The organism is Maribacter sp. HS, from assembly GCF_048059195.1.
Lineage (GTDB): Bacteria > Bacteroidota > Bacteroidia > Flavobacteriales > Flavobacteriaceae > Maribacter > Maribacter dokdonensis.
In genome coordinates this window covers 576,714-692,056 of the sequence record NZ_JAYLVV010000002.1, presented here as the reverse complement: position 1 = coordinate 692,056, position 115,343 = coordinate 576,714, and the positions used below count along the sequence as shown (strand labels likewise).

At 36.0% G+C, this 115,343-nt stretch carries 89 protein-coding genes and 2 tRNA genes (2 of these 91 cut by a window edge); 57 read left to right on the top strand and 34 right to left on the bottom strand.

Going from position 1 to position 115,343, the window contains the following annotated elements:
- The 3 genes from VBZ51_RS03140 to VBZ51_RS03130 all read left to right on the top strand — a co-directional run.
- Positions 1-949, top strand: the 3' portion of a protein-coding gene (locus VBZ51_RS03140) for a cytochrome c oxidase subunit II (protein WP_416576029.1). 155 nt of this gene lie to the left of the window's left edge; only the last 949 of its 1,104 coding nucleotides appear in the window; its start codon lies beyond the left edge, outside the window; its stop codon occupies positions 947-949.
- Between the two features lie 62 nt (positions 950-1,011).
- Positions 1,012-2,841, top strand: a complete 1,830-nt coding sequence (locus tag VBZ51_RS03135) for a cytochrome c oxidase subunit I (RefSeq protein WP_058103945.1) — start codon at positions 1,012-1,014, stop codon at positions 2,839-2,841.
- A gap of 129 nt (positions 2,842-2,970) precedes the next feature.
- Entirely contained in the window at positions 2,971-3,798 is an 828-nt protein-coding gene (locus VBZ51_RS03130) for a GIN domain-containing protein (protein WP_416576028.1), read from the top strand.
- Here the strand turns inward: VBZ51_RS03130 and VBZ51_RS03125 are convergent.
- Complete coding sequence (locus VBZ51_RS03125) at positions 3,795-6,059, bottom strand: acyl-CoA dehydrogenase (RefSeq protein ID WP_416576027.1); 2,265 nt, start codon at positions 6,057-6,059, stop codon at positions 3,795-3,797. The genes VBZ51_RS03130 and VBZ51_RS03125 overlap by 4 nt on opposite strands.
- A gap of 196 nt (positions 6,060-6,255) precedes the next feature.
- Here VBZ51_RS03125 and ruvB point away from each other — a divergent pair, with 196 nt between their 5' ends.
- From ruvB to tsaB, 26 genes are all read left to right on the top strand, one after another.
- A complete protein-coding gene (ruvB, locus tag VBZ51_RS03120) occupies positions 6,256-7,278 on the top strand; it encodes a Holliday junction branch migration DNA helicase RuvB (RefSeq protein ID WP_071341258.1) in 1,023 nt (340 codons plus the stop codon).
- A gap of 2 nt (positions 7,279-7,280) precedes the next feature.
- Positions 7,281-8,201, top strand: a complete 921-nt coding sequence (gene queG / locus VBZ51_RS03115) for a tRNA epoxyqueuosine(34) reductase QueG (protein WP_321828473.1) — start codon at positions 7,281-7,283, stop codon at positions 8,199-8,201.
- A gap of 167 nt (positions 8,202-8,368) precedes the next feature.
- Positions 8,369-9,688: an MFS transporter gene (locus VBZ51_RS03110; protein WP_099189774.1), complete on the top strand. Its 1,320-nt coding sequence runs from the start codon at positions 8,369-8,371 to the stop codon at positions 9,686-9,688.
- A gap of 118 nt (positions 9,689-9,806) precedes the next feature.
- Positions 9,807-12,101, top strand: coding sequence for an NADP-dependent malic enzyme (locus tag VBZ51_RS03105; RefSeq protein WP_416576026.1), 2,295 nt, complete (start codon positions 9,807-9,809; stop codon positions 12,099-12,101).
- A gap of 73 nt (positions 12,102-12,174) precedes the next feature.
- Complete coding sequence (gene ruvA / locus VBZ51_RS03100; protein WP_058103939.1) at positions 12,175-12,756, top strand: Holliday junction branch migration protein RuvA; 582 nt, start codon at positions 12,175-12,177, stop codon at positions 12,754-12,756.
- 65 nt (positions 12,757-12,821) lie between these two features.
- Positions 12,822-19,952 carry a cell surface protein SprA gene (sprA, locus tag VBZ51_RS03095; RefSeq protein WP_416576260.1) on the top strand — a complete coding sequence of 2,377 codons (7,131 nt, stop codon included), beginning with the start codon at positions 12,822-12,824 and terminating at the stop codon, positions 19,950-19,952.
- 132 nt (positions 19,953-20,084) lie between these two features.
- Complete coding sequence (gene gcvH / locus VBZ51_RS03090; protein ID WP_416576025.1) at positions 20,085-20,465, top strand: glycine cleavage system protein GcvH; 381 nt, start codon at positions 20,085-20,087, stop codon at positions 20,463-20,465.
- A 34-nt stretch (positions 20,466-20,499) separates the two neighbouring features.
- Positions 20,500-20,850 (top strand): VanZ family protein, encoded by a 351-nt coding sequence (locus VBZ51_RS03085; RefSeq protein WP_083414241.1) that lies wholly within the window; start codon positions 20,500-20,502, stop codon positions 20,848-20,850.
- A gap of 62 nt (positions 20,851-20,912) precedes the next feature.
- Positions 20,913-21,617 (top strand): energy transducer TonB, encoded by a 705-nt coding sequence (locus VBZ51_RS03080; protein ID WP_416576024.1) that lies wholly within the window; start codon positions 20,913-20,915, stop codon positions 21,615-21,617.
- A 223-nt stretch (positions 21,618-21,840) separates the two neighbouring features.
- Positions 21,841-22,743: a heme o synthase gene (gene cyoE / locus VBZ51_RS03075; protein WP_416576023.1), complete on the top strand. Its 903-nt coding sequence runs from the start codon at positions 21,841-21,843 to the stop codon at positions 22,741-22,743.
- A gap of 2 nt (positions 22,744-22,745) precedes the next feature.
- Positions 22,746-23,327, top strand: coding sequence for a cytochrome c oxidase subunit 3 (locus VBZ51_RS03070; RefSeq protein ID WP_416576022.1), 582 nt, complete (start codon positions 22,746-22,748; stop codon positions 23,325-23,327).
- A gap of 97 nt (positions 23,328-23,424) precedes the next feature.
- Positions 23,425-24,402 (top strand): cytochrome c oxidase subunit 3, encoded by a 978-nt coding sequence (locus tag VBZ51_RS03065; RefSeq protein WP_058103932.1) that lies wholly within the window; start codon positions 23,425-23,427, stop codon positions 24,400-24,402.
- A gap of 53 nt (positions 24,403-24,455) precedes the next feature.
- Complete coding sequence (locus VBZ51_RS03060) at positions 24,456-24,839, top strand: cytochrome C oxidase subunit IV family protein (protein ID WP_058103931.1); 384 nt, start codon at positions 24,456-24,458, stop codon at positions 24,837-24,839.
- A 122-nt stretch (positions 24,840-24,961) separates the two neighbouring features.
- Entirely contained in the window at positions 24,962-25,591 is a 630-nt protein-coding gene (locus VBZ51_RS03055) for a hypothetical protein (protein WP_416576021.1), read from the top strand.
- Positions 25,591-26,322, top strand: a complete 732-nt coding sequence (locus VBZ51_RS03050) for an SCO family protein (protein ID WP_416576020.1) — start codon at positions 25,591-25,593, stop codon at positions 26,320-26,322. Before VBZ51_RS03055 ends, VBZ51_RS03050 begins: the two co-directional genes overlap by 1 nt.
- Positions 26,323-26,332: 10 nt before the next feature.
- Positions 26,333-26,866 (top strand): DUF420 domain-containing protein, encoded by a 534-nt coding sequence (locus VBZ51_RS03045; RefSeq protein ID WP_416576019.1) that lies wholly within the window; start codon positions 26,333-26,335, stop codon positions 26,864-26,866.
- Positions 26,856-27,074: a hypothetical protein gene (locus VBZ51_RS03040; RefSeq protein WP_416576018.1), complete on the top strand. Its 219-nt coding sequence runs from the start codon at positions 26,856-26,858 to the stop codon at positions 27,072-27,074. The genes VBZ51_RS03045 and VBZ51_RS03040 overlap by 11 nt, the downstream gene beginning before the upstream one ends.
- A gap of 115 nt (positions 27,075-27,189) precedes the next feature.
- Positions 27,190-28,437, top strand: a complete 1,248-nt coding sequence (locus VBZ51_RS03035) for an ABC transporter permease (RefSeq protein ID WP_286812871.1) — start codon at positions 27,190-27,192, stop codon at positions 28,435-28,437.
- A gap of 37 nt (positions 28,438-28,474) precedes the next feature.
- Positions 28,475-29,731 carry an ABC transporter permease gene (locus VBZ51_RS03030; RefSeq protein WP_340156771.1) on the top strand — a complete coding sequence of 419 codons (1,257 nt, stop codon included), beginning with the start codon at positions 28,475-28,477 and terminating at the stop codon, positions 29,729-29,731.
- 29 nt (positions 29,732-29,760) lie between these two features.
- Positions 29,761-30,879, top strand: coding sequence for an efflux RND transporter periplasmic adaptor subunit (locus VBZ51_RS03025; RefSeq protein ID WP_416576017.1), 1,119 nt, complete (start codon positions 29,761-29,763; stop codon positions 30,877-30,879).
- A 92-nt stretch (positions 30,880-30,971) separates the two neighbouring features.
- On the top strand, positions 30,972-31,673 hold the full coding sequence (locus tag VBZ51_RS03020) for an ABC transporter ATP-binding protein (protein ID WP_058104323.1): 702 nt from the start codon (positions 30,972-30,974) through the stop codon (positions 31,671-31,673).
- Positions 31,666-32,895: an ABC transporter permease gene (locus VBZ51_RS03015; RefSeq protein WP_058103923.1), complete on the top strand. Its 1,230-nt coding sequence runs from the start codon at positions 31,666-31,668 to the stop codon at positions 32,893-32,895. Before VBZ51_RS03020 ends, VBZ51_RS03015 begins: the two co-directional genes overlap by 8 nt.
- A 1-nt stretch (position 32,896) precedes the next feature.
- Positions 32,897-34,153 carry an ABC transporter permease gene (locus tag VBZ51_RS03010; protein ID WP_058103922.1) on the top strand — a complete coding sequence of 419 codons (1,257 nt, stop codon included), beginning with the start codon at positions 32,897-32,899 and terminating at the stop codon, positions 34,151-34,153.
- A 42-nt stretch (positions 34,154-34,195) separates the two neighbouring features.
- Positions 34,196-35,320: an efflux RND transporter periplasmic adaptor subunit gene (locus VBZ51_RS03005; protein ID WP_416576016.1), complete on the top strand. Its 1,125-nt coding sequence runs from the start codon at positions 34,196-34,198 to the stop codon at positions 35,318-35,320.
- 66 nt (positions 35,321-35,386) lie between these two features.
- Positions 35,387-36,727, top strand: coding sequence for a TolC family protein (locus tag VBZ51_RS03000; protein ID WP_416576015.1), 1,341 nt, complete (start codon positions 35,387-35,389; stop codon positions 36,725-36,727).
- A gap of 79 nt (positions 36,728-36,806) precedes the next feature.
- A complete protein-coding gene (gene tsaB, locus VBZ51_RS02995; RefSeq protein ID WP_416576014.1) occupies positions 36,807-37,487 on the top strand; it encodes a tRNA (adenosine(37)-N6)-threonylcarbamoyltransferase complex dimerization subunit type 1 TsaB in 681 nt (226 codons plus the stop codon).
- Between the two features lie 51 nt (positions 37,488-37,538).
- Here the strand turns inward: tsaB and VBZ51_RS02990 are convergent, their stop codons facing one another.
- The 4 genes from VBZ51_RS02990 to VBZ51_RS02975 form a co-directional block, all read right to left on the bottom strand.
- Positions 37,539-38,363 carry a mechanosensitive ion channel family protein gene (locus tag VBZ51_RS02990; protein ID WP_416576013.1) on the bottom strand — a complete coding sequence of 275 codons (825 nt, stop codon included), beginning with the start codon at positions 38,361-38,363 and terminating at the stop codon, positions 37,539-37,541.
- A gap of 72 nt (positions 38,364-38,435) precedes the next feature.
- On the bottom strand, positions 38,436-40,490 hold the full coding sequence (locus tag VBZ51_RS02985; RefSeq protein ID WP_416576012.1) for a thioredoxin domain-containing protein: 2,055 nt from the start codon (positions 40,488-40,490) through the stop codon (positions 38,436-38,438).
- A gap of 67 nt (positions 40,491-40,557) precedes the next feature.
- On the bottom strand, positions 40,558-40,758 hold the full coding sequence (locus VBZ51_RS02980; RefSeq protein WP_036151958.1) for a dodecin family protein: 201 nt from the start codon (positions 40,756-40,758) through the stop codon (positions 40,558-40,560).
- A gap of 71 nt (positions 40,759-40,829) precedes the next feature.
- The gene (locus VBZ51_RS02975; RefSeq protein ID WP_071341283.1) at positions 40,830-41,741 is read right to left on the bottom strand and encodes a NifU family protein; all 912 of its coding nucleotides are present in this window, start codon (positions 41,739-41,741) and stop codon (positions 40,830-40,832) included.
- Positions 41,742-41,864: 123 nt separating this feature from the next.
- Here VBZ51_RS02975 and VBZ51_RS02970 point away from each other — a divergent pair, with 123 nt between their 5' ends.
- Positions 41,865-42,887 (top strand): type IX secretion system membrane protein PorP/SprF, encoded by a 1,023-nt coding sequence (locus VBZ51_RS02970; protein ID WP_348360271.1) that lies wholly within the window; start codon positions 41,865-41,867, stop codon positions 42,885-42,887.
- Positions 42,888-42,935: 48 nt separating this feature from the next.
- Here VBZ51_RS02970 and VBZ51_RS02965 read toward each other — a convergent pair whose 3' ends face one another.
- Entirely contained in the window at positions 42,936-44,111 is a 1,176-nt protein-coding gene (locus tag VBZ51_RS02965) for a vWA domain-containing protein (RefSeq protein WP_416576011.1), read from the bottom strand.
- A 202-nt stretch (positions 44,112-44,313) separates the two neighbouring features.
- Between VBZ51_RS02965 and VBZ51_RS02960 the strand changes: the two genes are divergently transcribed.
- The 7 genes from VBZ51_RS02960 to VBZ51_RS02930 all read left to right on the top strand — a co-directional run bounded on the left by VBZ51_RS02960 (position 44,314) and on the right by VBZ51_RS02930 (position 56,555).
- Positions 44,314-46,515 (top strand): histidine kinase, encoded by a 2,202-nt coding sequence (locus VBZ51_RS02960; protein WP_416576010.1) that lies wholly within the window; start codon positions 44,314-44,316, stop codon positions 46,513-46,515.
- Positions 46,512-47,243, top strand: a complete 732-nt coding sequence (locus VBZ51_RS02955) for a LytR/AlgR family response regulator transcription factor (RefSeq protein WP_416576009.1) — start codon at positions 46,512-46,514, stop codon at positions 47,241-47,243. Before VBZ51_RS02960 ends, VBZ51_RS02955 begins: the two co-directional genes overlap by 4 nt.
- A gap of 7 nt (positions 47,244-47,250) precedes the next feature.
- Complete coding sequence (locus tag VBZ51_RS02950; RefSeq protein WP_416576008.1) at positions 47,251-47,760, top strand: gamma carbonic anhydrase family protein; 510 nt, start codon at positions 47,251-47,253, stop codon at positions 47,758-47,760.
- 76 nt (positions 47,761-47,836) lie between these two features.
- Entirely contained in the window at positions 47,837-48,724 is an 888-nt protein-coding gene (gene fabD, locus VBZ51_RS02945) for an ACP S-malonyltransferase (RefSeq protein ID WP_416576007.1), read from the top strand.
- 156 nt (positions 48,725-48,880) lie between these two features.
- Positions 48,881-53,641, top strand: a complete 4,761-nt coding sequence (locus tag VBZ51_RS02940; protein ID WP_416576006.1) for a Calx-beta domain-containing protein — start codon at positions 48,881-48,883, stop codon at positions 53,639-53,641.
- A gap of 8 nt (positions 53,642-53,649) precedes the next feature.
- On the top strand, positions 53,650-54,630 hold the full coding sequence (locus VBZ51_RS02935; RefSeq protein ID WP_074672054.1) for a type IX secretion system membrane protein PorP/SprF: 981 nt from the start codon (positions 53,650-53,652) through the stop codon (positions 54,628-54,630).
- A gap of 11 nt (positions 54,631-54,641) precedes the next feature.
- Complete coding sequence (locus tag VBZ51_RS02930) at positions 54,642-56,555, top strand: OmpA family protein (RefSeq protein ID WP_416576005.1); 1,914 nt, start codon at positions 54,642-54,644, stop codon at positions 56,553-56,555.
- An 18-nt stretch (positions 56,556-56,573) separates the two neighbouring features.
- On the opposite strand, the gene VBZ51_RS02925 is transcribed toward VBZ51_RS02930, so the two are convergent.
- The 5 genes from VBZ51_RS02925 to mutS form a co-directional block, all read right to left on the bottom strand.
- Positions 56,574-57,824: an NRAMP family divalent metal transporter gene (locus VBZ51_RS02925; protein ID WP_071341291.1), complete on the bottom strand. Its 1,251-nt coding sequence runs from the start codon at positions 57,822-57,824 to the stop codon at positions 56,574-56,576.
- 35 nt (positions 57,825-57,859) lie between these two features.
- On the bottom strand, positions 57,860-58,495 hold the full coding sequence (locus VBZ51_RS02920; protein ID WP_416576004.1) for a SanA/YdcF family protein: 636 nt from the start codon (positions 58,493-58,495) through the stop codon (positions 57,860-57,862).
- Between the two features lie 101 nt (positions 58,496-58,596).
- Positions 58,597-58,683, bottom strand: a tRNA-Leu gene (locus VBZ51_RS02915).
- 42 nt (positions 58,684-58,725) lie between these two features.
- Positions 58,726-58,798, bottom strand: a tRNA-Gly gene (locus VBZ51_RS02910).
- A gap of 95 nt (positions 58,799-58,893) precedes the next feature.
- Positions 58,894-61,476 carry a DNA mismatch repair protein MutS gene (mutS, locus tag VBZ51_RS02905; RefSeq protein WP_416576003.1) on the bottom strand — a complete coding sequence of 861 codons (2,583 nt, stop codon included), beginning with the start codon at positions 61,474-61,476 and terminating at the stop codon, positions 58,894-58,896.
- A 165-nt stretch (positions 61,477-61,641) separates the two neighbouring features.
- Here mutS and VBZ51_RS02900 point away from each other — a divergent pair, with 165 nt between their 5' ends.
- Positions 61,642-62,172 carry an RNA methyltransferase gene (locus VBZ51_RS02900; protein ID WP_071341292.1) on the top strand — a complete coding sequence of 177 codons (531 nt, stop codon included), beginning with the start codon at positions 61,642-61,644 and terminating at the stop codon, positions 62,170-62,172.
- Between the two features lie 112 nt (positions 62,173-62,284).
- Here VBZ51_RS02900 and folK read toward each other — a convergent pair whose 3' ends face one another.
- The gene (folK, locus tag VBZ51_RS02895) at positions 62,285-63,433 is read right to left on the bottom strand and encodes a 2-amino-4-hydroxy-6-hydroxymethyldihydropteridine diphosphokinase (RefSeq protein ID WP_099189729.1); all 1,149 of its coding nucleotides are present in this window, start codon (positions 63,431-63,433) and stop codon (positions 62,285-62,287) included.
- A 72-nt stretch (positions 63,434-63,505) separates the two neighbouring features.
- Here folK and sppA point away from each other — a divergent pair, with 72 nt between their 5' ends.
- From sppA to VBZ51_RS02880, 3 genes are read left to right on the top strand one after another with little or no spacing between them, the layout of a single operon-like run.
- Positions 63,506-65,266 carry a signal peptide peptidase SppA gene (sppA, locus tag VBZ51_RS02890; RefSeq protein ID WP_416576002.1) on the top strand — a complete coding sequence of 587 codons (1,761 nt, stop codon included), beginning with the start codon at positions 63,506-63,508 and terminating at the stop codon, positions 65,264-65,266.
- A gap of 4 nt (positions 65,267-65,270) precedes the next feature.
- The gene (locus VBZ51_RS02885; RefSeq protein ID WP_074672073.1) at positions 65,271-65,987 is read left to right on the top strand and encodes a queuosine precursor transporter; all 717 of its coding nucleotides are present in this window, start codon (positions 65,271-65,273) and stop codon (positions 65,985-65,987) included.
- 32 nt (positions 65,988-66,019) lie between these two features.
- Positions 66,020-68,755 carry an AsmA-like C-terminal region-containing protein gene (locus VBZ51_RS02880; RefSeq protein WP_416576001.1) on the top strand — a complete coding sequence of 912 codons (2,736 nt, stop codon included), beginning with the start codon at positions 66,020-66,022 and terminating at the stop codon, positions 68,753-68,755.
- On the opposite strand, the gene VBZ51_RS02875 is transcribed toward VBZ51_RS02880, so the two are convergent.
- Positions 68,748-69,542 (bottom strand): DUF2797 domain-containing protein, encoded by a 795-nt coding sequence (locus tag VBZ51_RS02875; RefSeq protein ID WP_286812907.1) that lies wholly within the window; start codon positions 69,540-69,542, stop codon positions 68,748-68,750. The genes VBZ51_RS02880 and VBZ51_RS02875 overlap by 8 nt on opposite strands.
- 79 nt (positions 69,543-69,621) lie before the next feature.
- Between VBZ51_RS02875 and VBZ51_RS02870 the strand changes: the two genes are divergently transcribed.
- Positions 69,622-71,136: a GH3 auxin-responsive promoter family protein gene (locus VBZ51_RS02870; RefSeq protein WP_321826513.1), complete on the top strand. Its 1,515-nt coding sequence runs from the start codon at positions 69,622-69,624 to the stop codon at positions 71,134-71,136.
- A gap of 253 nt (positions 71,137-71,389) precedes the next feature.
- Entirely contained in the window at positions 71,390-71,950 is a 561-nt protein-coding gene (locus tag VBZ51_RS02865) for a hypothetical protein (RefSeq protein WP_416576000.1), read from the top strand.
- A 78-nt stretch (positions 71,951-72,028) separates the two neighbouring features.
- Here VBZ51_RS02865 and clpX read toward each other — a convergent pair whose 3' ends face one another.
- The 6 genes from clpX to VBZ51_RS02835 all read right to left on the bottom strand — a co-directional run bounded on the left by clpX (position 72,029) and on the right by VBZ51_RS02835 (position 77,404).
- Complete coding sequence (gene clpX, locus VBZ51_RS02860; protein WP_058103897.1) at positions 72,029-73,264, bottom strand: ATP-dependent Clp protease ATP-binding subunit ClpX; 1,236 nt, start codon at positions 73,262-73,264, stop codon at positions 72,029-72,031.
- Positions 73,265-73,351: 87 nt separating this feature from the next.
- Positions 73,352-74,032: an ATP-dependent Clp endopeptidase proteolytic subunit ClpP gene (clpP, locus tag VBZ51_RS02855; RefSeq protein ID WP_058103896.1), complete on the bottom strand. Its 681-nt coding sequence runs from the start codon at positions 74,030-74,032 to the stop codon at positions 73,352-73,354.
- 87 nt (positions 74,033-74,119) lie between these two features.
- Positions 74,120-75,442: a trigger factor gene (tig, locus tag VBZ51_RS02850; protein WP_305521666.1), complete on the bottom strand. Its 1,323-nt coding sequence runs from the start codon at positions 75,440-75,442 to the stop codon at positions 74,120-74,122.
- A gap of 100 nt (positions 75,443-75,542) precedes the next feature.
- The gene (locus VBZ51_RS02845) at positions 75,543-75,890 is read right to left on the bottom strand and encodes a phage holin family protein (protein WP_074672087.1); all 348 of its coding nucleotides are present in this window, start codon (positions 75,888-75,890) and stop codon (positions 75,543-75,545) included.
- Between the two features lie 27 nt (positions 75,891-75,917).
- Positions 75,918-76,694, bottom strand: a complete 777-nt coding sequence (locus VBZ51_RS02840; RefSeq protein ID WP_416575999.1) for an alpha/beta fold hydrolase — start codon at positions 76,692-76,694, stop codon at positions 75,918-75,920.
- Positions 76,691-77,404 (bottom strand): pyridoxine 5'-phosphate synthase, encoded by a 714-nt coding sequence (locus VBZ51_RS02835; protein WP_416575998.1) that lies wholly within the window; start codon positions 77,402-77,404, stop codon positions 76,691-76,693. Before VBZ51_RS02835 ends, VBZ51_RS02840 begins: the two co-directional genes overlap by 4 nt.
- 92 nt (positions 77,405-77,496) lie before the next feature.
- Between VBZ51_RS02835 and VBZ51_RS02830 the strand changes: the two genes are divergently transcribed.
- From VBZ51_RS02830 to VBZ51_RS02800, 7 genes are all read left to right on the top strand, one after another.
- Positions 77,497-78,153, top strand: coding sequence for a CBS domain-containing protein (locus VBZ51_RS02830; protein WP_058103891.1), 657 nt, complete (start codon positions 77,497-77,499; stop codon positions 78,151-78,153).
- Between the two features lies 1 nt (position 78,154).
- Positions 78,155-79,036 (top strand): NAD kinase, encoded by an 882-nt coding sequence (locus VBZ51_RS02825; RefSeq protein ID WP_058104320.1) that lies wholly within the window; start codon positions 78,155-78,157, stop codon positions 79,034-79,036.
- A gap of 112 nt (positions 79,037-79,148) precedes the next feature.
- Positions 79,149-79,835, top strand: a complete 687-nt coding sequence (locus tag VBZ51_RS02820; protein ID WP_058103890.1) for a DUF6089 family protein — start codon at positions 79,149-79,151, stop codon at positions 79,833-79,835.
- A gap of 8 nt (positions 79,836-79,843) precedes the next feature.
- Positions 79,844-80,584 carry an isoprenyl transferase gene (locus VBZ51_RS02815; protein WP_058103889.1) on the top strand — a complete coding sequence of 247 codons (741 nt, stop codon included), beginning with the start codon at positions 79,844-79,846 and terminating at the stop codon, positions 80,582-80,584.
- 4 nt (positions 80,585-80,588) lie between these two features.
- Positions 80,589-83,186, top strand: coding sequence for a BamA/OMP85 family outer membrane protein (locus VBZ51_RS02810; RefSeq protein ID WP_416576259.1), 2,598 nt, complete (start codon positions 80,589-80,591; stop codon positions 83,184-83,186).
- 103 nt (positions 83,187-83,289) lie between these two features.
- Positions 83,290-84,141 carry an OmpH family outer membrane protein gene (locus tag VBZ51_RS02805; protein WP_058103887.1) on the top strand — a complete coding sequence of 284 codons (852 nt, stop codon included), beginning with the start codon at positions 83,290-83,292 and terminating at the stop codon, positions 84,139-84,141.
- 52 nt (positions 84,142-84,193) lie between these two features.
- Positions 84,194-84,703 carry an OmpH family outer membrane protein gene (locus VBZ51_RS02800; protein ID WP_215996562.1) on the top strand — a complete coding sequence of 170 codons (510 nt, stop codon included), beginning with the start codon at positions 84,194-84,196 and terminating at the stop codon, positions 84,701-84,703.
- 50 nt (positions 84,704-84,753) lie between these two features.
- On the opposite strand, the gene VBZ51_RS02795 is transcribed toward VBZ51_RS02800, so the two are convergent.
- The 4 genes from VBZ51_RS02795 to gcvP form a co-directional block, all read right to left on the bottom strand.
- Positions 84,754-85,608 (bottom strand): glycosyltransferase family 2 protein, encoded by an 855-nt coding sequence (locus VBZ51_RS02795; protein WP_416575997.1) that lies wholly within the window; start codon positions 85,606-85,608, stop codon positions 84,754-84,756.
- 14 nt (positions 85,609-85,622) lie between these two features.
- Positions 85,623-86,144, bottom strand: coding sequence for a methyltransferase (locus VBZ51_RS02790; protein WP_416575996.1), 522 nt, complete (start codon positions 86,142-86,144; stop codon positions 85,623-85,625).
- Between the two features lie 2 nt (positions 86,145-86,146).
- Entirely contained in the window at positions 86,147-87,205 is a 1,059-nt protein-coding gene (locus VBZ51_RS02785) for a 3-oxoacyl-ACP synthase III family protein (protein ID WP_416575995.1), read from the bottom strand.
- A gap of 162 nt (positions 87,206-87,367) precedes the next feature.
- On the bottom strand, positions 87,368-90,220 hold the full coding sequence (gene gcvP, locus VBZ51_RS02780) for an aminomethyl-transferring glycine dehydrogenase (RefSeq protein WP_416575994.1): 2,853 nt from the start codon (positions 90,218-90,220) through the stop codon (positions 87,368-87,370).
- 129 nt (positions 90,221-90,349) lie between these two features.
- Here gcvP and VBZ51_RS02775 point away from each other — a divergent pair, with 129 nt between their 5' ends.
- Positions 90,350-91,177 (top strand): hypothetical protein, encoded by an 828-nt coding sequence (locus tag VBZ51_RS02775; protein WP_416575993.1) that lies wholly within the window; start codon positions 90,350-90,352, stop codon positions 91,175-91,177.
- Here the strand turns inward: VBZ51_RS02775 and VBZ51_RS02770 are convergent.
- Positions 91,170-91,400 (bottom strand): hypothetical protein, encoded by a 231-nt coding sequence (locus VBZ51_RS02770; protein WP_317038724.1) that lies wholly within the window; start codon positions 91,398-91,400, stop codon positions 91,170-91,172. The two genes, VBZ51_RS02775 and VBZ51_RS02770, sit on opposite strands and share 8 nt — an antisense overlap.
- A 2-nt stretch (positions 91,401-91,402) precedes the next feature.
- Complete coding sequence (locus tag VBZ51_RS02765) at positions 91,403-91,957, bottom strand: sigma-70 family RNA polymerase sigma factor (protein WP_416575992.1); 555 nt, start codon at positions 91,955-91,957, stop codon at positions 91,403-91,405.
- 71 nt (positions 91,958-92,028) lie between these two features.
- Between VBZ51_RS02765 and VBZ51_RS02760 the strand changes: the two genes are divergently transcribed.
- Complete coding sequence (locus VBZ51_RS02760; protein ID WP_416575991.1) at positions 92,029-92,382, top strand: rhodanese-like domain-containing protein; 354 nt, start codon at positions 92,029-92,031, stop codon at positions 92,380-92,382.
- Between the two features lie 33 nt (positions 92,383-92,415).
- On the opposite strand, the gene VBZ51_RS02755 is transcribed toward VBZ51_RS02760, so the two are convergent.
- The 5 genes from VBZ51_RS02755 to VBZ51_RS02735 form a co-directional block, all read right to left on the bottom strand.
- Complete coding sequence (locus VBZ51_RS02755; protein WP_058103878.1) at positions 92,416-92,814, bottom strand: response regulator; 399 nt, start codon at positions 92,812-92,814, stop codon at positions 92,416-92,418.
- A 7-nt stretch (positions 92,815-92,821) separates the two neighbouring features.
- The gene (locus VBZ51_RS02750; protein WP_416575990.1) at positions 92,822-96,610 is read right to left on the bottom strand and encodes a PAS domain-containing protein; all 3,789 of its coding nucleotides are present in this window, start codon (positions 96,608-96,610) and stop codon (positions 92,822-92,824) included.
- 275 nt (positions 96,611-96,885) lie between these two features.
- A complete protein-coding gene (locus VBZ51_RS02745) occupies positions 96,886-98,910 on the bottom strand; it encodes a M3 family metallopeptidase (RefSeq protein ID WP_416575989.1) in 2,025 nt (674 codons plus the stop codon).
- Between the two features lie 380 nt (positions 98,911-99,290).
- Positions 99,291-99,782, bottom strand: a complete 492-nt coding sequence (gene purE / locus VBZ51_RS02740) for a 5-(carboxyamino)imidazole ribonucleotide mutase (protein WP_071341315.1) — start codon at positions 99,780-99,782, stop codon at positions 99,291-99,293.
- A gap of 5 nt (positions 99,783-99,787) precedes the next feature.
- Positions 99,788-100,942, bottom strand: coding sequence for a 5-(carboxyamino)imidazole ribonucleotide synthase (locus VBZ51_RS02735; protein WP_416575988.1), 1,155 nt, complete (start codon positions 100,940-100,942; stop codon positions 99,788-99,790).
- A 135-nt stretch (positions 100,943-101,077) separates the two neighbouring features.
- Here VBZ51_RS02735 and VBZ51_RS02730 point away from each other — a divergent pair, with 135 nt between their 5' ends.
- The 4 genes from VBZ51_RS02730 (at position 101,078) to VBZ51_RS02715 (ending at position 104,599) form a co-directional block, all read left to right on the top strand.
- Positions 101,078-102,187 carry an adenylate kinase gene (locus VBZ51_RS02730; protein WP_083414243.1) on the top strand — a complete coding sequence of 370 codons (1,110 nt, stop codon included), beginning with the start codon at positions 101,078-101,080 and terminating at the stop codon, positions 102,185-102,187.
- A 53-nt stretch (positions 102,188-102,240) separates the two neighbouring features.
- Positions 102,241-103,245, top strand: coding sequence for a GTPase ObgE (obgE, locus tag VBZ51_RS02725; protein ID WP_416575987.1), 1,005 nt, complete (start codon positions 102,241-102,243; stop codon positions 103,243-103,245).
- Between the two features lie 6 nt (positions 103,246-103,251).
- Positions 103,252-103,962, top strand: coding sequence for an ion transporter (locus VBZ51_RS02720; protein WP_416575986.1), 711 nt, complete (start codon positions 103,252-103,254; stop codon positions 103,960-103,962).
- Between the two features lie 118 nt (positions 103,963-104,080).
- Positions 104,081-104,599, top strand: coding sequence for a DUF4136 domain-containing protein (locus VBZ51_RS02715; protein ID WP_058103871.1), 519 nt, complete (start codon positions 104,081-104,083; stop codon positions 104,597-104,599).
- Between the two features lie 96 nt (positions 104,600-104,695).
- Here the strand turns inward: VBZ51_RS02715 and VBZ51_RS02710 are convergent, their stop codons facing one another.
- Together VBZ51_RS02710 and VBZ51_RS02705 are read right to left on the bottom strand one after the other, a co-directional pair.
- On the bottom strand, positions 104,696-105,703 hold the full coding sequence (locus tag VBZ51_RS02710) for a transglutaminase domain-containing protein (RefSeq protein ID WP_416575985.1): 1,008 nt from the start codon (positions 105,701-105,703) through the stop codon (positions 104,696-104,698).
- A complete protein-coding gene (locus tag VBZ51_RS02705) occupies positions 105,700-106,434 on the bottom strand; it encodes a carboxypeptidase-like regulatory domain-containing protein (protein ID WP_416575984.1) in 735 nt (244 codons plus the stop codon). Before VBZ51_RS02705 ends, VBZ51_RS02710 begins: the two co-directional genes overlap by 4 nt.
- A gap of 269 nt (positions 106,435-106,703) precedes the next feature.
- Here VBZ51_RS02705 and VBZ51_RS02700 point away from each other — a divergent pair, with 269 nt between their 5' ends.
- The gene (locus VBZ51_RS02700) at positions 106,704-108,752 is read left to right on the top strand and encodes a M13 family metallopeptidase (protein WP_071341322.1); all 2,049 of its coding nucleotides are present in this window, start codon (positions 106,704-106,706) and stop codon (positions 108,750-108,752) included.
- A 167-nt stretch (positions 108,753-108,919) separates the two neighbouring features.
- Here the strand turns inward: VBZ51_RS02700 and VBZ51_RS02695 are convergent, their stop codons facing one another.
- Positions 108,920-114,955: an alpha-2-macroglobulin family protein gene (locus VBZ51_RS02695; protein WP_416575983.1), complete on the bottom strand. Its 6,036-nt coding sequence runs from the start codon at positions 114,953-114,955 to the stop codon at positions 108,920-108,922.
- Between the two features lie 251 nt (positions 114,956-115,206).
- Positions 115,207-115,343, bottom strand: partial view of a histidine decarboxylase gene (locus tag VBZ51_RS02690; protein ID WP_416575982.1) — the end only. It continues 1,006 nt past the right edge of the window; the window shows 137 of its 1,143 coding nt (coding positions 1,007-1,143); its start codon lies beyond the right edge, outside the window — the gene reads right to left on this strand; the stop codon is at positions 115,207-115,209.

Below are 115,343 nucleotides of genomic sequence, written 5' to 3'. Positions count from 1 at the left end.
CTTGGTCTTCATATACGGAATTACCATTTTCAGTTTCTGGAAATATGGTAAATTTTTATTGCCTGAAGCGGGTTCTGCACATGGTGAAGAGTATGACAACTTAATGTTGGTTTCCTTTATTATCATTTTTATTGTACAAACAATAACTCAGGCGTTACTTCATTATTTTGGATATAAATATGCTGGTAAGGAAGGTCAAAAAGCTTTGTTTTATGCTGATAATGACCGTTTAGAATTTATCTGGACAATAATTCCTGTAATTGTTTTGGCAGGTCTTATTTTGTGGGGTTTATATACTTGGACCACTATAATGGATGTAAATGATGAGGATGATCCACTAATCGTTGAGTTATATGCGCAACAGTTTAATTGGACTGCTAGGTATGGTGGTGATGATAATGTTTTAGGTGGAGCAAATGTTAGAATGATCGACATTGATAAGGCTAACGTATTAGGTTTGGATGAAGCTGATACATATGCACATGATGATGTTATCGTTAAGGAGCTTCACTTGCCAGTTGGTAGAAAAGTGAATTTTAAAATGCGTTCACAAGATGTACTGCATTCTGCATATATGCCACATTTTAGAGCACAAATGAACTGTGTTCCTGGTATGATAACGGAGTTTTCTTTTACACCAATTTACACTACTGAGGAAATGAGAACCAATCCAGATGTCATGGATAAGGTGAAAAGAACAAATAAAATACGCGCGGAGAAAGCAGCTGCTACAGGTGAACCTATAGATCCATGGCAATTTGATTATATTTTGTTATGTAACAAGATTTGTGGTAAATCTCATTACAATATGCAAATGAAGATTATCGTAGAGACCGAAGAGGAATATAATGCATGGATGAAGAGTCAATCAACATTTGCCGAAACGGTGATGAAAGATGAATCTAGTCCTGAAGTTCATTCATTAAGCGCAGTATCAATAGGAGAATAATCTTTTATTCTTAAGTCATTTTAGCTATTTAAAGAAAATTAATAAAAAATAAGATTACGATTATGTCAGCAACAGCACATGCACATGTAGATGATCACGGACACGACGATCATGGACATCATCATAAAGAAACTTTTGTAACAAAGTACATCTTTAGCCAAGACCATAAAATGATTGCTAAGCAATATTTTATCATGGGTGTATTGGTAATGGGTTTCATTGGTATTGCAATGTCTTTATTGTTTAGAATGCAATTGGCTTGGCCAGGTGAATCTTTTCCGGTATTTGAGGCATTATTGGGTAAATGGGCGCCAGGTGGAGTTATGGATGCTGATGTTTACCTTGCATTGGTTACAATGCACGGTACAATCATGGTATTCTTTGTACTTACGCAAGGTTTAAGTGGTACATTCAGTAACCTTTTGATTCCATTACAAATTGGTGCAAGAGATATGGCATCTGGATTCCTTAACATGGTTTCTTTTTGGATGTTCTTTGTATCTAGTATTATAATGATTATTTCATTGTTTGTAGAAGCAGGACCTGCCGCAGCTGGTTGGACAATTTATCCTCCATTAAGTGCACTGCCAATGGCGCAACCAGGTTCTGGTATGGGTATGACATTATGGTTGGTGTCTATGGCAATATTTATTGCATCTTCTCTTATTGGTTCTTTGAATTATATTGTAACAGTAATTAATCTTAGAACAAAAGGAATGTCAATGACTAGATTACCTTTGACTATCTGGGCATTCTTTATTACAGCCATTATTGGTGTGATTTCCTTCCCTGTTCTATTGTCAGCAGCATTACTTTTGATCATGGATAGAAGTTTTGGTACTTCGTTCTTCTTGTCAGATATATTTATTCAAGGTGAAGTTTTACATTACCAAGGAGGTTCTCCAGTTTTATTTGAGCATTTATTTTGGTTCTTGGGTCACCCAGAGGTGTATATTGTTTTATTGCCGGCACTGGGTATAACCTCAGAAGTAATGTCAACTAATGCTCGTAAACCAATTTTTGGCTATAGAGCTATGATTGCTTCAATTATGGCAATTGCTTTCTTGTCTACCATTGTTTGGGGTCACCACATGTTCATATCTGGTATGAATCCGTTCCTTGGATCTGTATTTACGTTTACAACCTTATTAATTGCTATACCATCAGCGGTAAAAGCGTTTAACTATATTACTACTTTATGGAAGGGTAACCTTCAGTTGAATCCGGCTATGTTGTTTTCAATTGGTTTGGTATCTACCTTTATTACGGGTGGTTTAACAGGTATAGTATTAGGAGATAGTACTTTGGATATTAACGTTCATGATACGTATTTCGTTGTAGCTCACTTCCACTTGGTAATGGGTATTTCTGCACTTTATGGTCTTTTTGCCGGTGTATATCACTGGTTCCCTAAAATGTTTGAAGGAAAATTAATGAATAAGAATCTTGGTTATGTTCATTTTTGGGTAACTGCTGTTTGTGCTTATGGTGTTTTCTTCCCAATGCATTTTGTCGGTATGGCTGGTGTTCCAAGAAGGTACTATGAAAACACTGCTTTTCCTATGTTCGATGAGTTAACTAATATTCAAGTATTGATGACTGTTTTCGCTATTATTGCAGCTGCAGCTCAATTAGTATTCGTTGCTAACTTTATCTATAGCATATTCTATGGTAAAGTAGGTCCTAAAAATCCATGGAAATCCAATACATTGGAATGGACAACAGATCAAAAGCATGTACATGGTAACTGGGATGGACCAATACCTGAGGTACACAGATGGGCTTATGATTATAGTAAGGTCTATGAGAACGGTGAGTATATCATCGCTGGTCAGGATTACGTACCACAACATATTCCTTTGCAAGAAAATGAAGAGGAATTGAATCACTAGTAAATAACATATTCTATATAAAAGCCCAACTATACTTAGTTGGGCTTTGTTTTACATTACTATTGGGATATTATTAAGTTGTTCTATTATTGCATAAATTTAAATACCTTCATTTAAAAATACAGTTATATGAAAAAGTTCGCCATTCTGTTTGTAGCATTAATAGTTGGGGTTAAAAGCTATTCACAACGTAAGCCTAAAATTAAAGGTAATAAGAATGTTATTGAGTTAAGAGAGGACCTAGAACCGTTTTATGGAATTGAGTTGGCAGATGATTTGGACATTGTTATTCAAAAGGCATCACATGAAGGTTATGCTCTAGAGCTTGATGACAATCTGGTAGATGTGCTAAAGTTTAAGGTGGATAACGGGGTGTTGAAAATCTCCTCATTCTATAATATTACCTCTAAGAGAAAACTGGATATCACCATCTTTTTTCAAGAGTTGAACAGTATTAAAATGTTGAACGGTAAAATCAGTATGAAGGATGTTATTTCTACGGATAAACTTAGGGTGCAGACTTTTGGCACTTCAAGATTGGAATTAAACGCCACTGCTGATATTATTGATGTCAGTATGGAGGAAATTAGTTCTGGCGATTTTAATTTGGCAAGTGATTCTTTAAATATCGTTTTAAAGGATAGAATAGATGTTAAGTTATATACCACCGGTGAAAGCAATAATATTTATATGTATAAAAATGCCTCTGCTAAAGTTGAAGGAACTTCAGATTTTTTAATGGCGAAATTATATGGAAATAGTGCCCTTAAAGCTTCTAACTTACAATCAAATGATGTGTTGGTAATTGCCGAAGATTCACCTGATGTTGAAGTTCGTGCCTTAAATACCATACAACTTAGTTCTAAAGGTGCTACTAGAACCAAGTTATACGGTGATGCAGAGATTACCATTTTGGATTTTTTAGATACTTCTAGATTGGAAAAGGAGAAGAACTAATTGGCAATAGGTGCGGTCATAAGGTGGTCTGGTATGCCAAAACCGTCTATTAAGGTGTTTAAATGAGGTCTAAGCTCGGTACATAGTCGTTCTACTCTTTGGCGTATGGCTTTGGATTTTGTTCCTCCCAGGTAGCCTTGTTCTAGATACCATGATGCATCTTTTCTAATTTCATATAAAGCATGCAATGTTCCAATTTTTTCAAAAAGTGTTTTATAGTCAGGATCCGTAATTGTGTTGGTATGCTCTAAGAATGATTTATAGGCCAATTCTGCACTGTAAGCCTTACCAAGTGTCATTAAATGTGTCTGCACCTTTAAGAACGCTTGGTAAGAGGGTATTCCTTTTTTAATATATCCTCTAATGCGCATAGCAAGCGTATAGGTTAATCTTCTTGTTCTATACTCAAGTGCATGTACATGAAATTTAGGATTGTATAAATGATCCTTGTCGGTTTTATTGGAGTACATTGGATTTATGGTCGATAGTTTATCACTTAATTGTGAGCTTAAAAGTTTCAAAACGGTAGAAAATCCTGCGCTATTGAATTCGGCTTTAAAATCTGATAAAACTCCTTTTGCGGCCAGCTGTAATAGCACATTGTTGTCGCCTTCAAAAGTGGTGAAAATATCCACATCGCCTTTCAAGTCTGCAATACGATTTTCTATAAGATAGCCTTTGCCACCGCAAGCCTCTCGGCATTCTTGTATAGTTTCATTGGCATACCAGGTTATGATAGATTTCAAACCAGCAACTTGCGTCTCAATTTTTCTCTTGTCCGGTTGAGACTCGTCACAATATAACGACATCATTTTATCTAAGGTAAAATGGTAAACGTAGGCACTGGCAACTAATGGGGTTAAGCGTAATTGATGCGAGGGATAATCCATTAAAAGGTCTTCCTGTATTTTTACACTATCATTGAACTGTCTTCTTTTTAAAGCATGTTTTATGGCGACGGTCAAAGCAAATTTAGCACCGCCAAGTCCGGCTCTCGCAACGCAAATTCTACCGCCAACCAACGTTCCCAGCATGGTAAAGAACCTTTTATTCGGATTTTTTATCTCTGAGTAATATTCACCATTCGCTAGAATAGTACCATACTTATTTAGCAAATTTTCTTTCGGTACTTCTACTTGATCAAACCATATTTTGCCATTATCTACACCATTTAACCCTAACTTATAACCATTGTCTTCTACGGTAATACCTGGTAAAAGCTCATGGGCTTTATTTCGTAATGGTACCAATATGGCGTGTACTCCTTCATTTTTTCCGTTAACGATCAATTGGGCAAAAACAGATGCCATTTGTGAGTGTAAGGCATTGCCTATATACTCTTTATTGTCATTTTTACCCGGTGTGTGTATTACAATGGTATCTTTTTCCTTGTTGTAGGTTGCTGTTGTTTTAATACCGCGTACGTTGGATCCATGACCGGTTTCCGTCATTGCAAAACATCCTAACAATGATGCTGCACCGGCTTTTGCTAGATACGTGTTGTGGTGTTTTTTTGTGCCCAGTTTTTGTATGCTCCCCCCAAATAGACCGAATTGGACACCAAATTTTATGGCTAAACTTCCGTCTGCCCAAATCATATTTTCAAAAATATGAGCGTAACCTTCCATATTATCGGTTCCGCCATAGTCTTCAGAATATGCCATGGCGCCATAACCTTTTTGTGCTAGAAATTTCACTTGTTCTAGAACGTGCTGTCTAAAATCTTCTTTGTTTCGTCGTATCTGCCAAGAAAAAATAGGGTCATTTAATGTAGACCTAAATTGGTCTATCGTTTGGGCATGTTCACCTTTTAAAATGGAGTCTATATGCTTTGCTGAATATTGTGCCGATTTTGGATCTAGGTCAATTTGAACATCAAAAAGATGGTTGTAGTGATTGGGTTGTATACCCAAATTGACCTCAATATTTTTTATGCATTCATTAAATGGTATTTCCCCTTGATAGTGTGTAGCCACTTTCTCGCTGAATGCGGTTAAAGGATAGGTGTTGTGCTCCACCAATTTAACACCGCTATTGGCAATTAATTGTTTCCAAGATTTAAGAACACTATCCTTGGGAGGATTATTAACATCTAACCAAGATTTTAATAGTTTCTTGTCGGCAAGTGTTAGTGAACTATCTTCTGAAATGGCATTTTCTGCCACGTTAATTTCCGATGCAGATAAAAGATCATCTGACCAAATAATATAAAATACAGGTATGTACTGTAAAACCGATGCGGTATAAATTTCTGTTGTCATACAATGAAATTACAATTTTTACTTGATATTGAATTCATCTGAATAGACAATACCTATGTTCTATTTTAAATGTAACAGATGGTATGTCTTCATTTTGATGGGGCTGCTTTTAAGTTATTTTTAGTTTGGTTAAAATCCTATTTAGGAAAATGATTTGGCTCAAAGTTACCGCGTGTTTGTCTATCTTTGTTAGTGTATGAACGAGTATTTAGACCCATCTGCGGAAGGTTTCTCTAATGAGGAGCTTGATATTGAAAGAGCATTGAGACCTGTAAATTTTGATGATTTTACTGGTCAGGAACAAGTGCTCGAAAATCTTAAGGTGTTTGTTGAAGCAGCCAATAGAAGAGGTGAAGCATTGGATCACACCTTGTTTCACGGTCCTCCGGGATTAGGTAAAACAACCTTGGCAAATATTTTGGCAAATGAACTTGGTGTTGGGATCAAGATTACCTCTGGTCCTGTATTGGACAAGCCTGGAGATCTAGCAGGGTTGTTGACCAATTTAGAGGAAAGAGATGTATTGTTCATTGATGAAATACATAGACTTAGCCCCATAGTAGAAGAATACTTGTACTCTGCAATGGAAGATTACAAAATAGATATCATGATAGAAACAGGTCCAAATGCCAGGTCTGTTCAAATAAATTTGAATCCGTTTACCTTAATTGGTGCTACAACGCGCTCAGGTTTGCTAACAGCGCCTATGCGAGCTAGGTTTGGCATTCAAAGTAGGTTACAGTATTATTCTACAGAACTGTTGTCCACTATAGTAGAACGAAGTGCGGAAATTTTACGGGTTCCTATTTCTCAAGATGCTGCTATAGAAATTGCCGGTAGAAGTAGGGGTACTCCTAGAATATGTAATGCCCTTTTGCGTAGGGTACGAGATTTTGCGGAAATTAAAGGCAATGGTGCTATTGATATGGAAATTTCTAAATTCAGTTTAAAAGCTTTGAACGTAGATGCCCATGGGTTAGATGAAATGGATAACAAAATTCTTACGACCATTATAGATAAGTTTAAAGGTGGTCCTGTTGGGATAACAACTTTGGCGACCGCTGTGTCTGAAAGTGCCGAAACTATTGAAGAAGTATATGAACCCTTTTTAATTCAGCAAGGGTTTATTATGAGAACACCTAGAGGTCGTGAAGTTACAGAAATGGCTTATAAACATTTAGGAAGAATCAAAGGTGGAATTCAACCAGGATTATTTTGAGTATAGATATCAAATCTAAATGGACCAATAGTATTAAAACCGAAGCCAAACGCCTCGGTTTTTTATCATGTGGTATATCTAAAGCGGATTTCTTAGAGGAAGAAGCGCCAAGATTGGAAAAATGGCTCAACAACAATATGCATGGCGAAATGAGCTATATGGCAAATCATTTCGATAAAAGATTAGATCCGCGAAAATTGGTGGAAGGGTCTAAGTCTGTCATATCCTTGCTTTTAAATTATTTTCCTGAAAAAACCCAACGAGAAGATTCTTACAAAATTTCAAAATATGCCTACGGTCAAGATTATCATCACATCATAAAAGGTAAACTTAGGCAATTACAAGAATTCATAACGGAAGAAATAGGCGAGGTACATGGCCGTGCTTTTGTAGATTCTGCTCCAGTGCTCGATAAGGCTTGGGCAGCAAAAAGTGGTTTGGGCTGGGTTGGTAAGAACAGTAATCTTTTAACGCAGCAGGTTGGTTCCTTTTACTTTATTGCCGAATTGATCGTAGATATTGATTTAGAATATGACCATGCTGTTACCGATCATTGTGGTACCTGTACTGCGTGTTTAGATGCTTGCCCTACACAAGCTATAGTTGAACCATACGTGGTAGACGGCAGTAAGTGCATTTCTTATTTTACGATTGAATTAAAAAATGAGTTGCCTAATGAAATGAAGGGGTCTTTTGATGATTGGATGTTTGGTTGTGATGTTTGTCAAGATGTTTGTCCTTGGAACCGATTTTCTAAACCACACAATGAGCCTTTATTCAATCCTCATCCAGAGTTGTTAAGCATGACCAAAAAGGATTGGGAAGAGATAACAGTGGATGTCTTTCAAAAGGTCTTCAAAAAATCTGCTGTTAAACGAACAAAGTACGGCGGACTTACTAGAAATATTGAATTTCTAAAATAATTTCATTTCCTCAATCGTTTTCGTAGGCATTTCCAATAGATAATCATGCGCAACAGGTTTATTTATATTATATTGGTTGCTACTTTAAATTATGTTTTTCTGAGTTATTACATGATTTTTATGTGAATATGTTAAAATAAACCAGTAGATTATAAACGTTAGCCCTAATGAAAATAACTAAACCAAGTCTTAGTTTTTGGCAAATATTCAATATGAATGTTGGGTTCTTAGGAATTCAATATAGCTTCGGATTACAGCAAACAGCAATAAACCCTATTTTTCTTTATCTAGGCGCACCAGAAGATATGTTGCCAATTTTAAATATCGCTGGGCCTGTAACGGGTTTGATCGTACAACCAATTATTGGAGCCATGTCAGATAAAACTTGGTCTGCACGTTGGGGTAGAAGAAAACCCTATTTTTTGATTGGGGCAATTTTGGGTAGTTTGTGCCTTTTTGCATTTCCTACAAGTCCGGTATTATGGTTTGCGGTTGGACTTTTATGGATTTTAGATGTGGGTAACAATATGGCAATGGAGCCTTATCGTGCTTTTGTGGGTGACAAGCTGCCTGAAAAGCAGTTAAGTTTAGGCTACCAAATGCAAAGCCTTTTCGTTGGGGCTGGTATTCTTTTGGCAAACGGGTCAATAGTGCTGTTTCAGTATTTGTTTGGTGGCGAGTCTGTAGAAGTGGCGGGTACTATACCTACGTGGTTATATTACTCGTTCTATATTGGTGCAATTCTATCAATTACTACAATACTTTATTCGGTGTTAAAAACTCCCGAAATTCCTCCGTCTTCTTTAGAATTGGAGGAGATAAATGCGGCAAGGGCCAAACCCTTAATGGATCGGATAATGTTTCCTTTCAAAGAAATTGCAGAAGCTATTAAGAGAATGCCCAAATTTATGTGGAGGGTTGGAGCGGTTTATTTATTTCAATGGTATGCATTGTTTATTTATTGGCAATATACTACCCCATTATTTAAGTTGACCATGGGATACTCAACAGGAGAGGCAGCATCTCAATCTGCACAAATGAGTTTAACCTATAATGTCGTTACCATGGTTGTAGCTTTGGCGCTAGTGCCTTTGACCTTAAAATTTGGGGGTAAAAAAGTATATGCGTTGAGCTTGTTTGGTACGGCCTTATCATTATTCACCATACCTTTTATTACGGATCCCATATTGGTTTTGGTGCCAATGGTCCTATTTGGTATTGGCTGGGCGGCAATGATGGGAATACCATATACAATGGTGTCTAAAGTGGTGCCGCAAGACAGAAGGGGGGTATATATGGGGATTTTGAATATGATGATCGTAATACCCATGGGTATAGAAACTTTGACATTTGGTCCAATCTATAAATATGTACTTGGAAATAATGCAATTAATGCAATGTTGTTCGCAGGAGCTTTCTTTGCAATTTCGGGTATTTTGGCACTAAGACTTAATGTTAGAAGTAAGGCTGCGGTTATAGATTTGTAGAAAATTGTCCGCTTTTTTCTTTCCTAAGGAAAACTATTTAATTTGTTTGCATAATTACTGTTACTATTCACTCTTTTTTGAAGAATACCTTTAAATTTGATCTTTTAAATTAGAACGTATGAGCAAGGAGAAGCAAAGAAGGGAAGCATTGGTGTACCATGCTAAACCTCAACCAGGTAAGATTAAAATAGTTCCTACAAAACCATATAGTACCCAAAGAGATCTTGCTTTGGCTTACTCGCCAGGTGTGGCAGAGCCTTGTTTAGAAATAGCAAAGAATAAGGATAATGCCTATAAATATACTTCTAAAGGGAATTTGGTAGCTATTATTTCTAATGGTACCGCGGTATTGGGATTAGGTAATATTGGTCCTGAGGCTTCAAAACCGGTTATGGAAGGTAAAGGTCTTTTGTTCAAGATTTTTGCAGATATAGATGGTATCGATATTGAGGTGGATACTGAAGATGTTGATAAATTTATTGAAACGGTGAAGATGATCGCCCCAACTTTTGGCGGTATTAATCTTGAAGATATTAAAGCTCCCGAAGCTTTTGAGATAGAGCGTAGGTTAAAAGAGGAGCTTGACATTCCTGTAATGCACGATGATCAGCACGGTACTGCTATTATTTCTGCGGCAGCGTTGTTAAATGCTCTTGAAATTGCTGAGAAGAAAATAGAAGAGGTACGTATAGTTATTAGCGGTGCCGGCGCAGCAGCAGTATCTTGTACAAAGCTTTATAAGGCTTTTGGAGCAAAGGCAGAGAATATTGTAATGCTGGATAGTAAGGGCGTTATTAGAAAAGATGCTGAGAATCTGTCGGCAGCGAAGAAAGAATTTGCAACAGATAGAAAAATAGATACCTTGGATGAGGCAATGGTAGATGCCGATGTTTTTATCGGACTTTCCATAGCTAATATTGTATCTCCTGAAATGTTAAAATCTATGGCGCCAAATCCTATTGTTTTTGCCATGGCGAATCCTGATCCGGAGATAGCATATGATTTGGCAATAGATACCCGTAAAGATATCATCATGGCAACGGGAAGATCTGATCATCCTAACCAAGTAAATAATGTTCTTGGTTTTCCATTTATATTCCGTGGTGCTTTAGATGTAAGGGCTACAGCCATTAATGAAGCTATGAAAATGGCTGCGGTAAAAGCTTTGGCCGAATTAACAAAGCAACCAGTGCCAGAACAGGTGAATATTGCATACGGTGAAACTAGATTAACATTTGGTAGGGAATATATAATACCAAAACCTTTTGATCAGCGACTTATACATGAGGTACCACCTGCTGTGGCAAAGGCGGCAATGGATAGTGGTGTGGCAAAAGCGCCTATTTCAGATTGGGATAAGTATAAAGAGGAATTAATGCTTAGATCCGGTAACGATAACAAAGTGGTTAGGCTATTACATGGTAGGGCACGTAGTAATGCGAAGAAAATAGTTTTTGCCGAAGCGGATCATTTAGATGTGTTGAAAGCGGCACAAATTGTTCATGAAGAGGGCATTGCTGAACCTATTCTTTTAGGAAGAAAAGACATTATTCTGGAGCTTAAAAAGGAGCTGGAATTTGATGCCGATATAGCTATAATCGATCCAATGTCCGATGAGTTTGATGAACGTCATGTACGTTATGCTACCAAGTATTGGGAAAGTAGAAAAAGAAGCGGGGTTACATTTTACAGTGCAAAGATAAAAATGCGCGAGCGTAACTATTTTGGTGCAATGATGGTACTTGAGGGTGATGCTGATGGTATGGTCTCTGGTTATTCTAGAGCTTATCCTACGGTAGTAAAACCTATTTTAGAGGTTATCGGTAGAGCTTCCGGTGTAAAGAAAGTAGCTACGGTAAATATTATGATTACCGAAAGAGGACCGTTATTTTTGGCGGATACCTCTATTAATATAGAACCAAATGCCGAAGAATTGGCAGATATTGCAAAAATGACCGCTAATGTAGCGTCAACGTTTGGTTTTGATCCTGTATTGGCAATGTTAAGCTATGCCAACTTTGGCTCTTCAACACATCCTAACGCAACAAAGGTGAGAGAAGCTGTACGTATTCTTCATGAAACTGCATCAAATTTGGTAGTCGATGGGGAAATTCAAACAGATTTCGCCTTGAACAAAGAGTTACATGAAAGTAAATTTCCATTTTCTAAGCTTGCCGGTAGAAAGGTGAACACTTTGATCTTTCCTAATTTGGAATCATCGAACATTACTTACAAATTGTTGAAAGAGTTAAATGGAGCGGATTCAATTGGTCCTATAATGGTAGGTTTAAGAAAGGCAGTTCATATTATGCAACTGGGTGCTAGTGTAGATGAAATTGTAAACATGGCAGCTGTGGCCGTAATAGATGCTCAAGAACGAGAAAAAAGAAAAAAAGCAAAAGGGTCTAAATAAAAGTTTAATTTTTGAATAACATAAATGGGGAAATAGGTAGGCATACTTTTTTCCCCTTTTAATTTAAAGGAACATGATACACCACTTAAAAGGAAAATTAGTAGAGAAAAACCCAACTCATGTTATTATTGAATGTGGTGGGGTTGGCTATTTTGTAAATATTTCTTTGAATACTTTTTCAAAGTTGCCGGAACAGGAAAACATTTCTGTATTTACGCACCTACAAGTGAAAGAAGATTCTCACACACTCTTCGGTTTTGTTGAAAAATCAGAGCGTGAGATTTTTAGATTGTTGTTATCTGTTTCTGGTATTGGCTCAAGTATAGCAAGAACCATGCTTTCTTCAATGTCACCTTCTCAAGTAAGGGATGCTATTGCTAATGGTGATGTTGCTTCAATACAAGCTGTAAAAGGTATTGGTGCCAAAACTGCCCAGCGTGTAATTTTAGATCTTAGGGATAAGGTCTTAAAAGTTTACGATATAGACGAACTTTCGTTAAGTACAAACAATACAAATAAAGATGAAGCGTTATCTGCTTTAGAAGTTCTAGGCTTCGCACGTAAACAATCAGAGAGGGTTGTCGATAAAGTGCTAGGTCAAGATGCTTCGCTAAGTGTCGAGAATATAATTAAACTCGCGCTCAAAAATTTGTAATAAGTTTGAAAAACGGGGTAACTAAATTTCTTAAAATTTCTTTTAAGCACATCTTTGTATTCTTTATGTTTTTGGGTTCTATAACTTCGGTTGTGGCTCAAGAGACTGAAGAGCAGGAGATTGATTCTGTGAAAACTGGTTTTGATTTGGGTAGAATCTTAATTGAGAATCCAGATAGTATTGTATCTAGATATATTTACGACCCTAATTTAGATCGCTATATCTACAATGAAAGTGTTGGCGAATTTAATATTGGTTATCCGATTATTCTTACACCAGAGCAGTATTTTAAGCTGATCGAAGAAGAAGGTATTAAGTCTTACTTCAAAGAAAAATCAGACGCTTATGCCGGTAAAAAAGAAGGTAGTGAGGAAGCCCGAAAAAATCTTCTTCCTAATTTTTATGTAAATAATGATTTCTTTTCAACCATTTTTGGCGGTAATACTATTGAGATAATTCCACAAGGATCCGTTGCAATGGATTTGGGGGTTATATGGCAAAAGAATGATAATCCGTCTTTATCACCTAGAAATAGAACTAACCTTTCGTTCGATTTTGATCAGCGTATTAGTCTTAGTATGCTAGGGAAAATTGGAGAGCGTCTACAGGTGACGGCCAACTATGATACGGAGGCAACTTTTGATTTTCAGAATATCGTAAAATTGGATTATACCCCAACGGAAGATGATATAATCCAATCTATAGAAGTAGGTAACGTTAATATGCCACTTAATAGCTCACTGATTTCAGGAGCGCAAAGTTTATTTGGTGTAAAGACCAAATTGCAGTTCGGTAAAACTTCTGTAACGGCTGTTTTTTCAGAACAACGTTCGCAAAATAATACGGTAGTTGCCCAAGGTGGTGGTACGGTAAATGAGTTTTCTTTATCTGCGTTGGACTATGATGAAAACAGACACTTTTTCTTAGCGCAATATTTTAGGGATAACTATGATAATGCACTTTCTTCTTACCCTTATATACAGAGTCAAGTGCAAATTACCCGTATAGAGGTTTGGATTACGAATAGAACCCAACAAACCTTGAATGTGCGTAACGTGGTGGCCATACAGGATTTAGGTGAGGCAGATATTACCAAGACAAGAGTTGGTCAAAACAACGGTAGTGCAAGTGGATTTTTCAACGGTCCTGCCGATTTAAGACCTAGAAACAACGCCAATGATTATAATCCTGCTTTAATTTTGACCGGTAATGGCGCACTGAACGATAACATAAGAGAAATTGCAACGGTAGAAAGTGGTTTTAATGCCGGTAGTTTTGCAGGCGGTTACAGTCCTAATCAAGGGTTTGATTATGCATATCTAGAAAATGCCCGAAAGTTGGAACAAGGCAGGGATTTTGATTTCAACTCTCAACTGGGGTATATATCTTTAAACCAACGCCTAAGTAATGATGAGGTTTTAGGTGTTGCTTACCAGTATACTTTTCAAGGTCAAGTATACCAAGTAGGTGAATTTGCAAATGGTGGTATAGAAGCTACTACGGTTACACAAGATGTAAGTACGGTAATTGAAAACAATACTTTGATTCTTAAGCTACTTAAAAGTAATATTACCAATATCACTGATCCAATTTGGGATCTTATGATGAAGAACATTTATGCAACTGGAGCCTACAGTTTAAGTCAAGATGATTTTAAGATGAATATCTTATATTCTGATCCTACCGCAAGAAACTATATTACCCCAATTGAACAAGGTCCTGGTTCTGGTTGGCCAGAAGGTTTAGAAGAACGTATTCTATTAAATGTATTCAATTTAGATAGGTTAAATGTCTACAATGATATTCAGCCCGGTGGAGATGGTTTTTTTGATTTTATCAGTGGTCAGACTATCGATATACAGAATGGTAGAATAATATTTACCAAAGTTGAACCTTTTGGGGAGTTCTTATATGAGCAATTGGAAAATGGTAATAGTGGTCAGTACGATGTAACCTCTGGCTATAATGCCAACCAAGAGCAGTATGTATTTAGAGATATGTATGCCTTGACCAAAACGGCCGCACTGCAAGACCCTGAAAAAAATAAGTTTTTATTAAAAGGTACGTATAAATCAGAAGGTAGTAATGGTATTTCTATTGGGGCATTTAATGTTCCGCAGGGATCCGTAACGGTAACCGCCAATGGTAGAACATTACAAGAAGGTATAGATTATACGGTAAACTATCAATCGGGTACGGTTCAAATTTTAGATCCAAGTTTAGAGGCTTCCAATGTGCCTATTAATATTTCAGTAGAAAACAACGCGGTATTTGGACAACAAACACGTCGTTTTACAGGTGTTAATGTAGAGCATCAATTCAATGAAAAATTTGTTTTAGGGGGTACATTGTTAAACTTGAACGAAAGACCCCTAACCCAGAAATCTACATACGGAGTGGAATCTGTGAACAATACCATTTTTGGGCTGAACACTAACTTTTCTACTGAGGTTCCTTTTTTAACCCGTATGGTAAATAAGCTGCCTAATATAGATACAGATGTGCCTTCTAATATTTCCGTAAGGGCAGAAATGGCCGCTTTGATACCAAGTTCACCTAAAAACGCGGATTTTGAAGGGGAGACCACTACTTATCTAGATGATTTTGAAGGTGCGCAGGCCTTAATAGATATTAGAGCTTCGCTTGGTTGGTCTTTAGCAAGTATGCCTTTGGAGTTTGGTAATGATGATCAATCTTTTGGTAGTTCTCCAGATGATCCAAATAATTTATTAAATGGTTATAATAGGGCAAAACTATCTTGGTATACTATTGATCCAATTTTCTATACTACGCAAAGGCCTTCTACTATTAGTGATGATGATATCTCTACTAATGCTACACGTAGGGTGTATATAGATGAAGTTTTTCCAGAGACCGATGTGGCACAGGGGCAGACCCAGGTGCAGTCCACTTTGGATATGGTATATTATCCATCGGTAAAGGGACCGTATAACAATAATCCAGATTTTGAAAACGAAGCTCCTACAGAAAAATGGGGAGGGATGATGCGTTCTTTGAGCAGTACGGATTTTGAACAGAGTAATGTAGAGTTTGTTCAGTTTTGGGTGATGGATCCTTATGTAGATGGTATTGCAAATGGGGCAGGTGAATTGGTACTTAACTTGGGTAATATATCTGAGGATATTTTGCGTGATGGTAAAAAGCAGTATGAAAACGGTTTGCCTGGTGTTGATAGTAATGATTTTGTTTCCCCTACTTCATGGGGTGAAGTGCCGGCAACACAATCTTTAGTGTATGCTTTTGATGCCGATGAAAATAACAGGGTATTACAGGATATTGGTTTTGATGGTTTGGATGATGCACGTGAAGTAGATATATATACCAACAATGCTGGTGATGACCCTGCATTGGATAACTATGTATATTATTTAAATAGGGAAGGTAGCATATTAGAAAGATATCAAGACTTCAATAATCCACAAGGTAACTCACCTGTTTCGGTAACAAATACCGATAGAGGTTCTACAACCCTACCTGACGTAGAAGATGTTGATAGGGATTTGACCATGAATACGGTGAATAGTTATTATGAGTATAGAATTGCCATAAAGCCGAATACTACAATTAATGACGAGTATGTAACCGATATTATAGAAGGTACTGCTAGTGGGGATTTTAGAATACCTAATGGAGACGAGGTTAATTACCGTTGGATCCAATATAAGATTCCGTTAAGTGACTTTACCGATGCGGTGGGTGGTATTACGGATTTTAGGTCTATTAGTTTTATGCGTATGTATATGACGGGTTTCAATAGTCCTACCATTCTACGTTTTGCTACTTTGGATTTGGTTAGGGGAGATTGGCGTACATATACAAATACGCTGCAAGATCCAGATGTGGATAGTGATCCTTCTGATGACGGTACTACTTTAGATGTAAACACGGTAAATATTGAAGAGAATAGTAGTAGAACTCCAATACCATACGTTCTGCCTCCGGGCGTTATAAGAGAGCAGTTAAATAATAACAATACTATTATTAGACAGAATGAGCAATCTCTCTCCTTGACGGTATCTAACCTAGAGTCTGAAGATTCACGCGGAGTATTTAAAAACTTGAATGTTGACATTCGTCAATATGAGAAATTGAAAATGTTTATTCATGCCGAGAAGATTGTAGATAGTGATTATGCAGATACATCTACACCATTGGTTGGTTTTTTAAGAATGGGTACAGATTTTACCCAAAACTATTACCAAATAGAATTGCCTTTGGAATTCACTCCTTTTACAGCTGTTTCAGATGAAGAAATATGGCCGGAAAATAATGAAATGAACATTGCACTTAGTGATTTGACCAAGGTGAAATCGCAATGGATCGCGGATGGTGATCTTAATGATGTTCGTTTCTTTGAAATTGAAAACGGGGAAGTTATTCCTGTTGGTGAGTTCGATGTGCGTACGCCCGGCAGATTACGTATTGGTATAAAAGGTAATCCGTCTTTAGGTAGTATACGTACTATGATGGTGGGTGTAAAAAACCAAGATATACTACCGGCAAGAGGTGAGGTTTGGTTCAATGAACTTCGTTTGGCAGGTTTGGACAATAATGGAGGGTGGGCAGCAATTGCCGCTGTAGATGGTAATATTGCCGATTTTGCCAATTTTAGTGCAACGGGTAGCAAGAGTACATCTGGTTTTGGTTCTATAGATCAAATGCCAAATGAACGTGCCCGTGAAGATGCGGTTTCGTATGATGTGGTTACCAATGTTAACGTTGGTCAATTGCTGCCCAAGAAATGGGGTATACAGCTACCTTTTAATTATGGTGTTTCTGAACAATTGATTACACCGGAATTCGACCCTGTCTATGATGATTTAAAATTAGAGGATAGAATTGCGGCAGAAGATACCCAAGAGGGTAAAGATGAAGTTTTGGAACAAGCTGAAGATTACACTAAGCGTACCAGTATCAACTTAATTGGGGTTAGAAAGGATAGAGGAGAAGAGGCCGATGCCAATTTTTATGATATTGAAAACTTTACCTTTAACTATAGTTATAATGAAACCGATCATAGAGATTTTGAAATTGCAGAGTTAAGGGAGCAAAGTGTAAATACCGGTTTTGTATATAATCATAGTTTTGACCCTGTAGAGGTAGCGCCTTTTGCTAAAAAAGATTCTCTTTTTACAGGCAAATATTGGAAATGGTTAAAAGATCTTAACTTAAACCTGTTGCCATCTAATATAGGGGTTACTTCAAATATCAATAGGCAGTTTAATGCACAGCGTTTTAGGGATGTCTATACTGATGGTGAAGATAGACTTGAGTTGCCAGAATTGCAGCAGCGTAACTATTTGTTCAATTGGCAATATGCGGTCAATTATAATTTGACCAAATCGCTACGTTTGAATTTGACCGGTTCTAACAATAATATAGTTAGAAATTATTTGAACGAAGATGAACCTTTAGAGTCAACGGAAAGAATTAATAATGAGTTGGGAATGTGGGACGGCTTCTTTGATGTTGGTGAGCCTAACAGGCATTCTCAGCAAATGCAGTTGAATTATGATGTGCCTTTTTCCAAAATACCTGCATTGGATTTCATTAGTACACAATATTCATATACCAGTAATTTTGATTGGCAAAGAGGTGGAGATGCGTTGTTTGAAGTAGCGGGGGAATACATTAATACGGTACAGAACGCCAATACGCATACTATAACGTCATCATTGACCATGCAGAAGTTCTATGATATGCTTGGACTTAAAAAGCGCGAAGCGCCAAGGGCAGGTGCAAGAGGACCTATCCGAAGGGACAAATCCGGTGCATTGGCAGAAGATCAAGAAAAAATAAAAGGTAAGACCAGTGATTTGTTCAATACCGTAGTAGATATTGTAACTATGGTTAAAAGATTGAACCTGAACTATAGTGAGAACAATGGAACGGTGCTTCCGGGTTATACACAATCTGTTGGGTTTGTTGGTACTACCAAACCTACCATTGGATTCTTGTTCGGTAGTCAGTCAGATGTCCGTTTTGAAGCTGCTAGAAATGGTTGGTTAACTGGTTTTGAAGATTTCAATGAGCAATTCATCCAAAGAACAAATAAGCAATTGAATATTACCGCTACCGCACAACCTACTAAAGATATTACGATAGATTTAGTAGCGGACCGTCAATATTCGGATAGTTACCAAGAAAATTTTAATGTTGTTGACCAAGAATACAACCTACAGTTAGGTAATAATTATGGTAGTTTCAGTATTTCTACTATGATGATAGGTACGGCCTTTGGTAAGAGCGATGAGTTTGATTCAAGTACTTTTCAGCAGTTTAAGGATAATAGAATTACAATAGCCAATAGGTTGATCGCTGATCGATCTCAACCTGTGGGAGATTTAGATGAAGATGATTTTCCTCAGTTATACGGTAAAACGCAACAAGAGGTATTGTTACCAGCGTTCTTTGCGGCATATACAGGGCAAGATGCTGAGCGTGTAAACTTAGATACCTTTAGGGATATTCCTATTCCTAATTGGAACATTAAGTATACCGGACTAATGAAGAGTAAATGGTTTAAAAAGAAATTCAAACGTTTTTCTTTGAGTCATGGGTATCGTGCATCATATAGTATAAACTCGTACCAAACGAATTTAGAAAAGGTGCAATTGGTTAAAGATAATCCGGGTGAGTTTGCAATAAATGAAGAGAATTTAGATCTCTTGCCAGATTTGATATTAAATAACGTTGTTCTTACAGATCAGTTTAATCCGTTGATCCGTGTAGATTTTGAAATGATCAACTCGGTAAGTGTCTTAGCGGAAGTTAGAACAGATAGAGCCTTATCATTAAGTTTTGATAATAATTTAATGACAGAGATCAATGGTAAAGAATATACGGTTGGTTTGGGCTATCGCTTTAAAGATGTAAAATTCGTTACCAATATTGGTGGTAATAAAACAAGGTTAAAAGGTGATTTAAACCTAAAAGCCGATGTTACTTTAAGAGATAATATTACCATCATTAGAAATTTGGATATCAATAACAATCAAATTACTTCGGGTCAAAATTTAATGTCATTGAAGTTTACGGCAGATTATGCATTGAGTAAAAGCTTGAACGCCCTGTTTTTTTACGATCATTCATTCTCCAAATTTGCTGTATCAACTGCCTTTCCACAAACTACGATTAATACAGGTTTTACACTTCGTTATAATTTTGGTAATTAATACGGTTGTTTCGTAAAAGTATGCCCCAATAATTATGTAGGCTTTTAAACAAATCATTACATAGGCAAATATTTTGATAACCTAAGTTGAAAACTTTACATTTGCCGAAGTAAAAAATAATAATAGATTATAATGAACATACCAGCTGAATTAAAATATACAAAAGATCACGAGTGGGTTAAAATAGACGGTGACATTGCTACGGTAGGTATTACAGATTTCGCACAAGGTGAATTAGGTGATATTGTTTATGTAGAAGTAGACACTTTAGATGAAACCTTGGATCGTGAGGCTATCTTTGGTACTGTTGAAGCGGTTAAAACGGTATCTGATTTATTTTCCCCATTATCAGGTGAAATTGTTGAGTTCAACGAAGGTTTAGAAGATGAACCTGAAAAGGTGAATTCTGATCCCTATGGAGAAGGTTGGATGGTGAAAATTAAATTTAGCGATGCAAGCGAGCTAGATGATTTGTTGAGTGATGCTGCATATAAAGAGGTAATTGGTGGTTAAAAACACTATTTTCAAAGTACTTTTCATAAGCTGGATGATGTTCGTAACATTTTTCAGCTTATTTTCTTTATCGGGTGTTGGTACTTCCAGGTTCAACATACCGCATATGGATAAGGCCGTGCATTTTACCTTTTACTCCGTTATGGTGGTCTTAGGTTATTTGGCAATGAGGAGCAAAACAGTCCAGCAGGCCAAACGTTCTAAGTTGTTGTGGTACATAGTTTTATTTGCTGTAACATACGGCATAATTATTGAGGTATTACAACATGTATTGACGACTGATCGTCACGGTGATCCTTTAGATGCACTTGCAAATTCAATAGGGGCTTTTGTAGGAATGTTTGTAATAAGATTTCTATTTTTTAGAACCCCGTCGTTAAAATGAAAATTTTAGTTGCATTTTTATGGATTAATTAGTTAAATTAGCAATCACTAAATTGAATATATATGGAACCTAAAAAGAATCCAAAGGCGGATTTAACAAAGAACAGCAGTCTTTATTTCGTTATCGGTTTATTTACAGTAATGTTATTTACTTATCTAGCATTTGAGTGGAAAACTTATGATGAGGTAAACGATTATGATATTTCTATGAATGTGGATGATCTTTTAGATGAAGAAGTTCCAATGACAGAACAGATCAAAACTCCACCACCGCCACCGCCACCAGCTGCACCAGAAATTATTGAGGTTGTAGAAGATGAAGAAGAGGTTGAAGAAACTGTAATTGAGTCTACGGAAACCAGTCAAGAAGAGGAAATCGTTGAGGTTGAAGACGTTGTTGTAGAGGAAATTGAAGAGGATGTAGATGTACCTTTTGCAGTAATTGAAGATGTACCTGTATTCCCAGGTTGTGAAAACGAAAGTGATAAAAGAGCTTGTTTCAATAAAATGATTCAAAAGCACATCGGTAAAAATTTCCGTTACCCAGAAATTGCTCAAGAAATGGGTGTTCAAGGTAGAGTTAGTGTAATGTTCGTAATTCAGAAAGATGGTAGTATCGGTAACGTAAGAATGCGTGGTCCAGATAAAAACCTTGAAGCTGAAGCTGCTAGAATTATCAGCAAGTTACCTAAAATGACACCAGGTAAACAAAGAGGTAGAGCGGTACGTGTTCCTTTTAGTATTCCAATTAACTTTAAGTTACAGTAACAATATATTAGAATTTATTTGTAAAAAGATCCTGAGTTCAGCTCAGGATCTTTTTTTGTTTCAACTTTTTTGTGAATACCAACGTAAACATCAACGTTGATCAGATTTAATTGGAATTTTATTTAAATGCAAATGGTGACATTTTCAATAAATCTAGAAATAAAGGTTTTAGGTTGCAGAAATATGACTAGGGCGTTATCTTTGCAGACCTATTTTAAAAAGTATGAAGACGGCCGTTGGTTCGGCAAAGAATAGTGCATTTGCATTGATTTTTGCCGATTTTAAGGAGATTACCAAAGCTAGATTAGCTATTAGTGTCGTTTTTTCTTCCTTAGCAGGATATTTCTTGGGTGCTTACGAAATACAATGGGGGCAAGTGCTTCTTTTGGCTTTTGGTGGTTATTGTATGGTAGGTGCCAGTAATGCCTACAACCAGGTCATAGAAAAAGATTTGGATGCCTTAATGAAGCGTACTAAGAATAGACCAATTCCCGCTGGGCGTATGTCTGTTAATATTGCCATGGCAGTGGCTATAGTACTGACTTTATTGGGTGTATTGTCTCTATACCTTCTGAATCCAAAAACTGCCATGTTTGGTGCTATATCCATATTCCTCTACACTAGCGTATATACACCTTTAAAAACAATAACCCCGTTAGCGGTATTTGTAGGTGCAATACCAGGAGCAATACCTTTTATGTTGGGTTGGGTAGCTGCTACGGATGATTTTGGAATAGAACCTGGAACACTATTTATGATTCAGTTTTTTTGGCAGTTTCCACATTTTTGGGCCTTAGGATGGATGTTGGACGATGATTATAGAAGCGGAGGTTTTAAGATGCTTCCAACAGGTAAGAAAGATGCAGCTACCGTACTTCAAATAATAATGTACACTATTTGGATGATGGCGGTATCTATAATACCGGTATTTGGTATAACGGGTAGATTGCAGTTGTCTATAGTGGCAGCTGTTATTATTTTCTTGATGGGTGCGGTTATGCTAGGCTTTGCTTTTCAGTTATATAGAAATAGGGATAACGTTTCCGCAAGAAAATTAATGTTGGCAAGTGTTAGTTATATAACATTAATGCAAATAGTGTACGTAATAGATAAATTTTTAGCTTAAATATGGATTTAACACAGGGTACGGAGGTAGAGAAAAAAGCTAGGGCGAAAAAAATGATGCTTTGGTTTGGTATTATTAGCCTTCTAATGAGTTTTGCAGGGTGGACAAGTGCTTACATAGTTAGTCGCTCTAGAGAAGATTGGGTTAGTGAAATTCAATTGCCAAATGCTTTTTTGTATAGTACGATCGTTATTATCATTAGTAGCGTTTCATATATGTTGGCAAAAAAGGCTATTAAAGATGGAGAAAAAGCCAGTGGTACTAAATGGCTATGGATAACGTTAGGTTTAGGGATATTGTTTGTGTTGCTTCAGTTTTCTGGATTTTCAGAAATGGTGGCCAAAGGATATTATTTTACAGGGCCAACAAGTGGTATAAAGGTTTCCTTTGTATTTTTAATTGCGATGGTGCATGTAGTACATGTGGTGGCGGGTATGATATCATTATTAGTGGTACTATACAATCAAAACAAAGGAAAATATAGTCCGGAAAACTATTTAGGTGTTACCTTAGGGGCTACATTTTGGCATTTTTTAGATTTATTATGGATCTATTTGGTGTTATTTATGTTCTTTGTAAAATAAAATGTGAATCAAAATTAGTTTTGGTGCAAATTGCGTTTTTAAATAGTTCAAAAAGATGTAAATTTGCTAAAGTTTTATTAAAACGATAAATAATTATATGAATTCTACGGTGACTACGGGAACGGAAACAAGCGTATGGGGTGGAGGTAATCAACCCTTAGGAGCAAGCTATGGTAAAATGATGATGTGGTTTTTCATTGTTTCAGATGCTTTGACTTTCTCTGGATTTTTAGCAGCTTATGGCTTTTCAAGATTTAAGTTTATTGAAACATGGCCCATTGCGGACGAGGTGTTTACACACGTTCCTTTCTTTCATGGTAATTATCCCATGATTTATGTGGCTTTTATGACGTTTGTTTTAATTATGTCATCTGTAACTATGGTATTGGCTGTAGATGCAGGGCATAAAATGAAAAAGAATGCCGTTATCTGGTACATGTTCGCTACGGTTATCGGTGGTATAATCTTCGTTGGTTCTCAAGCATGGGAGTGGGGAACTTTTATCAAAGGTGATTACGGTGCTTTAGAAACAAAAGGTGGTAGAATTTTGCAGTTTGTTGATGCTGGTGATACCGAAAAGAGAGTTGCATTGTCAGATTTTGCAACTTCTATTCCAAGTGAAAGAACTGAGCACGAGAGAAAGAATGGTGTTTGGTTTTATCAAGAACCAGGACTTACAAGTGTTTCTTTAAATGAAGTTGTAGAAGGTTTTAAGGCTAATCCTAATATTTTGATCAGAACTGAATTGATCAATGAAGAAGGTAAGAAGACCGTATTGGATAGAAAGGCTTCTTTGGCTAAATTGGCAGATGCTACACAAGTTGTGGAAGGTGCTAACCTAATTCATAATGAATATGGAAGCAGATTGTTTGCAGATTTCTTTTTCTTTATCACAGGTTTCCACGGTTTTCACGTTTTCTCAGGCGTAGTGATCAATATTATTATTTGGTTTAATGTTATTCTTGGTACTTATGAAAGGAGAGGACATTATGAAATGGTAGAAAAGGTTGGTTTATACTGGCACTTTGTAGATTTAGTTTGGGTATTTGTATTTACCTTCTTCTACTTGGTATAATCCTTTTAACAATAAATAGCATTACTGTAAATAGAATTTTAGATTAAAGTAACATGGCAGACGGACATAAATTAGAGATTTTTAGAGGGCTTGTAAAGTTTAAATCTAACACACAGAAAATCTGGGGAGTATTGGCATTTTTGACCTTAATAACTGCAGTAGAGGTAGTTTTAGGTATCATTAAGCCAGCATCGTTAACCGATACCTATATATTGGGCATGAAATTGATCAATTGGGTGTTTATCATCTTAACTTTGGTAAAAGCGTATTATATAGCGTGGGATTTTATGCACTTACGTGATGAAAAATCTTCTCTAAGAAGAGCCATAGTTTGGACACCAATATTCTTGGTCATTTATTTGACGTTTATCCTTCTGGTTGAAGCTGATTACATTTATAATGTTTATAAAGATGGTTTTATAAGTTGGAACTTCTAGGGTATAATTAACAATATTAAAAGACGGTTATATAACCGTCTTTTTTATTTTTGTATACTTTCTATTTAACAATTGTTTTATGAAGATCTGTTGTGTGTTTCAATAGATTGCTTTACTAATATATGAAAAAGACCTTTGTTCTTGTTGTCTTGTTTGTGCTGCCTATCGTAGCGTATATGTTCTTTGCGTCTGGTGTAACCAATTTTGGTAAATTATCTCAACTTACTAAAAATGTTCAGGAGCTGAACTTTGCACCTGAGACTCAATTAAAGAATAAAATAACCGTATTAGGTTTTTTGGGTTCCAATGTTGAAGGTAGAAAAGGTAATGCCTTTAATTTAAATCAAAAGATATATAAACGCTTTTATGAGTTTAACGACTTTCAGTTTGTAATGTTGGTATCTTCTGAAGATGAATCAAAAGTAAATGAACTTAAAAAGGAATTGGCCACCTTGGCAGATAACGAAAAGTGGAAATTTGTGTATGCAGATACAGATCAGATTAATTCACTGTTTACTAGCTTAAAAACAGATATTGAGCTAGATTCAGAAAATAGTACTCCTTATGTTTTTATAATTGATAAGGATTTAACTTTAAGAGGTAGGTCAGATGATGAAGATGATGGTACCAAATATGGTTTTAATTCTAATTCGGTAGCGGATCTAAACAACAAAATGGTTGATGATATTAAGATCATTTTAGCAGAGTATCGTTTGGCCCTAAAAAAGAATAACGCAGATAGATCTAAATAATGAATAAAAAATATACATACGTTTGGGTTTCGTTAATTGTTCTGATTTTTGGAATTATTGTGGTTCCAAGAATAGTCAATAGATTGTCTGATGGTTCGGTGGTTGAGAATGATCGTTTGAATACCTCTAGTAAAATCGATAACGAAAAACTTGGCTATATTTTATTGAATGGAAAACGAAGAAAAGTACCTTCGTTTCAGTTTTTAAACCAAGACAGTACTCTGGTTTCTGATAAGGATTATTTAGGTAAGGTCTATGTTGTGGATTTCTTTTTTACAAGGTGTCCTAGTATTTGCCCTGTAATGACAACCAACTTGGTAAATATTCAGAAACATTTTAAAAGTGAGGATAACTTTGGGGTAGCTTCATTTAGTATAACGCCTGAATTTGATACGCCCAAGGTATTAAGGGAATACCAAGAAAAGTACCATATACAAGACCATAATTGGAATTTAATGACCGGCGATCAAACAGCCATTTATGACCTGGCCAATGCCGGATTCAATATTTTTGCGGCAGAAATGCCAGATGCGCCTGGCGGGTTTGAACATTCCGGGTTATTTGCTTTAGTAGATAAGGAAGGTTTCTTAAGATCTAGAATTGACGAGTTCGGTAATCCTATTGTATATTATCGCGGAGCAATTTTAGAAGATAAGGGCGTCAATGATCATGGTGAAACGGAAGAAATAGGCATACTTAAAGCCGATATTAAAAAGTTGTTGGAAGAATAAGAGTACATATATGCAAGGTAAGGTTCAAGACGAAAAAAAATTCAATAGGCTAATTGCTATAGTTTCTATAGTTATACCTATAGTTGTTGCAGCTTTGTTTGGGGTTAAATTACCCAATGTAGAACCTCTGTCATTTTTACCACCAATTTACGCCGCAATAAATGGTTTAACGGCGGTTCTACTTCTGGTGGCTGTTTGGGCTATTAAAAATGGTAATGAAAAATTACATCAGAATTTGATGACTACAAATATTGTACTGTCCTTATTGTTCTTGGTAATGTATATTGCCTATCACATGACCTCGGATTCTACAAGTTATGGGGGTGAAGGCGCAATCAAATATGTATACTATTTTATTTTGATTACCCATATTATTTTATCCATTGCGCTAATTCCGTTAGTGCTACGAACCTATGCAATGGCTTATTTAGGAAAATTTGAAGACCATAGAGCATTGGCAAAATATACTTTTCCTATTTGGTTCTATGTTGCGGTTACCGGTGTTGTGGTTTATTTAATGATATCTCCGTATTATGCATACTAAATATTTATTTTTAATATTGTTTTTTTTAGTGCTTTTAACACCAATGGATGTGGAGGCTCAATGTGCAATGTGTAGAGCCGTGCTAGAGAGTGAATCCACCGGCAAAGCAGCGGAAGGTATAAATAATGGCATAGTTTATTTAATGGCTGTACCATATGTTTTGGTGGCAGGACTTTTCTATTTTATTTACAGGAAGATGAGGGCATAATGCTCATTTTTAATTTTTTTCAAAAAAACTGTAACATTCTTTCAATTGGTTAGTCTTATGATTGTGTGGCACTTGTGTTGCATTCATCAATCAATCATACTAATCAATCAATCTTATGTTCGATCTAGAACGTTGGCAAGAAATTTTCGATACTATTCGTAAAAATAAATTACGAACTTTTCTTACCGGACTTTCCGTTGCTTCAGGCATTTTTATACTGGTAATTTTATTGGGTTTTGGTCAAGGCATGCAAAATGGAATTGCCAAAGAATTTGAACAAGATGCTGCTACAAGTGTTTGGGTGTGGCCTGGTGTAACTACAATTGGCTATAAAGGTATGAACCCAGGTAGGCCTATTCAATTCAGAAACGAAAATTATGAAATGGCCGGTGTTTTGTTTCAGGAACAAATAGAGAATGAATCTCCAAGGTTATTTGTTAGAGATGTGTTTGTCAATTTTGGTAGTGAATCATTGGCATATAATGTTCAAGGGGTTTCGCATCAATTTCAATTTATTGAGAATGAGTTTATGACCCTTGGGAGATTTCTGAATCAACAAGACGGTGACTCTAAGGCCAAGGTTGCCATTATCAGTAATAAGATCAATAGGGAAGTATTTCATGAATTGGAAAGCCCTATTGGTGAGTATTTAGATTTGTCCGGAATTCCATTTAAAATCGTTGGGGTTTATGGGGATATAGGCGGAGAACGGGAAGAAGATCGTATTTATATACCTATTAGTACGGCACAACAGGTTTTCAATGGTGCGGATTATTTGAATAACCTTGCGTATACGCTTCCTCCAAAAGAAGATTTTGAAGCAGCTGTACAACAATCCATTAAATTTAAAAATGAGCTTAAATCATATTTGCAAAAAGCACATACGGTAGCGCCAGAAGATACTAGCGCCATACAAGTGTACAACCCTATGGAAGAAGCCAAGCGCTTTTATGCTTTAATGGGGGGAATAAAATTTTTCTTTTGGTTTGTTGGGGTATGTACCATTATTGCGGGTATAGTGGGGGTAAGTAATATTATGCTAATTGTAGTTAAAGAACGTACTCGAGAAATAGGTATTCGTAAGGCATTAGGAGCAAAACCATGGTCTATTGTAGGTATGATATTGCACGAAGCCATTTTTATTACGGCAATAGCGGGTTTTACCGGTCTTATTTTAAGTATGGGATTGTTGGAAATCGTAGGTCCGCATGTAGAGGTAGATTATGTTTTGAATCCGTCGGTAAATTTCAATGTGGCCTTAACAACCGTATTTGTATTAATAATTGCCGGAGCCATAGCTGGATTTTTCCCGGCATGGAGAGCTGCTAAAATTCATGTGATAGAAGCTCTTAGAGATGAATAGTTGTAAAGGAGTGAGTATAATAATTAAGCAATGACCCATGTTCAATAGAGACCGGTGGAAAGAAATTTTGGAAGTTTTGTCTAGCAATGTTTTTAGGACATTGGCTACTTCCTTTGGCGTAGGTTGGGGTATATTCATACTAATCATTCTTTTGGCGGCAGGTAAAGGCTTGGAGAACGGTATTAGAGCAGATTTTGGGGACATTGCTACAAATACCATGTTCATGTGGTCTAGAAATACAACAATGCCCTATAAAGGATTGCCAAAGGGTAGGCGTTTTAGTTTTAAGTTAGAAGATGTTCAGGCCATTAAGGACAATGTACCTGATCTTCGCTTTATTTCTCCTCGTAATCAATTAGGAGGTTTTAGAGGGGCAAATAATGTGGTCCGCGGATTAAGAACGGGTGCATTTAATGTTTATGGGGATTATCCTGAAATCATAAAACAAGAACCTATGACGATAACCTCGGGTAGGTTTGTGAATCATAATGACATACAGGATAAAAGAAAGATTGCGGTAATAGGCGACGGTGTTAGAAACGAATTATACGATCAGGGTGAAACCGTAATAGGGACGTATATAAAAATACAAGGTGTCAACTTTATGGTGGTGGGTACCTATCAAAAGAAAGATGACGGTGGTGGTGAAGAAGGTCAAAAAGAAATATATGTGCCGTTTACGGCTTTTTCACAAGCATTTAATACAAGTAATGATGTAGGGTGGATGGCCATTACCGCCAATGATGGTAGTTCTATTTCCGATTTGAAAGAGAAAATAGTTGGCGTTGTTAAGGAAAAAAGAAAAATTCACCCAGATGACAAACGTGCCGTAGGATACTTTGACCTTTACGAGCAGTTTAATCGTGTAGAAAGTTTGTTCGGTGCATTGCGGTGGGTGGCCTACTTTGTTGGGGTATTGGTTTTGCTATCCGGTATTATTGGGGTAAGTAATATCATGCTGATCGTTATCAAAGAACGCACAAAGGAAATTGGAATTCGAAGGGCATTGGGCGAAGCACCTTGGTCCATAAAAAAACAAATTTTAATGGAATCTATTTTCTTGACAATAATATCGGGTATGATAGGTATTGTTTTCGGGGCGGCATTTATTTATGGTGTAAATGCAGTGTTAGATTCCGTAGGTCCTGTAGATATGTTCATCAACCCAAGTGTAAGTTTAGCAATTGTGGTAAGCGCACTGATCATCTTGGTATTTTCAGGCTTGTTGGCAGGTTTTATTCCTGCTCAAAGTGCCATAAAGATTAGACCTATAGAAGCATTAAGAACAGAATAAATCATCAACAAAATTTAATCGATCATAAAATGAAAAAGTCAACAACTATTATTGTACTCTTATTAATTGTTTTCGCCTTTGGTGGATCAATGTTCTATCTCTATTCCAAGAATGCAGAAGACCCTGTTGTTTATTTAACGGAGGAGCCCTCTAAACAGACCATTATCAAAAAGACCATGGCTACGGGCAGTATTTTACCATTGGAAGAAGTGTTGATCAAGCCAAACATTTCTGGTGTTATAGAAAAGATTTTTGTGGAAGGTGGAGATTATGTGAAATCTGGAGATCTATTATGTACAATAAAGGTAGTGCCTAACCTTAGTGCGCTAAATGATGCCAGGAATAATATAGATGAAGCCAAAATTAATTTAGATGATCAATTGCGAAATCTAGAACGCCAAAAAGGATTGTTTTCTAAAGGAGTGATTTCAAAAGTAGATCTGGAACGCGCCCAGGTTAGTTACGATCAATCTAAACAATCATATGCCGCCGCAAACAAACGCTATGATATAGTAAAGACCGGTACAACCTCTGGTTATGGTAATGCTGCAAATACACAAATAAGGGCAACGGTCAATGGTATGGTTTTAGAAGTGCCAGTAGAGGTAGGTAATCAAGTTATAGAAAGTAATAATTTTAATGAAGGGACTACCATAGCCGCTATCGCTGATGTTGATAAAATGATTTTTGAGGGCAAAGTAGATGAGTCCGAAGTAGGTAAGATAAAGGAGAATCTGCCTCTTGAAATAACTGTAGGAGCCATTGAGGATAAAACTTTTGATGCTGTTTTGGATTACATAGCCCCAAAGGGAAACGAAGAAAATGGTGCCATACAATTTGAAATAAAAGGAACATTGAAGAAACAAGATTCTGTATTTATTAGAGCTGGGCTAAGTGCTAACGCATCCATTATTTTGGCACGTGCAGATAGTGTTTTAGCCGTAAAGGAGGCTTTGGTGCAGTTTGATGACGAGACTAAGAAACCCTTTGTTGAAATAGCTACCGGTGATCAACAATTTGAAAGACGAGATATAGAACTTGGAATTAGTGATGGTATTCATGTTCAAATAAACTCTGGTATAAATGAAGGCGAGAAAATTAAGGTTTGGAACGAGATAAAGCCCGATGAGCTTGCCGATAATGAATAATATTAAAAATATATTTTAATTGATGTAACAAATTTATGACTGCATAGTCTAATGATTAGACAATGTAAAAATTGTTCAAAACAACAACCAACATGATTCAAATAAAAGATCTTCACAAGTCCTATAAAATGGGCAAGAATTCACTTCACGTTCTAAAAGGCATAAATTTTAATGTTGAAGAAGGGGAGTTGGTAGCTATCATGGGTTCTTCCGGTTCTGGTAAATCAACCTTGCTAAACATTTTAGGGATGTTGGATAGTTCTGATTCCGGTGAGTATATATTGGATAATGTTCCAATCAAAAATCTAAATGAAACCAAGGCAGCTAGATATAGAAACAAGTTTTTAGGCTTTGTTTTTCAATCTTTCAATCTGATCAATTATAAAAGTGCTGCAGAGAATGTTGCATTGCCATTATATTATCAAAAAGTTCCAAGAAAAGAGCGTCAAGAAAAGTCACTTAAATATTTGGAGCAGGTTGGTTTAAAAGAGTGGGCAGGTCATTTACCAAGTGAGCTGTCAGGTGGTCAAAAGCAACGTGTTGCCATTGCTAGGGCATTGGCGGCAGAACCCAAAGTGTTGTTGGCAGATGAGCCAACCGGTGCGTTGGATAGTAAAACTTCTTATGAGGTTATGGATCTAATCCAGAAAATTAACGATGCCGGAAATACTATTTTGATAGTAACGCATGAACCCGATATAGCAGATATGTGCAAGCGTATTGTTCACTTAAAGGATGGGGTGATCATTGAGGATAAGAAAATAGAACAAGTTAGAGCCGAGCAATATGTTTGATAGAGACATTTGGCAAGAAATATATCATAGTATTAGCAACAACAAGCTTAGAACTTTCTTGACGGGATTTTCGGTTGGTTGGGGAATATTTATTCTTGTATTGCTATTGGCTTCGGTAAAAGGCATGCAGAATGGTTTTACATTACAGTTCAGTGATGATGCTACAAATTCCATTTTTGTGAGGACCGGTACTACATCTTTGGCTTATGGCGGATTTGAGGCGGGTAGAAGAATTCAAATGACCAATGATGATATTGAATATATCAAAAGAAGCTTTCCAAATGACATTGAATATATAAGTCCTAGGGTTTATCAAAATACATCGGCACGCTATAAAAGTGAAACTGGTAGTTACAATATACAAGCGGTTTACCCGGATCATCAAGCTATAGAAAAGACCATAGTCAATAAAGGTAGGTTCATCAATACCAATGACTTGATCAATGCGTCTAAAGTAGCTGTAATAGGAAGAAAGGTAGAAGAAGATTTGTTTAAGAACGAAGATGCTATAGGAAAATTCGTTGAGTTCAACGGTTTGCCTTTTAGGGTCATCGGTACATTTACAGATGATGGTGATGACAACGCAGAACGCAATATCTATGCGCCAACCAGTACCTACCAGAAAATGTACGGTCAAACAGACCATATTGATCAAATTGCATTGACCTATAACCCAAATTATGATTTGACCGAGGCTTTGGCTTTTTCAGATAGATTGGAAAATGTTTTTAGAAGAAGGTTCAAAATTGCACCACAAGACCAAGCGGGCATTAGAATATTTAATTACGCAGAGGTTTTTGAAGACATCAGCAACTTTACGGGAGGTTTGGACATTGCGGTAATCATCGTGGGGCTTTTAATCCTATTGTCAGGTATTGTAGGTATCGGTAATATCATGGTGTTTATTATTAAGGAACGTACCAAAGAGATCGGAGTACGTAAAGCTTTGGGAGCAGAACCTTGGTCCATTATAAAATTGGTGTTGTTCGAATCTGTATTTATTACCGCTTTATCCGGATTCATAGGTTTAGGAATTGCAACAGGATTATTGGCGGCAATTGGTCCAAGTATTAAGACCGGGGCTTTTGCAAATCCGTCGGTTAGTATGTCTATGGTAGTTACCGCCACAGTAATATTGGTTGTAGCGGGCGTACTTGCAGGATTGATTCCGGCAATGAAAGCGGCGAAAGTGAAACCAATTGTAGCATTAACGGATAAGTAGTATGTGGATATTTGATAGAGATTTATGGTCAGAGATTTTTGCCACATTGGGTAAGAACTTGTTTCGTACTTTTTTGACAATGCTTGGTGTAATTATAGCCATGATTATTTTGGTATTGTTGTTGGGTGGAGCAAACGGAATGAGTAACGGTTTTCAAAAGATTTTTGCAGGCACCGCATCTAACAGTTTGTTCGTGTGGAGCCAAAGTACTTCTGAACCGTATAAAGGTTTTGAGAGAGGACGAAGAATTCAGTTCAAGTTAGAAGATGCCACAATCTTAAAAGAACAAATTCCAGAGATAGAAGTGCTAGCGCCAAGAATTGAATTGGGTAGTCATAGGGGTGTTGTTACCGTATATAGAAACGGACTTACAAGTGGTTCATCGGTTTATGGTGATTACCCTAACATTGACGATATCATGAAAAAGAAACTGGTAGAAGGCAGGTTCTTGAACGAAAATGATATGACCGAGTCAAAAAAGGTCTGTGTTATTGGTGAAGAGACCTATAAATTGCTATTTGAAAAAGGAGAAAATGCAATTGGTGAAGATGTACGTATTAACGGGGTGTTCTTTAATATCGTTGGTATTTATAAACCAAATCAGAATATCAATATTGACGGTGAGAATTCGGTCTATATTCCGTTCTCTACATTTCAAAAAGCTTTTGGTTCCGGTGATAGAATGGGGTGGATGGCAATCTCTGTTCAGGCGGACACTAAGGTACCTGTAGTTGAAAGTCAGATAAAGAGATTGTTGAAGAACAAATATGATATCAATCCTACAGATGAACGTGCTATTGGCAGTTTTGACATGTCTGAAGTGTTTAACAATGTATCTGCCTTTACGGGTGTATTACAAGGGGTATCATTTTTTGTAGGGATCTTGACATTGCTTGCCGGGGTTATTGCCATTAGTAATATTCTTTTGATCACGGTTAAGGAACGTACCAAGGAAATAGGAATTAGACGTGCATTAGGTGCAACACCAAGTGTGGTAAAGAGACAAATTGTTTTGGAGTCAATAGTAATTACGGTATTCGCAGGGTTTGTTGGTTTTGCCATTGCAATAGGCTTTTTAGCATTGGCAAATAATATGATTGGCGAGAATAGCGATATGCCATTTTATAACTTAATGATCAATATTCCCCAGTTTATAGGTTCTTTTATTTTAATGGTAGGGTTAAGTGTTTTAATAGGTTTAATACCTGCGAACAGAGCCATTAGAATTAAACCAATAGACGCATTAAGAGAAGAGTAACAGACCAAATAATAAAAGTAAATAACAATCAAATAGTTGAGCATGAACAAGTATGTAAAGTACGCATTAATAGGAATAGCAGTTATAGGTATACTGGCTGCGGTAGTCTATTTTCTAAAGAAGAATAGCACTCCTTTAAAAACATATGAAACGGAAACCGTTGAAAAAAGAGATATTACCAATAAGGTTGTTGTTACCGGTAAGGTAATTCCGCAAGATGAAATTGAGATCAAGCCTCAAATTTCGGGAATTATTCAAAAGGTGTACTTGGAAGAAGGTGTTCAAGTAAAAGCGGGAGATTTGATTGCGACTATTAAGGTAGTTCCAAATGAGCAATCTTTAAACCAGGCCCGCGGTAGGGTCAATAATGCAAAAATAGCGTTGAACAATACCAAGATAGAGTATGACCGTAACAAATCCTTATTTGATAAAGGTGTGATTTCCAGTCAGGATTTCAATGCATTGCAACTACAATACGATCAAGCTACGCAAGAGTTGCAAAATGCGCAGGCAGATTACCAAATTATTAGAGTTGGTTCAGCTGGTGGGTCCTCTAGTGCCAATACGAATATTAGAGCAACTGTAACCGGTACATTATTGGAAATTCCTGTTGAAGAAGGCGATCAGGTTATTGAAAGTAACAATTTTAACGATGGTACTACCATTGCCTTTATAGCCGATATGTCTAAAATGATATTTGAAGGTGAGGTAGATGAGGCTGAAGTAGGTAAACTTAAAGTTGGTATGCCTTTAGAGATTAGCATGGGAGCATTACAAGATGAAAAATTCAATGCCAAATTAAAATTCATAGCTCCCAAGGGAGTTGAGGAAGAAGGTGCTGTTCAATTTAGGATAGAGGGAGATTTAGCTGTATCGGATAGTACAAATATTAGGGCTGGCTATAGTGCAAATGCTGCAATAGTTTTAGAAGAGAAAAAAGACGTGCTTTCTATTAAAGAAGCTTTGTTGCAATTTGATAAAGAAACCAACAAACCTTATGTAGAGATTGAAATAGGGGAGAATGAGTTTGAAAAAAGAGAACTTGAACTTGGCGTTAGTGATGGTATTGACGTGGAAATAATCTCTGGCATAGATGAAAATTCTAAAATAAAAATTTGGAACAAGCTTGAAGCCAAGAGTAATGACGATGCCCCAAATGAGGACTAAGAACAATCAATCAAATCAAAAAACGAATCGAACAACCTATTATTGGTTGGTTTAAAAAAGAAGAACATGAAAGTAAAAATCACGGGATTACTACTATTATTTTCTGTTGTAATAGGTACGGCACAACAAAAGAAATGGACCTTGCAAGAATGTGTTGCCTATGCTATAGAAAATAACCTAACGGTAGAGCAATATCAATTAGATCTTGAGAATGCTAAAATTGATAAGTCTGATGCAATTGGAGCACTTCTACCAAATTTAAATGGCTCTATAAGTGCTTCGGCAAATACAGGTCTTGCTTTAGATCCTACTACAAACAACTTAGTTTCGGCAACAATTTTTTCTGCTTCAGGTAATATGACCTCGTCCGTTACTTTGTTTGATGGACTTAGAAATTTTAATAGAATAGAAAGAGCAAAGCTGAACAGTATTGCCAATCAATATCGTTTAGACGATATAAAAGATGATATCAAACTTAATGTTGCCAACGCTTATTTACAGGTACTATCCAATAAGGAATCCTTAAAGGTTTTTAAAGCACAGTTGGCGGTTACTGAGCAAGATTTAAAGCGTACTAAGGAATTGGTGGAATCCGGTGTAGTAGCTCGTGGAGATTTGTTGGAAATTGAAGCAACTGCTGCAGGTCAAGAACAACAGATAATCAATGCCCAGAATTTGATATTGATTTCCAAATTAAATTTAGCACAGTTACTTAGTATAACCGACTATGAGAGTTTTGAAATTGCCGAAGAGGAGTTTGATATTCCGCCATCTGATATTTTAAATAATTCAGCGAAGGTTATTTTCAATACCGCATTGACTTTTAGAAATGATATAAAGTTGGCAATGTCCGGTGTAGAGCTGGCTCAAAAAGATTTAGAAATAGCAAAAGGAGAAAAATATCCTACGGTGGGTGCGTTCATTAACTATAACACTAGATATTCGGATCAAAACAATGATCCTTTTACAGGTGAGGCAATTCCATTTAAAGACCAGCTCTATATAAATGATGGTATTTCATATGGGGCGCAAATGAATATTCCTGTTTTCAATGGATGGAGCGTTAGAAATAATATCAAGCGATCTCAAATAAGTGTTGACTTGGCGCAGATTGAGTATGAAAGAACCAAACTGCAATTAGAGACCGATGTAAATCAGGCATATGTAGATGTAACCAGTTTTTATAAAGCTTATGAAGCGGCTCAAAAAACCTTGGAGGCCAGAAGTCTTGCGTATCAGTATTCAAAAGAGCGATTTGATGTAGGTTTAATGAATTCCTTTGATTTTAGTCAAGCTCAGGCACGAGTAGATAATGCTGAAGCAGAGGTGATTAGAACAAAATATGATTATATTTTCAGATTGAAAATATTAGAATTCTATTTTGGTATTCCAATTTCTTTAGAATAGATAAAAGTAATTTATGATTATTAAGCCTGTAGCATTCTAGTGTTACGGGCTTTTTCATTTTATGTAATACCTTTGCATTATGGGAATACTATTAAACCTAGAGACATCATCTACAAATTGCTCTGTTTGTGTTGCTGAAAACGGAGAAATACTAGCAATAAAGGAATTGAATTCTGCAAACTATTCGCATGCAGAAAAGTTACATTTATTTATTGAAGAGGTATTGCAAAAGGCTTCTCTAAAAATGGCAGCTTTAGAAGCAGTAGCGGTTAGTAAAGGTCCGGGGTCTTATACAGGACTGCGAATTGGGGTTTCTGCCGCAAAAGGCTTGTGCTACGCTTTAGGTATACCCTTGATATCGGTTTCTACTTTAAAGAGTATGGCCACGCAAATTAAAATTAAAGAAGATGAGGTCTTGATACCTGTTTTGGATGCAAGGCGTATGGAAGTGTATTCTGCAGTGTTTGATTCACTAGGTAATGAAATTAGGGAAACGAAAGCGGAAATCGTTGATGAAAACTCATTTAACGAGTTCATAAATGCTAATACTGTTCATTTCTTAGGAAGTGGAGCCGAGAAGATTAAAGAACTTTTTACTGACGAGAAGATAATTTATCATTGTGATGTTGTGCCATCCGCTAAAGAAATGGCTAGCCTATCTTTTGCTAAATTCAATGCGTCTAATTTTGAAGACGTAGCTTATTTTGAACCATATTATTTAAAAGATTTTGTGCTTCGGACCAAAAAGACAAAGGCATAAAAAAAAGCCCTTGATGTTTCAAGGGCTTTTTTAATGGTATTCATTATGTTATTAACCTTTCATTTGTGTAATAACACGTTGAGGGAACGGAATTTCAATTCCGGCAGCATCAAATCGATATTTTATTTCTTCCATAACATAGAAGTGTGCGGCCCAAAAATCTGCATTGTTCGCCCAAAAACGTAAGGTAAGATTTACCGAACTATCACCTAATTCACCAACATATACTTCAGGGGCTGGGGTTTTGTGTATGGTATCGCGATCATTACAAATCGCTAAAAGAATTTCCTTTGCTTCTTTAATGTTGGAACTATAGCCAATACCTACATCAATTTTATCCCTTCTGGTATCCAGAGCATTATAATTGGTAATGGTGTTGTTAGATAGTTGTCCATTGGGTATAATGGCAATCTGATTTCCAAATGTACTTACTTTGGTAGTGAAGATTGATATCTCCTTTACTGTTCCGTCTACTCCTTGGGCAGAAATAAAGTCTCCTATCTTAAATGGTTTGAATAATAGTATGAGCACTCCGCCCGCAAAATTGGCCAAAGAACCTTGTAGTGCCAAACCAATGGCTAAACCTGCCGATGCAAGTATTGCTACCAAAGATGTTGTCTGTACTCCTAACTGGGTAATGACCAATACGAACAGAATAATTTTTAAAGCAATACTGATAAAGCTTTGTGAAAATGATTCTAGGGCAAGATCATAATCTTTTCTGGCAAAGAACTTTCGGATCATTTTATTAATGAAACGTATAAGGTATGTACCCGCAATTAAAAGGAAAATTGCCCAAAGTAAACTTGGTAAAGCGGCCCATATCCATTCTATGGCTTTATCTGCATGTTCTTGTAAGTTTGTGATTTTATCCATCATTGAAATTTAAATTATTTGTAACGAACTTTCAGATATCGATGATTTTAGAAATAAAGTGGGGTAAATAAACTATGAGATGTTTGTAGTCAATAAATCTAAAGCCTTTTTTGGTTCTTCAACAGGCATTTGACAGCTTCCGTGATTACAAACATAAATAAGCGTTTTGTTCATTACATACCTATTCATCAATAAAGGTAAGTTGCTATTTTTTGTGTTTGAAGCCGCAAATATAACGTTTGGAAGATAGTTCTTCATGAGTGTTTTGCAAATAGGTTCAAAATTTTCACCGATAGCGACCATTTCAAAGAATTTCTGATCCATTAGTTGAGCCAAATGAAGCCAATTAGAATTATTTTGAGGGTTTTCTGTTATCGTAGACTTCATTGAGGTCATTATCTTGTTTAAGCGAATATCTAAATTATCCTCTGGAAAATACTTGGAGAGTTTATGTAGATTATGTGCCATAATAGAGTTGGAAGATGGTATTACATTATCTGCAATTTCCAAGGTTCTTCTAATAAGCCCATCTTCTTTGGAAGATGTGAAGTAAAAGAGTCCAGTTTCACTATCGGTAAAATGGTCTATTACGTATTTTGTAAGCCTTAAACTGTGGTTAAGCCATTTGTCATCATACGAAACTTCATAAAGACCAATAAAAGCCTCAATGACCGATGCATAATCTTCTAAAAACCCTTTAATGGTGCTATCTCCGTTCTTAAAATTACGATACAGTCCACCGTCGTCAGCAGACATTTTTTCAATGATGAATTGTGCATTTCTTAATGCGAGATCTAAATAGTGAGGATTCTCCAAGTACCTGTAAGCATCGGTAAGACCTTTTAAGGCAAGTCCGTTCCAAGCAGTCAAAATCTTATCGTCTAACCTGGGTTTGTTGCGTTTTTTTCTTTCCTTTTTTAATAAAACAAGGCATTGGGTTATAATTTGCTTCAACTCCTTTTTGGTAATGGAGTGCTTCATTGCTATGTTCAAAGCTTTGCCGTCTCTAATTAGCACATAGTTGTCTTCTTCCCAAAGGCCGTAGGAGTTTATATTGAAATACTCCTCGAAAATTTCAAAATCATCCTTTAGTATTCTTATTAATTCTTCTTTTTGCCAAACATAATACGCTCCTTCTACCAACTTGCCATTTTTGGTTAAACTATCGGCATCTAAAGAAGAGTAAAATCCATTGCTCTTGTCTAATAGCTCTTCTACTAAAAATGAAATGGTTTTCTCAACGGTACTTTTATAAAGTTGCTTGTTGGTAGCGGCATACGCATTAGAATAAAGACTAATTAATAGACCATTATCATATAGCATCTTTTCAAAATGTGGTACGTGCCACTTGGTGTCTACCGAATATCTTGAAAAACCACCGCCAACATGGTCAAATATGCCACCCCAAGCCATTCTGGTCAAGGTGGTGTTTACGTACTCATAAATAGTGTCATCATTATGGGAGTGTGCATAATGTAGTAAACAATTCATATTTGTAGGCATCATAAACTTTGGGGCTCGTTTGTATCCGCCTAAAAACGTATCAAAATAGTTAGACCAGTCCTGTATTATTTTTTCAATTTCGTTTGAATTAATGAGCTCGTCATTATCGGTTTTTGTAATTGAATTGATTTCTTTTAGACCTTGAGCCATATTTTCAGCATACCCTGTAATTTTATTAGGGTCTTCTATGTACAGTTTTTGAAGTTGGTTCAGTACTTGAATCCAATCGGTTTTTTTAACAAAAGTAGCTCCCCAAAAAGGCCTACCATCTGGTAGGGCCAAAATATTTAAAGGCCAGCCGCCGCTACCGGTCATCATTTGAAGTGCATCCATGTAAATGTGGTCAATATCTGGTCTTTCTTCCCTGTCTACCTTGATATTGATAAAATGGGCATTCATGGTTTCAGCAACCTCTTCATCTTCAAAGCATTCATGCTCCATAACATGGCACCAATGACATGCTGCGTAACCAATACTTATCAATATTAATTTATTCTCGTCTTTTGCCTTTTGTAAAGTGTTATCGTTCCAGGCTTCCCAATGAACAGGATTGTGGGCGTGTTGAAGTAAATAAGGACTACTTTCTTTAATAAGGTTGTTAGTATGCTTTTGTGAATGGGGCATTGTGTAAATATTTGATTTAAGGCAAAAAAAAGCGCCAAAAGGCGCTTTTAATATTGTAGCAAAATGGTTACTTCACTTCAAAAGTGATTTTAACATTTACTCTGTAATTTTTGATTTTTCCATCTTCAACGGTAGCGCTTTGCTCGTTGATATAAACCGATTTTATATTTTTTACTGATTTAGATGCTTCCGCAACTGCTTTTTTTGCTGCATCTTCCCATCCGTTGTCAGAATTTGCTAAAATTTCGATTACTTTTAAAACTGCCATAATTAATGATTTTTAGATTTCCTACAAGTTACAAAAATTGAAGGCACACTTTAATTCATTTAAATCGATAATTAGCCGTTTAAGGCAACTACCTCATTTACCTTGTCTCCCATCATATTTTTCAACATTGTTTCTATACCGTTTTTTAGGGTAAATGTAGAAGACGGGCAACCGCTACAGGCGCCTTGTAGAATTACGTTTACAGTTTTGCTGTCCGTGTCATAAGATTGAAACATAATATTTCCTCCATCACTAGCTACAGCTGGTTTTACATATTCTTCTAAAATATCAACAATCTCTTGTGAAGTTTCATCAAGCTCAACAGTACTTTCGGCAGTAATAGTTTCGGATACTTGAGCTTCAGCTCCTATAGCTTTGGCATTATCCGCTACAATTTGTTTTCCTTCGGTAATAAAATTTCTTATTACTTCTCGTAGTTCTACGGTTATATCATCCCATTCCGCAACTTCATATTTAGAAACAGAAACGTAATTTTCATCTATAAATACCTGTTTCACAAACGGAAATTGAAATAGCTCGGTAGCTAGTTTAGAATCTCTTGCTTCGTCTATATTCTTAAATTCGAATGCAGACCCTACTATTTTTTTACTGGCTACAAATTTCATTGTAGATGGGTTGGGCGTTACTTCTGCATATACGGTAACTGGTATGGGTTTGTCCATATCTTCCTCTATGACTATTGGCTCACCAGCATTTAAGTACTCAACTAGTTGTTGTGCTACTTCATCTTTTACATCTTCCCATTGAACAATATCGTAACGTTCCAATCCAATAAAATCTCCAGAAATATAAACTGTTTTAATAAACGGAAGATAGAATAGTTGTTGGGCCAACGGACTGTTCTTGGCTTCGTCAATATTTTTAAATTCGTAATTTTTTCGCTGTACTAACAAGTGGTTAGTTTCGAATTTTAATATATGTGGGTTGTTGGTTTTTACTACCGTGATTGAATACTCTTTCATATCTCAAAAATTTTAAGCAAAAATACAAAGGAAATCTTAGTTTGTAGCTACATAATAATGTTGAGGTTAACTCGTTATACACTTTATATTAGCGAAACTAAACCCTAGTTTTAATGTCCCAAGATGAAATACCATATTCTATTATTGTTTACCGTGCTTGTGATTGGTCTTAAATCAAATGCACAAGAAGGTATTCCTGTATATTTCGATTATTTGTCAGATAACTATTATTTGGTTTTTCCGTCCATGGCCGGTATTGGTGAAGGTGGAAAAATTAGGGCTACTGCAAGAAAGCAATGGTTCGATGTCGATGATGCACCTAGTTTGCAAACCATTAATGCCCATTTTAGGTTAGGTGATTCTCCAAGTGGTATAGGTGCAATAGTTTTTAACGATGCTAATGGCTATCATTCTCAAACCGGACTTAAACTTACATACGCTCATCATTTAAGAATGGGCGGTAATGATGTAAGACAGTTAAATCAACTATCTTTTGGTCTTAGCGGTACTATATTACAGAGTAGCTTGGATGAAACCGAATTTAGATCGGTAACTCCCGATCCTGCCGTTTCAGGTATCAAATTAAGCTCTTCTTACGCAAACGTCGATATTGGTGTTTCATACAATTATGGAGAGTTTTACGCGCATTTTGCGGTTACAAATGCATTGACCGGAAGCAAAAGAAATTTGTACTATAGGGATAGAAATGACAACCCAGATGAATTGGTAATTGATAATATTAGAAGGTTTTTAGTATCTGCAGGGTATATCTTTGGAAGAAGTGAATGGCAGTTTGAGCCATCAGTGCTTTTTCAGTTAACTGAATTTACCAAGGAGAAGAGTTTAGATATTAACGCCAAGGTTTATAAAGATGTAGATTTTGGTCGTATTTGGGGCGGACTCTCATATAGAAGAAGTTTTGATGGAGCTCAATATCAAGATGCAGGTTCATTTGGAGAGCAACGCTTACAGTTGATAACCCCTATAGTTGGTGCTAATTTTAAAAACTTTATGGTGTCGTATAATTATTCGTATCAAATGAATGATTATCGTTTTGATAATGGTGGGTTTCACCAAATTACCTTAGGGTATGATTTTGGACAAACAGAGCGTAAGTATGATTGCTACTGTCCCGCCGCTAATTAAAATAAAAAGGTCAGCTAGTTTGTAACGGACCTTTTTATTAAAATTGATTTACTCCCAGCTATAATTTTTTGATCGGGCTTGCTTTTTGATCGCCTTGATCATGGCATTTTCTAATTCACCTGATTTATCAGTGTTTTGATGTTCGGCTATATATGCTAAACGTTTAGAGTTATATTCTTGAATCTTTTTTTGTATCTGTATTCTTTCTGCTTTTTTAGATTCAATATAATCTTTGATTTCTTTTTCATTCTTGTTCTTCAACTCATTGGGTAATTGATCTTTTTCAACAGTACTAATTTCAAATTCCTCATCGGCATAGGCATCAACTAAGTCCCATTTTTTATTATTGTAAAGTCTTGAACTTTTGCTAACAGCTCTTTTAACGGCAATGGCTTCTTCCATCTCTAAAGCATTTTCATCTTGAACTTTCTGTGCCTGGTACTTTTCTCTTCCTAAAGTACCGTACGAAATATATGTGGTGTTCAATCTTGAATTGAGCTTGATTATGATGTCATCATAAGGAGTATTTATATGAACCACTTTTTTATTGTGATCAATAGCCATATACTCTCCTCCTGTTAATGAAGCCCCTTTTTTCCAATCTGTGTTTATGCCCAATTCGTAATTTCCACAAAAAATAGTGTTGACCGTAACCCCTTTTTCATTAGCATTGGTGGTCGCATTTCTATAATTATACCTTCCTTGGTCAAAAGGCTCGTTACCTGCAATGAAAATCATTCGTAGTAAATCTGGATTTTGGTTCCATGGTAATTGTTGTAGCGATGTTTGTAAAACTTTACCACAATATTCTTCACCACCGTTGGTGGTTAATGAGAAGAGTTTTTCAGAAATTTCATCAAGATCACTACTAAATCCAAGAACTTGTTGAATGTATCCTTCACTTGCTGAAAGATTGTCATTCCCATATTGATATATTGCAATTTGTAGGTTGGGTCTAGTGTCATTTCCGCATTTAGCCAAACTGAACTCGTTTACAATATCCCAAAGTTGAGACTTGGCTTGGTTGATTAAACCGTCCATGCTGTTACTTGTATCCAATAACAACGCTATTTGAACAGTATTGTCTTTTTTTGGTTCTAAAGGATTATTAGCGTGTGCAATTAGTTCAATTGGTTTTCTTCTTTCGTTAGTATTACAGGCATATACGCTAGATATGGTCAATAGTGCAATACCTATAGATCCAAGTTGTTTTAAGATTTTCATAAATTTCGTTTTAAATTCAAGACGAAACTAACCGCTAAGTTTTTCTTAGAATAATTGAAATGAGCGAAGGTGCCTTATGGCTTAGTAAAGTGGTTTAATGGGTTTGTTAACTTATGAATAATGCTAGATTAAGTGTGTGTTTTGCAATTACTTCATTTTTTAGTACCATAATTATCAGCTAAGTTTACCATAGTAATTGAGTATGAAAGATTATTGTATTTACATAATGGTTTGTTTGTTTTTGGGGTGGAACGTTGTCTATTCACAATCTCAAAACAATGCACTAAAATTCAATTTAAAAGGTAGGGTTGAGGTTAGGAGCACAGGACAACCAATTTCCGGTGTTTCTATATCAAATGATATGGGGGTGTTCGTGGTTACTAATGCCTTGGGAGAATTTGAAATTAAAACAAGAATTGGTGATCAACTCATAATTGAGCATCAGGATATTGAGACATTATGGTATAATGTAGAAAAAAATGATGATGTACTGATCTTGGTAGAAGGCTTTGAGTCTTCGGTTAGTGACAGGTCAAATTCACCGCCTGATATTTCTATAAGACATCAACAACTGTTAGATTCTGCAGAACACTACAAAGCCAAGGATATTGAAAAGAGTATTGACTTTGTGGCCCAATCTATAGCTTTATTGGGTAAAAGAGGGAGAAGGAAGGAATTGGCACGATCGCTTTCCAAACTTGGGGAGGTCTATCAATATCACAAGCAATTGGATTTAGCTATTGATAATTATGAAGATGCGATAGAGAACAATAAGACCATTGCCACATCTTTATTGTTGGGTAGGGCGTACAATTTAACGTCAAGATTCAATGAGACTATAGGTTTATTGGATCCGTTGTCGAAGGTAAAAACAATGCCGCCTTATCAAAGTGCAGTACTTTATGAACTATTAGGTGATGCTAAAAAGGGTAAGGGCAAAACCAAAGAAGCAATAGAGTTGTATAACAGAGGTCTGTTGATTGCCGAAAAAAATCAGAATACCTCAAAAATGATCGACTTGAATTCGAAATTGGCCGATTCATATTCTATGGATAACCAATCTATGGAGGCAGAGGCTTATTATGGAAATTCATTGGAACTTGCGGTACAATCAGCACCAAAAAGGGCATTGCAAGAAAAAGAAAAGGTAGCGGATTTTTACAATACTAAAAGTAGGTTCAATGAAGAAATCAATATGCGTAAAAACAGTTTACAGGAATTAAAAAGATTGAACGCGCCTAATGTTGGACTTAAAAAGCTTGAACTTGGAGATACGATAACATCACAACGAATAAATTATAAGATTGCAAATGCCTACATCTCTCAAGATAAGTACAATGAGGCTATTCCCTTTTTAGAAAAGAGTATTGTTGAGGCTGACTCAGATGATGATTTGGTGGTGCAAAAAGATGCCACAAGAAAACTGTCTGAAGTGTATAAGGTGAAAGGGGATTTTACCAAGGCCTTGGAAACTTACCAGACCTACGTGGCATTGGTAGATTCATTATATGTACGAAAAGAACAAGAAATCTCTAGGGCTAGTCGCTTTAATAGAGAGATAGCAAATGCTCAAAACCGACTTACGGGCTTGGAACAGGAGCGAGAACTGTCTCAAAGTAAATATGATTTAGCTTTAACGGAGCAAGAGCTGGTAAAGGAAAGTAATAAGAGACAACAGCTGGTTATCTACTCTTTAATATTTGGGTTATTATTGACCCTTTTGGCAGCCTTCTTCTTTTATCGAAGTAATCAACAACAGAAATTGGCAAATAACTTATTAGCCTTGAAATCATTGCGCTCTCAAATGAATCCGCATTTTATTTTCAACGCATTAAATTCCGTTAATAATTTTATTTCTAAAAGTGATGAGCGCAGTGCTAATAGATATCTTAGTGACTTTTCCAAATTAATGCGCTCTGTACTAGAAAACTCTGAAGAAGATTTTATTCCCTTAGAAAAAGAATTACAGCAATTGGAATTATATATAAAGCTAGAGCATTCTAGATTTGAAGATAAATTTGATTATCAAATTACCGTAGATGAGGCTGTACAGGTGTCGAAGTTTCAAATACCTCCAATGTTACTGCAACCTTACATTGAAAATGCCATTTGGCACGGATTAAGATATAGGGAAGAAAAAGGAGAGCTTTTAGTTACCGTTAAGGAGAATAGTAAAGACTCTATAATTATTTCAATCACAGATAATGGTATTGGAAGAAAGAAATCTGCAGAAATAAAAACCCAAAATCAAAAGAAACAAAAATCTAAAGGAATGGGTATTATTCAAAAACGCGTGGCAATATTGAATGATATGTATACCGATAAGGTGGATATTAAAATTTCAGATTTACAAGAGAACGGAACCGGAACTAAAGTTTTATTTATTTTAAAAAGGGAGAAATGAGCTTAAATGCAATTATAGTGGAAGATGAGGCTAATAGTAGGGAGATATTACGAAATTATATCTTTAAATATTGCCCTAGTGTTCAATTGTTGGGAGAGGCTTCATCAATTAAGGATGCTTTGACTTTAATTGGGAGTAATAGTTTGGATCTCGTTTTTTTAGATGTAGAAATGCCGTTCGGTAATGCTTTTGATTTACTGGATCAACTGCCCGATAGAACTTTTGAAACCGTTTTTGTTACCGCGTATGATCATTATGCAAAAGATGCTTTAAACAATCATGCTGCATACTACCTAACCAAGCCAATTAATATAGATGAACTGGTAAATGCAGTAGCTTATGTAGAAACTGTTCGTGAAAAAGAGGCAAGTTTGGAAGGAGAAGTGCTAAGTACAAAATCTAATGGGGTAGAGGGGAAATTGACTTTGCCTCAACAAGATGGTTTTCAAGTCCTGAATATTGCCGATATTTTGTATTGTAAGGCAGATGATAATTATACTGAAATTTACCTGTTGAACAAGAAAATATTAGTGAGTAAAACCTTAAAGTATTTTGAGGATGCATTAAAAAATTATCCTTTTGCGCGTGTTCATAAATCTTTTTTGGTGAATGTGAACGAGGTGGTGAAGTATAAAAAAGGTAAAGGGGGCAGCGTGGTGATGTCTAACGGAAAAGAAGTTATGGTGTCCGCTTCAAAAAAGAAAGATTTTCTATCATATTTTAATTAATGTACAAATGATAAAAGCGGTTAGGGGTAAAGAACCAATTATAGGGGAAGATTGTTTTATAGCAGAAAATGCAACAATAGTTGGTGAGGTAAGTATGGGCAAGCAATGTAGTGTTTGGTTCAATGCAGTATTAAGGGGAGATGTTCATTATATAAAAATGGGCAATAAAGTAAATGTTCAAGATGGTGCTGTTGTTCATTGTACTTATTTGAAGTCTCCAACAACTATTGGTAATAATGTTTCTATTGGGCATAATGCAATTGTTCATGGTTGTACCATTCATGATAACGTATTGGTGGGTATGGGAAGTATAATTATGGATGATTGCATTGTAGAATGTAATAGTATAATTGCAGCAGGAGCAGTTCTTACAAAAGGAACCCATGTGCCGTCTGGAAGTATTTTTGCCGGTATGCCCGCAAAGAAGATAAAGGATATTAGCCCTGAGCTCAGTTCAGGTGAAATTAATAGAATTGCAGAGGCATATACAATGTATTCAGGCTGGTTTAAAGAATAATCGTTGACTCAAAAAGAATTGGGGGTATGGCAATCTAGCTAAAATACGTACTTTTGATCCACCAAAACTAAAAGTTATGAACGCATATATTTTTCCTGGGCAAGGTGCTCAATTTGTTGGAATGGGGTTAGATTTATACGAGAAATACCCTATTGCAAAAGAATTGTTTCTTAAAGCCAATGATATTTTAGGCTTTGAAATTACAAAGGTAATGTTCAATGGTACTGCTGAAGGTTTAAAAGAGACCAAAGTAACCCAGCCTGCTATTTTCTTGCACTCTGTGATTCTAAGTAAGGTAATGGGAGATACGTTTAAACCAGATATGGTTGCAGGTCATTCTTTAGGGGAATTTTCTGCACTTGTGGCAAACAATACCCTTAGTTTTGAAGACGGACTTAAATTGGTATCGCAACGTGCTTTGGCAATGCAAAAGGCGTGCGAACTTAAGCCATCGACTATGGCTGCGGTATTAGGGTTAGAAGATGCTGTTGTAGAAAAAGTTTGTGCAGAAATTGACGGAATTGTTGTGGCTGCAAATTACAATTGCCCTGGTCAATTGGTTATTTCAGGTGAGGTGCCTGCTGTAGAACAAGCTTGTGAAAAGTTAAAAGAAGCTGGAGCAAGACGTGCATTAATGTTACCCGTAGGTGGTGCTTTTCACTCTCCATTAATGGAACCTGCTAGAGAAGAATTGGCTGCGGCCATAGATGATACAACTTTTTCAACGCCAAGTTGTCCTATCTATCAAAATGTTCCTACAACTGCGGTGCACAGTGCAGATGAAATTAAAAAGAATTTAATGTTGCAATTGACGGCACCGGTAAAATGGACACAAAGTGTGCAGCAAATGGTGCATGATGGTGCTACTATTTTTACAGAAATAGGTCCTGGTAAAGTATTACAAGGGTTGGTAAGAAAAATTGAGCCTTCGGTTACAACGCAATCACCGCAACTAACAGACTAGCCTTTGTTTCCTTAATATTACCATTTAACCCATAAATCCTTTTTTCAACTGTTTCTGAGAGGTTTACCTTGATTTTTTTGTAATATTGAGACCCTAATTTTTGGTTGTGAATGTAGAACTTTTATAATCATAATATGGGGTTTGATAAAGAATGCTATGAAAATAAGTATATACTATAGTCTTTTGAGTTTTCAGAATTCTAAACGATTTAAGCAATTTTTCTTTGTTTTTACATTGTTGGTTTTTGGGGTTTTCTCCCAAAGTGTTTCTGCGCAATTTGTATCTATTGAAAATGATAGAGATGCAACTGAAGGTAATATTTTACCTGGGAGATTTATAGTTCGCGTGGCTTCTCTTAGTTTTTCAGGGAATGTTACTGTCAATTATGATGTGATTTTAAGTAGTACAGCAACAGAAGGTTCTGATTTTGGAACTCTAAGTCGTTCGGTTCCAATAACTGTTGATTTTTTTGGGGGAGGTAGTGAGTATATAAATGTTAGTGTGTTAGATGATTTATTTGTAGAAGGGGAGGAAACGGTAATCGTTAAATTATCACCAAGTAATGATTATAATATTGATTCTGCAAATGACGAGGCAACTGTAACTATTGCAGATGATGATACTACAACTTTACAGATTAATAATGTACAAGCTACCGAAGGAAATAATTTAGTATTTGATATTAGTACTGATCAAGCTGTTGTCTATGAGCATACCGTAACAGTTGATTTTTCTGGCGGTACTGCAACTAAAGGTACTTTAGGGTTTACTGATCCGGACGATTATAATGGCGACCAACAAGAAATTACTTTTTTGCCAGGGCAAACATCTAAACAAATGGCAGTTGTTACAGGTAACGATACTCGAGTTGAGGGCAATGAAACATTTATTGCAACATTATCAAGTGATGATAATACAAGTGTAATTGCGGGAGATACGGGTACGGGTACAATTCTTAATAATGACCTTGCTCAAGTTACTGTTTTGGCAAATAGACCAAGTACCAATGAAAATGGCTCAGGAAACAATGGCCGATTTAGAATAGAGTTAAGTGAGGAGAATGATACGGGTGGTGCCTTAACTGTAGACTATGCCATTAGCGGTACCGCAACAGAAGGCGATGATTTTACCATTACCGGTAATGCCAATATACCAGACGGTTCAGATTTCACCAATCTTAACATTGCCCCCATAGATGATGCTTTAATTGAAGGTGATGAAACAGTAGTAATTACGCTGAACAGTATTAATAGTGCGCTTTATGAAATTGGAACATCTAATACGGATACTATTACAATAGTAGATGACGATGCTTTCGTAGCATCTGTTACTGCTACTGATGCTACTGCTGTAGAAGCAAATAACGTAACGAATACCGGGTTGTTTACAATCAGTTTGGATCAGGTAAATAATACTGGTAATCCAATTACAGTAAATTATACGATTGCAGGTACAGCAACATCCGGGTCAGATTTTTCAGCATTGAGCGGTTCCGCTATTATTGCAGATGGCAGCCAAGATGCAACGGTTTTGTTAACTCCCATAAATGATAATTTAGTAGAGAATGCTGAAACTGTAATTTTGAATCTGGCAACAGGAACCGGATACAATTTAGGAAATGCAGGTTCTGCTACTGCTACTGTTAACATAAATGATACCGATATTTTTGAAGCATCTATTGAATCTACGGATGCCACTGCAAATGAGAGCCCTCTTGGTGTTGGGGTGTTTACCGTAGATGTAGAGAAAGTAAACGCCACAGGGGACGATTTAGAAATTGATTACACAATTGGGGGAACTGCCGTTCAAGGTGATGATTATGCTAATCTTTCGGGGTCTGTGGTAATAGAAGAAGGGGAGAGCACAGGTATCATTACTATTACTCCTATTAATGATGATGACATTGAAAGTAATGAAACGGTGATCTTAACTTTGGTCAATGGAACGGGATATACTGTTGGTGGTCCAAGTAATGCTACTGTAGTCATTGTTAGTGAGGATACCAATGTTGCAGAAATTACAGCTTCAGATGGTACTGCGGCAGAGAGTAACAATGCAGTTTCACCTGGTGAATTTACAATTGGTCTTAGTGTTCCTAATAATACGGGTACCACAATGACCATTAATTATACTATTGCGGGAACGGCTGGTAATGGAACGGATTATACAGCTATAAATGCAAATGCGGTTAACATTCCAAACGGTCAGCAATCTGTAGAAATAGATATTTCGCCAATCAACGATGCAATTCAAGAAGGTACGGAAACTGTTATAATTACATTACAAAATGGTACTGGTTATTCTTTAGGTTCGGTTGCTACGCAATCGGCTACGGTTGAAATTGAGGATAATGACCAAGCGATATTGACAATTTCCAACGAATCATTAAATGAAGACGATGCTGCCGGTGAAATGGTTTTTGAAGTGGAATTGGATTTAGAGGTTATTGGTGGTACAACGGTTTCATATTCCTTTTTTGATGATACTGCAGAAGGTGGTGGTGTAGATTATACTGGTAACAATGGTTCACTTACTTTTGATGGTGATGCTGGTGAAATACAGGCAATTACGGTGCCTATAATTAACGATGCGGTTTTAGAAAACACAGAGACTTTTACGGTACAATTGGGGTTGCCAACGAATAATGTGCAACGCGCAAATGGAGGTACGGGTACCGGAACTATTCAAGATGATGATAACTGTGTGGCAGCGCCAATTTTAGACGAGTCTGTTTCAAATATTTATTGTGTTGAGAATGCTGGTGATCCTTTTTCGGCTAATTTATTTGATTATACTTCTAGTGCTGCACCTGCGGGAACTGTTTTAACATGGAGTAGGGTTTCCAATCCCTTAAATACGAATTCGCATTTAACCGTTGCAGAGGCTCAAGATGTTGATTTGCCAGCGTCTTATTATGGTTTTTTCTATGATGAAGATAATAATTGTGCAAGTGGTACTATAGAGGTACAAATTGTTCGTAATGTATTGCCGCAATTGACGGTTATTAATGATAATGAACGTTGTGGTCCGGGTACTTTATTATTAAGTGTTGAACCTAGTGATGGTGCCTCTGTAAATTGGTATGATTCTTTAGATGCTGTTACTCCGATCGCTACCGGTGAAACGTTTACGACGCCTTCATTGAATGCTACTGCTACGTATTATGTTGAGGCTACCGAGAATGAATGTACTACTGAAAGACAACCTGTAGTAGCAAGAATCGGATCTCAGGCTTCAGTCGGGACAGCAACAAATGGTTCTATATGTAATGTGGCAGCAAACGGACTTACCGCAATAGATCTAGATTCTAGGTTAAATGGTGCGGATCCTGGTGTGTGGATTTTTGTATCGGGTCCTGATAATATGACTATTAGCTCTACTAATGTTGTTGAGTTTGAAGGGGCTACTTCTGGTGCTTATGTATTTAGTTATACTACAACAGATTCTACGGCTCCTTGTGAAAACCCTACCGTAGAAGTTACGATCAATGTAAGCGATTGTGAAACTGATGACGATAATGATGGCTTATTAGGTGGTCAGGAAGTGGTTTTGGGGACTGACTCCAATGATCCTGATACTGACGGTGATGGTATTGAGGATGGTGAGGAAGTAGGTGATGATATCAATAACCCTTTAGATGAGGATGGCGATGGTATTATTGATGCATTGGACTCTAATACGGAAGATGCCGATAATGACGGGGTTAATGATCAACAAGATCCTGCAAATAATAATCCATGTATACCTAATAGATTTAATGGTAGTTGTGATAGCGATGGTGATGGTATTTCAGATTTAGATGAACAAACAAATGGTTCTGATCCAGATGATCCTTGTGATCCGGTAGCCACACCAAATTGCGATGCGCCTATAGATTTAGAAGTGTTAAAATCAGTGGATAATATTGATGCATTGGTTGGAGATACTATCGTATTTACCATTTTGGTCACTAACTTATCAGATAGAACGGTAAGGTCAATAGTAATTGGTGATTTATTGGAGCTTGGGTTCGAATTTGTGTCCGCTGATTCTGCCGATTATGATGAAATATCGGGTAATTGGAACATTCCAGAACTTGAAGCAGGTATTTCTGTTGAATTGAATATTACTGTTCTTGTCGCAGAACAAGGTCCGTACACAAATACCGCTGTACTATTAGAATCTATACCAACGGATAATAATCCTGATAATGATGAAGCTACGGTAGATTTAAGTACTGAGGCTCCAGAAGGTGTAGACCTAAGAATTTCAAAAGAGGCTAGACCGGATATGGTGTTAGTGGGAGATGAAGTTGAATTTGTAATCAGGGTAACCAATATTTCTGTATCTGATGTAGTGACAGATATTATTGTGAATGATCAAATATTACTTGAAAACGGGTTTATGTTTGTTTCGGCAGAATCTGATTTCAATGGTGTTTATGATGAGAATACCGGTAATTGGAATATTCCGGCTTTGGAAAGAGAAGAAACAGCAACTTTAAGGATCAGGGCTGTGGTTCCGGCTACAGGTACGTATACAAATACGGCAAATATCGTAAGGTCTACCCCAAGAGATAGCAATACGTTAAACAATGAGGCTACCGTTGAGGTTGAAGTGATTGAAAAAAGTCCGGCAGACCCAGGCTTCTTGTTCAACCAATTTTCTCCCAATGGAAATAATCAGAATGAGGTACTGCGTATAAACCGTACAGATCCTGAAACCGGTATTGATGTTGCCTTACATTATAAGATCAAGATTTATGATCGATACGGGAACTTGGTATTTGAAACGGAAAAAGTAAATGACGGTGATGTATGGGACGGTACCTATAAAGGAAAAGAAGTGCCAAAAGGAACTTATTTTTATATTATGAATTATAGTATCAATAACGGACCCGAAACATTGGATAAGGGTTGGATACAGCTTATTAGATAAAATAAATTATGGATTATAACTTTAATAAAACTAGTTATACTATTGCCTTAGTGCTATTTTCTCTGATAGGCTTTAATGCATTTTCACAGAAAGAACCGCAGTATACCCAATACATGTACAATATTGGTAGCTTTAACCCTGCTTATGTGGGTACGGTAGAAAACCCTGAGTTTTCTGGTTTGTATAGAGCTCAATGGATAGATATTCCCGGGGCACCCCGTACATTTCGTTTTGGTGCCAACCTTCCGTTTCAAAATGAAAAAGTTGGATTGGGTTTAAACATTGTTAGTGATCAATTAGGACCAACTACGCAAACCTATGCAGATGTTTCTTATTCATATCAAATTATGGTTACAGATGAGACTAAGCTTTCTTTTGGTATAGATGCAGGAGGTTCTTTTTTAAATGTTGATTTTTCGAAAGGAACTTTTGAAAATCCGGGTGAGAACCTTAATGATGAAATGTTAAGCAAATTTTATCCAACCGTTGGTGCAGGTGCTTTCCTGTATGCTGAAGATTGGTACTTAGGTGCCTCTGTTCCTAATTTTTTGACCGAAGGTGTGTATAATGATGAAGTATCATCTATAGTTGAAGACAAACTTCAATTTAATTTTATTGGTGGCTATGTATTTGAACTTTCAGATAATTTAAAGTTTAAACCGGCATTTTTGGTCAATACTATTGCAGGTTCACCCGTGAATGTAAACTTATCGGGTAATTTTTTAATTTCAGATGTATTTACAGCTGGTGCATCCTATCGTCTAGACAATGCATTCAGTGGTTTAGCGGGCTTTCAAATATCAAACCAATTGTTTGCAGGGTATTCTTATGATTACAATACAAACTTGTTAGGTGAGTTCAATAATGGTTCTCATGAAATAATACTAAAATTCTATTTAGGTAGACAAGGAGCAGCGAAATCAAAAGGAAGTGGTGACAAGAATGCGAAAGGAAAACCTAAACAAGTAGATTCACCACGTTTCTTTTAAATAGAACTATAATGAAATTTAAATTTCTCATAACAATTCTGATTATTATACCGCTTTTGGGTTTTGCCCAAGACAAGAAGTCCAAGGCAGATAATCTTTTTTATGGATATCGCTACCAACAGGCAATTGCAGAGTATAAAAAGGAAATGGAAAAGAAACCATTGACTAACTATCAATTACTGAATTTAGCGGACTCATACTTTAGCACGGGTAAATATGATAATGCTTCAGAGCTATATTTAGAGGTCAATAAGAATGACACTATTATGTCTGTGAACAGGTTCAATAAAATGTTGCAAAGCCTTTCTAAAAATTCAGAACGAGATAGAGTGAAAACTTTTCTTAGGTCAAAAGCGGATAAATTATCTCCAGAACTTTTAGAAAACGCAGAGTTCAATTATAGCTTATTGGAAATTCCGGCAAGCAATGAAGATAAAACAATTCGCGATTTAGGGCTTAATAGTCCTCAGGGAGATTTCTCCCCAGCGTTTTATAAAAATGGAATATTATTCAGTAGTAGTAGATCTAGAAATTCTAAAAATGTATATGAGCCTACGGGCGAATCGTATTTGGATATTTATTTTGCTAGAATAAGTTCAACAAATACGCTTGTAGATGTAGAAACTTTTAAAGAAATACCGGCTACCGAGTTTCATAAATCAACACCTTATTACTCAACAAAATTGTCCACGTTCTTTTACATTCTTTCCAACACCGAAGATGGTGAATTAAGATATGATGAAAATGGGAAGAATGCTTTGGCCATTGGTACACTTTCAGAAAATGGTAGATTTAGATTTATCTTAAAGGATTTAAGTACTTCTTTTTATTATCCATTTTTTGATGATAATACTGAACGATTATATTTTGCGGCAAATTTTGATGATAGTTATGGTGGTACAGACCTATATTATGTGTACACCAATAACGGTCAAATAATGTCTGCTCCAATTAATTTGGGACCTAGAATAAATTCGCCCGGAAATGAAATAGCTCCATATATCTATGAAGGAAGCTTATATTTTTCTTCCGACATTTTTTATGGTCTAGGTGGTATGGATGTTTATAAATCTAATATCCTAGCTAATGAAACATATACCATTCCTGTAAATTTAGGTGAAGGTATCAATTCGGTATCCGATGATTTCGGCTTTATAATCCAGAAGGCTAAGGAGGGTAATGGATTGTCCGGTTTTTTCGCTTCAAATAGAAAAGGAGGAAAAGGTGGGGATGATCTTTATGGATTTATGCTCGATAAATCACCAGGATTAAAAACATTTGCACTTGGTGGCAAGGTGGTTAATCTAAGAAATAAAGCAGGTTTGGAAGGAGCACAGGTAAGACTGTTGAATCAAAATGGAGATATTTTAAAGGAAGTTGTGTCTAATTCGGACGGAAGTTTTAGAATCGAGGTGCCATGGATGTCTCAGGTCACCATACAGGCAATGAGTGACGGTTATTCTATTTTCTCCACTACCTACTCTGAAGAAGGGATGGAGGAAATTCAAAATTCCTCTTACAATATGGGGCTTGCCAAAATGGAAGATTTGGTAACGGAACGGGAAGAGAAAACAGTTATTAAATTGGATAAGTTTTATTTTGATAAAGGAAAGTCAACTTTGAATGCTCAAGTAGAGGGGCAATTGAAAAAAGTTATAGACGCAGTAGAACGCTTTCCGCAAATAAGATTAAGAATTCTTTCGTATACGGACAGTAGGGGTAGTAGTTCTTATAATAAAAGATTGTCACAAGACAGGGCCAATACCATTAAGCGGTATTTGTTGAACAATGGTTTGGGTTCACATAATATACTTGAGGCTACTGGGTATGGAGAAGAGAATATTGTAAACAATTGTACCAATGGCGCTTATTGTTTAGATTTTCTTCATAAACAAAATGAACGAACACTTTTTGTAGTAGAATAGGGAAAAAAACCTTGCCTACTATAAAATGATAATATAGAAATAGTAAAGCGCAAAGAGGGTGAGAAACAAGATACCTACATAGGTTAAAAATCTTAGCTGCTTATTGGGCCAAAATTTTGGGTCTAGATCACTACTGGTAACATTTTTTAAATTCATGTATCCTACTAATGGCGCTACAACGAAAGATACAAAAGTGGCCAAAGCAACTAAATTTCCCATGTTTGCACTAAACGCGGCAATGACAATAAAGTTGATGAAGGTCAAGATGAGTATTCCTGTGGTGTAAGCGTTTTTTGTGCTATACCATTTCTCTTTTGGTTTTAATAGGGAAATAATATCCAAACTTACCCTTGCCAATGCATCATGTGCCGTCATGCATGTGCTAAACATAGTGGCAAATGCTGAAATTGCTATAAATAGATAGGCCCAAGTGCCAATATGCTCAGTAAACAGGCGAACAACTTGATCCGCAAAGCTTATGGCATTATTACTGAGCTGGGTGTTGGTTCCATATAATGTATACCATCCTATGACCATAAAAAATACCGCAAGAATTGCCGTTATAATATAGCCTATATTAAATTCTTGTAAAGATTCTTTTAAACTTGGCTTTTCTTGATTTTTCCATTTTTCTATGCTCCACAAGCTAATCCAGCTAGAAGCTTCAACGGTCGTTGGCATCCACCCAATTAACCCTATTAAAAAAAGAATTCCTACTTCATTGAAAATAGGTAGTGGTTCAAAGTCCAATGCATGGTCAACCGGTCCTTTGACAATCACTAGTACGGTTGTAACCAATAGCGCAATGAACAATATGCTTATTACAAACTTTAAACTAATCTCCAAGAATTTATATTTTCCAAAAATCAAAAGGGCACTAATGATCAAGAAAAGCGATAAAGCTACAATAGCAATAGAACTATGTCCAATATTAAACAGGTTTATGAATAGCCCTGCAGTAACGGTGTACAATGCCGCTAAGATGGTAAAAGTGGTAACAAATGTTATGATGGCATAGAACCATAAATAACCTTTACCACGGTTTAGGTATCCTTCTATCAATGTTTTATTGGTGACGTTAGTGTACCTTACTCCAAATTCAAAAAATGGATACTTTAATACGTTGGCCAGTATAATAGGTATTATCATAAGCCAACCATATTGGGCACCGGCTTTAGTAGATAGTACCAAATGAGAGGTGCCAATGGCCATACTGGCAAATAAGATTCCTGGACCTAAATTTTTCAGTACTGTTTTAAAACTTGGCATTACTTATAAGATTGGTTGGTAAGATTAAAAGTAAGCTATTTTATTTCTATAGTAGTGCCATAGAATTTTGGTTGGGTATTTAAAAGCATATCGATAAATACCTTTACCCGTGCCAAATATTCCCTTAGCTGCACTTTTATGCCTTGACTGGTAGAAACATCTTGAGCGTTAAATCCAATAGCGTTGAGCCCCTTTTGTTTGGCTATATAAATAGCTCTCTCGTTATGGAATTTTTGCGAGATTACGGTAACATTGTTCAAACCAAAAATAAACTTTGCTCTAAACATTGAGTCTAAAGTCCTAAAACCTGCATAGTCCAAGAAAATTACCTGCTCAGGAATACCAGCCTTTATTAAATCTTTTTTAAAGGTATCTGGCTCATTATAGTAAATACTGCCATTATCACCACTAACAAGTATAAATTCTATTTTACCGGCATTGTATAATGCTTTGGTGGCATTTATGCGATAAGTGTAATACGGATTGGGAGAGCCATTGGTTAGTTTGTTTGAGGTTCCTAAAACTAAACCTACTCTGTTCTTGGGTGTTGATGAGATGTCGGTAAAGGTTTTTCCGTCAGCGGTTTTAGAAATTATGATATTACATGTAAAAATGACGAATACTAACAGTATGAAAAGTAATCCGAGTATTTTGAGAATTTTTTTTGGCATGTAAACTATTTCAATACTAAAGTTAGTAAATAACTTTCGACTTCAATTTGTAAAGTACATAAAATAAAAAACCCCTGAAATCAATTGATTTCAGGGGTTTGTGGTACTCGAGGCGGGACTTGAACCCGCACGCCCCAAAGAGCACAGGATTTTAAGTCCGGCGTGTCTACCAATTCCACCACTCGAGCATACTTGGTTTTTTAAAAATGTTGCTGAACAACATTTTGCAGAGCGAAAAACGGGATTCGAACCCGCGACCTCCACCTTGGCAAGGTGGCGCTCTACCAGCTGAGCTATTTTCGCAAGTTTATGAACGTGCATCTCTTAAAAGATGCGGGTGCAAATTTAATACAATTCTGTAAATTCCAAAGTAAAAAAGTGTAAAAGAATTAAATATTTTATGATGTCGCCTTTTTGTCCTTGGTTAACAGACGTTTAATCTCATTTAATTTCATTAATGCTTCTACGGGTGTGAGCGTATCTATGTCCAAATGGGTTATTTCATCCTTTATTTCTTCCAATAACGGATCGTCCAAATTGAAAAAACTAAGTTGCATTTCGTCAGAATCGTTTATAAGCTTATCCGTAACCTCACCACTTACATGTTTGTTTTCTAATTTTTTTAGAATCTTGTTGGCTTTTTGAATTACTTGTTGTGGCATACCGGCCATTTTAGCCACATGAATACCAAAACTATGTTCACTACCTCCGGGGATTAATTTTCTTAAGAAGAGAACGTTGTCTTTTAGTTCTTTGATGGCTACATTGAAATTTTTAATACGGCCAAAGGTATTGGTCATTTCGTTTAGCTCGTGATAATGGGTGGCGAACATTGTTTTTGCCCTTGCAGGGTGCTCATGTAAATATTCGGATATGGCCCAGGCAATAGAAATACCGTCATAGGTACTGGTACCACGACCTATTTCATCTAACAGTACCAAGCTACGCTCAGACAGGTTATTGAGAATAGAGGCGGTTTCGTTCATTTCGACCATAAAAGTAGATTCGCCCATTGAAATGTTGTCGCTGGCTCCTACACGGGTAAATATTTTATCAACGACGCCAATTTTAGCCGTTTCCGCAGGAACAAAACTTCCCATTTGTGCCAATAGTACTATTAATGCCGTTTGCCTTAATAATGCGGATTTACCACTCATATTGGGACCGGTGATCATTATGAACTGTTGATTGGATCTGTCTAACTGTAAATCGTTTGCAATGTACTGTTCTCCTAATGGTAATTGTTTTTCAATGACAGGGTGTCTTCCTTCGGTAATCTCTAAATCAGTAGAGTCATTCAAAGTAGGGCAATTATAGGCATTCTCTTTTGCCAATTGGGCAAATCCGCAAAGACAGTCTAACTGAGCAACCAGGTGTGCATTGTTCTGTACGGGGGTAATGTATTCTTGCATCCACACAACCAATTGAGAGAAAAGCTGCTGTTCCAAGGTTAGAATACGGTCTTCAGCTCCTAAAATTTTTGCTTCATATTCTTTTAGTTCTTCGGTAATGTAGCGTTCTGCATTGACCAAAGTTTGCTTACGTGTCCAATTTTCGGGAACCTTGTCCTTATGGGTATTTCTTACTTCTATGTAATATCCAAAAACATTGTTGGACGCTATTTTTAGGGATGTAATGCCGGTTGCAGCTGTTTCCCTTTCCAACATATTATTTAAATAGTTCTTTCCAGATGTGGCTAAACCTCTTAGTTCGTCTAGCTCTTCTGAAAATCCTTGGGCTATAGTGCTACCTTTTAAAATGTTTACAGGTGCCTCTTCGCTAAGCATTTCTTTGATTTTAGCCCTTAACAAGTCGCAGGATTGTATTTGATCCCCTGTAAGTGCCAAAGATTCGTTTTCAGATGAAGTAGCCAATTGTTTGATAGGTATTAAGGCTTCGAGCGAATTCTTTAATTGAACCACTTCTTTAGGGTTTACTTTTCCTGTAGCTACCTTAGAGATCAATCGCTCTATATCGCCCATCTGCTTAATATGGTGCTGAAATTTTTCTAATGTCACCTCATTTTGATGTAAGTAAGAAACAATTTCCTGTCGCCGGGTAATTTTTTGCAGGTTCTTAAGAGGTAGTGCAAGCCATCTTTTTATCATTCGCCCACCCATGGGTGATATCGTTTTGTCGATAACATCTAAAAGCGTCACCGCGTTTACATTGGTGGAATGATAGAGTTCAAGGTTCTTAATGGTAAACCTATCCATCCATATATAATCATCTTCAGCAATACGTTGTAATTTTGATATATGCTGTAATTGTCTGTGCTGTGTTTCTCCTAAATAGTGTAAAACAACTCCAGATGCTATAATCCCACAGGTTAGATGGTCAACGCCAAAACCTTTTAAGGTGTTGGTGTTAAAGTGTGAGGTAAGATTTTCCAAGGCATAATCTTCTTGGAAAACCCAATCTTCTAAATAAAAGAGATGGTGGTTTTTACCGAAAACATCTAAAAACTCTTTCTTATGGGCTTTTGATATCAATACCTCATTAGGTGAAAAATTTTGTAATAATTTATCAATTTGTTCTTCGCTGCCTTCAGAAGTTAAAAATTCACCTGTAGAAATATCAACGAATGAAATCCCTATTTTTTTCCTTCCAAAATGAATTGAACAAAGAAAATTATTGGTCTTTGAGTTTAAGATGTCATCGTTCATGGCTACCCCAGGTGTAACCAATTCCGTAACTCCTCTCTTTACAATGGTTTTGGTCTGTTTAGGGTCTTCTAATTGGTCGCAGATAGCAACGCGTTGCCCCGCTTTAACCAATTTGGGTAAATATGTGTTTAATGAATGGTGGGGAAATCCGGCCAATTCTGTTCGTTCTCCACCATTATTTCTATTGGTCAGTATAATACCAAGAATACGTGAAGCCTTCACTGCATCTTCACCAAAAGTTTCATAAAAATCACCTACTCTAAAAAGCAATAGGGCATCAGGATATTTGGTCTTGATGGTGTTATATTGCTTCATTAAAGGGGTTACCTTTTTTGTTTTTCTTTTTTCCGCCACTTTATCTTTATCTCATTAATTTTGCACCTTCACGAAAATATGGTTTTATCCCTGAAATTTTAATTATTGTTGATATTTGAGGATAAGTTTACGATCATATTGTGCTAATGAAATTGAATTGGGACTATGAGGAAATTACGAAATGATGAACTGGGTAGAATAGATGTTGAAGCATATAAAAGCGCAGGTAAATCACCAATTATAATTGTACTTGATAATATAAGAAGTTTAAATAATATTGGTTCGGTTTTTAGAACGGCCGATGCTTTTCTTGTTGAAAAAATATATTTATGCGGTATAACGGCTACTCCTCCTCATAAGGATATTCATAAAACTGCCCTAGGCGCAACCGATAGTGTAGATTGGGAATATGTTCCAGATACAATAGAATTGGTTGAAAGGCTTAAAAATGAAGGATGTCATGTAATTTCTGTAGAACAAGCAGAGAATGCAACTCAATTGAATGATTATGCTCCTGCAAAAGAAAAGAAGCAGGTCCTAGTTTTTGGAAACGAGGTTAAAGGTGTTGCTCAAAATGTGGTTACGGCAAGTAACGAAGTATTGGAAATACCTCAATTTGGGACTAAGCATTCCTTAAATATTTCGGTTAGTGTGGGTATCGTAGTTTGGGATTGCTGGAGTAAAATTAACGCATAAAAAAACCTGGTCGTAGACCAGGTTTTTTAGTATAGTTTGAGTTAGTTAGTTGCACGTATGCCTCCACAATAAAAGATTTTCTTTTCATTTACGCAAGAAATCCGGTAATTTATTATTGATATAAATTGGTCAGGGCGAAGTCTTCAATCTTGGTTAAAACCGTTTCATAATCATTGCTGCTACTTACGAAATCTAAGGCGCTAACGTCTATAATTAGTTGGTTTTCTTTAGGGTAGGTGCGTAAAAAGTCAAAATAGCCCCGGTTAATTTTTTCTAAATAGGTAAGTTCAATATTCTGTTCGTAGTCTCTTCCTCGTTGCTTAATTTGTTGTAATAGTCGTTCTGTAGTTTGATACAGGTAAACATAAATTTTAGGTTTTTTAACTTCTTTGTACATGAAGTTGAATACTTTTCTATATAGGTCAAACTCGTTTTGTTGTAGAGTGACCTTGGCAAATATTAGGGATTTATAAATGTCATAATCACTTACCATGAAACTTTTAAAAAGATCTAATTGATTGGTATCTTCTGTGAATTGCTGATAGCGGTCTGCTAAAAATGACATTTCTAATGGAAAAGCATATCTAGATTGGTCAATATAAAAATTAGGTAAAAAAGGGTTTTCGGCAAATCGTTCTAGAATTAATTTTGCATTGAAATCCTCAGCAATTTTTGTGGCCAAGGTTGTTTTTCCAGCACCAATATTACCTTCTATAGCTACATATTGTAAACTGGCAAAAAACGTATGTCTATTTTTAAAAAGCCTGGGAACTTGTTTGGTAATGGTACTTTTGTCTTTACATTCTTGTAATAAATTGCGGGTGTCTTTATTAAAGATAGGATGGTAAAACTGGGGTGAAATATCGGCAAGAGGTTTTAAAATAAATTTTCTCTCTTGCATTTTTGGGTGCGGTATTGTAAGCGTTTCGGTATTTATAACCTCTTTTTCATAATATATAATATCAATATCCAAAGTTCTACTCTCGTACGCGTCGCTGTTTTTTCTTTCCCTTCCAAAAGCTGTTTCAATGGATAATAACTTAACAAGTAGTTCTTCTGGTGTAAGTAAGGTCTGTAGTTCTAAACAGGCATTGAAAAAATCTTCGCCTTCAAAACCCCAAGAAGGGGTTTCATAGGTGGCAGATACTTGTCTTACCTCGCCCGCAACCTTGCCAATTTCAAAAATGGCCTTTTGTAATAATAATTGGCGGTTACCCAAATTACTTCCTATTGATAAAAGTGCTGTTTTGTATACTCCCATAATGTTAGAACAAAATAACTAAAACATATTCACATTAGTTATCTTTGTTAACTATTTAAAAGAAAGATTTAAATGAAGTTTTTAAGAAATTTTCTAGCATCTATTTTAGGTTCTCTATTTGCTTTTGGTATTTTGTTCGTAATGTTTTTAATATTTGTAAGTCTTGTAAGCAGTAGTGAAGATGCTGTTGCGGTAAAAGATAATTCTATTCTTGAGTTACAGTTACAAAGACCAATATCTGATTATACCGGTAGCAATGAGCTTGATCCGTTTGCTGGTATTTTTGAAGAATCACAAGGTTTAGATGAAATTATCCATGCTATTGAGGTGGCTAAAAATGATGACCGTATAAAAGGAATCAGTATCAATAACAACTTTATTATCGCCGGTTTGGCACAGACTCAGGCAATTAGACGTTCTTTAGAGGATTTCAAAGCGGAGGGTAAGTTTATATACGCATACGCAGATTTCTTTATGCAAAGAGATTATTATTTGGCCAGTGTCGCAGATTCTGTTTTTATAAACCCGGTAGGAGTATTAGATTTCAAAGGACTTTCTACTGAAGTGCTTTATTACAAAGAGCTTCAAGAAAAATCTGGCGTTAAGATGGAAGTTATACGCCATGGGAAATATAAAAGTGCGGTTGAGCCCTATTTGGAGAATAATATGAGTGAGGCAAATAGGAGTCAATTGACCGCTTTGTTGCAGTCACTTTGGAATTCAATGGTGACCGATATTTCAGAAACACGTTCTATTTCTGAATCTGACCTCAACGTTATAGCAGATACTTTAGGTGGTAGAACGCCTAACTTTGCAAAGTTATCCGGGTTGGTAGATGATGTAGTATTTTATGATCAATATGAAAATAAATTGGCAAATGCGCTGGAACTAAAGAAGGATGAAAAGATTAACTATAGTTCTTTAGATGATTATGTAAAGTATTCCAATAAAAAGACTTTAAAATCTGGCGATGATAAAATAGCCGTAGTTTTTGCGCAGGGAGAAATATTTTATGGTGAAGGTGGACCAAATATCATTGGTCAAGGTATAATTAATGAGGCCTTGATTAAAGCGCGTGAAGATGACAAGGTAAAGGCTATAGTGTTGCGTGTGAATTCACCTGGGGGTAGCGCTTTGACTTCCGATATTATTTGGCGAGAGGTGGAATTGGCTAAAAAAGTGAAACCGGTAATAGTTTCCATGGGTAATGTGGCAGCATCTGGAGGATATTATATTGCTGCGGGAGCCAATAAAATTTTCGCCGAACCTACTACAATAACAGGGTCTATTGGTGTATTTGGTACAGTGCCCAATTTAACTGAGTTGGCAGACAATGTTGGTATAAACGCAGAACAGGTTGGTACCAACAAAAATGCAGTAGAATATTCGCTATTTGAACCAATGCAAGAAAGTTTTAAAAATCAAGTTCAAGAAAGTATTGAGGAAACCTATGAAACATTTTTGCAAAGAGTGTCGCAAGGTAGAGGTATGACAATGGCACAGGTGGATAGTGTGGCACAAGGTAGGGTGTGGAGCGGTACCGAGGCTCTGGAAATTGGATTAGTAGATGAATTGGGTAATTTGGACGATGCTATATCTGCGGCGGCAGAAATGGCAGAAATAGATACTTACGGAGTTAAAAAATTTCCTAAATATAAAAGTGGCTTTGAACGTTTTATGGAAGATTTGGAAGGTGCAAGCGTAAAAATAAAAGAGAACCTTTTAAAAGATGAAATAGGGGAAGAGGCTTATCAAGTACTTAAGGAATTGCAATCTTTTAAAAAGCAAAGTGGGGTTCAGGCAAGAATGCCGTTTGCTTTAGATATTAAATAAGTATATGACCTTAAAGGATAGAAAATTAGCACACCGTATTTATCTGTATTTAGGGGCTTTGTTTATTACTTCCCTAGTAGTCTCCAACCTGATTTTTCAAAAATTTTTTTATTGGAATCCCTTCGGGGATTTCACTGTTTTTGGTGTGTCACTTTTTGAAATATCCGTGGGTATTTTGCCTTACCCGATTACATTTTTGATTACAGACCTCATATCTGAAATTTACGGTAGAAAAATGGCTAACCAAATTGTTACGGCAGGTATCTTTGCTTCATTCTTTTCCATGGGTATAATATTGGTAGCTGAGGTTGCCCCCGCTATACCATCGTCGCCTATAGATGATACTACATTTACACAAGTTTTTGCTTTATCGCCAATAGCGGTCTTGGCCTCTATGATCGCGTATTTGTTGGCGCAATATGTAGATGTTGCCATTTATCATTTTTGGAAAAAATTGACAAAAGGAAAGTATTTATGGTTGCGTAATAATTTTTCAACTTTCCTGTCACAATTTCTAGATACGTTTACCGTTGTGGCATTATTATGTGTGTTTAAAGTATTGCCTTGGAATCTTTTTTTCGGACTTGTAGTGAGCGGATTTATTTTTAAGATTTTTATAGCATTTATAGACACCCCTTTTCTCTATTTCTTCGTATATATAATGAGAAAACGTTTTAATCTAAAGCCAAATGAAGAATTGGATTTAGACGTATTAGAATAAGAACAGTAAACTAAACAGTATAAAATTATACTATGGGTAAGAAAATATTGAAGATTGTAGGTGTATTTCTATTGCTAATTTTAATTGTATTGATAGCGGCACCTTTTTTCTTAGAGGCTAAAATTGGAGACATTATTAAAAATAATGTGAATAATAATGTAAATGCAACTTTGGATTTTTCTGAGGCAAACTTAAGTTTGGTCAAAAGCTTTCCAAATGCAGAAGTGAATTTCAAAGATGTGGTGTTAATTAATAAGGCGCCATTTGAAGGTGACACCTTGTTCAAGGCAAACAATTTGGATTTGACCATGGGAATAATGCAGTTGTTTAAAAGTACTGGCGATGCTATTGCTATTAATGATATCAATTTAGAGGGGGCTCTGGTCAATATTGTAGTCGATAAAGAAGAGAATGCAAATTATGATATTGCCATTGCTTCTGAAACTACAACAACCGTAGAAGAACCTACTTCTACAGATGGTTTTTCTTTTGATCTACAGTCTTATGAAATCACCAATTCAAGAATTTATTATACCGATAAATCTACAGGTATAGCTTTTAAATTGGATGATTTTCAACATAATGGTACGGGAGACCTGTCATTGGCAACTTCTGAATTGGATACGCATACCAACGCTCTTATTTCTTTGGAAATGGATAGTGTTAATTACTTAAACAAGAATAAGATCAAGTTAGATGCACTTATTGGTATAGATTTAAATGAGAACAAGTATTCTTTTTTAAAGAATGAGGCCTTAATCAATCAATTACCATTGGTTTTTGATGGTTTTGTTAAGTTGAACGATACCAGCCAAGAAGTTGATTTAACTTTCAAAACTCCGTCATCCGATTTTAAAAATTTCTTAGCTGTAATACCGGAAATTTATTCTAAGAATATTGAAAATGTGACCACAACAGGTGATTTTGCTGTAAATGGTAATTTTAACGGAGTGGTGGATGAAACCCATATTCCAAAATTTCACATAGAACTTAAATCTGATAATGCATCTTTTAAATATCCAGATTTACCTAAAGCGGTTAAAAATGTGTTTTTTGATGTTCAGATAGATAATAAAACAGGAATTGTTGAAGACACTTACGTTAATATCAACAAGGCATCGTTCATGATAGATGAAGATAAGTTTAACCTTACTTCTAATATTACTGAGCTTATGGGTAATACAAAGGTTAAGGCACATATGGATGGAAATATGAACTTGGCCAATATCTCAAAAGCATATCCGGTACCAGCTGAATATAATCTAAAAGGCATGTTGAAGGCTGATATTACAACTGCTTTTGATATGGCTTCGGTAGAAAAAGAGCAATATGAGAAAACGAGTACTACAGGAGATTTGAGCTTAACAGATTTTGAATATAACTCAGACGAACTTGCAAATCCGGTAAAGTTTAAGGCGGCACGTTTAACCTTTAACCCTAAGACAGTTACCTTAAACAACCTGAATGGTACTACAGGTACAACGGATTTTGATGCAACAGGAACTATAAACAACCTTTTAGGTTTCATGTTCAATGATGAAAAGGTAGAAGGTAATTTCAACTTGAAGTCTAATACTTTTGCTTTAAGCGATTTTATGGTTGCCGAGACAGAGACAACATCTTCTACAGGTGAAAATGAATCAACTGGAGGAAATACGGTTGAAGAAGAAAAAATTAAAATCCCTTCATTCTTGGACGCTACAATCAATGCAGATGCTAAAAAAGTGATATATGATAATATCGTCTTAAGCGATGTAACCGGTGTTTTAAAAATTAAAGATGAAACGGCAACATTAAGTGATATGTCTGCCGGAATGTTTGGTGGGAAAATAGGGTTTAATGGCCAAGTGTCTACTAAAACGGAAACTCCTACTTTTAACATGAAGCTAGATCTAAATCAATTGGGTATTCAAGAAACTTTTGCTTCTGTAGATCTTTTTAAAGCAATAGCTCCCATAGCTCAAATGTTGAATGGAAAATTAACCTCGGATATTTCTTTATCAGGTAATTTGACAGATGATCTTTTGCCGAACCTACTGTCCCTGAGTGGCGATTTATTTGCCGATATCATGACAGAAGATGTAAATACTGAATCTGCGCCGGTATTAAACACTCTTGTTTCTAAATTGAATTTTATAGATGTAAATCAGTTGAATTTAAAAGATATTAAAACATCATTGTCCTTTAAAGATGGTGTAGTTGCGGTGAAGCCGTTTACATTGAATTATAAGGATATTGCTATTAATGTAGATGGTAACCATTCTTTTGATCAAAAATTGAATTATAAAGCATCTTTACAGGTACCGGCAAAGTACCTTGGGTCTGATGTTACCAAACTTATAGCTAAAATTGATGATGCTACTTTAACCGATCTAACTATTCCCGTTGTTGCTAGTATTGGCGGGGCGTATAACAGCCCAACTGTTACAACCGATCTAACATCAGGTGTAAAGGCGCTTACGAGTAAATTAATAGAGATTGAAAAGCAAAAGTTAATAAATAAAGGTACTGATAAGGCCAAAGATCTTATTGGTGGTCTAATTTCCGGAAATAAGGCTGCACAAGATTCTGTAAGCGGTGAAACGTCTTCGACCAAAACAAGCGCAAAAGATATTCTAGGCGGAATTTTAGCTACAAAAAAAGATACAGCAACAACCGTTAAGAAAGATTCTACCCCTGCTAAAATTGAGAAAGAAGCGGTGAAGGAAAAAGCTAAGGATATTTTAGGAGGCCTATTCGGAAATAAGAAAAAAGATAGTACTAACTAATGGTTAAGCCAACATAATAACCCTCGCTACCCCTAACGTTGAATACAGTATTATCTTCAAAAATTAAATACTGACCTTTTATACCTTTTAATTTGCCTTCAAAGGTAGGGGTTTTAGTAAGGTTAAGGCTTTTAACTTTTGTTGGGTATTGCAACACAGGAAATTCTAATTCAGTCTCTTTGTTGGTTTCTAGGTAATACGGCAATGCTTCCTCTGGTATGTATTGTTTGAGTTTTTCTCGCCATTCTTGTAGATTTTCGTCCACGACATTATTGGTAAGCATGGTTCGCCAGTTTGTTTTGTCTCCAACATGGTCTTTTAGGGCAACTTCGGTAATTCCTGCCAAATAACGATTAGGTACCTCTACGATTTCAATAGCTTCGTGCGCACCTTGGTCGATCCATCTGGTAGGTACTTGTGCTTTTCTGGTGACACCAACCTTAACATTGCTAGAATTGGCTAAATAAACAATGTGAGGCTGTAGTTGTACCTTTTTCTCATAAGCTAGATCTCTATCTTCTTGATCTAAATGGGCTTTGCTCAGCTCTGGTCGCATGATCCAGTCGCCTGCAGATGGTATTTCAAAAAAACATGTTCTACAAAAGCCTTGTCTATATATAGGTCTGTCGTTACCGCAGTTAAGGCATTGGTGTTTTATAAATTCTATTTTCAGCGATTTGTCAAGTACTTGGTTCACGTTTAGGAAATCGGACTCAAAAAGCATATAATATTGAATTGGACTTCCTATTTCGGTCTGCATTTTTCTTAGTACTCCTTCGTATTGCATGTTAATTTAGCTTATTGATTTGTCAATTTGAAAATGATAATTAGATACGCTACTTTTAGCAAGACAAAGATACCTATAAATGCCAATTACCCTATTTAATTCTATTGCCTCTTGGTTGCTTAAAAAGCGATTTCACCAGATTGAACTCTTTTTAAAATATCCCGAAGAAGTCCAAGAAGAAGTTTTGTTGCAATTGTTGGAATTTGCAGAAGATACCGAGGTGGGTAGAACCTATGATTTTGAATCTATTGAATCTTATAATCAGTTTAAAGAAAGATTGCCTATTGTTTCTTACGAGGAAGTTCAGCCTATAATTGAACGTACCCGGAGAGGGGAACAGAATTTGTTTTGGCCAACCAAAGTTAAATTGTTTGCCAAAAGTAGTGGAACAACCAATGCTAAAAGTAAGTTTATACCGGTGAGCGCAGAGGCTTTGGAAGATTGTCACTATAAATCCAGTAAAGATCTTTTATGCCTTTATTTAAACAACAATGAAAATTCACAACTGTTCACTGGTAAAAGCCTTCGTTTAGGTGGTAGTAAAGAGTTATACGAGGATAATGGTTCTTTGTTTGGGGATTTATCTGCCATACTAATAGATAACATGCCCTTATGGGCCGAGTATAGCAGTACGCCTAGTAACAAGGTGTCGTTAATGAGCGATTGGGAAAGTAAGCTTTTGGCCATTATTCATGAAAGTGTTCATGAAAACGTAACTAGTTTGGCCGGTGTGCCATCATGGATGTTAGTGCTTATGAATAAAGTGCTAGAGGAAACAGGTAAGGAAAATTTATTTCAGGTGTGGGAAAATCTTGAGGTTTATTTTCACGGTGGTGTAAATTTTAACCCATACAAAGAGCAATACAAAAAGATACTTCCTAAAAGCAATTTTAGATATTACGAAATTTATAATGCCTCTGAAGGTTTTTTTGCCATTCAGGATAGAAATGGTGCAGACGATTTACTGCTGATGTTAGATTACGGTATTTTTTATGAGTTTATACCTATGAACATATATGGCGAATTAAATGAAGAAGCTATACCGTTATGGGATATTGAACTTGGTAAAAACTATGCCATTGTTATAACGACCAATTCTGGTCTGTGGCGATATAAAATAGGGGATACGGTACGTTTTACTTCAAAAAGCCCGTATCGTATTAAAGTTACCGGTAGAACAAAACATCATATTAATGTATTTGGCGAAGAGCTTATAATTGAAAATGCCGAAGAAGCTTTAAAAATAGCATGTGCAAAAACCGGCGCAGAAATAATGGACTACACCGCCGGACCGGTTTTTATGGTCAATAAAGAAAAAGGTGCACATGAGTGGATCATGGAATTTAGAAAACTACCTGAAAATTTTAAAGCGTTTGTTGAGATTTTTGATAATGCATTAAAATCTCTTAATTCTGATTATGAAGCAAAGAGACTTCATAATATTACTTTGAATGCTCCCATAATTCATGAAGCCAGAAAAAATCTTTTTTATGATTGGTTGAAGAAAAATGACAAACTTGGCGGGCAGCATAAGATACCCAGATTGTCTAATAAAAGGGATTATTTAGATGAGCTTTTACTCATGAACAAGTAATTTGCTCTATACACACTAAATATTAGTCCAATCACAACAAAATTTTATTTTTTGGCAACACTTGCTCTAAATTAGCTGATGTTAATGTAAACTTTGTTTTCAGTTAAACGTTGATGTTTCATTTTTTTTATAAATCTTAAAATTAGGAACTACATCGATAATATTAACCTGTAGACAATTAAATAGGGATTGGTAGGATAATTAATACAACTTGCTGAAGCAAAACTTAACCAATACTATAAATACTATTATTATGGCAGAAAAATTAGTGATCGTTTCAGATATGTGGGGCGCTAAAAAAGGATTGTGGATTACGTCTTATTTAGGGTATCTACAACAGTATTTTGATATTACTTTTTATGATAGCCAACAATTGGCAAATTTGGATATTTTGATCCAAACAGAAGAAAATGTACATAATGCCTTTATTGAAGGTGGTACGGACACTGCTGTGTCTCATTTGTTAAAGAAAGAAACGAAGCCTTGCTACTATTTAGCTTTTAGTACAGGTGCTACCATAGTTTGGGAAGCTGCAAAAAAAGGTTTGCCTGTTAAATCTTTATATGGTGTATCTCCAACTAGAATCAGAAAAATGAACGATAGGCCTAATATTCCTTTTCAGTTGGTATACGGTACCAATGACGAGTTTAGACCTAGCGAAGAATGGGGTGATAAACTAGGTGTTGAAATGGAAGTATTGCCAGGTTATGGGCATACACTTTATACCGATGAGAAAATCATTAAAAAAGTCTGTATGGACTTATTGCAAGAGGTAACACAGATTGCGCCACAGGTTAAAAAAAAGGTGGTGTAATTATCTTATAAAAGAATATAATGCATAAAAAAAGCGAAGATGAAAATCTTCGCTTTTTTGTTTTGTATACATTGGTATTTATGAAACGGCCTTTAATTTTTTAATGGTATCATGAGATAACATTTCTTCGGCATATGGTTTTGTTACCTTAAAGTTGGTTTCACCCGAACTAGGCATTTCAAACATCGCATCGGTGAAAATAGCTTCGCATAAAGAACGCAAGCCTCTAGCTCCAAGCTTATATTCAATAGCTTTTTCTACAATGTAGTCCAATGCTTGGTCGGTAATGCTAAAAGTAATATCATCCATAGCAAACAGTTTTTCATACTGTTTAATGATTGCATTTTTTGGCTCGGTTAAAATTGCTCTTAACGTTTTCTTGTCTAACGGATTCATATGTGTAAGAACCGGTAGTCTACCAATTATTTCAGGAATAAGTCCAAAATCCTTTAAATCTTTAGGGATGATATATTGTAACAAATTGTCATCGTCTAAAGTACTGTCGGATTTTGATGCGCTGTACCCAACGGCTTGCATGTTTAACCTTTTGGTAATGGCGCGTTCTATACCATCAAAAGCTCCACCGGCAATGAATAGAATATTCTCGGTATTGACTTCAATAAACTTTTGGTCAGGGTGTTTTCTTCCTCCCTTAGGCGGAACATTAACCGTTGTGCCTTCTAAAAGTTTTAATAAACCTTGTTGAACACCTTCACCAGATACATCTCTTGTTATGGAAGGGTTGTCGCTTTTACGTGCAATTTTATCAATCTCATCTATAAAAACAATACCTCTTTCCGCTTTCTCTAGGTTGTAATCCGCTGCCTGTAAAAGACGGGTTAAAATGCTTTCTACATCTTCACCAACATAACCAGCTTCGGTTAATACGGTAGCATCAACTATAGCTAACGGTACATTAAGTAATTTGGCAATTGTCTTTGCCATTAAGGTCTTACCTGTACCGGTCTGACCAACCATAACAATATTACTTTTTTGTATCTCTACATCATCTTCTTTTGAGGAAGGTTGTAATAATCTTTTGTAATGATTGTATACTGCAACAGACATTACCTTTTTGGTACGTTCTTGACCAATTATAAAAGTGTCAAGAAACTCTTTGATCTCTTGTGGTTTTTTTAAAACAAGTTCAGAAGAAAGATCGTTGGTCTTCGTTTGTTTTGATTCTTCTGCTACAATACCATGTGCTTGCTCAATACAACGGTCGCAAATATGTGCGTCAAGACCAGCAATCAACAAGTTTGTCTCTGGTTTTTTTCTGCCGCAAAATGAACACTCTAAATTTTCCTTTGCCATTATCTATCTTCTCAATTCTATACCTAAACGATTTAAAATCGTTTTTGGTTTAAAAATCATCTATTTATTTGAATAAGTTAGTCGAAATTATTTCTTCTCCCTTACCAAAATTTCATCTATCATACCGTATTTTAGAGCTTCATCTGCCTTCATCCAGTAATCACGATCACTATCTTCACGTACTTTTTCGATATCTGTACCAGAGTGTTCAGCAATGATCTGGTAAAGCTCATCTTTTAATTTTAAGATTTCTCTAGCCGTAATTTCAATATCACTGGCTTGACCTTGTGCACCACCTAAAGGTTGGTGGATCATAACACGTGAATGCTGTAAACCACTACGTTTTCCTTTTTCTCCTGCACATAATAATACGGCACCCATTGATGCTGCCATACCTGTACATATTGTTGCTACATCTGGAGAGATAAACTGCATGGTATCATAGATACCTAAACCTGCATAAACACTGCCTCCAGGTGAGTTAATGTAAATTTGAATATCCTTCTTGGCATCTACACTGGCCAAAAACAATAATTGTGCTTGTATAATGTTGGCAACCTGATCATTGATACCGGTTCCCATAAAAATGATGCGGTCCATCATTAAACGCGAATAAACGTCCATTGCTACAATATTCATAGAACGTTCTTCAATAATGTTCGGCGTCATGTTCGTTGGGTACATGCTGCTCATTATAGAATCGTAATATGTGCTACTGATTCCTTGGTCGTTTATAGCGAAATTCTTGAATTCTTTTCCGTAATCCATAAATTGTATGTCTATATTTTTGAGTAAAAAAAGGTGCCGAAAATTATATTTCCGGCACCGTAAAGATACTTAATTTATTGTTTGGAATTATCCGTAAACTTCTTTCACGAAATTTTCATAGGTAACCTCCTTAGTCTTAAGGTTTGCCTTTTCTTTGTAAAGATTCAATAATTTTTGACTCATCAATTGTTCAGACAGTCTTTTTACTTCATCTTGGTTACCTAAAACACGAGCAGCTATAGAATCTAACTCCTCTTCTTTTGGATCTAATTGACCAAATTGTGCCATTTGAGAACGAATAAATCCTTTAGAGAATTCTTTCAATTCGTCAAACTGAACTTGTAACTCATTATCGCGAATTATTTTACCTTCAATTAGTTGGTAACGCAATCCTTTTTCTGATTTTGCATACTCTTCAGCTGCTTGCTCTTCAGATAATGGTTCTTCACCGGTCATTTGAATCCACTTGGTCAAGAAACCTGTAGGTAGTTCAAATTTGGTGTTTTCTATAAAGTATTCAGTAACATCGTTCAATAACTTTTGATCTGCCTGTTGCTCAAATTGTTTTTCTGAATCTTCCTTAATACGTTCTTTTAATTCCTCTTCAGATTTTACGCTATCAGGACCAAAAAGCTTATCGAAAAGCTCTTGGTTCAATTCTGCAGCTTCTCTTTCGTTAATTTCCGATATAGTAAAGGTAACTTCGGTATCCAATGCTTCGGCTTTTTGCTTGTCAATACCTAAAGCGCTAGATAGCATATGATCTTCTTTAAATAGACCTTTGGTTTTTAGTGTAACAACATCGCCTACTTTTTTACCTTTTAAAGCATCTAAAGCTTTTTTGCTTTTCAATTTGTCCGTTTCGATCATTGTTTTGCTATCGATCTCTTCAGCTTCATTGAAAAAAGTACCACTTACTTCATCGTTTTTGCTAACCTCATCTTTACTGACTAGTTTACCATATTGTTTTTGAATACGCTCAACTTGCTCGTTGACCATTTTATCGTCAGCTACAATTTTGTATTGGGTTATTGCTTTTTTGGTCTTCAAGGAAACCTCAAAATCAGGTGCAAGCCCTAATTCAAACTCAAACGCCAATTCATCTTGGTCCCAGTCAAAATTGTCTTGTTGTTTTGGTAATGGGTTACCAAGAACATCTAATTTTTCTTCTGTAAGATATTTGTTAAGATTGTCTTGTAATAATTTGTTGACCTCATCTACCAATACAGCTTTACCATATTGCTTCTTTATAAGCCCCATAGGAACTTGGCCTTTTCTAAAACCAGGAATATTAGCTTGCTTCTTATAATCCTTTAAAATGGTGTCTACCTTATCTTGGTAATCTTCTTTTGTGATAGCAACTTTAACTACTGCATTTAAATCGTCTATCTGCTCTTTCGTAATATTCATTCCTTAATATCTATTTGCATGTGTAAAATGGGATGCAAAAATACTACATTTTGCAAAGTCAACCAATTTTTTAAAGTATTGAATTTCAAATCACAAGCAACTATGACTTGTCTTCTTTTAACAACGAAAAAAAGATTGATTGTAAAAATGATAGCAAGAGGCTAAAAATCAATGCCCACCAAATGTTTCCGACAGCAAAACCGTCAATGAGGTTATCTGCCAAAAGAATGATCAAAGCGTTTATGATCAGCAAAAAAAGACCAAAAGTTATTACCGTTACCGGTAATGTTAGGATTACCAATATAGGTTTTACCAGTAAATTCAGTATACTGAGTACAACGGCAACTATGACCGCGGTCATAAAACTATCTACGGATACATTAGGTAATACATTTGCTAAGATGATAACAGCAATTGCACTTAAAAGGATTCTCAAAATTAGTTTCATAGGAGTATATTTTATAGGGTTAAAAGTTTAGCCTTGGTCAAAGAAGTTCATTGATTTTTCAAAGAACTGTTCTGGGTTTTCCGCATGTAGCCAATGCCCAGCATTATCGATACTTTCAACAGTAGCTTTTGGAAAGTGTCTTTGTATGGTTTCAAAATCATTTTTAGTGACATATTCGGACTTGTCTCCTCTTAGAAATAAAGTGGGTCCGTCAAAGCTGTCCGTACTGTTGATATTGTCCCCAATATCTTCCATTTTTTTACTTAAAACCTCTAGATTAAATTTAAAGCGTAGTTTTTTATTTTCATCCCTTTCAAGATTTTTTAATAAAAACTGACGAATACCAGGGTTTGCTAAATGCTTTTTTAATTGCTCATCGGCATCTTTTCTGGATTTTAAATGGGTAGTATCAATGGCATTTAGGCCGTTAATGATATCTTGATGATGTGGCGGATAGTATTTTGGTGCTATATCGGCAATTAATAATTGGCTAATATGCTCAGGATAGGTGCAGGCAAATTGCATGGCGGTCTTACCACCCATTGAATGTCCAATTAAAGCAGTGGTTTCAATTGAATACGCATCTAAATAATTTAAAAAATCGTTGGCTAAAATGTCATAGTTGAAATCTGGTGAATGAAAGCTTTTGCCGTGATTTCTTTGGTCTATTAGGTGTACGCAGAACCCGTTTTCTGCATATTGTGCTCCTAATGTTTTCCAATTATCTAGCATGCCCAGGAAACCGTGTAAAATACATAGGGGTTTGCCTTCGCCTAAAATTACCGAATGTAATATCTGTTTCATTTTAATCTTTGTAAATACATGTTTACTACATTGTCCAGCCCTAAATAAAGTGCTTCACTAATTAGCGCATGGCCAATGGATACTTCTAGTAAGTTTGGAATATTTTTTGCAAAATATTCAATATTGTCCAAGCTTAGGTCATGACCTGCATTGATGCCCAAACCTAGTTCATTTGCTTTTTTTGCAGATTCTACAAAAGGTAGTATGGCCTTCTCTTTATTTTTTTCATAATCGACAGCATAGCTTTCCGTGTAAAGTTCTATTCGGTCGGTACCAACAACTTTTGCTCCTTCTATCATCTTTGGGTCCGGATCTACGAAAATAGATGTTCTGATTCCGGCAGATTTGAACGTTTTTATAACATCGGTTAAAAATTCTTTATGTTTTATGGTATCCCAACCTGCATTAGAGGTGATTGCATCAACGGAGTCCGGTACTAACGTCACTTGTTCTGGCTTTACTTCTAGTACCAAATCAATAAATTTTGATATTGGGTTGCCTTCTATGTTGAATTCTGTTTGTACCGTTTTTTTTAGATCTCTGGCATCTTGATATCTAATATGCCTTTCATCTGGTCTTGGGTGTATAGTTATACCTTGGGCACCAAAACTTTCTATGTCTGTAGCTACCTTGAGTAAATTTGGAACATTACCGCCACGGGCATTTCTAAGAGTTGCAATTTTGTTAACGTTAACGCTAAGTTTTGTCATTGTGTCTTATTTACCTTTTAAGAGCATCAAAAATACAAATAAGGCACGCCTTTTGATATTATTAATTGTTATTTTGCGTTATAAATAGGCTTATGCATATTCAAGAACATATCATTACGAACTTACCGGTATTCGATATCAAGGATACTTCTGAAAAAATATTGGAGTTTTTTCAAGACACTACCTATTCCCATATTGCCATATTGGAAGATGGAAGGTTTTTAGGTTTATTTTCCGAGATTGATGCGGACGGTTTATTGCCGGACTCAAAAATAGAAGACTTTAGGTATGAGCTTCAAAGTTTTTTTGCCCGTAGGGAAACCAATTGGCTTGATGTTCTTGAGGTTTTTGCCCGTAACGAGGCTAATTTACTGCCTATTTTGAATGAAAAAGAAGAGGTGGTAGGTTACTATTGCCTTACTGATATTGTTGCGGAGTTTATTGATACCCCTTTCTTTACAGATCCAGGTAGTATTTTAGTAGTGGCTACAGGCATTAAGGATTATTCCTTTAGTGAAATTGCACAAATTGTAGAGAGTAATAATGCCAAACTCATTGGTGGATTTATTACCGATACCCAAAATGATATCGTACAGGTGACCTTAAAGATTACTGCCAATAACTATAATAAGGTAGTACAGACATTTAGGCGTTATAATTACCATATTTTATTTGGTAATAGTGATGATGAGTTTCTGGAAGATTTGAAAAAACGATCAGATTACTTGGATAAATATCTTAATGTATAATATGAAAGTAGCGGTATACGGTCAAACCTATCAAGATAATGCTATTGAATATCTCATTGAATTGTTAGATGAGTTGAACAAAGTATCTGCAGAAGTTTCCATAGAGAAAGATTTTTACGAACTATATAAGTTGCATGATGAATCTGAAACATTTCCAATATTTACTATGGAAAAAGGTTTGGATGCCACTTTTGATATGTTCGTGAGTTTTGGTGGTGACGGTACCATATTAAGAGCTACAACATTTGTTAAAGACTTAGGTATACCTATAGTAGGTGTAAATACAGGTAGATTGGGATTTTTGTCAACGTTTAAGAAAGAAGATGTTCGTAAAGTAGTGCAAGAATTTAAGCAAGGGGCGTATACTGTGGTAGAACGTAGTTTGGTTCAACTGAATACCAAGGAGTTGGATGTTGAGTTTGGGGATTTGAATTTTGCTTTGAATGAAATTACGGTCAGCAGAAAAGACACTACTTCTATGATTACGGTGGAGACCTATTTAAATAATGAATACCTTACCTCTTATTGGGCAGACGGTTTAATAATTTCTACACCAACAGGTTCAACAGGGTATTCATTAAGTTGCGGAGGTCCTGTCATTGTGCCTACTGCTAAATCATTGGTGTTAACGCCAATTGCTCCCCATAACTTAAATGCAAGACCGTTGGTAATATCAGATGATACGGTAATTCGGTTAAAGGTTTCGGGTAGGGAAGATAACCACTTGGTGTCCTTAGACTCTAGAATAGCTTCTTTGGAGAATGGTGAAGAGATAACCATTAGCAAAGCTCCTTTTACAATTAAAATGATAGAATATACTTCAGAAAGTTTTTTAAAGACCTTAAGAAATAAGCTGCTTTGGGGTGAAGATAGACGAAATTGAACCTCCTTAAGAACAATAAATACTTTCAATTTCTGTTTATCCTTTGAGAACATAAAAATTATGGTACCCGTTTTTTAAAGCCCTATAGTGCCAATAATTAAAAACCCATTTTATGCGTTATATAACGTTATTGATTCTTTTACTTTCATTTTCGGGTTTGCGATCGCAGACATATGAAGTAGGTATTTTTGCAGGTGGAGCCAATACTATAAGTGATGTAGGTAGAACAAATTATATTTTACCTTCCGATATTGCTTTTGGCGGATTGTTCAAATGGAATATCAGTAAAAGATATGCTTGGAGAGGGAGCTTAACGTACGGTAAATTCACTGCAGATGACAATAAATCTAGTTCCACGGCAAGGCAGCAAAGAGGTTATGTCATAGATAATTCTATTTTAGAAGGGTCGGTTGGGCTAGAGTTTAATTTTGTTGAATATAATTTGCACAAACTGGGTCCGGCATTTACACCTTATTTATATACCGGTCTTACTTACTTTAGATATGATTACCAGTATTTTAATGGTGGGGTTCTTCAAGAAATAAATCAGAAAGAAGGTAGTTTTGCGGTGCCAATGACCGTTGGTTTTAAGTATCGTATCAATCAGTTTCTTATTTTTGGAGGCGAAATAGGGGCTAGGTATACCTTTACCGATAATTTAGATGGTAGTAATCCAGAAGGTTCTAACTTTGAAGAGTTCCAATTCGGAAACATTTTTAGTGATGACTGGTATGTTTTTTCTGGATTAACCTTGACCTATACTTTTGGCAGAAAGCCTTGTATGGATTGTTTTGAGTAAATATAAAGATGAGCGATAGTAACGAAATTGACAAGCTGAATGTTCCAAAGCACCTTGCTATTATTATGGACGGTAATGGTAGATGGGCAAAAGAACGTGGTAAACTAAGGGTGTTTGGTCATGAACATGGGGTAAAGACCGTTAGGATAGTTGTAGAACAATGCGCTCAATTAAAAATAGATTTTCTTACACTTTATACATTTTCAACAGAAAATTGGAACAGACCAAAGATAGAAGTACAAACACTTATGCGCCTTTTGGTCTCATCTTTAAAGAAAGAACTTAAAACTTTTAACAAAAATAACATACGTTTAAATACTATTGGTAACATAGATGCATTGCCTGCAAAAGCTTATAAGGAGTTGGTAGATGTAATGGAGCAAACTAAGCAAAATACAGGGATGACATTGACCCTTGCCTTAAGTTACGGGGCTCGCGAAGAGCTACAGTCTATGGTCAAAGAGATTAGTACCAAAGTTAAAAATAATATAATTTCAGTTGAAAACATTGACCAAGACATTATAAATAGCCATCTTTACACGCATGATTTGCCTGACGTAGACTTACTTATCCGTACTAGTGGAGAACATCGGATCAGTAATTTTTTATTATGGCAAATAGCTTATGCGGAGTTATATTTTATTGATGTATATTGGCCTGATTTTAGAGAGCATCATTTAGTGGAGGCCATCAAAAACTACCAGAACAGAGAACGAAGATTTGGAAAAACTAGCGAACAACTCACTTAAAGATATGACTAGGTTCATATCCTTGAACCAATTTTTAACCACCCTTTTATTTTTAACCACCTTTATTGCCGCTGCACAGGATCAATCCTATGAAGATGGCAAAAGTTATATTTTAGGAGGGTTAGATGTAACTGGTCTTCAAAGTTATAACGAGCAAACGGTTAAAACCTATACAGGTTTAAGAGTAGGACAGCCTATAACGTTGCCAGGAGAACAAATTAGTGAAGTCATTAAAAAACTTTGGGGTCTAGAACTTTTTAGTGAAATTGACATTTTCATTACCAATATAGAGGAGAATACTGTTTTCTTAGAGTTGAATATTATTGAAAGACCTACCTTGACCAATGTTAAGTTTTATGGTGTTAAAAAAGGTAAGGTAGAAAGTCTTATTAAGGATACAGATCTAAAAAAAGGAAAGAAAATTACTGAAAGTTTAATTTCCAATTCAAAAAACTATATTACTAATAAGTATAAGAAGCAAGGTTATTTAAATGCTGAGGTTACTATAGCCACTTCTAAGGATACAACGGATACCAATACCCAGAATATGGTGGTAAACGTTAATAAAGGTGATAAAGTAAAGATTCGTAGTATTAGTTTTGAGGGTAATGAGCAATTATCCGATAAAAAATTACGTAAAGCATTAAAGAATACAAAGCAGAAAAAATTAGGTCGTTTTTGGAAAAAATCGAAATATATTGAAGAAGATTATGAAGAGGATCTTGGTCTTTTGATTGATAAGTTTGCTGAAAATGGTTATCGTGATGCTAGGGTAATCTCTGATTCTATTATTAAAGTCGATGAAAATAATATCGATTTAAAGATTAAAGTGGAAGAAGGCGATAAGTACTACTTTGGTAATATTGATTTTGTGGGTAATACAGTTTATACCGATCGTCAATTGAATCAAGTATTGGGTATTAGAAAGGGAGATACCTATAATGGTGTGTTATTGCGTGAGAGAATTGCGGATAATTCTAAACCAGACCCTAATGATGTCACTAGTTTGTATCAAAATAATGGTTATTTGTTCTCGACCATTAATCCTGTAGAAATTTCTGCCGCTAATGATACTATTGATTTTGAAATTAGGATTATAGAAGGTAAAGAAACGTTTTTAAACCATGTAACCGTTTCTGGTAATGATAAAACAAATGACCATGTAATCTATCGAGAACTGCGTACAAGACCAGGTCAAAAGTATAATAAGGCAGATATTATCAGAAGTATTCGTGAGTTAGGTCAGTTGGGCTTTTTCGATGCTGAACAAATTACTCCAGATGTATTGAACGCCAATCCTAATGAGGGTACTGTAGATTTAGCTTGGAGTCTGGTAGAATCTGGGTCAAGTCAAATTGAACTACAAGGTGGTTATGGTGGCGGTGGCTTCATTGGTACTTTAGGATTATCTTTTAGTAATTTCTCTATTCAGAATTTATTCAAAGGTGAAAAATATAAGCCGGTACCTATGGGTGATGGTCAAACCTTTGCACTGCGTTTACAGGCCAGTCAAACGTATAGAGTCTATAGCTTAAACTTTGCTGAGCCATGGTTGGGTGGTAAAAAGCCGGTACGTTTTAACCTTAGTATGTCTAGAACACAGCAATTTGCTGCCTCTTATGATAGTAGTGGTGATATTGATATAGATAAGGATCAACAATTTTCTATTACGGGTATTACTGCCGGTTTGGCAAAACGTGTACAATGGCCGGATGATTTCTTTACCATTTCACATTCCTTAAGTTACCAGTTGTATGATTTTAGAAACTATAATATTGGTCTATTTAACTTTGGTGATGGTAAGGCAAATTCATTAGCGTATACCTTTGGTATCTCAAGAAACGCCACACAAGGTGGTAGAATTTTCCCAAGAGGAGGGTCTAATTTTGAAATTAGTGCCAAGTTTACTCCTCCTTGGTCTTTGTTCAGTGATAAAGATTATAGGGAGTTAAAAGATAGATCTGATGAATTGGAGGATCAAAAGAATTCGGTTGGTTTAACCACAGCTGAACAATCTGAATTGGAAGATTTAGATCAGGAAAGGTTTAGATGGTTAGAATACTACAAAGTTAAATTTAAGGGAGATTGGTACACTACTTTGGTAGATAAATTAGTGTTGCGTAGTAATGCTGAATTTGGTTTCCTTGGTAATTATAATAGTGCTGTAGGAGATGTGCCTTTTGAACGTTTTTATGTTGGTGGTGATGGTTTAGGTAACTTTACATTAGATGGTAGAGATGTAGTGCAATTAAGAGGTTATGACAATCAATCTATAACACCTTATTCTGAAGGAGCTACTTCACCCGATGGTGCTTTGATTTATAATAAATTCTCTTTAGAGCTTAGATATCCTTTGACTCTGAAGCCGTCTGCATCCATTTACGGACTAGCATTTTTAGAAGGTGGTAATGCCTTCAACAATTTTCAAGAGTTTAATCCGTTTGAATTAAAACGATCGGCCGGTGTGGGGCTGCGCATCTTTATGCCAGCATTTGGTTTACTTGGTATTGACTTTGGTTACGGATTCGACGAAGACTACGTGCCAGGTTCTGTAGGACCAAGCGGATGGCAAACGCACTTCATCATTGGTCAACAGTTTTAATTTTCATTGAATTATTATCATTGTGCTTTTTGCTAATCCTTTAATTTTAAAAGATTTAGTAATTTTGGCACGATATTTTCTATAGGATTAAACGAGATTAACAATGAGTACAAAAAGAAAAGTTCTATTAGTTGTATCGGTCATTTGTATGACAATACAGGGTTTTGCCCAACGTGGTGTAAGAATGGCTTATGTGGATATGGAGTACATCTTGCAAAATGTAGAGGAGTACAGAGAGGCAACAGAACAGTTAGAGACTAAAGTGCAACGTTGGAAAGTTGAAGTAGAGCAGAAGCAGAGTATTGTTGAGCAGATGAAAAAGGATTTAATGGCGGAGAAAGTGTTATTAACACCTGAGCTTATAGAAGAACGGGAAGAAGAAATACAGATTTTGGAACGTGAAATGATTGAGTACCAACAAGATCGTTTTGGACCTCAAGGGGACTTGGTGTTGCAAAAAAGAAGGTTGATTCAGCCTATACAAGATCAAGTGTTCAATGAAGTTCAGAAAATTGGGGCTAATAAAAAGTATGATTTTATTTTTGATAAATCTGCGGATGTTGTAATGTTGTATTCCGAAAAAAGGCATGATATTAGTGATTTAGTGCTTAGGGGTATTGCTAGAACAAGAAAAATTAGCAAACCTGCTAAAAAGTCAAATGATCGTAGTAGATTAGATGATTTTGAGGGCGAAGAAGAGGAAGAAGTTAGTGAAGCTTTGCAAGAGCGTTTAGATAAAGCGGCACAGGCGGCTGAAACTAGGGAGAAAAGTGCAGCAGATGCCAAAGCGGAACAATTGAAATTACGTGAAGAGCGTAAAAAAGCCTACGAGGAAAGAAGAAAGAAGTTATTGGAGGAGCGCGAGGCTAAAAGACAAGAAAAGTTAAAGGAAAGAAACGATAATAAAGAAGAAGAAAATAGCGATACCGAAAAAGATGATAACGGTACTATTTAAATAGGTTTAACGACCGCACATTAACACTCAAAATTGAATTAAAATTACACTCATGAAACAAGTAAAACAAATTGTGGTAGCCTTATTGTTGTTCGTAGCAACGACAAGTTTTGTAAATGCCCAAAGTAAAGTAGCTCACATAGATGTTACTCAATTATTATCTGCAATGCCAGAAATGAAAGCTGCAGAAGCAGAGCTTAAGAAATTACAAGAGACTTATAATGCAGATATTGAAGGTTCAATGACAGAATTGCGTAACAAATACACGCAATACCAAAATGAAGCAGCTTCTAAGTCTAAAGAAGAGAATGAAAAAAGAGCTATAGAACTACAAGGTTACGAAAAGAATATTGGTGAGGCTCAGCAAAGAGCTCAGCAAGAATTCCAAAAGAAGCAAGCAGAATTGTTTGCTCCAATTTCAGAAAAAGCGAAAGCTGCTATTGAAAAAGTTGCCGCAGCACAAGGGTTCGACTACGTAATTGATGCACAAGCAGGTGGTGGTTTGATCGTTGCAAAAGGTAAAGATCTTTTACCAGATGTTAAGAAACAATTAGGTTTCTAAATAGAAACTATGATAATAAAGAAAAAGCCATCAAATTTAGATGGCTTTTTTTATACTCCTATTTTTCTTTTAATATTTGTCCAGCGTAGCTTTCTGATAAACTTACCTTCTTCTTCTGTGACCAAATAAATATTGTTGTTTTTACTGGCATTTATGTAGCCGACCATATTATTCCAGAATGATTTAATGGAATTGTTCTTCAAGGCCATTTTCAAAGAGGCAATAGTTGTGATTATAATTCCATAACGCATACTATACATTGCTTTTCCCTGTAACCTTTTAGCTTTGGCATTATAGGCTTTTCCTGTGGGTCTTAAATGCTTTACCTTGAGTTCATCATCCGTGTGCAATGTAAAGCTGTTATATCGCGCTAATAGTTCATCTACGGTATCCCAGCCCATGGCATTTTTTAAGCCTCCTATTGCCTTAAAACAATCTTTGGAATATGCTTTTATGGCACCTCTAATGTGGTCTTTGTCCATAGGATGGTTTAAAACCCATTCTCCGTTATTTTTTTGCTCATAAATGAATCCGCCACAAATCCCTAAATTTTTCTTTAGTTTGAAATGATTACTGATGGTTTCAAAATAATTGGAGGGCAAAATTAGATCGGCATCTAGTTTTACTATAAAGTTGTAATTTTCATCAAGCTGTTCCAAACCTTTGTTGAAAGCATTTATCACCTTACTTCCTGGCATATGCTGAGCTGATGATATTGAATTTATTTTTTTGAAAACACTACTTTTAAGGATGTATTCATTTATGATATTTTCAGTATTATCAGTAGAATTGTCATTGACAAGAATTACTTTCTTGGGTGCTAATGTTTGCTCCAGAACGGAGTCTAAGGTTTTCGGTAGAAAATCCTCTTCATTATGTATGGGTATCACCACGTAGTAATCCATAGTTTATAGGTGCCTTATTTTCGTGTAGCGTACACAATATAATACCTTGGCGTAAATAGCCTTAAAAATGGTCTAAAACCAAGTTTCTTTACAGGATTGGTCCACTTCATAGAATCTTGAATTTCCCAACCTGCTTTTTCTAGAAGCCAATCAAATTGCCAATCTTCAAATTCGTGGTAATGTCGGTCCCATTTATCGGTCTTGCTTCTGTATGCTGGTGAAAACCATAATTTCAAAGGTATACTGGCCACTAGTTTTTTGGAAGTTGTATTGCTCAATAAGTGTAATGGGGCCAAAAGATGTTCAAAAATTTCAAAAGCTGTTAGAACATCTGCATTGGTTTTGGTTACGGCATCAAAATTGAAATCTAGATCTTCGCCTTTGGTATTAGTAACTTGGTAGCCATCTTGGCGCATTATCTCAGTAAACGGATTTTTCACCCCTAAATCCAGAATAGATTCAGAGGGGTCAATATGTTTTCGTAAAAACTGAAGAGTATGTTTATAGCGTTTGTTTGGAAAGCTGTTTTCGTACATGTTTAAATTCTGTATACCATTGCATTGACGTTCATTCCGGCGCCAACACTAGCAAAGATAACAACATCTCCCTTTTTAATTTCCTGATTTTCTAATTTACCTGCTTTAACCATATCAAATAGTGTTGGTATGGTTGCCACTGAGCTATTGCCAAGCTTGGATATACTCATTGGCATAATGCCTTCCGGCATTTCTTTATCATATATTTTGTAGAAGCGTTTTACTATGGCTTCATCCATTTTTTCGTTGGCTTGGTGAATAAAAATCTTTTTTACTTCGTCAATTTTTATACCGCTACTATCTAAGCATGAAGCCATTGCTGATGGTACGTTGGTAACGGCAAACTCATAGATTTTTCTACCGTACATTTTAATATAGTATGCCTTTTTTTCATCTTCTTTATTATAGGTGTCGCCAAAGAAAAGGAAATTGGCTTCATCATTGGCATAGGTGGCAGATTCGTGGGCGATAATATCACCTCCGTCATCTGATCTTTCAACTATGGTGGCTCCTGCACCATCTGCATAGATCATGGAGTCCCGATCGTAGTCGTCAACTATTCTTGATAACGTTTCAGCACCGATTACCATACATTTATTGGCTATACCACTTTTTATAAAAGCGTTAGCTTGAATCATACCTTCTAACCAACCTGGGCAACCAAAGATCAGATCATAGGCCACACATTTGGGATTGTTGATCTTTAATTTATGTTTCACCCTTGTGGCCAAACTAGGTAAAGTGTCACCTTGTATATAGCCTTCCTTTAGGTCTCCGAAATTATGCGCAACAATAATATAGTCCAGGGTTTCTTTGTCTAGCTGTGCATCAATTATGGCTTTTTCTGCTGCAAAAAATGCAAGGTCCGATGCGTTATACTCTTTTGGAGCATATCTTCTTTCTTCAATACCGGTAATGGCTTTAAATTTCTTAATAATGACCTCGTTATCTTGCTTAAACGCTGTGCCGTCTAAGTTTAAAAAATGGTGGTCATTAAAATCTTTATTGGAAACTTTGAGTTCAGGAATATAGCTACCCGTACCTGTAATTGATATGCTCATCTGTAATTATTGAATTGTAATTGAAATATAATGAAATGGCGTAAAAATTATATGCATGCATAATAAATTTTACGATGGTCAGTTCATTATTTTTCAAAATGATGCAACTAAAAAAGCCTTTTCAAAATCTAGAAAAGGCTTTAAAATATGGTGATTAGAGAGTTATTCCGTTTCCATATATGCTTCAATAGGAGCGCATGTACATATTAAATTACGGTCTCCATATGCATCATCAACTCTTCTAACGGATGGCCAAAATTTATTCTCGGCTACATAAGGTAATGGAAAAGATGCCTTTTGTCTTGAATATGGAAATTTCCATTCATCTGTTGTTGTCATTTCTAATGTATGCGGTGCATTTTTAAGCACGTTATTGGGCTCATCAGCACTAGATTCATCTATTTCTGCACGAATGGATGTCATAGCTTCGCAAAATCTATCTAACTCCGCTAAGTTTTCACTTTCGGTAGGCTCTATCATAACCGTACCAGCTACGGGAAAAGAAACTGTTGGGGCATGAAAACCATAATCCATAAGTCGCTTGGCAATATCCGTAACTTCTATTCCGTTTTTCTTGAAAGGTCTACAGTCCAAAATCATTTCGTGTGCTGCGCGTCCTTTTTCGCCTGTATATAGCACATCAAACTTACCTTCAAGTTTATGTTTGATATAATTGGCGTTCAAAATGGCGATTTTTGTGGATTGGGTTAAGCCTTGTTCCCCTAGCATCTTAATATATCCATAAGATATTAGACATACCAAAGAACTACCCCATGGCGCAGCAGAAATAGCTGTAATAGCATCTTTTCCTCCGGTCTCTATGACAGGGTTGCTAGGTAAAAACGGAACCAACTGGGGTGCAACACAAATAGGACCTACGCCAGGACCGCCACCGCCGTGAGGAATAGCAAACGTTTTGTGCAGGTTTAAGTGGCAAACATCTGCGCCTATAGTTGCAGGATTGGTCAACCCAACTTGGGCGTTCATATTTGCACCATCCATATAGACTTGGCCACCATGGTCATGTATTATTTTGGTAATCTGCTTTATAGACGACTCAAAAACGCCATGAGTAGAAGGATAAGTAACCATTAATGCGGCTAATTTATCTGAATGTAATTTTGCTTTTTCTTCTAAATCGGCAACATCTATATTGCCTTTTTCATCGGTCTTTGTAACTACGACCTTCATGCCTGCCATAACTGCCGATGCCGGATTGGTACCATGGGCGGATGAAGGTATAAGGCAAATATTTCTTTCAGCTTCTCCTCTAGATTCGTGGTATGCTCTAATGACCATTAATCCTGCATATTCACCTTGTGCGCCGGAATTTGGTTGTAAAGAAGTATCTGCAAATCCTGTTATTATAGATAGGTCTTTGGCAAGTTCACGTAAAATGGTTTGGTACCCTTCTGCCTGGTCTACTGGTACAAATGGATGGATATTGCCCCAGTTAGATGAACTTAACGGTAGCATTTCACTAGCCGCATTTAACTTCATGGTACAACTACCCAAAGAAATCATACTATGATTTAAGGCCAAGTCTTTGCGCTCCAATTTTTTAATGTAGCGCATTAATTCTGTTTCTGAGTGATAGGAATTAAAAACCTTGTTCTCCATGAATGAACTGCTACGTTCAATATTTTCAGGTATTGATGTGGAACTTAATAGTTCTGTAATCTCAGATGACTTTTTACCTACAGCTTCGGCAAAAATTGAAATAATTTGGTTAAGATCTTTTAGTGAAGTAGCTTCATTTACCGCAATTGAAATAGTGTCGTTATCCACATAGTAGAAATTAACTTCATTGGCTTCTGCGATGGGGCGAACTTTTTGTGAATCTGCCTTAACCGTGATAGTATCAAAATAAGCAGTATTTACTTGATACAAGCCTAAATTTTCAAGAGCATCTGTTAAAGTAACTGCGGTAGCATGAATTTTAGATGCAATATATTTTAATCCTTTTGGACCATGGTACACGCCATACATACCTGCCATAACCGCCAATAATACTTGAGCGGTGCATATATTTGATGTGGCTTTATCTCTTTTTATATGTTGTTCCCTAGTTTGCAAAGCCATTCTTAGCGCAGGTTTGCCATCGGTATCTTTGGTGACACCGATTATTCTACCGGGAATATTTCTTTTAAATTCTTCTTTCGTGGCAAAGAATGCTGCGTGAGGTCCGCCATAACCTAAAGGAATACCAAAGCGTTGGGTGGTACCTACTACAACATCTACCCCAAATTCACCTGGAGGTGTTAAAAGAACTAAGCTCATAATATCGGCAGCCACAGCTACCTTAATGTCATTATCCTTTGCTTTGGATACAAATGAGGAGTAATCATAAACTTGACCATATTTTCCTGGGTATTGCAACAATGCACCGTAAAAATCTGAACTAAAATCAAACTCATCGTGTTTGCCAATTACTAATTCGATACCTAGTGGAATTGAACGCGTTTTTAGTAGGGACAACGTTTGTGGTAATATTTCTTCCGAAACAAAGAACTTTACTACTGCGTTTTTTTTCTGCTCTCTACTTCTAACGTCAAAAAGCATAGTCATAGCTTCTGCAGCAGCGGTGCTTTCATCCAGTAAAGAGGCATTTGCCAGTTCCATACCCGTTAAATCGGAAACAATGGTCTGGAAATTTAAAAGCGCTTCTAGTCTACCTTGTGCAATTTCTGCTTGGTACGGAGTATAGGCTGTATACCAGCCTGGGTTTTCAAGAATGTTTCTTTTGATGACAGACGGTATTAAACTTTCATGGTAACCTAAACCAATGTATGTTCTAAACACCTTGTTTTTCTTAGATAAAGCCTCACTATGCGCAAGAAACTTATGTTCGCTCATTGGTGGGTCAAGCTTTAAGGGCTCCTTTAAACGAATATGATCAGGTATGGTCTCAAAAATAAGCTGTTCCAAATTTTCAACACCTACAGTATTGAACATACTGTTTAAGTCTTCTTCCCTTATGCCGATATGGCGTAGAGCAAACACGTCAGTCTTCATAGATACGATTGTTATATAAAGTGCAAAATTACCACTTTTATGTGTTTAATTTGTGCTTGGTTGGGCGCCTAATGGTGAAAGTTTTTAACCAAAACCATGGGTTATAAACACTTTAACTATTTTTGTTCAATGACCATAATCAAAAAGATTTTTGATTTTTACTTGGATGCTAGTATTCACGTGTCTTTAGGGGTGTTTAGTTTAGTTCATGTTACTGCATTGACCTTAAACATAAACGTACCGCCAGAGCTTTATTTTTTTATCTTTTTTGGGTCAATAGCGTGCTACAATTTTGTAAAATTTGGAGTAGAGGCAGAAAAGTATTTTCTAGTTACCAATACCTATCAAAAAAACATTCAATTTTTTAGCCTTGGGTGCTTGCTTGTTGCTGGCTATCAATTGTTATTTCTTTCTGAAAGGGTTTTTGTAGGATTAGTGGTATTAGCTGCAATTACGGGGCTTTATGCGCTTCCGGTCTTGCCCAGGCATAAAAACTTTAGAAGCTTAAGCGGACTGAAGATTTTAATTGTCGCTGTCGTTTGGGCAGGTACAACCGTAATACTGCCAGCTATTTCAGTACTTGATACTATTTCGTGGAATATAAAGGTAGAAACGGTTCAGCGATTTCTGTTTGTGCTAATACTTCTGATTCCTTTTGAAATTAGAGATTTAAAATATGATAGCTTGCTATTAAAGACCTTACCACAGAGGGTAGGTGTTAAAGGAGCAAAAATTATAGGTTATGTTTGGATTGCACTTTTTTACGGCGCTTCATTTTTAAAAACGGAATTGGACATAAATCGAATGTTGGCAATGACTATAGTTTGTTCAATACTAATTCTTGTAATTTATATGACAAAAAAGGAGCAGGGTAAATATTTCTCTTCTTTTTGGGTAGAGGCAATACCTTTATTCTGGTGGCTGTTATTTGTTTTTGTAGAGAGGTTGGTTATTTAGCTTTGTTGAAGGTTTCTTTCATTTTTTTCTTGTCTTCGTCAGACAAAACAGCTATCCTTGCTTGATTACAAAGCGATGTTAATTTTGTATTGTTTTTACTGTGTTTTGCACAGGTTTTACACATAAGTAAATGAAACTTCAACTTTATTTTTTCCCAAAAAGTCGCTTCTTTATATTGGGCTTTATTGCAAATATTTGCAGCCTTTTCACACGAAATCATCATAATTAAAACCAATTTTGATTTAAACAACCCATTAAGCTAGTTCTAGCTCTATGTATCATTACCCAAAGGTTAGACGCATTAATTCCTAAAGCATTACAAATATCTTCAGTTTCCATACCTTGAATAGTTTTCATGGTAAAAACCTCGGCTTGTTTTTTAGGTAATTTGGAAATGCAATTTTGAATAGCAAGACCTAGTTCTTCATTTTCAAGTAGATCATTTTCAAAATTACTATTGGGATCGGCTATGCGCTCTTCGATCCAATCTCCTTCGGCATCGGTTTGTGAGCTGTAGCTCATACGAACCTCGGCCTTTCCTTTTTTTGAATTTGCTTTTCGGTAATGGTCAATGACTTTACGCTTTAATATGGCGATCAACCATGTGCGTTCAGCAGCATCGCCTTTAAAGTTTTTTGCAGATTTTAATCCGGCAATAAAAGTATCTTGAACAAGATCTTTTGCAATTTCAGCATCGCTTACCCTAGTTATGGCGTAATTAAAAAGGTAATCTGCATAGAGATCTACCCACTTGTCTGGATTGAGGTTTTGTATTTCCATTTTTTTTCTGCATTTCAAAAGTAAAATAATTTTAGGTATAATGTTTACTTTTGGTAACAAACACTTTAATCATGAGAAATATACTATTATTTGTTCTAATTATCAGTAGTCAGTGTGTTTTAGCACAAATAGAGTCGCAACCAATATCAAAGTTTAACGGATTTGATAGCGCTAAGGAAATACTGTTAGATGTTAGAACGCCACAAGAATATAAAGAAGGTAGTATACATGGTGCAATCAATATTAACTGGCTTTCTAATGATTTTGACGAAAAAGTGACAAAACTTGATAGGACTAAAAAAATTTATGTCTTCTGTAAAAAGGGAGGTAGAAGTTTAAAATCTCAAGCAAGATTGGTAGAATTGGGCTTTAATAATGTTGTAGACCTACAGGGTGGATATGATGCTTATTCCAGTAAGGACTGAGTCTTTTTATAGTGTCAGCATAATTATTGAGATTTAAAGTTCAGCAAGAATTCTCGTCAATTGGTTATCTCTAATTGGTTTAACTATATAATCTGTTACCTGGTTGATCTTCTTAGTCTTGTCAAAGTCGACAAGGTCTACGGATGATGATAATATATATACCGTTATTTTTTTGGCTAGGTTGGGAATTAGACTTTCGTATTGCTGCATGAACCCGTAGCCATCCATTACGGGCATATTTATATCTAAAAATATGACGTCTGGTAACTCTTGGTCATTATTGATGTTGGCTTTTAAAAATGTCATTGCCTCTGCACCATCTGTGAAAGGAATAATATGGTTAACAGATTTATGTACTTGCAAGGTGTGTAAAATGGTGTATTGAAAAACATCATCATCATCTATAATACATACGTTTATATTATTTTTCATTTTGTTTTTAATTTAGTATTACAATAAAAGTTGAACCTATATTAACGTCACTTTCTGCGGTTATTGATCCTCCCATGGCCAATACTTGTGCTTTAGTTATAAATAGTCCTATTCCTTTTGATTCTGGGTGCTTATGAAAAACCTGGTTAAGTCCAAATAACTTATTGCCATGATTTTTCAAATCTATACCTAAGCCATTATCTTTAAACTCTAATACAGTTCTATTATTATCTTTTTTTGAAGTGATGAAAATCTGCGGAACTCTATCAGGTGATCTGTACTTTATGGCATTGCTTATTAAATTTAAGAATATACTTTCTAAATAAATAGGGTTGTAATCTACGTTTTTAGCTTTAGAGAAATCATAAATTATTTTAGCCTTAGTTTCTATTAAAGTTGCTGCCAGTGTTTGTTTTGTTTTGAGCAAAACTTGCTCAAAATCTAATTTAGGTATGATTTCAACACCATTCTTTTTTATGGTAATGGTTTCTACTAGAGCGTTTAACGTTTCGGTAAGGCGTTCTATTACAATTTCAAATTTTTCAAATATTTCGATTTTTTTACCTTCACTTTGCGTTTTGTTATAAAGCTTCAGTAAAGCATTTAGATTGCTTACCGGAGCACGCAGGTTGTGTGATGTTATTTGGTTGAATTCTGCTAACTGTTTGTTTTGGGCAGTAAGTTTTACAGTAGATTCTTCCAGATTTTTATTGGTTTCCAGAATCTTTTGCTGGGCTAAAATTTCTTCGGTAATATCTCTACTTGATCCAATAATTTTTGTGGCGTTGCCTTCCTTGTCGGTAATGACTTTGCCGACAATTTCGCTGAACCTTATTTCACCGTCCTCATGTAAAATACGTTGTGTAAATTTTTCAAATTTTTTGGTAGCAATGGCGTTTTGTTTTTTGTGCATTACTAACTCTCGATCTGCTGGATGTGTATGGGATAAGAGCAAATCAAAATTCATGGTAATGCCCATTTCAAAACCAAAAATTCTATACATATTATTGGACCATATAAAAGAGCCATTGCCGACGTTTAATTGCCAATACCCGATCATTGCCAGCTCTTCTGCAAAATTTAACATATGGTTTTTTTCCAATATGTCTTTTTCAATTTTTAGCTTTTCAGTGATGTCTTGGGCAGTGCCTACCAGTTCAACGACCTTACCTAAATGATTTTTTTTAGACTCGGCTCGTGATTCTATAGAGCGAATTGTACCATCATCTAAAATGATACGAAATGATAATAATTTAATTTTCTCGTCTCCATTGACGGATTCTGTAATTAACGTTTTAACCTGGGCTATATCGTCTGGGTGTATCTGTGAGTAAAACTTTTCCATGTTAATGGTAGCGTCTAATTCTAAACGATAAATTTTATACAGATTGTCTGACCATTTTAAAATATCCCGATCTAAGTCCCAATGCCAAGATCCCATGTTGGAAATTTCTTCAGCATAGGATAGAAGTTGATTCTTCTCTTTAATCTCTTTACGGGCTTTAACCTTGTCGGTTACATCTTGTGTAGAACCAATTAATTCTAAAATATTTCCATGTTTATCTTCTATAACTTCAGCGATTAATTCTAAAGATCGAATTGAGTTAACGCCTTTTATAATACGAAAGGTTAATATTTTCTCACTTTTGCGTGTTTCTAGAATTTTGGCAATGTGATTATTAACTTTATCCACATCATTAGGGTGTACTCTAGATAAAAATAATTCAATTGTAATTGGAGTGTGTAAATCTATACCGTAGATCTGGTAAAGATTATCTGACCAAGTTGAGACCCCAGTGCCTGGATTCCATTTCCAGGATCCCATCATTGCCATTTCTTCAGATACAGAAAGTAAACGGTTTTTTTCCTTTAACTCTTTTTCGGTTCTTATAAGGCTAGTTATATCTTGGCATGTTCCTGACATCTCAAGAACTTCCCCATTTTGGTTTTTAACTATTTTACCAATGGATTTTATCGTTTTTATTGAACCATCATTTAATTGAATTCTATAAGTGGAATTTGGAAAATCACCGGCAATTATGGCATTTGAAAGTTTTGTGGATATAGCTGCACGGTCATCTTTATGTATATAACTTATATAGGTTTCAAAATTTAGAGGTTTGTTTTTATCGTGACCATATATAGCATGTAAATTATCTGACCAATACACTTCATTAGAGGCGGTATTCCAATGCCAATAACCAATTTTGGCCATTTTTTCGGCACTGTTCAGCTGATGGTTTTTTTGAGCAAGTTCCAATTCTTTGGTTTGGTTTTCTGTAATGTCTAAGCAGGCGCCTAAAAGCTCTTGTAGACCATCTTGTGCATTATAAGTGGCTTTACCTAAGATTTGAACGGTCTTAATGATGTTATTGTCCGTAATAATTCTATGGGTATAATCGTGGAACTTATGTTCGCTAATAGATTGGTCTATTTTTGTTTTTATAATGTCTTTGTCCGCTGGATGAATTTTATCAAAATAAGTATCAAAAGTTATCTTTTTCTCTTTTGGAATATCAAATATGGTGTATAGGTTGTCTGACCAAAACACATCATCTGTTTCCGGTTTGTATTTCCAATAACCCATGGTTGTCAAATTCTCGGCAAAATCTAACAGCTGATTTTTTTCCTTTAATTCTTTTTCAACATCCAATCTCTTGGTTATATCTTGTGTGGTTCCTATTAACTCTACAACCTCGCCTTTATCATTAGTTAAGGCATCTGAGACTACCCTAACTGTTTTAATTGTATTATTTTTTAAAATAATACGATGTGTAAAAGTGTGAGATTTCTTTTCCTTGATTGTTTCTTCAAGTTTTTCTTTAATAAGTCCTATGTCTTCTGGATGGATGAATTTTTTTAATTTTTCAAAATTCATTTTTTCACCTATAGCTAGGTTGAAAATAGTATACAGATTGTCTGACCATTTAAATTCTCCATTTGCTATTGTAAATTGCCATGAACCTGCTTTATTAATGCTTTCAGAAAGCTCTAATTGTTGTTTTTTTTCAGATAATTCTTGTTCTTTAGCTACCTGTTCTGTAATATCTTGACAGGTGCCCATTAAGGAAACAACATCGCCTTTTTCATTAATTATGACCTTCCCTGAAGAGTTAAGGGTCTTTATGGTGCCATCTGCTAATTGAATACGGTATATAGATTCTGGAAATATTTTATTCTTTAATGCACGTTTAAACTTGGCGGAAATTTTTTTTCTGTCTTCTTTGTGAACATAATTCAAGTAGACATCATATGATATTGGAGTATCTCTTTTGTGGTCAAAAATAGTATAGAAATTATCGGACCAAATTAATTCATCTGTGATAATGTTCCATTTCCACGATCCTGAATTTGCTAGAATTTCCGCGGTATTTAATTGCTCTGTATATTGAACCGTTTCAATATTTGAATTTTCAAATTGAGAAACCTCTACCGTGGTTCCGTGAAGATTAGTGCAACGCCCAGCTTTGAAAATAGGTTGAACAGTAGTACGCAAATTGCGTTTTTGGCCTTGTTTTGTTAGAATTTCATAAGATATTTCAAATGGTATGCCTTCATTAATAGCTTCTTTATGCAAATTGAAAAGGAGTTCTTTTTGAAATACGTTGGTACAATTTCCATATGATTCCTCTAATGATGGAGAAAAGCTAAGAGGGGCTTGGTGAATTTCTTTTAAATCATCGTTCCAATAAACGGAATTGGATGTTAAGTCTAGCTGAAATATACCAATTTGAGCAACTTTTTTGGTTGCTGAAAATAGTTGGTTCTTTTCTAAAAGAGTGTTCTCTTTCTCCATTTCAAAAAGTGTTTAATAATGGCCGACTAAGACTTATGGTATAAACGGTAGTTGTAAAATCTGGTATTGATACTTACAATATAATGCTTAAATATTTGAAAAAGAGTATGTTTTTATAATTATTAGGTCTTTTTAGAAGGCTGTAGGCCTTAATGCACATATATTTTACAGTACATGTTTTCAAGCCTACTACATGCACATGTTGGTAAAAGAACAGCTATTAAAATACATGTTGATTATATATTTTAATAGCTGTTATAAAGTGTTTCAGTATGTTAACTGGTAAGTAGGCCGGCACGTTCTAATAATGCCTCAACTTTAGGTTCAGCACCTCTAAATCTTTTGTAAAGCACCATAGGATTTTCTGTGCCTCCTTGTGAAAGTACATGGTCTTTAAATTTGATGGCAACCTCTTTATTGAAAATTCCCTCTTCCTTAAAATAGGCAAAGGCATCTGCATCTAACACTTCTGCCCATTTGTAACTATAGTAACCAGATGAATATCCTCCTTGAAAAATGTGGGAGAAAGCTGTGCTCATGCAAGTCTCAGGGGTGTCTGGGTATAGACTGGTATCTTTAAATGCTTCATCTTCATGAGCCTTTACATTGGTAATGCTTGTTGGGTCTATTCCGTGCCAAGACATATCCAATAACCCAAAACTCAACTGACGTAGCGTCTGCATACCTTCTTGGAAAGTTGCAGATTCTTTTATTTTTTCAACCAGTTCCATCGGTATAGTTTCCCCGGTTTCGTAATGCTTGGCAAATAGTTCTAAAGCTTCTTTTTCATAGCACCAGTTTTCTAAAACCTGACTAGGTAATTCTACGAAATCCCAAAATACAGATGTTCCTGATAGGCTAGGGTAGGTAGTGTTCGCCAACATGCCGTGTAAGCCATGTCCAAATTCATGGAATAAGGTAGTAACCTCGTTAAAAGTCAGTAACGAAGGCTTGCTTTTTGTTGAGGGTGTAAAATTGCACACGTTGGATATATGCGGACGCACATTTTCTCCGTTACGCTTCCATTGGCTTTTAAAGGAAGTCATCCAGGCACCACCACGTTTTCCTGCTCTTGGGTGAAAGTCTGCATAGAATAAGGAGATAAAATTCTTGTTGGCATCATATACTTTAAAGGTTTTAACCTCGTCATGATACTTTTCAATGTCGTTTACCTCTTCAAACTGAAGGTCAAATAGGTTTTCAGCTACTTTGAAAACGCCATTGATGACATTCTCCAATTTAAAATATGGCTTTAGTTTCTCGTCGTCTAAATTAAAAAGCTCTTGTTTCAATTTTTCGGAATAATAACTACTGTCCCATTTTTCAAGTCGGTCAATTCCGTCTAATTTTTTGGCGAAATCCTCTAATTGTTTAAACTCACGCTCTGCGGCTGGCTTCGCTTTTTCTAACAATTCATTTAAAAAGGAGTGTACTTTTTCTGGCGTCTCTGCCATACGTTCTTCCAGTACAAAATCGGCATGGGTCTTATAGCCTAACAGATTGGATCTTTCAAAGCGCAGATTGGCTATTTCTAGCACGTTTTCTTGATTATCCAATTCATCATTATGAAAACCTTTACTACCAAAAGCCAATGAAAGTTCTTTTCGTAATGCGCGGTTTTTGGCGTACTTCATAAACGGAATATAGCTAGGATAATCTAAGGTGATCAACCAACCATCTTCTTTGCCTTTTGAAGTTGCCAATTGTGCAGCAGCTTCTTTTGCCCCTTCCGGTAAACCATCTAAATCAGACTCATCTGTCAGGTGTAATTGATACTTATTGGTTTCGGCAAGTACATTTTCGCCAAATGTCAATTTCAATTTCGCCAGTTTGGCATCTATTTCACGTAAACGTTTCTTTTTATCTTCAGATAAATTGGCGCCGTTTCTACTGAAACTTTTATATTTCTTATCTAAAAGTGTGTTTTGCTCAACAGTAAGTTCCAGATTATCCTTTTGATCGTACACGGCTTTAACTCTTTTAAAAAGTGCTTCGTTCAAAGTAATGTCATTGCCAAATTCAGATAAAAGTGGAGAAATTTCTTGAGCTATTTTTTGAATCTCTTCATTAGTTTCTGCAGAATTCAAATTGAAAAATACACTTGAAATGCGATCCAATTGCTGACCCGAAAATTCTAGGGCTTCAATGGTGTTTTCAAATGTTGGTGCATCTGTATTTTCTGTAATGGCATCTATTTCCGCTCTTGCTTCTTCTATAGATTGTAAAAATGCGGGCTTAAAATGCTCGTTTTTTATTTTTGAAAATGGAGCGGTGTCAAATTGGGATAATAATGGATTCATTGCCGTATGTTAAGTTTTTTTGTTTCTCAGAAGTTTGATGAGAAAATCGATTAATAAAATTACGAATGATATCGTAAATGAAAAAACAGCTCCTGTAAGAAAAGCAAAATTTCTAGCAGTATCATTACTTGTGTTTGATGGAACAAAATATTTCCAACGAATAAAAACTAAAAATTGAATAAGTAAGTATAAGAGTAGAAATGTACTAAAAAAGCGAAATAACAGTTTTAAGTATTTAGTGTGAAATCTACGTTTATAAATAAAAAGAATGAGCGTTAATAAAATAGCTATAGAAATACAAACAATGGTTGGTTTGTTCATATGTTTTGTTTTGTGAAATGTTGGCTAATTAATAACGATGCTAGTGCATTCCTAATATTTTAAGTATTGCCATTTACAGCTTTAGCGCCATCTATTACTTTCTGCTTTAAACCTTCCTTGTAAAGAATGATTTTGTCCAATACACATTTGTCTGAGCTACCAATGATCTGGGCGGCTAAAATACCTGCATTTTTTGCTCCGTTCAATGCTACGGTAGCAACTGGTACACCGCCTGGCATTTGAAGTATAGAGAGTACAGAGTCCCAACCATCAATAGAATTGCTGCTTTTAACAGGTACGCCTATAACGGGTAACGGGGACATTGATGCTACCATCCCGGGTAAATGAGCAGCACCACCGGCACCTGCAATAATTACCGAATAGCCATTGGTGTGTGCGTTTTTACTAAAATCGAACAATTTTTCGGGTGTTCTGTGGGCAGATACAATGTCTACGTCTACCTCTATGTCAAAACCTTTTAAAATATCTATGGCATCTTGCATTACGGGCATATCACTTGTGCTGCCCATTACTACGGCTACTTTACTCATGTTATCTATTTTGAAATCACTTGAATTGTTCCCTTTACTTTTTCGGCAATAGCTCTTGCCTTATTGAGATCACTATTTACTATGGTTACATGACCCATTTTACGAAATGGTCTTGTTTGTGCTTTTCCGTAAATATGCGGGGTAACACCTTCCATAGCTAAAATTTCGTTTATATTTTTGTAGACGACATTACCTGTGTGGCCCTCGGCACCTACTAAGTTTACCATAACCCCGGCTACTTTACTGTCTGTATTTCCTAATGGAAGACCAAGAATGCTTCTTATGTGCTGCTCAAATTGATTGGTATAGCTTGCTTCAATACTGTAATGTCCACTATTGTGAGGTCTTGGGGCTACTTCGTTCACCAAAATTTCATCATCTTCGGTTTGGAACATTTCAACGGCAAGTAATCCTGTCAAGCCTATTTTGTCGGCTACTTTAAGTGCTAAAGCCCTTGCCTTATCTGCAACTTTATTATCAATACGTGCAGGGCAAATTACATATTCCACTTGGTTGGCTTCTGGGTGAAACTCCATTTCTACCACAGGGTAGGTTTTTATTTCTCCTTCCGCATTTCTAGAAACAATTACGGCTAATTCGTTTTTAAACGGCACCATGGTTTCTGCAATACATTCGCCGGTAGGTAATCCTTCTAAATCGGCTAAACTTCTAACTACTTTAACACCTTGTCCGTCATATCCAAATTGAGCTACTTTCCAAACAAAAGGAAATTTTAATCCTCCGTTCCCAATACTATCCTCAATTTCACTTAAATAGGCAAAGCGCTGAAAATCTGCGGTAGGTATATTGTTATCCACATAAAACAATTTTTGTTTTGCTTTATTTTGAATAATACGCAAAGCCTTAGGCTGTGGGTATACCTTTACACCTTCATCTTCTAATTTTTCTAAGGCATCTAAATTTACATTTTCAATTTCTATCGTTAATATGTCTACATCTTTTCCAAAATTATAGACCGTATCAAAATCTAAAAGACTGCCCTGTACAAATTCATTGCACGACATTCTGCTTGGGGCATCTGCCGATGCGTCTAAAACTTTTGTGAATACATCCCATTTTCGGGTTTCGTAAAGCATCATTTTACCAAGTTGACCACCTCCTAAAATGCCTAATTTGAAATCTGAAGAAAAATAATTCATATAATTGTGCTTTTGGCAAGTAATAAAATGCCTTAAGTGTTACAAAAATACGGTTAAATCTTAGAAACCAATTCCTTTCTAATTAAAAACACAAGGCAATACCTTATCTTTGCAAACCTTGATAATCTATGAAAATTGATACAAATTCACGATAAGTTTTTCAAACCTTTTCTAAGCGAGTCTGAAATTTTGCAGGCCGTTAAATCTGTGGCAGATCAAATAGCGGCAGACTATAAAGATGAGGTGCCTATTTTTGTTGGTGTTCTAAACGGGTCTTTTATGTTCGTTTCTGACCTTTTAAAGGCTTATGAGCATCCATGTGAAGTATCTTTTGTAAGATTGAGCTCCTACCAGGGTTTAACTTCAACGGGCATAGTGGAAACCTTATTGGATGTGCCCGATAATATTGAAGGACGAAGTGTTATCATTTTAGAGGATATTATTGATACCGGGCGTACCTTGCAGCAACTTGTGCATTTGTTCTCGAAGACGAAGGTAAAAGAGTTTAAAATCGCCAGTCTTTTTTATAAACCAGATGTTTACAAAGGGGAGTACGCCATAGATTATTTCGGACTGGCCATACCAGATAGTTTTATTGTAGGATATGGGCTAGATTACAACGAGCAAGGAAGAAACTTAAAAGAAGTATACCAATTAAACCAAAAACATATGATCAATCTTGTACTCTTTGGTAAGCCAGGAGCCGGCAAGGGCACACAAGCACAATTCTTAAAGGAAAAATATAATTTAAAGCACATCTCTACTGGAGATGTATTTAGATTCAATATCAAAAATGGAACGGAGTTAGGTACTTTGGCCAAATCTTATATTGATAAGGGTGAGTTGGTGCCAGATGAGGTTACTATTAAAATGCTGCAGGACGAAGTGGAGAAAAACCCAGATGCCGATGGTTTTATTTTTGACGGTTTCCCAAGAACTGCTGCACAGGCCGAAGCACTTGATAATTTCTTAGAGTCTAAAGATATGGGCATTAACGCCACTATTGCTTTAGAGGCAAATGATGAAATTTTAATAGAGCGCCTTTTGGAAAGGGGTAAAGTAAGCGGTCGTAGTGATGATCAAGATGTTGCCAAGATTAGAAATCGTTTTGATGAATACAACGAAAAAACCACGCCTGTAAAAGAGTTTTATGAAGCGCAGGGTAAATTTCATAGTGTAAACGGAATAGGTACAATTGCAGAAATTACCGAACGTTTAACCAAAGTGATAGAGGATATAAAATAATAAGAACCTTGTCTTAATTTAATCGGCAAGGATTTTGAACTGAAAAGATACTAATGACCGAAGGTAATTTTGTAGACTATGTTAAGGTAAGTTTGGCTTCTGGTAAAGGAGGCAAGGGATCTGTGCATTTGCACCGTGAAAAATTTATTACCAAAGGTGGTCCAGATGGTGGTGATGGTGGTCGTGGAGGTCACATTATTGTTCGCGGTAATGAAAACCTTTGGACATTGGTGAACTTTAAATACAAAAAGCATTTTAAGGCAGGTCATGGGGCACATGGTAGTAAGAGCAGAAGTACCGGTGCAGATGGGGAAGATGTTTATTTAGATGTGCCGTTAGGTACTGTAATAAAGGATTTTGAAACCAAAGAAATCCTTTTTGAGATTACGGAACATGGCGAAGAAAAAATACTTTTGGAAGGTGGTATGGGCGGTAGAGGTAACTGGCACTTTAGAACGGCCACCAACCAAACACCAAGATATGCACAGCCAGGTGTAGATGGTTTGGAAGGCGAGTTTTTACTTGAGCTTAAGGTATTGGCAGATGTTGGTTTGGTAGGTTTTCCCAATGCCGGGAAATCAACTTTATTATCTGTAATTACCTCTGCAAAACCAAAAATTGCGGATTATGAGTTTACCACCTTAAAACCAAACTTGGGGATTGTGGAGTACCGTGATTTCAAAAGTTTTGTAATGGCAGATATTCCTGGTATTATTGAAGGTGCCGCAGAAGGTAAAGGTTTGGGCCATTATTTTTTAAGACATATAGAACGTAATGCTAATTTATTGTTTTTAATTCCTGCAGACAGTAAAGACATCAGTAAGGAATATGAAATTTTGTTGGATGAATTGCGCCGCTATAATCCAGAATTATTAGATAAGGATCGACTTATCTGTATTTCTAAGAGTGATATGTTGGACGATGAATTAATGAGCGAAATGAAGGCAGAGCTCAATACTGAGTTTGGCGATACACCTTTTATGTTCATATCTTCAGTTGCCCAAATGGGTATTGTGGAATTAAAAGATAAACTTTGGGCTATGCTTAACGCAGAATAATTATTGATGAAACAGTATCTCAAAAATATTGTTGAAATTAATGATAATAGAAAAAGTAGGGTGTTTGCCTATTTTATTCAGGCTTTGATTTTTATTTCCATTATCTCTTTTTCTTATGAAACCATTCCGGATTTAGATGTAACTACCCGGAAAGTGTTAAGAGCAATAGAAGTTTTTTGTGTAATAATCTTTTCAATAGAATATTTACTGAGAATTTATGTGGCCGATCATAAATTAAAGTTTGTATTCAATTTTTATGGCGTTATTGATTTTTTGGCCATACTCCCGTTTTATTTAGCGTTGGGTATTGATTTAAGATCGTTAAGAGCACTTAGGTTTTTAAGATTATTCCGTATTTTAAAGTTGATGCGATACAATAGAGCTATCAAACACTTTACAAAAGCTATAGCATTGGCAAAAGAAGAAATATTGCTTTTCCTAATAGTTACGTTGATTTTGATTTATTTTTCTGCTGTTGGTATTTACTATTTTGAAAATGAAGTGCAACCAGAAAATTTTTCCTCAATTTTTGACAGTCTTTGGTGGGCAATTATAACTCTTACAACCGTGGGATATGGAGATGTTTACCCTGTTACAGTTGGAGGTAAGGTATTTACATTTTTTATTCTTATGATCGGTCTAGGTATCGTAGCTATTCCAACAGGAATTATTTCTTCAGCCTTAACTAAATCTGTAGATAAAAAGGAAGACGAATAGCGGTTTTGGCATAGAGTACTAGAACGGTTATATTTTTAGAAAGCACATTTAATCGAATACATGTGTGAAATCACATAATAATCTTTTAATTTCTTTAATTTTAAGAAAATACCTTGTTATGAGAACAATTTTAATTGGTGCTTTATTGGTTGTTTTGACTTCTTGCGGTGTGGCAAGGGTTAATTATGATTATGATAGCCAAACCGATTTTTCTTCCTATTCTACTTATAACTATTTTGGTGATATGGAAACCGGCTTAAGCGAATTGGACGAAAAAAGACTCATGGATGCCCTAGATGCCACTCTCGGTGAAAAAGGTTACATGTTTGCGGAAGAGCCAGATGTTTTTATCAATATTAAAAGTAGTGTTTTTAGATCTCAATCTGGGAACAACGTTGGTGTAGGGCTTGGCGGCGGAGGCGGTAGAGTAGGTGGTGGTGTTTCCATAGGCATACCCGTAGGTGGACCTAAACTTACCCGCGAACTACAAATTGATTTTGTTGATGCGAACAAGGATATTCTTATTTGGCAGGCAATTAGTGAAAGTCCGTTTCGTGAGGGGGATTCGCCTCAAGAAAAATCAGAAAAATTACAAGCGGTAGTAGATAAGATATTTAGTAAGTATCCACCGGAGTAATTTTATTGGCGTCGCCAAAGGGTATAATACCCCTAGGCTTGCCTCAAATTTAAAAGTTTGTTTTCTTTGAATGCCTTATCGGCTTGCCTTAAGGTACTATTTTACTTTGATTACATAGGTTGCTACAAGATAGTCTTTGGTAGATATATGTACATCATAGCTTCCTTTTTTATCAAACGTATGTTGTAAAATGATTTCGCGTTCCTCTTTGGTAATGGTGGGTTCTATAACTTTTTGACCACCTCCTTTATTTAACAAAAGATGTATATTTTCATTGAAATCATCGGGGACTTTCAATTTGAACGATACACTGGTTCCCTTGGTAATTTGGTTATGCATGTTCTTTGGTGCAATTGAAATTATAGGCTCTATAAAAGCTTCTTTATACACAACTGGTGCATTTATAAATGATTTGAACGTTTCGGTATTTATAGTGTCTTGCTTAGCTGTATTTATGGGAAAATGGTTTTTAGAGAATAATTCTGGTTCCGCAAAAAAATATCCATCAAAGTAATCTGGGTTAAACATAGGTTCGCCATTAAGAATAATAGTTTCCCCTGCTGACCAAGTTGCATCGCACCAATACCATTTATTATTCACTTTTATCCTATTCCAAGAATGATTAGGGGAGCTATCTTCATCTAAAAGTAAGGTAGGGGTTCGTCCGTAGCCATCAATAATATCACATTCAAATCCTGACAGGTTCGTCATTTCCTTAACCAAATAAGCGTAACCTGTACAGGCAGTTTTTTTATGTTCCAATAAGGCTTTGAATATTTTTGGTGTAATACCAGTGTTCCAATCTAGAAAGGCTTGCCTGTCTTTAGCAAGCCTTTTTCTTTTGTGGCTTATTTTTAGGTATGACGAATAATCATTTTCAATATTGGTTCCTATCCACGTATAGATTGCCCTGATCTTTTCTACATCGGTTTGTAAAGAAGAGGTTAGATTGTGGGTAAGTACAGGAATGTTTTTTAGACTTGCACCTTTGTATTTCAACGCAATACTATCGGCTTTAGTAAAATCGATTTCCTGAAAATCCGATCGTTGGGCAATGCACGTTATAGTGCATAGCAACATGAATAGCAATTGGCTAATTCTCATTTTCTGAAGATATCTCCAATTTTCTGAAAAATATTTCTTTTGCTGGAATATGCACCGCCTATAACCACTTCGCCCATTAGTTCAACATCATAAGTGTCAAAAGATATGTTCAGATTAATATTAGCGTTTTCATTAGCCTTTACTTTGTAAGTTTTGGTTTCGTAACCAATAAAACTAAAGACCAATACATCATTCTCTACCAGCTGTTGCGGAAATTCAAAATTACCATCAAAATCTGTTTGTGTACCAATTGCTGTACCCTTTAGAACAACATTTACACCCGGTAACGGCTCATTGGCTTCATCTACTATGGTACCGGTCACTGTATGTTTTTCTTGTATTGTCTCAACGTATGAAATATCGCCCATTATATCTGTGGAAACCACTTCTGTTGGGGACTGAATACTCGCAGATTCTTGACCTTTAACTTCTGTTGCGCAAAGAGCTAATAATGAAAAACCCATCATAGCTATGCCTTTATGTATCATTGAACTGTTCATAACGTGTAAAGAATTGGTTTCATAGGTTTTCAGTTGAGAGGCTTTGAACATTCCACAAGTTTTCTTTTTTGTAGTACCTAGGTAACGTATAAGTTCTTTATCTGAAAACTTGGTGAAGTCTATAACTTCTTTTTCACAGCTTTGGCAAAAGCCTCCTTTTTCAGTTGTACTAAAATTACTAAATTTTTCTTTGCAGGGTTCTTTTACGGTAATTGTTAATGTGCTTTTCATAATGCGGTTGTTTTAATTATACTTCTAAAGTATGTTTAAGGGTGTTCTTATAAAACACCTAATGAGTAAAGTGGTGTTTTCAGTGAGTTAAGAAGATTTGCTCGTATTTTTTAATTCTTTTTTCTTCACTATAAATTGCTAGAAGTCAAATGTTAATGTTGTGAATTGGTAGTTATTTTTTCTATGTAAAAATAAAATCGTGTTATTTTTGTAACAAAACTCAAAACGTACGTCTTATACATCGACACGTTTAAAAACTAACTCACAAAATGAAAAAAGTTTATTTATTTGCTGCCGGTCTGGTAGCATTGGCTTCTTGTAAAGAAGAGGCTAAACCAACTGCCGAGGCAGAAAAAATTCCTGGTATTGTTCTTGCCAATATGGATACTACCCAAAACCCTAAATCAGATTTCTATAATTACGTTAACGGAAATTGGATGAAGTTTACTGAAATTCCTGATGATAGAACAAGTTGGGGAGGCTTCAGTGTACTTCGTAAATCTACAGATGACGATGTGTTGAAAATATTGGCTACAGCTAAAGAGAGTGGTAACTACGCTGCAGATACCGATCAAGCTAAGGCTTTGGCTATTTTTGATACAAAGTTGGATACCGCAGCCAGAAACAAGGCAGGTATTTCTCCTTTGGAACCAGCTTTTAAGGAAATTGAATCGATAAAAAATCTAAAAGATTTACAGACCGTTTTGGCTACCAATGCCGCGGTGTCTTCTCCTTTCCTTAATATTGGCGCTGGTGCAGATTTAAATAATAGTAGCATGAATGCCGTTTATTTAGGAGCTAATGGATTAGGGTTGCCGGATCGTGATTTCTATTTGGAGGAAGATGAAAAATCTATTGAAATTCGTGAAGAGTACAAAAAACACGTTTCTAAAATGTTGCAGAAATTGGGTGACTCTGAAGCAGATGCTAATAAAGCAGCGGATAAGATTTTGGCATTGGAGACACAATTGGCAGAACCTCGCTTAAATAAAGTAGAGCGTAGAGATGCTAGAAACTACAATAATCCAAGAACTGTTGCTGAAGTTGACGAGATGATGTCGACAATTGATATGAAAAAGATGATTTCCGATTTAGGAATCACCAAAAAATTCGATACCCTTTTGGTAACCCAGTTGAGGTATACCGAAGCTTTGGACAAGTTTTTGAAAACAACACCTATTGAAGATATTAAGACATTGATTAGATGGGATACGTTCAACAGCGCAGCCGGTAAACTGACTACTGAAATTGAAACCGCCAATTGGGAATTTTATAGCAAATACCTAAGAGGGGCTAAGGAACAACGCCCAGCAGATGAGCGTGCATTGGCAACCGTAAATGGTACTGTTGGTGAAGCTTTGGGTCAGTTGTACGTGGATGCTAAATTTCCGCCAGAAGCAAAAGCGAAGGCAGAGTTAATGATAGCCAACGTGATCGATGCTTTCAAAGAGCGTATTGCTGTTTTGGATTGGATGAGCGATTCTACAAAAACAAAGGCTATAGAAAAGTTAGATAAATTCACTGTTAAGATTGCTTACCCAGATAAATGGGAAGATTATTCTACAATGGAAGTTTCTGCCGATAAGTCTTATTTTGAGAATATGACCGCTGTTAATAAATGGGGAGAATTAAAGAACTACTCAGAAATTGGTGAGCCAGTGGATAAGACGGAATGGGGAATGTCTCCACAGACGGTAAATGCATATTTTAATCCGCTGAATAACGAGATTGTTTTTCCTGCAGCAATTTTACAGCCTCCTTTCTATAACTATACTGCAGATGAAGCCGTAAACTATGGTGGTATTGGCGCTGTTATAGGGCATGAGATTTCTCATGCATTTGATGATAGCGGCTCTCGTTTTGATGCCGATGGAAATCTTAAGAATTGGTGGACAGAAGCTGATTTGGCAGCTTTTACAGAAAGAGCCGATGCTTTGGCGGTGCAGTATGACAGTGTTATGGTTTTACCAGATGTATATGTAAACGGTAAGTTTACCTTAGGTGAGAACATTGGAGATTTAGGTGGTTTGTTAGGTGCTTATGATGGTTTACAGAAATACTACGCTGAAAATGGGCGTCCTGAAGATATTGATGGTTTTACGGCAGAGCAGCGTTTCTTTATGTCATGGGCTACGGTTTGGAGAACTAAGAGTAGAGATGAAGCGTTAAGAACGCAGATCAAAACGGATCCACACTCTCCTGGTCTGGTTAGAGCTACTCAACCATTGTTGAACATTCAGGCATTTTACGATGCTTTTGATATCAAAGAAGGTGATGACATGTACTTAGCTCCAGAGAAAAGAGTAAGTATTTGGTAATTTTTCAATAATTTATAAGATAAAAGGGCGCTACATAGTAGCGCCCTTTTTTGTTTAGATACATCATTGCGAGGAGTTTTTCGCGACGAAGCAATCTGTCTGTTAATGGTCACGAATAAGTTTTAGTCAGCCAACAAGCAGATTACTTCACTATGTTCGTAATGAGGTTAATCTTCAACAGATACCCGAACACCTTCACTATGACTGCTAAACTCTGGTGCATACATACTTTCTATGGTGGTTATGCCATTACTGAAGTTACCTGCATTGTTGACCCTTACATCATACTCAAATACATAAACCCCTTTAGGTAAATAGTCAAAAAAGAAGTTGGTGCTGGCATCTTTGGTGCTTTCGTAATAACCCAGCCCATCTTGCCATTTGTATCTAGATATTACGTTCACCGGTTCAAAACCTGCTGCCCTCATATCTTTCATGTGAATAAATTCCATGTCTCTGTCAGATTTTAGTTCAATACGTATACGTACCAAATCGCCCACCTTCAATGAGGTTTTATCGGTAATTTCAGAGAGTACTTCTCCAGAATTGGTATTCTTTTTAAGAAAGATTTTTTTCTTCAATTGCAACGGTGTTTTTGCGCTTGTTATTTGATCTAAATCTTCAAAGTACTGCCAGTACAATGCGCCCCAAGCAATACCATTTCCTTTTTTAGTTATTTGGACCTCGCCCATTTTTGGTGCAACTTCTTTACCGTTCCACGTGGTTTTAAAATACCCTGTGCCAGCTTCTACTTTGACATCTTCCAAAGTGGAAGGCTTTAGTTTTTCTCCGCCAATAATTACATCTACAGCATCGGTTACGGATAACCAATCGCTGCCTTGTAATAATAAAGCATAAACAGCTTCGGTAGTAGCTTTTGTAGTGCTCCATTGATTGGTTTGCTTATTTTTTAATAGCCAAATTTTAAGATTGTCTATGGTTTCAACATCTGTTGGTTTAATTTCTGAAAATGCTTCTATGAGTAATGATTGGGTCTCAATAGGAGCTTGGTACCAAAACCAAGAACTGGTGTTACTTTTCCAATACATACCCAACTCATCATTGGTTATACTGTTTTCTTCTAAAGCACGTATTATTTTATTAGCTGTATTGGTATCGTTCATACGATGTAAGGTCAATGCTAACATGCCTTGAGCGTATAACCCTCTAGAAGTCCAATATTGCTGTGCTTGTTTTGTATAGTAAGCTGTAATTTCCTGCACTTTTTTAGAAGTTTCTATTTCAGGGAAAAAACTACGCATATATAAATAATGTACTTGGTGGGCACTTAAATGGTCATCATCAATATTGGAGGTATATTTCTTCATTTGTTCGTATTCAGCTACGAATTCGTCATCAAGATATTCAATAGCTTTTTCAATCATTTCTGATTTGGAATTGAATAAAATTGACAAATCATTGGTGTCGTTAGCTTCTGAGTCTGTCAATTTGTTCAAATGCCCCATACCTGTGATGATATGCTGAGTAATATACCTGTTGTCCGGACCGCCTTGGAACCATGACCAAGCTCCGTTAGAATTCTGATTCTGTACGAGTTTATTCAATGCTGATTGTTGCTCATTTTTCATTTTGTTCAAATTGAACAATAACCCTATTCTTTTCTTTTGTTCGGTTTCAGATTGTGCATCTCTGAGCCATGGGGTTTCTAGAATTAAAAGCGATTTCAATTCTTGATTTTTCTCTAGGTTGCTCAATAATGCATCTGAATTTGCCCATTGATCGAATACTTCACGAATTCTAGGGTTGCTGTTGGCAATGTGGCTTGCCAATGTATTCGCATAATATCTAGAGAAGGTCTGCTCGTTGCAATCATACGGATACTCCATTAAATACGGTAGCGCTTGTACTGCGTACCAAGCAGGATTAGACGTCATTTCTAAAGTTAACTTATGATGATCTAAAGTTGCTGAAGACGTGTTTTTCAATTTGTCAAGGGTAAACGTTTTCGTTTGGTTACTACGAACCCACATAGGTAAAGTTTCGGTAACTAGGGTTCTGTTGGATAGTACCGGTAACATGTTTTGTTCACCATCTGAATAATCACCTGCTTTTGCAATGATTCTATATTGAACCGTTTGTAGCCCTTCAGGAATTTTTAGATTCCATGATACTTGAGTGTTACCAAGAGAATCTATAGAAAATGAATTTTGTTGCTGAGCGTTGGTTAACAACTGCGCTGTGATATCTGTACCTGTCAACGCATCGGTTAAATCTAATTGTACTATTCCTTTAAGGTTCTTATTGGTTAAGTTAGATATTTTACTGCTTATGGTAATGGTATCCCCTTCACGTAAAAAGCGTGGTGCATTTGGTGTTACCATTAGTTCCTTTTGAGTAACGGTGGTTAAATTGATAATGCTGCTCTCTAAAGCTTTAGTGTGTGCCAATAATTGAATATTCCAACGTGTTAGCGCTTCGGGAGTGGTAAACGTGAACGAAATATTACCATCTTTATCCGTTAATAATTTTGGGAAGAAAAATGCCGTTTCTTGAAGGTTTTTTCTAATGGATACCGCATCTAAATCCGTTTCTTTTGTTGGTTCCAATATCTCTGTTTCTACGCCGGCAACTGCTCCAGATAATTCCGATGCTACAGCTGAGCCCGTAACCACCATTTCATCTAAACCTGCGTCACTAGCCATTTGAGCCTTTCTAATTGGAGATTTTGAGTATGCCAATGCGGTAGACCGTGTTTCATAGAACATGCCGCCAGTGACAAAATTTAGCCCAAACCAGTCAAAGGAATCATATGACAAGTTAGGATAGCTTACACCTTCATAATTTAATTGGGTATAGAAACTACTTGTGGCAAAACTATGTTGTGCATTGGTTCTGCTTTCTGAATAATAGTTTGGTTTGCTTAATGGATTAAAATTCCAATAATGTGGTCTGAATTGATTTAAAGAAACATCGAACATGTTGGCTAAAAGTTCTGCACTTACCTTTTCGCCCTTAGGTCCTTTGATTTTAAATGACCATGTTTCTTCTGTACCAGGGGCTAACTTATCTCTAAAAGTAATGGTTTCTATTTGAAGATCTGTAGTAGGGTAGGGTACTGAAATGGTCTGCTTGTTCGTGGTAAAGTTATTGGCAAAAGCGTAGCTGTAATTTACGTTGAATCCGCCTAAATCATCCTTTGTTACGGGTATGGAAATGGTTTTGGAATCGTCGTTCAGCGCAAGGATTTTTACATCTGTAATTTTCTGGTCCTTTTCTATAACAACGGTTACGTTCAAATTCTTTGCACTTGAAAGAAAAGTGACCTTTGCGGTATCTCCTATTTCATATTGATGTTTATCAGTTTTGACCTGAAACAATTGGTTGTCTGCCAATACGTTTTCCTCACCAGAAAATGTAATAATGGCAACATCTTTTACTAGTTGTCCAAATTTATCTTTTGCACTTAGCTCTAGTCTGTATTTGCCTGATTTCCAATTTTTTGTTTTGTCAAAAGCTATTTCTTTTGATTCCGCCGTATTGAAATTAGATGACCAGATTACCTTTTCTTTTTCCCATTGACTAGGGTCGTTTTCATTTTTAAAGGCGTCATGTGGGTAGAGTTCTTTAAATTCCTTTTTGGTAAAACCGCTATAATCAGGTGCTGCCCAGGGTCTTGGTCTTAAAACATGATCAGGTGCTTGTAGTTTGTATAATGTTACTTCGCCCGTTGTAGCTGCAAATTCACCATTTAAATTGGTGCTGGCGATGTTGATCTTGTTATCTTTTTTTGTTTTGTCAAAGAATTCCGGTACTTGTAAAGTAACGTTTAAGGAATGGTATCCAACGGCAACATGGGTAGTCGTACTTCTTGTTTCACCATTAATATCAGTAACATCTGCAGTAACTTCAAAATTAAATGTTGGTAGATTAGAACTGTCAATACTATTGTCTGGAGCAGCAATAAATGGTATTTCATAGTTGCCATTTACATCTGTAATGGTTTCACCATGGGTTATTTCTTGAGGTGCGATATTAAAATAAGGTATTGACCAGTAATACCATCTAGGTAAGTTCACTACTCGCTTTACCCGATACACTACTTTTGCGTCAGAAATAACGCTGCCTGCATACGCTTTTGCTTCACCTTTTACTACTATGCTGTCATTTATTTTATAGGTTTCTGTAACAGGTTTAAAATTGGTTTCAAACTTAGGACGTTTGTATTCCTCTACAGAAATACTAGCGTAGCCCGATAGATCAAATTCATCTGAATAGGTGTGTAGGGAGTAGCCGCCCGTAAGACCGGAGCTTGGTAAAATGAATTCTCCTGAGACAGAACCATATTCATTGGTTGTTAGCTTTAATGTCTCTAACTTTTGTCCGTTTACATCATGCAGTTCTACTTCAATCTCTTTGTTAGGTAAAACCTGAGAAACTCCGTTTTCTTGTTGTATGGCAATACCTTTGAAATACACAGGCTGTCCTGGTCTATAAATGCTTCTATCGGTAAATAAAAAACAAGAATGCCTAGTGCTAGACTTGTTTTGGCTATAATACCTATTTAAATAGTAATTCTTAAAATAGGCAGTTTCATTATTTTTTTTGACAGTAAGATCAATCTGGCTCCAACTGTCTTTACCTTTTGCTACTATAATTTTACCGTATTTATCTGTATGGTAGGTTTTGGAGTTTATATTGTCTCTATAATTCTTTTTATACGCGAGCACAACCTCTGCGTTATAGATCGGTTTTCCGTTGCTACGATCAATAACTTGATAATGGTTGTGGGTGCCTGTCTGTGTTTCAACTATAGCTAAGTCGGTAATTTGTACGGTTGTAAAACTAAAGAAATTACCCAATTCATCCTTAGATGTTGCAGTAATTACGTAATTGCCGTTCGTTAGTGATGGTAAAGAAATTTCAATGCCGTGCATTTGAAAATCATGTTCCGTTTTTAAAGGAGCAGTCCATGAAGTATCTATAGGTAAAGCATTGATGAATTTTTGTTTGTTGGCAGTGTCATAAAGCTCATCTAATTTGTTTATTTGCTTTTGGGTGATGTTCCGAGCTGTAAGGTCTAATTCTTCTACATTTTTATAGTTGACTAGAATACGACCTACAGTATTCTTGGATAAATATTTTTCGGTAGTTAATTGAATGTTGGGTTTTTGGATTTCAGATTTTAAGGCAATGCATTTTTGTTCGGCAAGGGTGTTTGGGAACTTGGCAATTACACCATCTAACAAATCTACAGCTTGCTTTAGTTTCCATTGGTGATCAGTACTGGTAGATGGATTGTATGTTTGCCCTATTTCTTGGTAATGTTTTGCTATTTCATAGGAGTATAACCCTGAAAGCGGACTATGTTTAATATTCTCTGCAGAGTTTTGAAGTACCTCTAGAAACAAATTGTCCTTGTTGGTGAAAACGGCATTTTTATGAATGAACAACAGGCGCGCAATATCTACCATTACCAAGGGATTAATATCGGGGTTACCAAAGTGAAACGCTACTAGTTCCTGATAAATGCCTAAAGCTTTGGCTTGTAATGATGTATTTTTGAGGTCGCTGAACTTCAAAAAGCTAGAAGTATATGCCTCACACAAAATCTTAGGGTCATCTATTTCAAATGTATTAAGTGGCCTGTTAATGCTATTTTCATTTGAAGTATAAAAATTTAAGGCGGTATGTGCCAATACATCAAAAAGTGTAGGTCTATATATTCTGGTTTTTTCTTGAATATGTAGTATTTCGTCGAAATCTGAAATAGGTAAACTTTGAGTTTTTTCTGAATTCATTAACGAGGCCGAAAAATGTTCGTCTATTTCCTTAAAAAGGGTGTCAAGGTCCCATGTTCTAAAATCTATTGGGTCAACTTTGCTTTCGGTGGTTGTTCTATTGTAAAATTTGTATCGGTTGTATTGAAAATACTGCCAGTATAAGTTAGCCAAATGACTATGCAGAATTTGTTTGGTAGGGGCATCTGCTAGTTCAATTTCAGATTTAAACTCATTTACTATGTTCAGTTCAGCATTTTCCTCAAGTGTCATTACATAAGCAGACTTATGCAATAATGCCTTAATGGTTTGCGCATAATTGTTTTCTTCTTTTGCCTTTGAAAAAATCGTTTCTACAACTTGTAGTGCAGATTTGGTCCTGTTCTCCAACTCATGTTTGTCTACCTGTTGCCAAAGTTGATCGTACGAGTTATTTGCCTGGGCATTACCAAATTGTGAAAACATGAATACAGTTAAGATTAAATATAGTTTTTTCATCATAGTAAAATTACAATACAAAACTGTGCCAAGGTAATTTTAAATGCAATGAAAAATGAGTGAACTGTTGCTTTCGATTAGTTATGTTCGAAAATGTTATGAGGAAGTATTTCTGAAGATTAGCTTGTTGTATTATGGTATTACTGCAAACACCCTGCTCAAAAAAAATGAGACAGGGTGTTATTTATATAAGGTGAAAGTTTAAACTTTGTGAATTTTTAATGTAATTGAAACTCTTTATGAGTTGTCTCAGCTTTTGGTTGCATATTTTCAGCCACCAAATCTTTTATAAATTCATCAATTTGAGACTTGGTTACATTGGGCATGCAAATTACATGTGTAATATCATCTGTAG

Bases quoted from the DNA above. Each gene is read 5' to 3' on its own strand.
- VBZ51_RS03135 (WP_058103945.1), top strand. From the start codon at position 1,012: ATGTCAGCAACAGCACATGCACATGTAGATGATCACGGACACGACGAT.
- VBZ51_RS03130 (WP_416576028.1), top strand. From the start codon at position 2,971: ATGAAAAAGTTCGCCATTCTGTTTGTAGCATTAATAGTTGGGGTTAAA.
- VBZ51_RS03125 (WP_416576027.1), bottom strand. From the start codon at position 6,059: ATGACAACAGAAATTTATACCGCATCGGTTTTACAGTACATACCTGTA.
- ruvB (WP_071341258.1), top strand. From the start codon at position 6,256: ATGAACGAGTATTTAGACCCATCTGCGGAAGGTTTCTCTAATGAGGAG.
- VBZ51_RS03110 (WP_099189774.1), top strand. From the start codon at position 8,369: ATGAAAATAACTAAACCAAGTCTTAGTTTTTGGCAAATATTCAATATG.
- VBZ51_RS03105 (WP_416576026.1), top strand. From the start codon at position 9,807: ATGAGCAAGGAGAAGCAAAGAAGGGAAGCATTGGTGTACCATGCTAAA.
- ruvA (WP_058103939.1), top strand. From the start codon at position 12,175: ATGATACACCACTTAAAAGGAAAATTAGTAGAGAAAAACCCAACTCAT.
- sprA (WP_416576260.1), top strand. From the start codon at position 12,822: ATGTTTTTGGGTTCTATAACTTCGGTTGTGGCTCAAGAGACTGAAGAG.
- gcvH (WP_416576025.1), top strand. From the start codon at position 20,085: ATGAACATACCAGCTGAATTAAAATATACAAAAGATCACGAGTGGGTT.
- VBZ51_RS03085 (WP_083414241.1), top strand. From the start codon at position 20,500: ATGATGTTCGTAACATTTTTCAGCTTATTTTCTTTATCGGGTGTTGGT.
- VBZ51_RS03080 (WP_416576024.1), top strand. From the start codon at position 20,913: ATGGAACCTAAAAAGAATCCAAAGGCGGATTTAACAAAGAACAGCAGT.
- cyoE (WP_416576023.1), top strand. From the start codon at position 21,841: ATGAAGACGGCCGTTGGTTCGGCAAAGAATAGTGCATTTGCATTGATT.
- VBZ51_RS03070 (WP_416576022.1), top strand. From the start codon at position 22,746: ATGGATTTAACACAGGGTACGGAGGTAGAGAAAAAAGCTAGGGCGAAA.
- VBZ51_RS03065 (WP_058103932.1), top strand. From the start codon at position 23,425: ATGAATTCTACGGTGACTACGGGAACGGAAACAAGCGTATGGGGTGGA.
- VBZ51_RS03060 (WP_058103931.1), top strand. From the start codon at position 24,456: ATGGCAGACGGACATAAATTAGAGATTTTTAGAGGGCTTGTAAAGTTT.
- VBZ51_RS03055 (WP_416576021.1), top strand. From the start codon at position 24,962: ATGAAAAAGACCTTTGTTCTTGTTGTCTTGTTTGTGCTGCCTATCGTA.
- VBZ51_RS03050 (WP_416576020.1), top strand. From the start codon at position 25,591: ATGAATAAAAAATATACATACGTTTGGGTTTCGTTAATTGTTCTGATT.
- VBZ51_RS03045 (WP_416576019.1), top strand. From the start codon at position 26,333: ATGCAAGGTAAGGTTCAAGACGAAAAAAAATTCAATAGGCTAATTGCT.
- VBZ51_RS03040 (WP_416576018.1), top strand. From the start codon at position 26,856: ATGCATACTAAATATTTATTTTTAATATTGTTTTTTTTAGTGCTTTTA.
- VBZ51_RS03035 (WP_286812871.1), top strand. From the start codon at position 27,190: ATGTTCGATCTAGAACGTTGGCAAGAAATTTTCGATACTATTCGTAAA.
- VBZ51_RS03030 (WP_340156771.1), top strand. From the start codon at position 28,475: ATGTTCAATAGAGACCGGTGGAAAGAAATTTTGGAAGTTTTGTCTAGC.
- VBZ51_RS03025 (WP_416576017.1), top strand. From the start codon at position 29,761: ATGAAAAAGTCAACAACTATTATTGTACTCTTATTAATTGTTTTCGCC.
- VBZ51_RS03020 (WP_058104323.1), top strand. From the start codon at position 30,972: ATGATTCAAATAAAAGATCTTCACAAGTCCTATAAAATGGGCAAGAAT.
- VBZ51_RS03015 (WP_058103923.1), top strand. From the start codon at position 31,666: ATGTTTGATAGAGACATTTGGCAAGAAATATATCATAGTATTAGCAAC.
- VBZ51_RS03010 (WP_058103922.1), top strand. From the start codon at position 32,897: ATGTGGATATTTGATAGAGATTTATGGTCAGAGATTTTTGCCACATTG.
- VBZ51_RS03005 (WP_416576016.1), top strand. From the start codon at position 34,196: ATGAACAAGTATGTAAAGTACGCATTAATAGGAATAGCAGTTATAGGT.
- VBZ51_RS03000 (WP_416576015.1), top strand. From the start codon at position 35,387: ATGAAAGTAAAAATCACGGGATTACTACTATTATTTTCTGTTGTAATA.
- tsaB (WP_416576014.1), top strand. From the start codon at position 36,807: ATGGGAATACTATTAAACCTAGAGACATCATCTACAAATTGCTCTGTT.
- VBZ51_RS02990 (WP_416576013.1), bottom strand. From the start codon at position 38,363: ATGGATAAAATCACAAACTTACAAGAACATGCAGATAAAGCCATAGAA.
- VBZ51_RS02985 (WP_416576012.1), bottom strand. From the start codon at position 40,490: ATGCCCCATTCACAAAAGCATACTAACAACCTTATTAAAGAAAGTAGT.
- VBZ51_RS02980 (WP_036151958.1), bottom strand. From the start codon at position 40,758: ATGGCAGTTTTAAAAGTAATCGAAATTTTAGCAAATTCTGACAACGGA.
- VBZ51_RS02975 (WP_071341283.1), bottom strand. From the start codon at position 41,741: ATGAAAGAGTATTCAATCACGGTAGTAAAAACCAACAACCCACATATA.
- VBZ51_RS02970 (WP_348360271.1), top strand. From the start codon at position 41,865: ATGAAATACCATATTCTATTATTGTTTACCGTGCTTGTGATTGGTCTT.
- VBZ51_RS02965 (WP_416576011.1), bottom strand. From the start codon at position 44,111: ATGAAAATCTTAAAACAACTTGGATCTATAGGTATTGCACTATTGACC.
- VBZ51_RS02960 (WP_416576010.1), top strand. From the start codon at position 44,314: ATGAAAGATTATTGTATTTACATAATGGTTTGTTTGTTTTTGGGGTGG.
- VBZ51_RS02955 (WP_416576009.1), top strand. From the start codon at position 46,512: ATGAGCTTAAATGCAATTATAGTGGAAGATGAGGCTAATAGTAGGGAG.
- VBZ51_RS02950 (WP_416576008.1), top strand. From the start codon at position 47,251: ATGATAAAAGCGGTTAGGGGTAAAGAACCAATTATAGGGGAAGATTGT.
- fabD (WP_416576007.1), top strand. From the start codon at position 47,837: ATGAACGCATATATTTTTCCTGGGCAAGGTGCTCAATTTGTTGGAATG.
- VBZ51_RS02940 (WP_416576006.1), top strand. From the start codon at position 48,881: ATGAAAATAAGTATATACTATAGTCTTTTGAGTTTTCAGAATTCTAAA.
- VBZ51_RS02935 (WP_074672054.1), top strand. From the start codon at position 53,650: ATGGATTATAACTTTAATAAAACTAGTTATACTATTGCCTTAGTGCTA.
- VBZ51_RS02930 (WP_416576005.1), top strand. From the start codon at position 54,642: ATGAAATTTAAATTTCTCATAACAATTCTGATTATTATACCGCTTTTG.
- VBZ51_RS02925 (WP_071341291.1), bottom strand. From the start codon at position 57,824: ATGCCAAGTTTTAAAACAGTACTGAAAAATTTAGGTCCAGGAATCTTA.
- VBZ51_RS02920 (WP_416576004.1), bottom strand. From the start codon at position 58,495: ATGCCAAAAAAAATTCTCAAAATACTCGGATTACTTTTCATACTGTTA.
- mutS (WP_416576003.1), bottom strand. From the start codon at position 61,476: ATGAAGCAATATAACACCATCAAGACCAAATATCCTGATGCCCTATTG.
- VBZ51_RS02900 (WP_071341292.1), top strand. From the start codon at position 61,642: ATGAGGAAATTACGAAATGATGAACTGGGTAGAATAGATGTTGAAGCA.
- folK (WP_099189729.1), bottom strand. From the start codon at position 63,433: ATGGGAGTATACAAAACAGCACTTTTATCAATAGGAAGTAATTTGGGT.
- sppA (WP_416576002.1), top strand. From the start codon at position 63,506: ATGAAGTTTTTAAGAAATTTTCTAGCATCTATTTTAGGTTCTCTATTT.
- VBZ51_RS02885 (WP_074672073.1), top strand. From the start codon at position 65,271: ATGACCTTAAAGGATAGAAAATTAGCACACCGTATTTATCTGTATTTA.
- VBZ51_RS02880 (WP_416576001.1), top strand. From the start codon at position 66,020: ATGGGTAAGAAAATATTGAAGATTGTAGGTGTATTTCTATTGCTAATT.
- VBZ51_RS02875 (WP_286812907.1), bottom strand. From the start codon at position 69,542: ATGCAATACGAAGGAGTACTAAGAAAAATGCAGACCGAAATAGGAAGT.
- VBZ51_RS02870 (WP_321826513.1), top strand. From the start codon at position 69,622: ATGCCAATTACCCTATTTAATTCTATTGCCTCTTGGTTGCTTAAAAAG.
- VBZ51_RS02865 (WP_416576000.1), top strand. From the start codon at position 71,390: ATGGCAGAAAAATTAGTGATCGTTTCAGATATGTGGGGCGCTAAAAAA.
- clpX (WP_058103897.1), bottom strand. From the start codon at position 73,264: ATGGCAAAGGAAAATTTAGAGTGTTCATTTTGCGGCAGAAAAAAACCA.
- clpP (WP_058103896.1), bottom strand. From the start codon at position 74,032: ATGGATTACGGAAAAGAATTCAAGAATTTCGCTATAAACGACCAAGGA.
- tig (WP_305521666.1), bottom strand. From the start codon at position 75,442: ATGAATATTACGAAAGAGCAGATAGACGATTTAAATGCAGTAGTTAAA.
- VBZ51_RS02845 (WP_074672087.1), bottom strand. From the start codon at position 75,890: ATGAAACTAATTTTGAGAATCCTTTTAAGTGCAATTGCTGTTATCATC.
- VBZ51_RS02840 (WP_416575999.1), bottom strand. From the start codon at position 76,694: ATGAAACAGATATTACATTCGGTAATTTTAGGCGAAGGCAAACCCCTA.
- VBZ51_RS02835 (WP_416575998.1), bottom strand. From the start codon at position 77,404: ATGACAAAACTTAGCGTTAACGTTAACAAAATTGCAACTCTTAGAAAT.
- VBZ51_RS02830 (WP_058103891.1), top strand. From the start codon at position 77,497: ATGCATATTCAAGAACATATCATTACGAACTTACCGGTATTCGATATC.
- VBZ51_RS02825 (WP_058104320.1), top strand. From the start codon at position 78,155: ATGAAAGTAGCGGTATACGGTCAAACCTATCAAGATAATGCTATTGAA.
- VBZ51_RS02820 (WP_058103890.1), top strand. From the start codon at position 79,149: ATGCGTTATATAACGTTATTGATTCTTTTACTTTCATTTTCGGGTTTG.
- VBZ51_RS02815 (WP_058103889.1), top strand. From the start codon at position 79,844: ATGAGCGATAGTAACGAAATTGACAAGCTGAATGTTCCAAAGCACCTT.
- VBZ51_RS02810 (WP_416576259.1), top strand. From the start codon at position 80,589: ATGACTAGGTTCATATCCTTGAACCAATTTTTAACCACCCTTTTATTT.
- VBZ51_RS02805 (WP_058103887.1), top strand. From the start codon at position 83,290: ATGAGTACAAAAAGAAAAGTTCTATTAGTTGTATCGGTCATTTGTATG.
- VBZ51_RS02800 (WP_215996562.1), top strand. From the start codon at position 84,194: ATGAAACAAGTAAAACAAATTGTGGTAGCCTTATTGTTGTTCGTAGCA.
- VBZ51_RS02795 (WP_416575997.1), bottom strand. From the start codon at position 85,608: ATGGATTACTACGTGGTGATACCCATACATAATGAAGAGGATTTTCTA.
- VBZ51_RS02790 (WP_416575996.1), bottom strand. From the start codon at position 86,144: ATGTACGAAAACAGCTTTCCAAACAAACGCTATAAACATACTCTTCAG.
- VBZ51_RS02785 (WP_416575995.1), bottom strand. From the start codon at position 87,205: ATGAGCATATCAATTACAGGTACGGGTAGCTATATTCCTGAACTCAAA.
- gcvP (WP_416575994.1), bottom strand. From the start codon at position 90,220: ATGAAGACTGACGTGTTTGCTCTACGCCATATCGGCATAAGGGAAGAA.
- VBZ51_RS02775 (WP_416575993.1), top strand. From the start codon at position 90,350: ATGACCATAATCAAAAAGATTTTTGATTTTTACTTGGATGCTAGTATT.
- VBZ51_RS02770 (WP_317038724.1), bottom strand. From the start codon at position 91,400: ATGATGATTTCGTGTGAAAAGGCTGCAAATATTTGCAATAAAGCCCAA.
- VBZ51_RS02765 (WP_416575992.1), bottom strand. From the start codon at position 91,957: ATGGAAATACAAAACCTCAATCCAGACAAGTGGGTAGATCTCTATGCA.
- VBZ51_RS02760 (WP_416575991.1), top strand. From the start codon at position 92,029: ATGAGAAATATACTATTATTTGTTCTAATTATCAGTAGTCAGTGTGTT.
- VBZ51_RS02755 (WP_058103878.1), bottom strand. From the start codon at position 92,814: ATGAAAAATAATATAAACGTATGTATTATAGATGATGATGATGTTTTT.
- VBZ51_RS02750 (WP_416575990.1), bottom strand. From the start codon at position 96,610: ATGGAGAAAGAGAACACTCTTTTAGAAAAGAACCAACTATTTTCAGCA.
- VBZ51_RS02745 (WP_416575989.1), bottom strand. From the start codon at position 98,910: ATGAATCCATTATTATCCCAATTTGACACCGCTCCATTTTCAAAAATA.
- purE (WP_071341315.1), bottom strand. From the start codon at position 99,782: ATGAGTAAAGTAGCCGTAGTAATGGGCAGCACAAGTGATATGCCCGTA.
- VBZ51_RS02735 (WP_416575988.1), bottom strand. From the start codon at position 100,942: ATGAATTATTTTTCTTCAGATTTCAAATTAGGCATTTTAGGAGGTGGT.
- obgE (WP_416575987.1), top strand. From the start codon at position 102,241: ATGACCGAAGGTAATTTTGTAGACTATGTTAAGGTAAGTTTGGCTTCT.
- VBZ51_RS02720 (WP_416575986.1), top strand. From the start codon at position 103,252: ATGAAACAGTATCTCAAAAATATTGTTGAAATTAATGATAATAGAAAA.
- VBZ51_RS02715 (WP_058103871.1), top strand. From the start codon at position 104,081: ATGAGAACAATTTTAATTGGTGCTTTATTGGTTGTTTTGACTTCTTGC.
- VBZ51_RS02710 (WP_416575985.1), bottom strand. From the start codon at position 105,703: ATGAGAATTAGCCAATTGCTATTCATGTTGCTATGCACTATAACGTGC.
- VBZ51_RS02705 (WP_416575984.1), bottom strand. From the start codon at position 106,434: ATGAAAAGCACATTAACAATTACCGTAAAAGAACCCTGCAAAGAAAAA.
- VBZ51_RS02700 (WP_071341322.1), top strand. From the start codon at position 106,704: ATGAAAAAAGTTTATTTATTTGCTGCCGGTCTGGTAGCATTGGCTTCT.
- VBZ51_RS02695 (WP_416575983.1), bottom strand. From the start codon at position 114,955: ATGTTTTCACAATTTGGTAATGCCCAGGCAAATAACTCGTACGATCAA.